Annotated in this window: 116 protein-coding genes and 1 pseudogene (1 of these 117 running past the window's edge); 47 read left to right on the top strand and 70 right to left on the bottom strand. The window is 42.9% G+C overall.

The annotated features are described in order from the left end of the window. A pseudogene (locus tag ABDW02_RS17490) lies at positions 1-2,583 on the bottom strand (T9SS C-terminal target domain-containing protein); the annotation flags it as partial. 20 nt (positions 2,584-2,603) lie between these two features. Beyond that, positions 2,604-6,380, bottom strand: coding sequence for a carboxypeptidase regulatory-like domain-containing protein (locus ABDW02_RS17495; RefSeq protein ID WP_343636862.1), 3,777 nt, complete (start codon positions 6,378-6,380; stop codon positions 2,604-2,606). Between the two features lie 229 nt (positions 6,381-6,609). On the opposite strand from ABDW02_RS17495, the gene ABDW02_RS17500 reads away from it, so the two are divergent. The 7 genes from ABDW02_RS17500 to ABDW02_RS17530 all read left to right on the top strand — a co-directional run bounded on the left by ABDW02_RS17500 (position 6,610) and on the right by ABDW02_RS17530 (position 14,166). Then, positions 6,610-7,233 carry a 4'-phosphopantetheinyl transferase superfamily protein gene (locus ABDW02_RS17500; RefSeq protein ID WP_343636864.1) on the top strand — a complete coding sequence of 208 codons (624 nt, stop codon included), beginning with the start codon at positions 6,610-6,612 and terminating at the stop codon, positions 7,231-7,233. Beyond that, positions 7,230-7,970, top strand: coding sequence for a geranylgeranylglyceryl/heptaprenylglyceryl phosphate synthase (locus ABDW02_RS17505; RefSeq protein WP_343636866.1), 741 nt, complete (start codon positions 7,230-7,232; stop codon positions 7,968-7,970). Before ABDW02_RS17500 ends, ABDW02_RS17505 begins: the two co-directional genes overlap by 4 nt. Positions 7,971-8,252: 282 nt before the next feature. Continuing rightward, entirely contained in the window at positions 8,253-10,451 is a 2,199-nt protein-coding gene (locus tag ABDW02_RS17510) for a M43 family zinc metalloprotease (RefSeq protein ID WP_343636868.1), read from the top strand. Between the two features lie 104 nt (positions 10,452-10,555). Beyond that, a complete protein-coding gene (locus ABDW02_RS17515; protein ID WP_343636870.1) occupies positions 10,556-10,987 on the top strand; it encodes a hypothetical protein in 432 nt (143 codons plus the stop codon). 18 nt (positions 10,988-11,005) lie between these two features. Beyond that, on the top strand, positions 11,006-11,617 hold the full coding sequence (locus ABDW02_RS17520) for a DEAD/DEAH box helicase (protein WP_343636872.1): 612 nt from the start codon (positions 11,006-11,008) through the stop codon (positions 11,615-11,617). Between the two features lie 5 nt (positions 11,618-11,622). Continuing rightward, a complete protein-coding gene (locus tag ABDW02_RS17525) occupies positions 11,623-11,997 on the top strand; it encodes a hypothetical protein (RefSeq protein ID WP_343636874.1) in 375 nt (124 codons plus the stop codon). 96 nt (positions 11,998-12,093) lie between these two features. Continuing rightward, complete coding sequence (locus ABDW02_RS17530; RefSeq protein ID WP_343636876.1) at positions 12,094-14,166, top strand: 7TM diverse intracellular signaling domain-containing protein; 2,073 nt, start codon at positions 12,094-12,096, stop codon at positions 14,164-14,166. On the opposite strand, the gene nadC is transcribed toward ABDW02_RS17530, so the two are convergent. After that, the gene (gene nadC / locus ABDW02_RS17535; protein ID WP_343636878.1) at positions 14,163-14,996 is read right to left on the bottom strand and encodes a carboxylating nicotinate-nucleotide diphosphorylase; all 834 of its coding nucleotides are present in this window, start codon (positions 14,994-14,996) and stop codon (positions 14,163-14,165) included. The genes ABDW02_RS17530 and nadC overlap by 4 nt on opposite strands. Positions 14,997-15,130: 134 nt before the next feature. Then, positions 15,131-15,508, bottom strand: coding sequence for a DUF4783 domain-containing protein (locus ABDW02_RS17540; protein ID WP_343636880.1), 378 nt, complete (start codon positions 15,506-15,508; stop codon positions 15,131-15,133). Positions 15,509-15,682: 174 nt separating this feature from the next. Between ABDW02_RS17540 and rlmH the strand changes: the two genes are divergently transcribed. From rlmH to ABDW02_RS17585, 9 genes are read left to right on the top strand one after another with little or no spacing between them, the layout of a single operon-like run. Then, on the top strand, positions 15,683-16,156 hold the full coding sequence (rlmH, locus tag ABDW02_RS17545; protein WP_343636882.1) for a 23S rRNA (pseudouridine(1915)-N(3))-methyltransferase RlmH: 474 nt from the start codon (positions 15,683-15,685) through the stop codon (positions 16,154-16,156). Between the two features lie 2 nt (positions 16,157-16,158). Beyond that, positions 16,159-17,511, top strand: a complete 1,353-nt coding sequence (locus tag ABDW02_RS17550; RefSeq protein ID WP_343636884.1) for a hypothetical protein — start codon at positions 16,159-16,161, stop codon at positions 17,509-17,511. Further along, positions 17,489-18,331, top strand: a complete 843-nt coding sequence (locus tag ABDW02_RS17555; RefSeq protein WP_343636886.1) for an FkbM family methyltransferase — start codon at positions 17,489-17,491, stop codon at positions 18,329-18,331. The genes ABDW02_RS17550 and ABDW02_RS17555 overlap by 23 nt, the downstream gene beginning before the upstream one ends. Before the next feature lie 56 nt (positions 18,332-18,387). Further along, on the top strand, positions 18,388-19,221 hold the full coding sequence (locus tag ABDW02_RS17560) for an ABC transporter permease (RefSeq protein ID WP_343636888.1): 834 nt from the start codon (positions 18,388-18,390) through the stop codon (positions 19,219-19,221). A 16-nt stretch (positions 19,222-19,237) separates the two neighbouring features. Further along, a complete protein-coding gene (locus tag ABDW02_RS17565; RefSeq protein ID WP_343636890.1) occupies positions 19,238-20,458 on the top strand; it encodes an ABC transporter ATP-binding protein in 1,221 nt (406 codons plus the stop codon). Between the two features lie 10 nt (positions 20,459-20,468). Next, on the top strand, positions 20,469-21,530 hold the full coding sequence (locus ABDW02_RS17570; protein ID WP_343636892.1) for a glycosyltransferase: 1,062 nt from the start codon (positions 20,469-20,471) through the stop codon (positions 21,528-21,530). Then, positions 21,527-22,657 carry a glycosyltransferase gene (locus tag ABDW02_RS17575; protein ID WP_343636894.1) on the top strand — a complete coding sequence of 377 codons (1,131 nt, stop codon included), beginning with the start codon at positions 21,527-21,529 and terminating at the stop codon, positions 22,655-22,657. The genes ABDW02_RS17570 and ABDW02_RS17575 overlap by 4 nt, the downstream gene beginning before the upstream one ends. A gap of 4 nt (positions 22,658-22,661) precedes the next feature. Continuing rightward, the gene (gene asnB, locus ABDW02_RS17580) at positions 22,662-24,473 is read left to right on the top strand and encodes an asparagine synthase (glutamine-hydrolyzing) (RefSeq protein ID WP_343636896.1); all 1,812 of its coding nucleotides are present in this window, start codon (positions 22,662-22,664) and stop codon (positions 24,471-24,473) included. Then, positions 24,463-25,563 (top strand): hypothetical protein, encoded by a 1,101-nt coding sequence (locus ABDW02_RS17585; RefSeq protein WP_343636898.1) that lies wholly within the window; start codon positions 24,463-24,465, stop codon positions 25,561-25,563. Before asnB (ABDW02_RS17580) ends, ABDW02_RS17585 begins: the two co-directional genes overlap by 11 nt. On the opposite strand, the gene ABDW02_RS17590 is transcribed toward ABDW02_RS17585, so the two are convergent. The 5 genes from ABDW02_RS17590 to ABDW02_RS17610 are packed head-to-tail and all read right to left on the bottom strand — an operon-like array spanning position 25,557 to position 30,300. Further along, positions 25,557-26,657: a DegT/DnrJ/EryC1/StrS family aminotransferase gene (locus ABDW02_RS17590; protein WP_343636900.1), complete on the bottom strand. Its 1,101-nt coding sequence runs from the start codon at positions 26,655-26,657 to the stop codon at positions 25,557-25,559. The two genes, ABDW02_RS17585 and ABDW02_RS17590, sit on opposite strands and share 7 nt — an antisense overlap. Next, entirely contained in the window at positions 26,650-27,120 is a 471-nt protein-coding gene (locus tag ABDW02_RS17595) for an acyltransferase (RefSeq protein ID WP_343636902.1), read from the bottom strand. Before ABDW02_RS17595 ends, ABDW02_RS17590 begins: the two co-directional genes overlap by 8 nt. After that, on the bottom strand, positions 27,117-27,527 hold the full coding sequence (locus ABDW02_RS17600) for an FdtA/QdtA family cupin domain-containing protein (RefSeq protein ID WP_343636904.1): 411 nt from the start codon (positions 27,525-27,527) through the stop codon (positions 27,117-27,119). The genes ABDW02_RS17595 and ABDW02_RS17600 overlap by 4 nt, the downstream gene beginning before the upstream one ends. A gap of 1 nt (position 27,528) precedes the next feature. Next, positions 27,529-29,358, bottom strand: coding sequence for a hypothetical protein (locus ABDW02_RS17605; protein WP_343636906.1), 1,830 nt, complete (start codon positions 29,356-29,358; stop codon positions 27,529-27,531). Between the two features lie 12 nt (positions 29,359-29,370). Next, positions 29,371-30,300, bottom strand: a complete 930-nt coding sequence (locus tag ABDW02_RS17610; protein WP_343636908.1) for a glycosyltransferase family 2 protein — start codon at positions 30,298-30,300, stop codon at positions 29,371-29,373. Positions 30,301-30,461: 161 nt separating this feature from the next. Between ABDW02_RS17610 and ABDW02_RS17615 the strand changes: the two genes are divergently transcribed. From ABDW02_RS17615 to ABDW02_RS17640, 6 genes are all read left to right on the top strand, one after another. After that, entirely contained in the window at positions 30,462-31,334 is an 873-nt protein-coding gene (locus ABDW02_RS17615) for a class I SAM-dependent methyltransferase (protein WP_343636910.1), read from the top strand. A 6-nt stretch (positions 31,335-31,340) separates the two neighbouring features. Further along, complete coding sequence (locus tag ABDW02_RS17620) at positions 31,341-32,450, top strand: glycosyltransferase family 4 protein (RefSeq protein ID WP_343636912.1); 1,110 nt, start codon at positions 31,341-31,343, stop codon at positions 32,448-32,450. A gap of 3 nt (positions 32,451-32,453) precedes the next feature. Further along, positions 32,454-33,344 carry a glycosyltransferase gene (locus ABDW02_RS17625; RefSeq protein WP_343636914.1) on the top strand — a complete coding sequence of 297 codons (891 nt, stop codon included), beginning with the start codon at positions 32,454-32,456 and terminating at the stop codon, positions 33,342-33,344. A gap of 111 nt (positions 33,345-33,455) precedes the next feature. Beyond that, on the top strand, positions 33,456-34,574 hold the full coding sequence (locus ABDW02_RS17630; protein ID WP_343636916.1) for an N-acetyl sugar amidotransferase: 1,119 nt from the start codon (positions 33,456-33,458) through the stop codon (positions 34,572-34,574). Between the two features lie 3 nt (positions 34,575-34,577). Beyond that, positions 34,578-35,510: an NAD-dependent epimerase/dehydratase family protein gene (locus tag ABDW02_RS17635; RefSeq protein WP_343636918.1), complete on the top strand. Its 933-nt coding sequence runs from the start codon at positions 34,578-34,580 to the stop codon at positions 35,508-35,510. Positions 35,511-35,563: 53 nt separating this feature from the next. Next, positions 35,564-36,781, top strand: a complete 1,218-nt coding sequence (locus ABDW02_RS17640) for a glycosyltransferase (RefSeq protein ID WP_343636920.1) — start codon at positions 35,564-35,566, stop codon at positions 36,779-36,781. Positions 36,782-36,855: 74 nt separating this feature from the next. On the opposite strand, the gene ABDW02_RS17645 is transcribed toward ABDW02_RS17640, so the two are convergent. Beyond that, entirely contained in the window at positions 36,856-37,044 is a 189-nt protein-coding gene (locus tag ABDW02_RS17645) for a hypothetical protein (protein ID WP_343636922.1), read from the bottom strand. A 139-nt stretch (positions 37,045-37,183) separates the two neighbouring features. On the opposite strand from ABDW02_RS17645, the gene ABDW02_RS17650 reads away from it, so the two are divergent. Then, positions 37,184-38,257, top strand: a complete 1,074-nt coding sequence (locus ABDW02_RS17650) for a glycosyltransferase family 4 protein (RefSeq protein ID WP_343636923.1) — start codon at positions 37,184-37,186, stop codon at positions 38,255-38,257. 115 nt (positions 38,258-38,372) lie between these two features. Here the strand turns inward: ABDW02_RS17650 and ABDW02_RS17655 are convergent, their stop codons facing one another. Next, positions 38,373-38,543, bottom strand: a complete 171-nt coding sequence (locus ABDW02_RS17655) for a hypothetical protein (protein WP_343636924.1) — start codon at positions 38,541-38,543, stop codon at positions 38,373-38,375. 198 nt (positions 38,544-38,741) lie between these two features. On the opposite strand from ABDW02_RS17655, the gene asnB (ABDW02_RS17660) reads away from it, so the two are divergent. From asnB (ABDW02_RS17660) to ABDW02_RS17705, 10 genes are all read left to right on the top strand, one after another. Beyond that, positions 38,742-40,640: an asparagine synthase (glutamine-hydrolyzing) gene (gene asnB, locus ABDW02_RS17660; RefSeq protein ID WP_343636925.1), complete on the top strand. Its 1,899-nt coding sequence runs from the start codon at positions 38,742-38,744 to the stop codon at positions 40,638-40,640. Positions 40,641-40,719: 79 nt separating this feature from the next. Further along, a complete protein-coding gene (locus tag ABDW02_RS17665) occupies positions 40,720-41,598 on the top strand; it encodes an SRPBCC family protein (RefSeq protein WP_343636926.1) in 879 nt (292 codons plus the stop codon). A gap of 10 nt (positions 41,599-41,608) precedes the next feature. After that, positions 41,609-42,043, top strand: coding sequence for a VOC family protein (locus ABDW02_RS17670; RefSeq protein ID WP_343636928.1), 435 nt, complete (start codon positions 41,609-41,611; stop codon positions 42,041-42,043). 60 nt (positions 42,044-42,103) lie between these two features. Further along, positions 42,104-42,400 (top strand): N-acetyltransferase, encoded by a 297-nt coding sequence (locus ABDW02_RS17675; protein ID WP_343636930.1) that lies wholly within the window; start codon positions 42,104-42,106, stop codon positions 42,398-42,400. An 85-nt stretch (positions 42,401-42,485) separates the two neighbouring features. After that, positions 42,486-43,001 (top strand): Crp/Fnr family transcriptional regulator, encoded by a 516-nt coding sequence (locus ABDW02_RS17680; protein ID WP_343636933.1) that lies wholly within the window; start codon positions 42,486-42,488, stop codon positions 42,999-43,001. Positions 43,002-43,072: 71 nt separating this feature from the next. Beyond that, positions 43,073-43,465 carry a hypothetical protein gene (locus ABDW02_RS17685; RefSeq protein WP_343636935.1) on the top strand — a complete coding sequence of 131 codons (393 nt, stop codon included), beginning with the start codon at positions 43,073-43,075 and terminating at the stop codon, positions 43,463-43,465. Between the two features lie 62 nt (positions 43,466-43,527). After that, positions 43,528-44,343: an oxidoreductase gene (locus ABDW02_RS17690; protein ID WP_343636937.1), complete on the top strand. Its 816-nt coding sequence runs from the start codon at positions 43,528-43,530 to the stop codon at positions 44,341-44,343. 16 nt (positions 44,344-44,359) lie between these two features. Continuing rightward, complete coding sequence (locus tag ABDW02_RS17695) at positions 44,360-45,169, top strand: AraC family transcriptional regulator (protein ID WP_343636939.1); 810 nt, start codon at positions 44,360-44,362, stop codon at positions 45,167-45,169. An 82-nt stretch (positions 45,170-45,251) separates the two neighbouring features. Then, positions 45,252-45,830 carry an RdgB/HAM1 family non-canonical purine NTP pyrophosphatase gene (gene rdgB, locus ABDW02_RS17700; protein ID WP_343636941.1) on the top strand — a complete coding sequence of 193 codons (579 nt, stop codon included), beginning with the start codon at positions 45,252-45,254 and terminating at the stop codon, positions 45,828-45,830. Positions 45,831-46,131: 301 nt separating this feature from the next. Beyond that, complete coding sequence (locus ABDW02_RS17705; RefSeq protein WP_343636943.1) at positions 46,132-48,360, top strand: NADP-dependent isocitrate dehydrogenase; 2,229 nt, start codon at positions 46,132-46,134, stop codon at positions 48,358-48,360. Positions 48,361-48,446: 86 nt separating this feature from the next. Here the strand turns inward: ABDW02_RS17705 and ABDW02_RS17710 are convergent, their stop codons facing one another. Then, a complete protein-coding gene (locus ABDW02_RS17710) occupies positions 48,447-48,623 on the bottom strand; it encodes a hypothetical protein (RefSeq protein ID WP_343636945.1) in 177 nt (58 codons plus the stop codon). A 136-nt stretch (positions 48,624-48,759) separates the two neighbouring features. Here ABDW02_RS17710 and ABDW02_RS17715 point away from each other — a divergent pair, with 136 nt between their 5' ends. Both ABDW02_RS17715 and ABDW02_RS17720 read left to right on the top strand, forming a co-directional pair. Beyond that, positions 48,760-50,142: a DUF4403 family protein gene (locus tag ABDW02_RS17715; protein WP_343636947.1), complete on the top strand. Its 1,383-nt coding sequence runs from the start codon at positions 48,760-48,762 to the stop codon at positions 50,140-50,142. Between the two features lie 95 nt (positions 50,143-50,237). Continuing rightward, entirely contained in the window at positions 50,238-51,413 is a 1,176-nt protein-coding gene (locus tag ABDW02_RS17720) for an OmpA family protein (RefSeq protein ID WP_343636949.1), read from the top strand. 78 nt (positions 51,414-51,491) lie between these two features. Here ABDW02_RS17720 and ABDW02_RS17725 read toward each other — a convergent pair whose 3' ends face one another. The 40 genes from ABDW02_RS17725 to ABDW02_RS17920 all read right to left on the bottom strand — a co-directional run bounded on the left by ABDW02_RS17725 (position 51,492) and on the right by ABDW02_RS17920 (position 80,000). After that, positions 51,492-53,489 carry a urocanate hydratase gene (locus ABDW02_RS17725; protein ID WP_343636951.1) on the bottom strand — a complete coding sequence of 666 codons (1,998 nt, stop codon included), beginning with the start codon at positions 53,487-53,489 and terminating at the stop codon, positions 51,492-51,494. 195 nt (positions 53,490-53,684) lie between these two features. Continuing rightward, positions 53,685-56,309: a gliding motility-associated C-terminal domain-containing protein gene (locus ABDW02_RS17730; protein ID WP_343636953.1), complete on the bottom strand. Its 2,625-nt coding sequence runs from the start codon at positions 56,307-56,309 to the stop codon at positions 53,685-53,687. 12 nt (positions 56,310-56,321) lie between these two features. After that, the gene (locus ABDW02_RS17735; protein WP_343636955.1) at positions 56,322-56,681 is read right to left on the bottom strand and encodes a hypothetical protein; all 360 of its coding nucleotides are present in this window, start codon (positions 56,679-56,681) and stop codon (positions 56,322-56,324) included. 271 nt (positions 56,682-56,952) lie between these two features. Next, positions 56,953-58,236 carry a phosphopyruvate hydratase gene (eno, locus tag ABDW02_RS17740; protein WP_343636957.1) on the bottom strand — a complete coding sequence of 428 codons (1,284 nt, stop codon included), beginning with the start codon at positions 58,234-58,236 and terminating at the stop codon, positions 56,953-56,955. Positions 58,237-58,293: 57 nt separating this feature from the next. Further along, entirely contained in the window at positions 58,294-59,403 is a 1,110-nt protein-coding gene (gene carA / locus ABDW02_RS17745; RefSeq protein WP_343636959.1) for a glutamine-hydrolyzing carbamoyl-phosphate synthase small subunit, read from the bottom strand. Between the two features lie 122 nt (positions 59,404-59,525). Beyond that, positions 59,526-60,107: a 50S ribosomal protein L17 gene (rplQ, locus tag ABDW02_RS17750; RefSeq protein ID WP_343636961.1), complete on the bottom strand. Its 582-nt coding sequence runs from the start codon at positions 60,105-60,107 to the stop codon at positions 59,526-59,528. 92 nt (positions 60,108-60,199) lie between these two features. Further along, complete coding sequence (locus ABDW02_RS17755; protein WP_124744441.1) at positions 60,200-61,192, bottom strand: DNA-directed RNA polymerase subunit alpha; 993 nt, start codon at positions 61,190-61,192, stop codon at positions 60,200-60,202. 146 nt (positions 61,193-61,338) lie between these two features. Continuing rightward, on the bottom strand, positions 61,339-61,950 hold the full coding sequence (rpsD, locus tag ABDW02_RS17760; RefSeq protein ID WP_343636963.1) for a 30S ribosomal protein S4: 612 nt from the start codon (positions 61,948-61,950) through the stop codon (positions 61,339-61,341). A gap of 84 nt (positions 61,951-62,034) precedes the next feature. Next, complete coding sequence (gene rpsK / locus ABDW02_RS17765) at positions 62,035-62,421, bottom strand: 30S ribosomal protein S11 (RefSeq protein ID WP_294671891.1); 387 nt, start codon at positions 62,419-62,421, stop codon at positions 62,035-62,037. Between the two features lie 11 nt (positions 62,422-62,432). Continuing rightward, positions 62,433-62,807, bottom strand: a complete 375-nt coding sequence (gene rpsM / locus ABDW02_RS17770; protein ID WP_309280884.1) for a 30S ribosomal protein S13 — start codon at positions 62,805-62,807, stop codon at positions 62,433-62,435. Between the two features lie 2 nt (positions 62,808-62,809). Next, positions 62,810-62,926 (bottom strand): 50S ribosomal protein L36, encoded by a 117-nt coding sequence (rpmJ, locus tag ABDW02_RS17775; RefSeq protein ID WP_090248872.1) that lies wholly within the window; start codon positions 62,924-62,926, stop codon positions 62,810-62,812. 33 nt (positions 62,927-62,959) lie between these two features. Continuing rightward, positions 62,960-63,178, bottom strand: coding sequence for a translation initiation factor IF-1 (gene infA, locus ABDW02_RS17780; protein ID WP_013685534.1), 219 nt, complete (start codon positions 63,176-63,178; stop codon positions 62,960-62,962). A gap of 3 nt (positions 63,179-63,181) precedes the next feature. After that, complete coding sequence (secY, locus tag ABDW02_RS17785; protein ID WP_343636970.1) at positions 63,182-64,525, bottom strand: preprotein translocase subunit SecY; 1,344 nt, start codon at positions 64,523-64,525, stop codon at positions 63,182-63,184. Between the two features lie 23 nt (positions 64,526-64,548). After that, positions 64,549-64,995, bottom strand: a complete 447-nt coding sequence (gene rplO, locus ABDW02_RS17790) for a 50S ribosomal protein L15 (RefSeq protein ID WP_343636972.1) — start codon at positions 64,993-64,995, stop codon at positions 64,549-64,551. A gap of 20 nt (positions 64,996-65,015) precedes the next feature. Beyond that, entirely contained in the window at positions 65,016-65,192 is a 177-nt protein-coding gene (gene rpmD, locus ABDW02_RS17795; RefSeq protein ID WP_343636974.1) for a 50S ribosomal protein L30, read from the bottom strand. A gap of 11 nt (positions 65,193-65,203) precedes the next feature. After that, positions 65,204-65,722 (bottom strand): 30S ribosomal protein S5, encoded by a 519-nt coding sequence (rpsE, locus tag ABDW02_RS17800; RefSeq protein WP_124744434.1) that lies wholly within the window; start codon positions 65,720-65,722, stop codon positions 65,204-65,206. A gap of 5 nt (positions 65,723-65,727) precedes the next feature. Further along, a complete protein-coding gene (gene rplR, locus ABDW02_RS17805) occupies positions 65,728-66,081 on the bottom strand; it encodes a 50S ribosomal protein L18 (protein ID WP_343636980.1) in 354 nt (117 codons plus the stop codon). A gap of 11 nt (positions 66,082-66,092) precedes the next feature. Next, positions 66,093-66,650, bottom strand: a complete 558-nt coding sequence (gene rplF / locus ABDW02_RS17810; protein ID WP_343636982.1) for a 50S ribosomal protein L6 — start codon at positions 66,648-66,650, stop codon at positions 66,093-66,095. Positions 66,651-66,838: 188 nt separating this feature from the next. Next, positions 66,839-67,237, bottom strand: a complete 399-nt coding sequence (rpsH, locus tag ABDW02_RS17815; protein WP_343636984.1) for a 30S ribosomal protein S8 — start codon at positions 67,235-67,237, stop codon at positions 66,839-66,841. A gap of 59 nt (positions 67,238-67,296) precedes the next feature. Then, positions 67,297-67,566, bottom strand: a complete 270-nt coding sequence (rpsN, locus tag ABDW02_RS17820; protein ID WP_013685542.1) for a 30S ribosomal protein S14 — start codon at positions 67,564-67,566, stop codon at positions 67,297-67,299. A gap of 4 nt (positions 67,567-67,570) precedes the next feature. After that, the gene (gene rplE / locus ABDW02_RS17825; RefSeq protein WP_343636986.1) at positions 67,571-68,122 is read right to left on the bottom strand and encodes a 50S ribosomal protein L5; all 552 of its coding nucleotides are present in this window, start codon (positions 68,120-68,122) and stop codon (positions 67,571-67,573) included. Next, a complete protein-coding gene (gene rplX, locus ABDW02_RS17830; protein WP_144334496.1) occupies positions 68,122-68,439 on the bottom strand; it encodes a 50S ribosomal protein L24 in 318 nt (105 codons plus the stop codon). The genes rplE and rplX overlap by 1 nt, the downstream gene beginning before the upstream one ends. Positions 68,440-68,453: 14 nt before the next feature. Next, positions 68,454-68,822, bottom strand: a complete 369-nt coding sequence (gene rplN / locus ABDW02_RS17835) for a 50S ribosomal protein L14 (RefSeq protein WP_343636989.1) — start codon at positions 68,820-68,822, stop codon at positions 68,454-68,456. Between the two features lie 12 nt (positions 68,823-68,834). Continuing rightward, positions 68,835-69,092: a 30S ribosomal protein S17 gene (gene rpsQ, locus ABDW02_RS17840; RefSeq protein ID WP_124747812.1), complete on the bottom strand. Its 258-nt coding sequence runs from the start codon at positions 69,090-69,092 to the stop codon at positions 68,835-68,837. Positions 69,093-69,116: 24 nt separating this feature from the next. Next, positions 69,117-69,311, bottom strand: a complete 195-nt coding sequence (gene rpmC, locus ABDW02_RS17845) for a 50S ribosomal protein L29 (protein WP_343636991.1) — start codon at positions 69,309-69,311, stop codon at positions 69,117-69,119. Between the two features lie 8 nt (positions 69,312-69,319). Beyond that, a complete protein-coding gene (rplP, locus tag ABDW02_RS17850) occupies positions 69,320-69,748 on the bottom strand; it encodes a 50S ribosomal protein L16 (protein WP_144334494.1) in 429 nt (142 codons plus the stop codon). Between the two features lie 23 nt (positions 69,749-69,771). Further along, positions 69,772-70,530 (bottom strand): 30S ribosomal protein S3, encoded by a 759-nt coding sequence (gene rpsC, locus ABDW02_RS17855; protein WP_343636994.1) that lies wholly within the window; start codon positions 70,528-70,530, stop codon positions 69,772-69,774. 12 nt (positions 70,531-70,542) lie between these two features. After that, positions 70,543-70,938 (bottom strand): 50S ribosomal protein L22, encoded by a 396-nt coding sequence (rplV, locus tag ABDW02_RS17860; protein WP_343636996.1) that lies wholly within the window; start codon positions 70,936-70,938, stop codon positions 70,543-70,545. Positions 70,939-70,953: 15 nt separating this feature from the next. Beyond that, positions 70,954-71,232, bottom strand: a complete 279-nt coding sequence (gene rpsS / locus ABDW02_RS17865) for a 30S ribosomal protein S19 (RefSeq protein WP_300356766.1) — start codon at positions 71,230-71,232, stop codon at positions 70,954-70,956. A gap of 3 nt (positions 71,233-71,235) precedes the next feature. Next, positions 71,236-72,060, bottom strand: coding sequence for a 50S ribosomal protein L2 (rplB, locus tag ABDW02_RS17870; protein WP_343637000.1), 825 nt, complete (start codon positions 72,058-72,060; stop codon positions 71,236-71,238). A gap of 10 nt (positions 72,061-72,070) precedes the next feature. Continuing rightward, the gene (rplW, locus tag ABDW02_RS17875; RefSeq protein ID WP_343637002.1) at positions 72,071-72,364 is read right to left on the bottom strand and encodes a 50S ribosomal protein L23; all 294 of its coding nucleotides are present in this window, start codon (positions 72,362-72,364) and stop codon (positions 72,071-72,073) included. 6 nt (positions 72,365-72,370) lie between these two features. Then, positions 72,371-72,997: a 50S ribosomal protein L4 gene (gene rplD, locus ABDW02_RS17880; RefSeq protein WP_343637004.1), complete on the bottom strand. Its 627-nt coding sequence runs from the start codon at positions 72,995-72,997 to the stop codon at positions 72,371-72,373. Beyond that, positions 72,997-73,611, bottom strand: a complete 615-nt coding sequence (rplC, locus tag ABDW02_RS17885) for a 50S ribosomal protein L3 (protein WP_343637006.1) — start codon at positions 73,609-73,611, stop codon at positions 72,997-72,999. The genes rplD and rplC overlap by 1 nt, the downstream gene beginning before the upstream one ends. Positions 73,612-73,712: 101 nt before the next feature. Further along, entirely contained in the window at positions 73,713-74,018 is a 306-nt protein-coding gene (rpsJ, locus tag ABDW02_RS17890; RefSeq protein WP_013685556.1) for a 30S ribosomal protein S10, read from the bottom strand. 12 nt (positions 74,019-74,030) lie between these two features. Continuing rightward, complete coding sequence (gene fusA / locus ABDW02_RS17895) at positions 74,031-76,136, bottom strand: elongation factor G (protein ID WP_343637008.1); 2,106 nt, start codon at positions 76,134-76,136, stop codon at positions 74,031-74,033. A gap of 3 nt (positions 76,137-76,139) precedes the next feature. After that, complete coding sequence (rpsG, locus tag ABDW02_RS17900; protein ID WP_343637010.1) at positions 76,140-76,610, bottom strand: 30S ribosomal protein S7; 471 nt, start codon at positions 76,608-76,610, stop codon at positions 76,140-76,142. A 15-nt stretch (positions 76,611-76,625) separates the two neighbouring features. Further along, on the bottom strand, positions 76,626-77,006 hold the full coding sequence (rpsL, locus tag ABDW02_RS17905) for a 30S ribosomal protein S12 (RefSeq protein WP_124744417.1): 381 nt from the start codon (positions 77,004-77,006) through the stop codon (positions 76,626-76,628). Between the two features lie 217 nt (positions 77,007-77,223). Then, complete coding sequence (locus ABDW02_RS17910) at positions 77,224-78,159, bottom strand: T9SS type A sorting domain-containing protein (RefSeq protein ID WP_343637013.1); 936 nt, start codon at positions 78,157-78,159, stop codon at positions 77,224-77,226. Positions 78,160-78,268: 109 nt separating this feature from the next. Continuing rightward, positions 78,269-79,330 (bottom strand): ketoacyl-ACP synthase III, encoded by a 1,062-nt coding sequence (locus tag ABDW02_RS17915; protein ID WP_343637015.1) that lies wholly within the window; start codon positions 79,328-79,330, stop codon positions 78,269-78,271. Positions 79,331-79,469: 139 nt separating this feature from the next. After that, a complete protein-coding gene (locus ABDW02_RS17920; RefSeq protein ID WP_343637017.1) occupies positions 79,470-80,000 on the bottom strand; it encodes a hypothetical protein in 531 nt (176 codons plus the stop codon). 146 nt (positions 80,001-80,146) lie between these two features. Here ABDW02_RS17920 and ABDW02_RS17925 point away from each other — a divergent pair, with 146 nt between their 5' ends. After that, positions 80,147-82,783 (top strand): glycoside hydrolase family 3 N-terminal domain-containing protein, encoded by a 2,637-nt coding sequence (locus tag ABDW02_RS17925; RefSeq protein WP_343637019.1) that lies wholly within the window; start codon positions 80,147-80,149, stop codon positions 82,781-82,783. Here ABDW02_RS17925 and ABDW02_RS17930 read toward each other — a convergent pair. Further along, complete coding sequence (locus ABDW02_RS17930) at positions 82,773-84,221, bottom strand: alpha-L-fucosidase (RefSeq protein WP_343637021.1); 1,449 nt, start codon at positions 84,219-84,221, stop codon at positions 82,773-82,775. The genes ABDW02_RS17925 and ABDW02_RS17930 overlap by 11 nt on opposite strands. After that, on the bottom strand, positions 84,221-85,189 hold the full coding sequence (locus ABDW02_RS17935; RefSeq protein ID WP_343637023.1) for a hypothetical protein: 969 nt from the start codon (positions 85,187-85,189) through the stop codon (positions 84,221-84,223). Before ABDW02_RS17935 ends, ABDW02_RS17930 begins: the two co-directional genes overlap by 1 nt. Positions 85,190-85,279: 90 nt before the next feature. Between ABDW02_RS17935 and ABDW02_RS17940 the strand changes: the two genes are divergently transcribed. After that, positions 85,280-87,589 (top strand): UvrD-helicase domain-containing protein, encoded by a 2,310-nt coding sequence (locus ABDW02_RS17940; protein WP_343637025.1) that lies wholly within the window; start codon positions 85,280-85,282, stop codon positions 87,587-87,589. A gap of 54 nt (positions 87,590-87,643) precedes the next feature. Here the strand turns inward: ABDW02_RS17940 and ABDW02_RS17945 are convergent, their stop codons facing one another. From ABDW02_RS17945 to ssb (ABDW02_RS17965), 5 genes are all read right to left on the bottom strand, one after another. Further along, a complete protein-coding gene (locus ABDW02_RS17945; protein WP_343637027.1) occupies positions 87,644-88,378 on the bottom strand; it encodes a GLPGLI family protein in 735 nt (244 codons plus the stop codon). Then, the gene (locus ABDW02_RS17950; protein ID WP_343637029.1) at positions 88,359-91,058 is read right to left on the bottom strand and encodes an outer membrane beta-barrel protein; all 2,700 of its coding nucleotides are present in this window, start codon (positions 91,056-91,058) and stop codon (positions 88,359-88,361) included. The genes ABDW02_RS17945 and ABDW02_RS17950 overlap by 20 nt, the downstream gene beginning before the upstream one ends. 251 nt (positions 91,059-91,309) lie before the next feature. Next, positions 91,310-91,621 carry a single-stranded DNA-binding protein gene (locus ABDW02_RS17955; protein WP_343637031.1) on the bottom strand — a complete coding sequence of 104 codons (312 nt, stop codon included), beginning with the start codon at positions 91,619-91,621 and terminating at the stop codon, positions 91,310-91,312. Position 91,622: 1 nt separating this feature from the next. Further along, entirely contained in the window at positions 91,623-91,973 is a 351-nt protein-coding gene (gene ssb, locus ABDW02_RS17960) for a single-stranded DNA-binding protein (protein WP_343637033.1), read from the bottom strand. Positions 91,974-91,984: 11 nt separating this feature from the next. Continuing rightward, entirely contained in the window at positions 91,985-92,335 is a 351-nt protein-coding gene (gene ssb, locus ABDW02_RS17965; RefSeq protein WP_343637035.1) for a single-stranded DNA-binding protein, read from the bottom strand. Positions 92,336-92,708: 373 nt separating this feature from the next. On the opposite strand from ssb (ABDW02_RS17965), the gene ABDW02_RS17970 reads away from it, so the two are divergent. The 5 genes from ABDW02_RS17970 to ABDW02_RS17990 are packed head-to-tail and all read left to right on the top strand — an operon-like array spanning position 92,709 to position 98,427. Further along, positions 92,709-93,515, top strand: coding sequence for an alpha/beta hydrolase (locus ABDW02_RS17970; protein ID WP_343637037.1), 807 nt, complete (start codon positions 92,709-92,711; stop codon positions 93,513-93,515). Between the two features lie 40 nt (positions 93,516-93,555). After that, the gene (locus ABDW02_RS17975) at positions 93,556-94,011 is read left to right on the top strand and encodes a GyrI-like domain-containing protein (protein WP_343637039.1); all 456 of its coding nucleotides are present in this window, start codon (positions 93,556-93,558) and stop codon (positions 94,009-94,011) included. A gap of 7 nt (positions 94,012-94,018) precedes the next feature. Beyond that, positions 94,019-94,642: an NAD(P)H-binding protein gene (locus tag ABDW02_RS17980; protein WP_343637041.1), complete on the top strand. Its 624-nt coding sequence runs from the start codon at positions 94,019-94,021 to the stop codon at positions 94,640-94,642. 42 nt (positions 94,643-94,684) lie between these two features. Next, positions 94,685-97,684: a histidine kinase gene (locus ABDW02_RS17985; protein WP_343637044.1), complete on the top strand. Its 3,000-nt coding sequence runs from the start codon at positions 94,685-94,687 to the stop codon at positions 97,682-97,684. An 11-nt stretch (positions 97,685-97,695) separates the two neighbouring features. Then, complete coding sequence (locus tag ABDW02_RS17990; RefSeq protein WP_343637046.1) at positions 97,696-98,427, top strand: LytTR family DNA-binding domain-containing protein; 732 nt, start codon at positions 97,696-97,698, stop codon at positions 98,425-98,427. A gap of 92 nt (positions 98,428-98,519) precedes the next feature. Here ABDW02_RS17990 and ABDW02_RS17995 read toward each other — a convergent pair whose 3' ends face one another. The 10 genes from ABDW02_RS17995 to ABDW02_RS18040 all read right to left on the bottom strand — a co-directional run bounded on the left by ABDW02_RS17995 (position 98,520) and on the right by ABDW02_RS18040 (position 108,700). Beyond that, positions 98,520-100,643: a DNA topoisomerase 3 gene (locus ABDW02_RS17995; protein WP_343637048.1), complete on the bottom strand. Its 2,124-nt coding sequence runs from the start codon at positions 100,641-100,643 to the stop codon at positions 98,520-98,522. Positions 100,644-100,788: 145 nt separating this feature from the next. Beyond that, positions 100,789-101,295: a dihydrofolate reductase gene (locus ABDW02_RS18000; RefSeq protein ID WP_343637050.1), complete on the bottom strand. Its 507-nt coding sequence runs from the start codon at positions 101,293-101,295 to the stop codon at positions 100,789-100,791. Positions 101,296-101,304: 9 nt separating this feature from the next. Continuing rightward, positions 101,305-101,964: a DUF4230 domain-containing protein gene (locus tag ABDW02_RS18005; protein ID WP_343637052.1), complete on the bottom strand. Its 660-nt coding sequence runs from the start codon at positions 101,962-101,964 to the stop codon at positions 101,305-101,307. Next, entirely contained in the window at positions 101,921-102,496 is a 576-nt protein-coding gene (locus ABDW02_RS18010; RefSeq protein WP_343637054.1) for a DUF4230 domain-containing protein, read from the bottom strand. Before ABDW02_RS18010 ends, ABDW02_RS18005 begins: the two co-directional genes overlap by 44 nt. Before the next feature lie 4 nt (positions 102,497-102,500). Further along, the gene (locus ABDW02_RS18015; RefSeq protein WP_343637056.1) at positions 102,501-103,691 is read right to left on the bottom strand and encodes a M20 family metallopeptidase; all 1,191 of its coding nucleotides are present in this window, start codon (positions 103,689-103,691) and stop codon (positions 102,501-102,503) included. Between the two features lie 144 nt (positions 103,692-103,835). Further along, a complete protein-coding gene (locus ABDW02_RS18020; protein WP_343637058.1) occupies positions 103,836-104,813 on the bottom strand; it encodes an acyl transferase in 978 nt (325 codons plus the stop codon). A 118-nt stretch (positions 104,814-104,931) separates the two neighbouring features. Next, on the bottom strand, positions 104,932-106,275 hold the full coding sequence (locus ABDW02_RS18025) for a HAMP domain-containing sensor histidine kinase (RefSeq protein ID WP_343637060.1): 1,344 nt from the start codon (positions 106,273-106,275) through the stop codon (positions 104,932-104,934). 73 nt (positions 106,276-106,348) lie between these two features. Beyond that, a complete protein-coding gene (locus ABDW02_RS18030) occupies positions 106,349-106,666 on the bottom strand; it encodes a rhodanese-like domain-containing protein (RefSeq protein WP_343637062.1) in 318 nt (105 codons plus the stop codon). Positions 106,667-106,832: 166 nt separating this feature from the next. Continuing rightward, the gene (locus ABDW02_RS18035) at positions 106,833-107,567 is read right to left on the bottom strand and encodes a DUF4197 domain-containing protein (RefSeq protein WP_343637064.1); all 735 of its coding nucleotides are present in this window, start codon (positions 107,565-107,567) and stop codon (positions 106,833-106,835) included. 122 nt (positions 107,568-107,689) lie between these two features. Further along, positions 107,690-108,700 (bottom strand): NAD(P)/FAD-dependent oxidoreductase, encoded by a 1,011-nt coding sequence (locus ABDW02_RS18040; protein WP_343637066.1) that lies wholly within the window; start codon positions 108,698-108,700, stop codon positions 107,690-107,692. 128 nt (positions 108,701-108,828) lie between these two features. Between ABDW02_RS18040 and ABDW02_RS18045 the strand changes: the two genes are divergently transcribed. Together ABDW02_RS18045 and ABDW02_RS18050 are read left to right on the top strand one after the other, a co-directional pair. After that, complete coding sequence (locus ABDW02_RS18045) at positions 108,829-109,257, top strand: hypothetical protein (RefSeq protein WP_343637068.1); 429 nt, start codon at positions 108,829-108,831, stop codon at positions 109,255-109,257. Between the two features lie 36 nt (positions 109,258-109,293). Beyond that, positions 109,294-111,243 carry a glycosyltransferase family 39 protein gene (locus ABDW02_RS18050; protein ID WP_343637070.1) on the top strand — a complete coding sequence of 650 codons (1,950 nt, stop codon included), beginning with the start codon at positions 109,294-109,296 and terminating at the stop codon, positions 111,241-111,243. Positions 111,244-111,328: 85 nt separating this feature from the next. On the opposite strand, the gene ABDW02_RS18055 is transcribed toward ABDW02_RS18050, so the two are convergent. Continuing rightward, on the bottom strand, positions 111,329-111,859 hold the full coding sequence (locus tag ABDW02_RS18055) for an RNA methyltransferase (protein ID WP_343637072.1): 531 nt from the start codon (positions 111,857-111,859) through the stop codon (positions 111,329-111,331). A 66-nt stretch (positions 111,860-111,925) separates the two neighbouring features. On the opposite strand from ABDW02_RS18055, the gene ABDW02_RS18060 reads away from it, so the two are divergent. The 3 genes from ABDW02_RS18060 to mutS all read left to right on the top strand — a co-directional run. After that, the gene (locus tag ABDW02_RS18060; protein WP_343637074.1) at positions 111,926-112,480 is read left to right on the top strand and encodes a T9SS type A sorting domain-containing protein; all 555 of its coding nucleotides are present in this window, start codon (positions 111,926-111,928) and stop codon (positions 112,478-112,480) included. A 22-nt stretch (positions 112,481-112,502) separates the two neighbouring features. Then, a complete protein-coding gene (locus tag ABDW02_RS18065) occupies positions 112,503-113,183 on the top strand; it encodes a hypothetical protein (protein WP_343637076.1) in 681 nt (226 codons plus the stop codon). A 133-nt stretch (positions 113,184-113,316) separates the two neighbouring features. Next, positions 113,317-115,343, top strand: partial view of a DNA mismatch repair protein MutS gene (mutS, locus tag ABDW02_RS18070; protein WP_343637078.1) — the 5' portion only. Its footprint extends 598 nt past the window's final position; 2,027 of the gene's 2,625 nt are visible here — the first part of the coding sequence; it begins with the start codon at positions 113,317-113,319; its stop codon lies off the right edge, out of view.

The raw sequence follows: 115,343 nt of genomic DNA on the forward strand, positions 1-115,343 counted from the left end.
GCCGTTGTAATCGTATTGTACTTTATCCTTGAATCCGTTTGCCACAATCGCACTCTCTGATGCGGATGTCAACTGCAATTCTCTTCCTCCGTTTCCGGTTCCGTCCAAACGCGTGATGCGTGGAGTTTGTCCGTAAACTGAATTCGCTTGTGAACCGCCTAATTCAGGTGAAACATTGTGCGGGATTGCAGGAATACCAACCAATGGAGTACCATCTGCATTGATACGAGAACGCAAGTATGGTTTTTTCTGACCATCTAAGTACTGTGCATCTGTCGGATCATAAGGCTTATAGTTGTTGTATCCGTAAGCAACTGCCAGGTAATAGTATGTTTTAAAGTTTACCAATTTACGGTCGCCCTGAGCAAACAAATCTTCCGTTACACGGAATGTATGCTGGATTCCCGCATCTGCTCCTTTTACTTTCTCAACAGGGAAAGAGTAACCCAACTCTTCATCAAATTCGAAGTTAATCAAACGCTTCACTCCGTTTTTAACGTCACATTGTGCTACCAAACGAGCTACAGTCTGATCATCCAAATCCGTAATACCAACAGAAGCATCCTTCAACTGGTAAATCTGGTATCCTTCAAAACGGTAGTTTTTATCGAAAATGATCGGGTTACCGTTTGGCAAAGTATCACCTGCACCGTTCGGGTCAACGATCCCCACGATATCTTCCTCGATATATTGTTCTCTGTAGTTGTTCGAGTTAATCGGGTTATCCAACATGATGATCAACTCATTACCCATTTCCTGGATAGTCATTACCGGAGCACTTGGCGGTTCCAAAATGCGGAAACAGTTGTCAAACAAAGCCTGAGCTTTCGTATCCGCTGTTTTCAATGCATTTACTGAAGAGAAGATTTCCCCTTCAAAGCTTCGTGCGTAAACGATACCAACAGTAATGTTGTTTACCGCTCCCGGACGTAAAGTAAATGGTCCTGCAGACTGAACGAAACGACGGTCACCTGAAGGGTTTGAAGTAGATCCTGATCCACAAGGCTCAAATTCCGACCAGTCAAATCCAGGGTTAGTACCTGCAGTTGCCCAATGCAATGTATCTGAGTTTGCAGGGAACATGTAGTTTGTTTCGATAGATCCTACACATGGTGCTCCAGGGAATCCTGTTCCTCCGTAGTATAATTGATCACCAAACTGCCACAATCCTTGCATGTAGTTATAGAACTGAGCAGAAGATGTCGGATCCGATTGTCCAGCAGGAGCATTTGTTCCTGTGTAGATTGTAAAGTTACGCATACCGTAACGCTCGTTATCCGCGATTCCGTCTCCGTAACCGATACCCAAACCTCTGTACACAATTCCTTTGTTTGCGATAGCGTCCGCTACAGTAGGAATAACCCATTGGTTTGTAGTAGTATCTATAACCGGTCCAGGGTTATCCATTCCGTCAGCATCCTGGTAAGGACCTTCAAAGAAGTCAACTCCGATTGCTGGAGGGTTTTGTCCGAATCCTGGACGACCTGAGTTCGGTTCGTCATTCAAGTCACCGTTATACATGTAACTCAATCCACGTGTAACATCACATCCTGCATAGTCATCGTTGTAGTTACCTAAATCGGCATCGATGTACTGGGAGAAGTAAGTGTCGAACAAAGTCTGAGTACCACGGTTAATCAACTCGTAGTTGTAGAAAGTCATTTTGTTGATCTCGTCATCCGTAGCAAAAGCAAAAGCCTGAGCGTGGATTTCCATTCCGATCGGTTCACCTTGTGATTCCGTGTGAATATTTCCTTTATCGTTGAATACCCACCAGTTGGTGATATCCCCGAATAAAGATACACGTCTGTCAGATCCACACTGAATGTCATCACGACCTAAGATATCATCATACCAAGGGTAATCTCCTTCTTCCGGTTCGTAGAACATGTCATTGTTCACATCATAGAATGGTGCAAGGAACTGATCCTGTCCGCGACCAACGTCACCGTTACCTGGCCACGCATTGATCTGTGCCAATGTCTCGTTTGTAGGAGCAGGACAATCACCTGTTGTACATTCGCTGTAAGTAATGAATAAAATTACCCCTGCTTTTGTAATGGTGAAGATGTTGTCATACAACAAACACTGATCCGGGTCAACTGTTGCCGGACCGTAATCGCGTCTTGCTGTATCTCCCTGAGGAACGGACGGGTCAAAGTTTCCTGTTCCGAAATCCACTGTAAGCGGACCAGGCCAGAAATCGTTACCATCCTGACGGAACTTAACAGCAGCTAATTTCAACTGTCCGTTAACGTCAGTTCCCCCCATCCAAAGTGCTCCTGCGTAAATTACTGTTACTGCAGTTTCACTTCCTTTCTTTTTTGGAACGGTGTACGTTGCCAGTCCGTTTGCACGATCCAGGAACAATAAACCTCCTGTTTCCAACTGACAACTAACATCATTAAAGTCCATAGTTTTACGGTAATTCGCAGGCGCACAGTTCGCGGCCTTTGCTGTTACCGTGGGCTTCGGCTTATCTCCGGCCGACTTCCCTTTCCCAAAATCATGATTGTACGCACTGGCCTGGCCAATGAAACACATCGTAATTGCGAGCGATAAGTATTTAAATGTTCGTTTCATACTTTAATTTTTTTTCTTTCTTAGAAATCAAACTTAACCCCTAAGCGAATGGTTCTTGGAGAACTAATGTTAAATGGATTTGCCACTTTCATCGAGTAATAATCTCTGAAAGACTGCTCATCCAACTGGTTTTGGATAGATGTCTGGTACTGAGCAGCTGCTAAATATCCATCATCATTCCAGTTACCTGTAGCTCTGTAAACACCAAGAACGTTCATTGTATTGAAAAGGTTGGTAACGCGAAGATAAACCTGTAAATATGTTGATTTCTTTTTACCTTCTTTTCCAAAGTCAATTCCGAATGTGCGGTCTAACTGCAAGTCCAAACGGTACTGCCAAGGCAATCTTGAACCGTTTACAGTTCCTGTAATACCTGAAGTATTCGGGTTGATCAATGCATCTCCTGTAACACCTGTTTGAGAACTATACGGAGAACCTGAGTAGATATTCGTAATGATGTTCAAACCTGTGTTTTCCAAAATTTTCGCATCACCGATCATCGGTCCGTTGTAATCAGCTCCTTCACCGTAACGGTAATCGAAGGTAATTGCAAACGTGTGACGCTGGTCATAAGAATAAGGGAATACACTACGTAAGTTAGGTAAACCTGCTGTCTGTAGACCTGTCAACAATGTTGCAGCTGAAGTTGCGTCAGAACCTGTACCATCAGCAAACTGTAAAGTATACGCTGCAGTCATACGAACATTTCCTGTTCTGCGAAGGTCATAAGAAACTGTTAACCCTTTTACCGTACCGAAGTCACGGTTACCGAATGTACGGTATGTGTTCGGGTAAGCTTCAAATACGTTCATCAACTGCACGTTGTTACGCTGTTCACGGTAGAATGCAGAGATTTTCAAAGATGAAGTTTTAGACAATACCTGCTGGAAACCAATTTCGTAATCGATTGTTTGTTCCGGCTTCAAATTTGGGTTGTTAATCGTATTTGTACGGGATTCGATAAATTGGTAATCGATCGGATTGAAACGGTTACCTGTTGTAGGGCGTTTCGTCAAGATATCGTAGTGAGCAAAGAAAGATGCTTCATCCGAAATCGGGAATGAGAATGCGATACGAGGCATTACGTTAATTTGTGGTTTGTAATCCTCAAATGCATCTGCATTTACTTTTTGGTTCGTTGCTGCAGCAGGATCTTTCAACCATGGAGCGATACCTGTTACACCGCGGATCAATTTCGGATCCTCGATAGCGATACCGTTTGCATCGTACCACTGATCCCCGTTTCTGAAACCGTTGATTCTTGTCGGGTTATTTACGTCATCTACATATACTACGTAGTCATCACCCATTGAAGTAGGAATCACCATGTTTGCATATTTTGTAGGATCCGTAGCGATCAATGATCTTGCTTCAGTAACGTTATTTGCTGTATATACCAAGTATTTATCTTTCAATACCGGTTGGTTCGCATCGAATACGTCTACACGAACACCCACGTTGAATACGATGTCTTTGAAGGCAAACTTATCCATGATGTAACCAGCGATGTATACCGGTTGGAATGCACCAATGAAACGTTTGTAATTTCCGTTCTCATCAAATTCATTGAAATACTTATTGATATCTGTATTCCCTTTTACTTTTCTTCCTGTGTGATCGTAACCGTAGTAATTCACGAAGTTATTACCCTGGTTAAACAATTCATCCGGAGAGAACATATCTAAAGAGAATGTACTTGGATCGTACTGGTCGATAACTACGTAATCAGTTCCTGCAGGATTGAATCCTAGTTTTTCACGAAGATTGTAATCGAAGAATGATTGTTTGTCGTTATTTTCCTGACCTCCGTACTCACCTGTTCCTGAAGTGTAAGCATAACCTGTGTTCAAACGGTCATAGCTATATTGCTGGTAAGCACCGAAGTTCACAACATGCGGATTGGAAAGGTCTAATTCTGTCAAGTGGCTGTTTGCATACAAACGTGCAACTGTCCAAAGTTCGATTGGTCCTGCGTTACCGCTTCCCCAACCTCTATCCCAACGTTGTTCGTATTCGAAACCTAGTGAGATGGAGTGGTCACCAACGTTAACAGATCCTGATCCTGTAATACGGAACTGATCTTGTTCTGTTCGTCCGAAACCGTTATTCGGAGTACCGATGTTATTCCAGATTCCGTAAACGGAAGTAGGAACGTCACCGTTTCTCAATGCACGTCCGTTTTGAACCTGCAATAATGTTTCATAATGATCTGTCGGGTTACCTGCGTAGATATCAAAATAGTTTTGAGTGATCGCAGCCAGTGCAGCATTTGATTCTGAAGCCTGGAACTGAACAAGGTACTCCTGAGGAGTAGCTGTCTGATAGTAATCACCGTCACGGAATTCATAAGTCGGACGGAAATATCTGGTGAATTTCCCTACGTGTCCGTAGCTGAACAAATCAAATTTGTGCTGCTTATCGTAAGATTCTGTTTTTGTCTTCGAGTAATCCACCATGATGGAATAGAACGCAGACTTCACTTTAGAGCTTGATCCTTCTTTGTTGTTGGAGAAACGCTGAGTGAAACGTCCGTAAACACGGTAATCCAACTGGTTGTATACTCCGAAGTTTGTAAAGTTCAACAACGAGTTTTCGTAATCGTAATTACTTCCGAAGTTGTAGTTCAAAGATCCACCGAATGTTAAGTTAACGGATGGTCCTGTGTTCACGTCAATTTTAGCAGAAGCAGAAATAACCGAACGCGCAGCATTCATTCTCCACTTTGTTTTCTCGAAATCACTTTCTCTCAGGTAGTTCGCATTGTGGAAAGTACCGTTACCGGTAGCACTTGCTCTTACAGGGTTTTCCAACAAGTAATCTCTAGCCTCTTTCTTGATGCGGTAAGAACCACCATTTAAAGGACGGCTATCCAATTCGTTTGTGTAGTTAACAGAAAGCAAGAAACCTAAGATCGGTTTTGTTTTCTTACCGGTAGAGTCTTTTCTCATCAAAAGCGGCCCGGAAAGCAATCCTTCAACAAGGTTGTATCCGAATTTATCCAATCCGATTACTTTTCCGTCATAACCGTTCGGATCTTTTCCTTTAAAGTAGAATCCGGAAGTTACAGCTTCCAATGAACCGAAATATTTTGCAGACGGACCACGAGTTGTTACGGCGATAATACCACCGGTTGCATCCCCGTAGTTAGCCGGCAAACCTCCGGTAATTACAGACACCTCTTCAATTGCTGATTTAGGTAAGTTCGAAGACCCTCGCACCTTGATACCATCAATAAAGAAATACGTACCATCTGAACGGGAACCACGTACGGAAATCGCACCGCTTCCTTCGTTTTCGGTTACCCCACCTACTGTAGCCGCAACACCTGCCGCAGAACGAGTCGGTAGACGTGAGATATCCTCACGCGTAATAGTCGCCCCGGAAGGACCACCATCTTTATTAATTAACGGAACCTTGTAGGCCACAACCACGACTTCATCGATTGCTTTCACATCCGTAGGAAGTCCGAGAGCAGTGTTATCCAGGAAGGTAATACGGTCAGCGTTGACAACAACTCCTTTGATTGCTGTCGGCTGATACCCTTCACCCGGATTACTGATCTCAACGTCGTAGGAACCTGGCGCCAACGAGTTAAGCTGGAACTTACCATCCGTATCGGTGGTAGTATTCCCCTTAACTGTTCCATTTTGCTTGATGACTATAATACAATCGTATATAGCCTCCTTGCTGTCCTTATCAACAACGCTACCACGGATCGTTCCCAAACCTGATTGAGAATACCCGTAAGTCACTGTCAACAAGATACTTGCAAATAACAAGTTGAGTTTACGTAACATAAGTACAGTTTAATTTTACATCATTTTTATTGTAACAAAGCGTGTAAATATAGTAATTTTCGATTTGTTAACATTTACTAAAAAACTTTTCTGTTTTGTAACAAATTAACCCTCATTAACTTTTTGTTAACTTTTCAAACCCGCAGAAGCCCTTATTTTTAAGGATTTGTAACTAATTTTTAAATGGATTAATAGCCCGTTTCGGTAGATTCCGGCATATATTTGCAATATGTCTACCATTTCTATCATTAATTTAAATGCTGTTTCTATTTATTTAATGGAAATTGATAGTTCTCATCTGAAAACCTACGAATCAGCTTTGAATGAACTGGAAAAATCACGGCTAAGCGGTATTCATCACCCGGAAAAGAAACTCGAATTTGCTGCTTCCAGGTTCCTGAAACATCACTTGTTCGGGGAAGCAAACATCGAATACGATTCCACAGGAGCCCCCGGAATCAAAGGAGTTGGCTTCATTTCGATATCTCATTGTAATTCACACGTTGTGCTGGCCACCTGCACGGAACACCTCATTGGCGTTGACATCGAAGAAATCCGCGAAAAGTCCGTCAAAACATCCCGCAGGTTTATTACCGATGCAGAAAAATTAATCCTGGACGAGACGGATGAAAAAGATATGTCGATGCTCTGGTCATTTAAGGAATGTCTGTACAAACTTTCCGACCGCAATCAGCTGCTTTTTCAAAAGGATATTCTGGTCTACAAAAAATCAGACAAATTCTACGGAAGCATTCAAAAGACAGACGGAATCTACGAATACGAACTCCATGTTGAAAACTTTCAAAATATTTTAATAACTTTCAATTCGAGTAAAGGAAAACTACTACAATGAATATCCTGAATAAAATCCAAACAAAAAGCGGACAATTGGCCCTGTTAATTGACCCGGAAAAGAGCAAAAATGAGGAGCATTTGCTGGAATTGATCAAAAAAGCGGAATTTGCCTTGATCGACTTCTTTTTTGTCGGCGGCAGCACCGTTACCCGGAAGGAAATAGAATCGGTTGTTTCCACACTGAAAAATAACTCCTCCATTCCCGTTGTCCTGTTTCCCGGATCCAGCAACCAACTTTCCGAACAGGCAGATGCCCTTCTGTTCCTGAATCTTATTTCAGGAAGAAACCCGGATTTTCTGATCGGCCATCATGTTTCGTGTGCGGAAGAAGTTCTTGAAATGAACCTGGAAGTTATCCCTACATCCTACATCCTCATTGACGGAGGCAAAATGACTTCCGTAGCTTATGTAAGTCAGACCACCCCCATTCCCAGGGAAAACAATTCCATTTCTTTAAAAACGGGAATCGCCGGTTATTTGATGGGACAAAAACTGACTTATTTTGATGCCGGAAGCGGAGCTTTACAATCGGTGCCTGCTCAACTGATCACCGAACTCCGAAAAAAAATCGACACCCCGATTATTGTGGGGGGCGGAATACGCTCGGTGGAACAAATAGAAACTTACAGGCAGGCTGGTGCCAATGTGATTGTGATAGGTAACAAAATCGAGGAAAACATTGATTTCCTGCTGGATATCGAAACGTATCAAAAAAGTTCATTCAGAGCAGATTAACGCACTTCTTACCGTTTAATCAGCATCAAACACACTTCACTAAATGAACAGTTGTATAATTCTATTGTTAAAAATAATTAAAGTATATTTACCCGTTGTGAACTGTAGAAACCGGGAGTTATGCGCTCTGATCAGGATGTCAAATCATTGATTAAGAACGCATTAATTAAGTAACAAAGCCAAAAAAGCTCCTGAATTTCAACCGGTTTGCACACTCACATTTTTTCGTGAAATGTAAATTAAGTTGATAAAAACAATGTTGAATCTATTAAATTGTTAAACATGCGCAAAAAATTACTTTTGGGTGTATTTTCTTTAATTGGAGTGATTTCAACTGGGAAATCATTTGCTCAGGAAACGCACTTTAATTGCGGAAGTCATACACAAATGAAAAAATTGTATGCTGAGAATCCAGGATTGGAAGCAGATTACAAAAAATTAATGACCCGTTACACAGAAAACCGTATAGTTAACGGAAAATCCACTACGGTACGTGTAATTCCTATTGTTTTCCACATTGTTCACGAATACGGTGCAGAAAATGTCTCTGACCAGAATATTCAGGACGCAATGGATATCCTGAACGAGGATTACCGTAAAATGAATGCCGATACAAGCGTTGTAATTACTCCATTTGATACAATCGTAGGAGATGCTTACATCGAATTCCGTTTGGCTACTTTAGACCCTTGGGGAAATTGTACGAATGGTATCGAGCACATTTACAACCACAACACAAACCAAGGAGATGATTACTCCAAATTGAACCAATGGGACAGAGACAAATATTTGAATGTTTGGTTGACTAAAACAATTGGTTCTGCAGGAGTTGCAGGTTATGCTTACTACCCTACAGGTGTTACCGGAACAGGTTTCTTCAGAGATGGTATTATCATCCTTTACGATTACGTAAGTAGCCTTTTCCCAAGTTCTGCGGGACATTCAAGAGCTTTGACTCACGAAATCGGTCACTACTTAGGATTGGCGCACACATGGGGTAACGATAACGATCCGGGAAATGCAGCAAGCTGCGGACAGGATGACGGTATCGGTGATACACCGAACTGTATCGGGATGACTTCTTGTAACCTTACAATGAACTCTTGTAACGACACACTGACATTGAACTCATATTGGGGGAATTATGACCCGGTAGACAACGCTCAAAACTACATGGATTACTCTTACTGCTCCGTAATGTTTACGAAAGGTCAGTGTAACTTCATGAACAATGTATTGGATCAGGAAACAAGTGGACGTAGCAACTTGTACACAGCTGAAAACTTAGCTGCAACAGGTACAACAACGACTACTCCTGTAACTTGTACTCCAATGGCAGATTTCTACGTAGATGTTAACGGTACAACCGGAAATACAGGACCGAATGCTAACGTAATGACGGCTTGTGTAAATGATCCTATCGCATTCAAAGATGCTTCATGGAAAGCAGGTGTAACAGGATGGTCATGGAGCTTCCCTGGAGGATCACCGGCTACTTCTACATCTCAAAACCCAACAGTGACTTACGCTTCACCAGGATGGTACGATGTAACATTAACTGTTTCAAACACTGCAGGTTCTAACACAAAAACAATCAACCACATGGTTTATATCCAGGGAGATTGGGCTGAGTACGCAGGACCAAGAACAGAAGACTTCAACCAGAATGCGAACTTCTGGATCACTCACAATCCTGAAAATAACTCTGCTTCTTTCTACCGTGTAACTACAGGTGGTAGAGGAAATACTCCATGTTTCAAATTGAATAACTGGAAAGATGTTTCCAACGCTCAGATGTTTACTGAAGATTCATACTACTATGATCGTTTAGGAAACTCTAAAGATTATTTGATCTCTCCTGCTCTTGACTTGAGAAATACTTCAAATGTGACTATCTCATTTGATTATGCTTACGGTACAAAAGCAACTGCAACTGCAGATATTACTGAGAAATTGGTTGTTTATTACTCCAGAGACTGTGGTAAAACATGGATCCAGAAAACTTCTCTTACAGGAGCTGCTTTAGTAACTGCAGGATATGTTGGTAACACGGATTACACTCCAAACAACGATCTTCAGTGGAAAACAGTTAGCTTCACGCACACTCCTACTGCAGCAGATAACAAAACTAAATTCAAATTCGAATTTATCGCTTCTGACTTATCTTCCAACTTCTATTTTGACAACTTTAACGTGTCAGGAACACTAGGAATTGAAGACAATGGTATGTTATCAACGATTTCAATCGCTCCGAACCCTGTTGCAACAGGATCTGATTTGGCTGTTGAAGTTCCGGTTGCTCAAAACGGAATGCAATTAATCGTTATGGACTTGAAAGGTGCGATCATCTCTACAACAGATGTTCCTGCTTCTTCAGGAGTTCAAACAGTAAACATTCCTATGAACGTTGCAAAAGGATGCTACATTCTTTCTGCTGTTCAGGGAGCTGCAAAATCTACTCACCGAGTAGTGGTTTATTAATAAAGATTCAACTTATATATAAAAAGGCCCCGACGATAAATGTCGGGGTTTTTTTATGCCTGAATGGTAACGCTATTCCCTTGAAAATTACTATTTTCACTTTCATGAACACCCGTGTTACATTTGCTACTCCTTATCCTTTTCAAAGACCTGCATTCATCGGGATCCGTGAATACGGCTTCATCAATTCACATGGTGATGCATACAGCGTTCAGTTCGTTCAAAAAAATAACCAGATCATGAATTACATCGTGGATCTGAGCCTCAAGAACTACGACCAGGATGAATACCAAACCATGAATACAGGAGATGTTTACCGGGTAATGGCAACGGTTGTTTCCATCCTGCTTGATTTCATCGAGCAAACTCCTTATTGCCAGAGTATTGAATTTGTTCCCGTTTCGGAAAACCACCAATTATCCAACAGGAGATCCAGCCTGTTTCTCCGATATGTTCAATTATTCAAAACACTTACCGGCTGGGATTACAAAATAAACGACGGTGTCTTTACCCTCAGCCGCCCGAAAACAAAATAAATTGCCTTATTTTGCAGTATGAAGTTTGAAGAATTAAACAACCGGCTGGAAAATACACTCGCAGAACTGGGCCGCGAAGGCTACACCGAAAAACAGGAAAAGCTGATCAAGCTTTCCAAACAGGGAAAAAACCAGCTGATCTTCACTTCCATAGACCAGGAACTGATTGACGGACTTCATTTTATTTCCTTTATGCGCGCACCTGAAATGCTGGAAGGATCTCCACGCGTTTTATGGTTCACTCCTTCCTGGGAAAGCGCCCGCGAAAAAGTTAAATCCTTTCAGCACTTGATGAAGCGAACTGATGTGACCATTGAGATTGCAGACGACAAAGGAAAAATCATCGAACAACGCAATGCCATTTTCGAAGGGGCCGAAATCATTATCGGTAACCCGAAAAGAATGCTGGAATTATATAACCAGAACGGAATACACATTAACCAACTGAGCCTGGTGATTATTGACCAGGTGGAAACGCTTTGCAAAGATCCACTGATCCTGCAGGCAATCCGCAGAATTTCCGAGAGTTTGCCCAAATGTCAGAAAATATTGATTTCCGAAGGAACTCATTCCCGCCTGGAAGCTTTTTGCGAAGATATTTGTACCTTTTACGAAACTTCTGAATTATAAATCATATGATAGCCAAGCAACTCAAAGCCATTTCGAATATCTGTTACATCCTGGGAATGGCCTGCGCTGTCTTGCTTTATACTCAAAACACATTCGGAGTTCACAGCGCTATTCGGATCGGGTTTTACGTATTCGGAGGAACCGGGCTGCTTTTAAGCCTGCTTCAGTTCCGTTTTATCCCGGAAGACAAGTGGGAAGATTTTAATTTATTGTTCTGGATAGGGTCGCTGGTTATTTTCATCGGGTTTGTGTTCCAAACCATGCATCTGAGACACTTCACTTACATTCTGATAGCCGGTTTTGCCATTACCGGATTTTCGTTTTTTGTCAATCCCTTTAAGAAAGACAAGGACGAAGAAGATGATCTCTTAGATAACTGATTTACAACCGGCAACTATTCAAAATATTTTTAATTTAGCACAAAACCAATGCGTTGGTCTTTGCGTATTTTAACTCGAAACTTGCACTAAACCGAGATGCTGAAAAATTATTTGCTCGTACTTTTACTGTCTGCAGTTCACTGCTTTTCGAACTCCCAGGTTTTGATAAACCAGCACGATGATTTCCTGAAACTCGAAGGTGATCAGCTGCATTATTTCATTGCTCCTTCCGGACATTCAACCCTTCAAGCTGTAAAATCACATTTGAAGGAATTCAAACCTGTCAACTCCCGCATGGTGAACTTAGGGTTCGAAACAAAAGATGTCTGGTTTTATTTTGAGACTAAAAATCTTTCGGATTCCCGGCTCATTCGCATGCTGAAATTGAGCAACCCGATCATTGACGAAGTAGACGTTTACAAACGGATTGGAAAGAGCACCTTTATTCCTGTAGCCAAAGGAGGCGATCAACGGCCTTTCGCCTGGCGTTATAACGGAAACCGGGAACTAATCTTTCCGTTACGCCTGGACCCACACAGCACCAATGGTTTTCTGTTTCGTGTGAATAACGGCGGAGAACAATTCTACTTTCAAAGCTCCCTGGAAAAAGGTTCCTACATCCAGGTAAAACACGGAAACAAGCAAGTGTTTTATGGTTTGTTGTTCGGAGTTATGATCTTCATCATTATCCTGAACCTCGCGATCGGTATCTTGTTCCGTCAGCGAACTGCTTATTTATACACCTTTTACGGAGCCTCTTTCACCCTGCTCCAATTGTCTTTGCTCGGTTTCGGAACTACCTGGCTCTGGACCGATCAGTATTTCATTTCAAACAGGGCCAATCCGGTATTTGCATCGCTGGGAGTTTTATTCTTCCTGAATTTCACCTACCGTTTCCTCGAACTCAAAAAAAACACTCCACGGATCACCCGTTTTGTGCGTTTTATCCAAATCAGCTTATTAGTCAATCTGTGCATCAGTTTAATCCCGGGAACAACATTCATGAATATTTCGGCCATTACCGTAAATGCGCTGACATTAATCCTGAACCTGTTTATCATCTATCCGCTGATCGTTACCCTGAGAACCGGTTCCAAAACTGCCAAGTCGTATTTACTGGCGTTTTCCATTCTGCAGATCTCGGTTTTTGCCTTTGTACTGAGAAATTTCGGAGTTATTCCCAACAGTTTCCTTGCCGACAACGGGCTTCAGATCGGGTTTGCGGTCGAAATGATTATCCTGACATTCGGTATCCTGCAGCGCTTCAAACTGATGAACGAAGCCTCTATTTCCGCACTTGCAGAAGCCAACGATCTGAAGGAAAACCTGAACATCCAATTGGAAGCGGAAGTGGAGTTACGGACCAAGGAAGTTATCGAGCAACGCAATGAACTGGAGCAGAAGAACGAAGAAATTACCAGCAGTATCCTTTACGCAAAACGCATTCAGAATGCTTTGCTGCCAAGTGGCTCTTATTATTCCAGCCTGATTCCCAACCTGCATGTTTTTTATTATCCGAAGGATATCGTAGCCGGTGATTTCTATTGGGTAAAACGCATCCGGATCGGAGACGATATCTGGAAATTCGTTGCTGTTGCAGATTGTACCGGACACGGTGTTCCGGGCGCAATGATGAGCGTTTTGTGTATGAATGCCCTCAATGAATCCGCGCGCTTGCTCGAAGATGCAGATCCTGCGGATTTATTGACTCGTGTCAGTTCTTATTTGCGGAATTACCTCCTGACCGATGGCATGGAATTATCCGACGGAATGGATATTTCTGTGGCATGTTACAATTCCGAAAAGCAAATCCTGCGTTTTTGCGGCGCCAATAATCCGCTGTGGATTGTAAAACCGGACGAAATCCAGGTACTTTCCCCGACTAAAAGGCCTGTTGGAAAATCGGAATCGAGCCTGGCTTTTGAGCTTCACGAAATAACGTACACCAAAGATCAGCGCATTTTGTTGTTTTCCGATGGCTGTATCGATCAATTCGGGCAGAAAACCGGTAAAAAGCTCAAAACTCCGGGACTTAAAAAGCTGGTTTTAGAGCAATATGATCCGAACCCCGAGAATCATCTTCAAAAGATTGAACAGGGCTTACTCCGGTGGATGGGTTCCGAAGAACAATTGGACGATATTTGTATGATGCTGATTGACCTGGATTAGAAGCTTGCCTTCAGGCTCATGTCCAGGCTGGCAAAACTATGGGTCAATGCACCGACAGAAATAAAATCAACACCGGTTTCCGCAAAAGAACGGATCGTCTGTTTGGTAATTCCGCCTGAAGCCTCTGTCTCGTAGCGCCTATCAATGATTTCGATTGCTTGTTTGAGTAATTCCGGAGTAAAATTGTCCAGCATAATGCGGTCAACCATCCCCGTTTCAAGCACTTGGTGTAATTCCGCAAGATTACGTACCTCAATTTCAACTTTCAGGGATTTCCCGGTAGTTTTCAGGTATTCATGCGTTCTTTGAATCGCTTCTTTGATTCCACCGGCAAAATCCACGTGGTTATCTTTGAGCATGATCATATCGTAAAGTGCAAAGCGGTGATTCATTCCACCACCGATGCGAACCGCCCATTTTTCCATGTAACGGACTCCGGGAGTTGTTTTTCGCGTATCGAGTAATCTGGTCTGAGTACCTTCCAGCAAATTCACGTAGCTTTTTGTTTGAGTCGCAATTCCGGACATACGCTGCATAAAATTCAGCAAAGTACGTTCTGCAGCGAGGATCGAACGCGCACTTCCTTTCAGGTAAAAAGCAATGTCACCGGGTTTTACAGCTGTTCCGTCTCCCAACAGTTCTTCAAAAACCAGGTCCGGATCTACCAATTCACATACTTTTTTAGCAACTTCCACACCAGCCAGAATTCCGGTATCTTTTACCAACAATTTCGCTACTCCGGAAGCATTTGCAGGAATACAGGCCAAAGAAGAATGATCACCATCCCCCAAATCTTCCTGTAAGGCGTTTTTTATAATCTCGTCAAACATGATGTAAAGGTAAAAGTAAAAAGGTAAATGTGTTCATGTAAAAACAAGAATTAAACCCGCAAAATGAATGATTGAAGATCAATCACTTTTAACTTTTACAGGTAACTTTTCACTTTTACGACTTAACTTATCACTTACTCAATAGAGAGCGATTCGATCCTCAGGTCGGCGCCCAGGTGTTTCCATTTGATGGTTACCCGGAAGGATTCGTTTTTGGAAATATAAGTACCGGTGGTCAGCGGGGAATCGTCACTTTCCTTGCCTTTAAAGGTAAAACGAAAGCTTGAAACCGGTTTGCGGTTAAAGAAATCCTTCAACAATTGAGTCGCCTGGGACTGTGCATAAATACCTTCTTTTCCCTGGATCTGAAGTAAAAGCTTGTCTTTTCCGTAGGAAACAATCTTAGCAGCATCTTCCCGTCCGAATGCCTGTTCAACAGCCGTGAAATTTGCATCCGTAACAGAATGAAGTGATAAAACCAAAGAAGCTATTAGTGATAAAATAAAGCCCATATTTCAATTGTTGTGTCCCGTCGCATCAACAAATATAATGCCTAAAATGAAATCCCGCTAATTCTCTACTGTTTTTGTAGATTATTCTGCTTTTCAACCCGGTGATCAAGCAAAAAAAGGGCCGGCTTTCGAGCAATTTTCGGGCACTAACTACAATTTTCGTATATTCGTTGCATGCAGGTAACACTACTTTGTATCGGTAAAACGGGAAAAAAATTCCTGGAAGAAGGAGAACAGGAATATTTGAAACGGCTTCGCCATTATATTTCGTTTCAATTACAGATTATTCCGGATATCAAACAAGCTAAAAGTTTATCGCAAAGCCAGATCAAGCAGCGGGAAGGAGAACTGATCCTCGAAAAAATAAATCCAACAGACACACTCATTCTTCTGGATGAAAAAGGAAAGGAATTCAGTTCGATGGATTTTTCTGCTTACCTGCAGGACCAGTTTAATCGCGGTGGCAAACACATTTATTTTGTCGTGGGCGGACCTTACGGATTCAGTGAAGAAGTTTACCAGCGGGCAAACGGAAAAATCTCGCTTTCACAGATGACTTTTTCCCATCAGATGATCCGTTTATTCTTTATTGAGCAAGTCTACCGGGCCATGACCATTTTGAGAAATGAACCGTATCATCATCAGTAGTTATGAATTATAAGTATTTCTCATTTACCTTCAGTGATTATGTTTTCACCGCTGCATGGCTGATCGTGTGCATTATCATTGCCTTGGCCATTTACCTGAGAAATGCTAAAAACCCCGATTACCGTTATTTCATACCGCATTTTTGCTGGAAAATCTTTCTGGGAATTGCGTTCGCAACATTCTATGTGTACACTTACGGAAGTGGTGATACAACCGCCTATTATCAGGGAGCGGAATGTCTGAAGAACCTGGCTTATGAGGATTTCGGAGACTACCTGCACGAACTGATTTCCGGCCCGTCGAGGGATTACCTGCCTTCCTATTACAATTCCCATACAGGCATTCCACCGATCTGGGTCTACAAAGAACCCAACTCCTGGTTTATCTGTAAACTGGCAAGTTTTTTCTCCTTTTTCACGTTTAACAGTTACCTGGCATTAAACCTCATCTTTTCGTTTATTTCCACCCTCATTACCTGGCGTTTCTTTCTGTTTGCAAGATCATTTCTGCAGGTTAAAGTGCGGTATGTAGCCATTTCCATCTTATTTATTCCGACCGTAGGTTTTTGGTGCACGGGATTGCTGAAAGACACGGTTGTATACTGTGCCAGTTTAGTTCTTTTCATGAATCTCATCAAACTGCTTAACGGGATATCACTCAAAAATATCCTGTTTATCCTGCTTGCATCATACATTATCGGTTCTACCCGCTCGTTTGTACTGATTTCCATCCTGATTCCCTTTTTTATTACCGTCTTCTTCCAATACAGCCGCCGTGCACCTTTCACCATTCGCCTGGCAACGCGGATGATCGGCATCGGAATGTCTGTTCTGTTAGTCTTTGTTTATTTCCGGTTTTCAAGTTCTTTTGAAGAATTGTCTTCTCAAAACCTGATTTCTACGGCAGAAACAATTTACAACGACTTTCAGCAAAATCAGGGATATACGGGAAAAAGATACGATCTGGGAATCACGGAATTTACGGCTGTAAACATGTTGCGCGCAACCCCTACAGCCATCTTTACAGCCATTTACCGGCCCTTCATTTGGGAATCAAACAGTTTCTTCATGCTTTTGAACGGTTTGGAAAGTTTGGTTTTGCTCTATTTTACCCTGAAACTATTCCGGAAACGGGACAAAACACTTCCTCCCATGTCGGAGAAAGCCCGGATATTTTTCACGATTTGTTTATTCTCCTGTCTGATCATGGCATTTTTCGTAGGCTTAACCTCCGGTCTTTTCGGGGTATTAGTTCGGCTGAAAGCACCTTTGCTCCCATTCTTCCTGTTATTCGTTTTCCATCGGATTACAGATTCCAACACTCCCGTAACAAATGAAAAAAACGCTCTTCACTAACCGATTTGCAGAAATCCTGCTTCTGGCTCTCATCCGTTTGGCCGGCTCCAGGCCCTGGGTTTTTAAATTCGTGCCTCCCAATAAGGATTACAAACCGGGAAGCCATCGAAAAGCAAAGCGAAAAGGAATCTCTTACCAATTGGATATCAGCGACTACCAGGAATGGCTGGTTTACTTCCATTGCAAAACCGATTCAAGTGATTATCTCCTGGATTACCTCGAAAAATCAACCGTTATTTTTGACATCGGGGCAAATATCGGTCAAACGGCGTTCAACATGTCGCTGGTACAGCAATCCAAAGGCTTACACCCGGTGATTTATGCTTTTGAGCCGTATCCCAAAACATTCGGAAAGCTGGAACGCAACATCGGGAACAACCCCGCATTGATCGTCAAAGCATATAACCTGGGTCTGGGAAGTGAAAAGGGTTCTCTTCACATGATGCAACACAATGCATGGAACAGCGGAGGATTCCGGATGACTTCCGACACCAGTAACAGTATCGTTGTGCCTGTTATTTCACTGGATGAATTTGTTTCGGAAAATCAGATCCCTGCTATTGACTTTATTAAAATAGATGTGGAAGGCTTTGAACTCGAAGTACTCAAAGGCGCCCGGCAAACAATCCGCAGGTTCCGGCCCGTTATCGTATTCGAATACAGCGTTGAAAACATCCTGGCCCAGCAGGGAAACATTCCGGAGGCCTTGGATGAACTGGTAAAAAACAACTATAAAATCAGTACAAAAGAAGGAATCAGCGACTTGAAAGCCATCCTGGAACTTGAAGACCAGACGGATTTGATTTGCATTCCGAATTAATTATTTCTTACCGGAATTTCCCGTTTTTTCATTACTTTGGCGCAAGATTTCTTCAGATGCAGCCAGAGAATTATTTATTGGAAATAAAGTCAAAAAGCAAGTTCAGCTTTGGGTTCAAAGAAATTCTGAATTACTGGGAATTGCTTTATTTTTTCACCTGGCGCGAAATCAAAGTCAAATACAAACAAACGCTGCTCGGCTTTGCGTGGGTAATCCTGCAGCCATTGCTGATGACGGTACTGTTTACCGTTTTCCTGGGAAAAGCCGTTTCTTCCGTGTCACATCTGAGTGTTCCTTATCACTTGTTTGCATTGAGCGGGCTGGTTATCTGGGGATTTTTCAGCAGCGGACTTTCGAATGCCGCCAATTCCATGGTGAACAATTCAAACATCATTAAGAAAATCTATTTCCCGCGCTTGATTATTCCGATTTCCGCGATCCTGAGCTCCGCAGTTGATTTTATGATCAGCCTGGTGCTTTTTTTCATTGCACTGATCTACTTCCAGGTTTCCATTAACTGGTTACATCTATTGTTTATTCCTGTAGCTTTGATTCTTATCGCTCTTTCCACCTTGGGAATCGGGATGTTCCTGGCAGCACTGAATATCAAATACCGCGATGTGCGTTACGCCCTTCCTTTTTTTATCCAGGGAATGCTCTTCGTTTCACCCATCATGTTCCCGATTTCCATTACCTCCAACAAGATTGCAGCAACTATTTTACAGTTCAACCCGGTTGCAGGTGCCCTGGAATTGATCCGGAGTGTTTTTACCCAGTACGAAATGAATGTCACCACGATCATTTACAGCAGTATTTCTGCCGCTGTGCTATTCATTTTAGGATTGTATTACTTCCGGAAAACAGAAGCTTACTTTGCCGATTTAGCATAAATTTGAATCCTTGAACGTGAAACCGATTTTAGAAATAGATGCTGTCAGCAAACAATACCTGATCCAAAAATCGGGTCAGCAGCCTTATTTGAGCCTGCGCGATTCGCTTTCAAACGCATTCCGGAGAAACAACAAAGAAGCTTTCTGGGCTTTGAAAGATGTTTCCTTTGATGTAAAACCGGGAGAAAGTATCGGAATTATCGGCAAAAACGGAGCAGGGAAATCCACGCTTCTGAAAATCCTGTCGCAAATTACTCCGCCTACCAGCGGACGGATAACAGCCCGCGGAAGGATTGCTTCTCTGCTGGAAGTAGGAACAGGATTTCATGCAGAACTCACCGGGAGAGAGAACATTTTCATGAACGGTTCCATATTGGGCATGAAGCGGGAAGAAATTCTCCGGAATTTTGACGCGATCGTTGATTTTTCCGGAGTGGCACAGTTCATTGACACGCCTTTGAAACATTATAGTTCAGGAATGCAATTGCGACTGGCTTTTGCTGTTGCCGCTTTCCTGGAAAACGAAATTCTGATCATTGATGAAGTACTGGCCGTAGGTGATTCTGAGTTCCAGAAACGCTGTTTGGGAAAAATGCAGGATGTGGCCCGTTCGGGAAGAACCGTTCTGTTCGTTTCACACAACATCGGCGCGGTCAAGTCCTTGTGTAATACCGGGATTGTTCTTCAAAAAGGACAATTGATCTTCAACGGCTCTATTCATGAAGCAGCCGATTTCTACCAGCAGAACAGCGAGGAAGCAAACGGACTGACTAAAATTTTTGAGCCCGACGAACGCTATCAGAACCAAAATATCCGGCTGGTAAAGATCGAAGCCATTTCCGGATCCGGGAGCGGATTGAGCATTACACAAAAAGGCCTGTTCACCATCGTTTTCGATTGTTTCCTGGAAGGAATCAACCTCGATTGCACCATGGAATTCCGGACAAGTGACGAAACGCTTGTTTTCCACACCGGAGCACTCGTTTCCCAAAACGAGGATTCCCAAAAAGGACGCTATACGGTTTCCTTTGAACTGGCTTCGTATTACCTCAACGCAGGTCTTTACACCGTTACCCTGATTTTTGGGAAAAACCAGCAGGAATTGCTGTTCGCAGCAGAATATTGTTATTCCTTCTCCATCGAAAATGACGCGGTTATCGGTACGAAAAGCAATCATTTGCCGGGCGTATTGAGACCCAATTTCGATTACCGCATTTCCCATACTCCAATCGACTAACACAGCAGTTATGAAAATACTCTTGTTAGGTATGAACTATGCATCCACATTGAATTCGCTGGTTTCGGGCTTTAAAGAATCGGGACAGGACGTGTCTGCGATCAGCTTTGAGGAAAACCGGAGTATTTACAACTCATTTGAAAACATTCACTGTGTCTTTCCGGATCAAAAACTTTCCTGGCTGGCATACAAATGGAAAACGCTCCGGGGAACCCGAAAGCTTTATTCTTCCGTTAAACAAGCGGATGTCATTCATGTTTATTCGAACCTGACTTTACCCACGAAATACGAAGATAAACTGCTTCGCTTTTTATTTCTGAAAGTTGCAAAACATAAGAAGAAGTTTATCACCTATGTGGGAAGCGAAGTCCGCATTCCCGAGACTGATTTCCCGGGCAATCCGTTTTACAAAAAAGCATTTCAAAACCCGGCATACGAATATCCTTATGAATCACAAGCATGTTCGTTCAAACACCAGCGCAAATTCAGCGAACTGGGGTTCGAATTGATTTCCACTCCGGATACTTTACACTATATTTCAGACACTTTTTTCAAGAGCGGCAAGATGACTTTTCATGCGGGAGCGGCCTCAACTTCTTTTCACAAAAAAGAAAATCCGGAAGAAATCCGGGTCGTTCATGCGCCTTCTGCACCCGTTGCCAAAGGAAGCAGCATCATCCGGCAAGCCATGGAGAACATAAGTGCCCGTCATCCGCAGGTCAACTATGTCGAATTGCAACAGGTGAGCAATGAGCGCTACCAGGAACTCGTAGCAACCTGCGATTTATACATCGACCAGGTTATCTGGGGATTTCACGGAGTTGCGGCAATACAGGCAATGGCACTGGGAAAACCGGTTGTCTGTTACCTCCATGAAATTCCCTTGCAATACATTCCGGAAGATCACCCGATTATCAACAGCAATCCGTCAACCCTGGAAGCAACGATCGAAAAGTTCATCCTGAATCCGCAACTATTCGATGATACCGGCAAGAAGTCAATTGCCTATTACGAAAATTACCATTCACCGAAGGCTGTTGCTCAACGATTACTGAAAACTTACGCGGAATGAAACGGCAGGTACTTATATTTTCAAACCGGAAAGTATCCAGCGCTCCGCGAATCCTCCGGGAAATTGAGGCTTTAAAAGATCATTTCGGGATTCATCTTACCGGTGAAGAAGCTGTCTTTCAAACAGAACATGCGTATTCCTGCATTTATGATTTCCGGAGCACTGCAGATAAACTGAAAAGTAAATCGGCACAATGGCTTAAACAGGTGGAACGTTCTCCGTCGTATTCCCGCATTGGAAAATACATCCGGGAAAACAACATTTCCCTGGTTATTTTTCACGAACCGAATTTCCTGAGCCTGGCGCTTGCCCTAAAGAAAAAATACGGCGTAAAGATCATTTTCAATGCACACGAATACCATCCGCAGGAATTTGAAGATTTGCCGGGATGGCTCGAAACGGAAGGAATCTATTTCACGGAGCTTTACCGGAGTTGTTTGCCGCAATTTGACCTGGTGATCAACGTGTGTGAATCCATTCGTTTGAAATGCCTGGAAGAATTTAAAGCCGATTCCATTGTTATTCCCAATGCTGCTTCGTTGAAGGAGTTGAGCGTTCAATCGAACACCGGTTTTCCTGTGCGCATGATCCATCACGGGGTGAACCTTCCTTCCCGCAAAGTGGAAAACATGATCGAAATTGCTGCCAGACTGGGCGCTAATTACTCGCTCGACCTGATGCTGACCTCTGTAAACGGAAATGAGAGCTACGACGAAGCTATCCGTAAGAAGATCGCAGAAACACCGAACGTTTCCTGGAAAAAACCGGTAGCTATTCATCAAATCTGCTCCGAAATAAATCCTTACGACATCGGGTTGTTTTACCTGGAACCGACCAATTTCAACTACCGGTACGCCCTTCCCAATAAATTGTTCGAGTTTATCCAGGCCAGGCTTGCTATTGCTATTTCCCCTTCACCGGAGATGAAAAACCTCGTTCAAAAATACGAGCTTGGAGTTTGCGCAGATGATTTCTCCATAAATTCGATGGTCGAAAAAATAAGCGCGCTTTCCCGGGAAGCTATTCAACGGTTCAAGCAAAACAGCGATCAGGCTGCGCATTTAGAAAACACGGAAAAGTACAACGCTGTATATCTGGCTAAAATTCTATCTTTATTCCACAATTAAAACTATGTGCGGAATTGCGGGAATAATTAGTCTTACCGGGAAGCCTGTTGAGGCGGATCATATTTCACGGATGACGGATGCTATTGTTCATCGCGGACCGGATGGCGACGGCCATTGGCTGAATGAAAACAAAAACCTGGCTTTCGGCCACCGCAGGCTGGCAATTATCGACTTGTCGGAAAACGGTAAACAACCCATGCATTACCTGGACAGGTATACCATTACCTTCAACGGGGAAATCTATAATTACCTGGAAATAAAGGAAGAACTGCTTCAGCAAGGATATACTTTTCAAAGCGATTCGGACACCGAAGTATTGCTTGCGCTTTACGATCAGAAAAAAGAAAACTGTTTGTCCGATTTGGACGGCATGTTTGCTTTCGCCATTTTCGACAAGCAGACTCAGCAAATTTTCTGCGCACGCGACCGGTTCGGAGAAAAACCGTTCTACTATACCCGATTTGAAGAAACTTTTTTTTTCGCCTCCGAAATAAAAGCGCTTTGGGCGGTGGGAATTCCCCGGAATCCTTCCAAACAGCGCGTATTCGACTACCTGGCTTTTGACCGCATGGAATCTTTTGAAGACCCGGAATCTACTTTCTTCGAAGGCATTTCCCAGTTAAAACCGGCTCATTATCTGGTCATTGACCTGGATAGAAAACAGGTTGGCAAACAAATCAATTACTGGAAAATCAACCTGTCCAAAAAATCGGCACTAACCTTTGAAGAAGCACAAGCCGAGTTCAAAAGATTGCTCACACAGTCTATCGAACGGCGTTTGAGAAGCGACGTTCCGGTAGGTTCCAGCTTATCCGGCGGACTGGATTCTTCCAGTATTGTTTCACTGATCAGCGGCATGAAATCGGCAGGGCAATCCCAGCACACTTTTTCTGCCCGTTTCCCGAATTTTAAAAAGGACGAAGGCATTTATATCGATCTGATGAACAAGCAAACCGGGAGTATTCCGCACGAAGTTTCCTGCACGGAAGCATCGCTGAATGAAGTTCTTCCCCGTTTATTTGACATACATGAAGAACCTTTCGGAAGCACGAGTATTACCGCTCAATTCAAAGTGATGCAGCTGGCAAAGGAAAACGGGATTACCGTGCTCATGGACGGTCAGGGAGCCGACGAATACTTAGCGGGATATTCCTCTTTTTACCTGAATTATGCCGCGGAATTGCGGGCATCGGGCAAATCTGCTTTGACGCGGTTCAAAAAACTATATCAGGACCATTTCGGCGTGGATTTAGTCACCGGACGTACCTTCTGGATCGATGCCAAATACCCGGATCTCAGGGATTTGATCCGCAAACTCAAAAACAAGACCCAAAAACCGGTTTATTACAAACAATTCACCACTGAATTTCTAAATTCCGTAAAAACTGGAAACTATAAAACAGGGTTCAAAAACAGGCTGAATGAAGCTTTGCTGGATTCGCTCACCAAAAACAGTTTACAAACATTGCTTCGCTACGCCGACAGAAATGCGATGGCCAATAGCCGGGAAGTACGTTTGCCTTTTTTATCACACGAACTGGTGGAATTCACTTTTAGTTTGCCTGCTTCCTATAAAATCTATGAAATCTGGACAAAGGCCATTCTGCGGTTTTCATTAAGCGATAGCCTTCCATCGGAGATTGTATGGAGAAAGGAAAAAGTGGGTTTTGAACCTCCGAATTATAAATCTGTTTCCCCCGAAGAAGCAACATGGGCCATCAACCGGTTGATTGAAAACAAGGTATTGGATAAAAATCACATCCTCCCGGGAAAAAACTGGGAATATGTTCAAGCGGCTCATTTGTATGGGAACTAAGAAAAAACGCCTGCTTTTCGGAGCGGTGGACATCGGTTACCGCATCAATCATTATTCGGAGTTTATCCGGAACGAATTCGGTGACGAACTGATTGCCGAATCCTTTTCCAAATACAAACTTCCGGAATCCCATTACGCAACGGATTATACCTATACCTGCGAAGTTTTGAAGCGATCAACGCTTTACGTGTATTGGTACACCACCCTGTTTTTCATCCGGACATTGTTTCGCTACAAAGTCCTTCATTTTTTTTCAGGGGAAACCATTCTGCCCTGGAAATTGCGGGGATTTGAACTTGCTTGCTACCGCTTAACCGGCAAAAAAATCATCATGCATTTCGTGGGTTCGGATATCCGCAACGAAGCTTATCTCAAGGAAAAGAATGACCACCTGGAAGCCGTTTTAAAAGGACACTATTCCTTTCAGAATGAACTGTCGTCTCCTATTCAGCAAAAACTGATTGCACAAGCCCGCAAAAATGCCTCGGTAATTATCGTTTCAACTCCCGACTTACTTCAAATCATCCCCGAAGCAACTTACATTCCTGTTTTCCTGGATTTCGGGCATTTTATTTATGAAGAAACCGGAAAAAGTTCCATAACCCAACAAGTGGTTTCCGTCCTGCATTCTCCTTCAGCAGCCAAAACGAAAGGAAGCGGGCATTTGGACCGTGTTTTTGAGAACCTGGAAAAGGAATTCGGCGAATCTGTTGCTTTTGTGACCCCTGTTCCGGGCCTGAAGGATATCAAATCTTATCCTACCACGCGTTACGATCTGCTCAACAGGATGGTGGCAAGCGATATTGTGATCGATCAATTGGTGATTGGCTGGTATGGCTTGAAAGCAGTAGAAGCACTGATGCTGGATTGCGAAGTAGTTTGTTTCATCGAAGAAAAACTGGTAGATTATCTACCAGAAGGACATCCGATTACGAATGCCAACGCCCTGAACGTAGAATCCAAACTCCGCGAATTGATTCAGCTGATCCTGGCAGGGAAAACATCCTCAACCCGCAAAAGCGATTATGTGAAAGCCCACCACAACATGGATAACTACAAAGCGTATTTCCGGGAACTCTGGCTTCAGTAAGCGTTTAACGTTTCTATTACTTTGTTTACTTCCCATGCTTCCATTACCGGACTTATCGGCAGGCTCAGGACCGTTCGGTGGATTTCTTCCGTAAGTGGCAAATGAAGTTCGTTCCATTCCTTGTAAGCTTCCTGTTTATGCGGAGCTATCGGGTAATGAATCAGTGTCTGAATGCCGTTCTCCAATAAATAAGCCTGTAATTCTTCCCGGTTTTCGGTACGAATGACAAACAAGTGCCACACATGTTCTTGCTCATCCTGCGGGAATTCCGGTAACACAATCTTCGGATTGGAGATTTGATCGATATATTGTCTGGCAATTTTCCGGCGAATAGCATTTTCTTTATCCAAAAAAGGCAGTTTCACGGAAAGATATCCGGCTTGTAATTCATCGAGGCGGCTGTTCACTCCTTTTACCTGGTTCAAATATTTCTTTTGGGAACCGTAATTTCCGATTATACGGACCATTGCAGCCAGTTCATCGTCATTGGTGGTAACTGCCCCACCATCACCCAACGCGCCCAGGTTCTTTCCCGGATAAAAACTGAAACCGGAAGCATCTCCCAAATTCCCCGTCTTTTTGCCGTTGAATTCCGCTCCGATTGCCTGCGCATTATCTTCGATACACAATAAATGGTGTTCCTCCAGGAAAGCCTCCAACTTATCCGACCAGGAAACCCGGCCATACAAATGGACATTTAAAAGCGCTTTGGTTTTCTGTGAGACAAGTTTCCCGGCCGCTTCCACATCCAGGTTCATGGTTTCCGGGTCCGGCTCTACCAGAACAGGGATCAACCCGTTTTCCGAAATTGCCAAAATGGATGCGATATACGTATTGGCCGGAACCAATACCTCATCACCGGGCTGTAATTTTCCCAGGTGCAAATATGCTTTCAGGATCAATGTCAGGGCGTCCAGGCCATTTGCCACACCAATTGCATGTTTAGAGCCGGTGTATGCTGCTAATTCCTGCTCGAACTGCTTCAGCATTCCTCCCTGGATATACCAGCCCGAATCGATCAGATCAGCACTTTTTTGAACCAGCGCTTCGCGGTACTGTGCATTGATCTTTTGAAGGTCTAAAAATTTAATCATTGATTTTTCGAATAAAACGTGCGGGCGACCCCATCCACAATTCTCCGGCGGGAACGGATTTCGTAAGCAGCGAACCGGCTCCTATCATAGCTCCCTTGCCGATGGTTATTCCACCTAAAATAACCGAACCTGCCCCGATGGACACACCATCTTCAATAACGGTTTGCTGAAAAGCCTCCGGGTAATGTTTGGAACGCGGGTATTTGTCATTGGTAAAACTGACGTTCGGGCCAATAAATACCTGGTTCCCGATACGAAGTCCATCCCATAGGTAAACGCCGCTTTTGATCGTACAATTGTCCCCGATCACTACATCGTTCTCAATAAACGTATGGCAATTGACATTGCAATTTGTTCCGATCCGTGCCTGAGGCAGAATCACAGCAAACTGCCACACAACGGTTCCAGCCCCGATTTGCCCGGATTGCACATCTGCCAGCGGATGAATGGTTACTTCGCTCATTTCTGCTGCATTTGTTGGAATTCTTCGTAGCTGCGGATGTAATCTTTTTCGTCGTAAAGCGAATTGGTTATCACCAACTGCACGGCGGTGTGTGAGTAAGCCATTTCATGCCAGGTTAAAGCCGGAATATACAAGCCCTCGTTCGGATTTTTCAAAACAAAATGCTCTTTCTCACCGGTAATCGATTCGGTAGTGACTTCAATAATCCCCGAAAGTGCGATCAAAATCATTTCGGTATGGTGATGGGTATGTCTTCCCCGCGTAATACTATCGGGAGTAAAGTAGGTCCAGAAAACGCGTTTGATATCAAAAGGAACTTCTCCGAAGGATTCACCGACAGATAAATAGCCTTCTGCAGGTTTCCCGATTTTCCTGAACGATATCAGTTTAACTTTTGAAAGAGGCATATTACTTTCTTTTTACGAGTTGATAAAAGTTATAATTGGAATCATCCGTTTTTAGTTGTTTGAGCTTCCATCTTTTCAGCACCAGCGGAAACGACCGGTTATTATGAACAGCCACATATCCGATCTTTAGCTCACTGAACATGGAATCCTGGTACGAAATATACTCTTTTTCCGGCTTTCCGATGGGAAAAGGTTTCAGTTGATACAAATGCGACTGCCGGATAATCTGTTCATACAATGCATTGGAGGGTTTCAACTCCGGTACTGAAAAACTGATCAGCCTAGAATCGGTAAAAGACATCAACCCTTCCAATCCGCTGAAAAACACCGGATCGTTGGCACTAAATACGTTGTCCATTTTCCCATAATCATTGAATGATGCGATCCGGGCCCTCATCAATGGCAAGTAGGTTTCTTTTTGCGCCGAAGACAAAAAACGGGTATTGTTTTTAGGTAAAACCACATCGATTGCGATCATTACCAACAGGAAAAGAGAGATAATCCCATATTGTCTGACACTTGAAAAATAAAGTACCGACACAAATACCACTGCAATGGAACTGTAATAAAAGTTACTCCACAATTGCACGGCATCGGCCAGGTGGAAAATCAGGCACCAGCATATTAACCCGATGATACTTCCCGCAAACATCCATAAAAACAATGCTCTGACCTGTTTGAACGCATCGTCGCGCCATTTCCAAACAAGCACCACTAGCAAGGGCATCAATCCCAAAACCATGTATATTCCCGTTTTTCCTAAAATATTTATGCGCGTTTTGATGCTTGTGCCATCCAACGGCAATTTCTGAGGATAAATCAATGCGTTCTGCTTTCCGGCGGAAAATAAGTAATAAAACCCAGCCAGGTAAATAAGCAACAGTAGAGGCACTATCAACCACTTTATCTTTTCCGGTTTCAATCCGTTTTTACGCAAATCCCATAAGAAAACGAGCCCCGCGAGGCCTGTATAAACCGGAAGGCCTGTTGTAAAACACAAGGAGAAAACAGCTGCAAGGATCAGCACTACCTTTGTTTCGGAAGCTAAAACCTGGCTGATAAAAACCAGGAAAAATGCATACAACAAGATTAGTTTCGGATAAAACAATCCGCTGAAATCTCCGTATTCATTTGCCCCGAATATTGCATTGAACAAAAAAGTAGAACCCGAAAGCGTCAGTAAAACACCTGTTGCAAGCATCGCATAAAGGACTACAAAACGAGATGGACGCAATTGATTAAATAAATCCAGTAATGCCTGGAAGACGAGAGGAAGGAAAACCAGGAATATTCCGGCGTAAACACTTTGATTGGTATTCAACCCACATACTTTACGGATCAGTCCGAAACACCACAAATCCCAGTAATGGTAAATCTCCGTATAAGTTGATCCTGCCAGAAAATAATTCAGGTTTTTGGTCTCCATTCCGCTATCGAGCATAAATGCTGACAGTTTACCATAAAACAGGTAATCACCACTTAGGATCAGGTGGTTTTCCATGGGAAGCAGGACCAAGAAACCTACTAAAAAAACAAGTATTCCTGAAACCAGCAGTATCCATCTTAAATCAAAGAACCATTTGCCGGAAAATAGCGTACGTATGTTTTTTACATTCCTCAAAACCTGGAACAGGAACAAAACAACTACCGGAAGTAATATGGTTTTACCGGCTGTGTACCAAACCGCCACAACACTTACAATGACAATTAATCCGGATAAAAGTTGAACACTCAACGATTGCTTTTCAAGGATTCCTCCCAGAAAAAGTTGGCCCGTTAGTTTTGATCCGATCAACAAACAGACAATAAAAAGCAGTAGAACTATCAGCATCACAGTTTCCAATTAATGTTCATCAATAATGGTATACTGCGGGCGATTCCTAACCTCATCCAAAACCCTCCACAAGTATTCACCCAAAATCCCCAAGCCTATCATTTGGAACGAACCGATAAACAAAACCGTTATCATCAGTGCAGACCAGCCTTCTATTTCAATATTCCCGATCAATTTATTGATCAGGATGTAAATTGAATAAACCAGCGACAGGAAACCAAAAACCAATCCTGTTACACTTAGAATCCGGATAGGGACAAAGGAAAATGCAATAAATGAGTCGATGAACAACTTCATTTTCTTTTTGAATGTCCAGCGGCTTTTCCCCAATTTCCGTTCTTCCCTGACGTAGGGAATAGTCGCCGTGGGATATCCCAAAATGAACATCAGGTACAAAATATTCGTATTCTTCTCACCGGTCAGTAAAACCTGTTCTTTGACAATTTTATCGAACAATACAAAATCAAATCCTCCTTTCGGAAGGTCTGAAATCGCATATTTACGCATCAGGGAGTTGAACAGTTTGGACGTTCTTTTGGACACAAAGCCGTCCATATTGTTGGCACGTTGACCGATCACCAGCTTGAAGCCGTTTTTCCAATATTTGAACATCTCAAACGTCAACTCAACCGGATCCTGCAAATCTGCAGATACAACCACGTTGATATCTCCGCTTGCTTTTTTCATTCCTGCTGTGATTGCAATGTAGGACCCTACATTTTTTCCAAAACGGATCAAACGGACTTTTTCGGGATGTCGGGAATGAATTTTTTGCAATTCCGCCCACGTATTGTCTTTACTGCCATCATCGACAAATACATACTCAAACGCCACTTCATCGCCAAATAGTTTTTCATTTTCCAATAACCTGGAAAAAGTGACGGGAATGTTCGGCTCATTATAATAGCAGGGAATGATATAGGAGAAAGTTAGTTCCATTAAGATTGTAGTTTCAACGGCTAATTTAATGAAACATGCCAAACAAAAATACTTCTGACGCTAGAATGTTGCCATTAATTTAATCATCTTTGTAATCGAAGCTGCCGGTGACATCTTCGGTTACCAAACTACAATTTAAGTCGAAACGCGATACGGATATTATGGATCTACACAAAACCTGTTTTGTTTGTCAGTCTTCTGAACTAAGGCCTTTGACAGGGTACTACGAAAAGCACTCTTTGGTAAAATGCCGGTCATGCAAGTTGGTCTTTGCCCATAAAATTCCCAGCACCGACGAATTAAACGAACACTATAAGAATTATTCATACGAAGGGAATGCAACCCTTTCGGAAATGACGCGCACAGCCTATTCAAAACTGCTGGATGAATTCGAAAAATTCAGAAAAACGAATCGCATACTGGATGCCGGTTGCGGAAGAGGCTGGTTTTTGGAAGAAGCAAAAAAGCGCGGATGGGAAGTTTATGGCACTGAATTTTCCGACAAGGCAATCGAAGTTTGCTCCGCGAAAGGAATAAACATGAAACACGGTGCTTTGTCGCCCGATATGTTCGAAGAAAATTTCTTTGATGTGATTACCTCTTTTGAAGTCATTGAGCACATCAATAATCCGTTGACGGACCTGGAAGCGATCCATTCTTTTTTGCGGAAAGACGGCCTGCTTTATTGCACAACTCCCAACTTCAATTCAGTGATGCGCTATTACCTGAAGGAAAAATACAACGTCATAGAATACCCCGAACATCTTACGTATTACACGAAAAAAACGCTGACAAATACCATTGAAGAATTCCCGTTCAAACGGATGAAATTCCTTTCAACCGGTATCAGCATTACGCGTATCAAACAATCGTTGGGACAAAACCAGCCGGCAAGTGCTCAATCAAGTGACGATAACATGCGGGAAGCAATTTCCAAAAAATGGTACCTGGACCTTGCAAAACGCATCCTGAACACCTTCTTCACCTGGACAAACACAGGACTTACCCTCAAGGCCTATTACATCAAAAAATAGTTCCGGGTGAAAGTATGTTACATCATATCGGAAACCGATAAGGCAGTATTCTTCGAACAAACTGCGCTGCATTTAAAGCAACAGAACCTGGATGTGAGTTACATCCTGATTAATTCCACGGATGGAGCACTTCACCGGTTCCTCGTGGAAAACGGCTTTACCGTTTATACATTCGAAGCCGGGAGTTTACTGAAATCGCGCAAAACCATTCTTGCTTGCAAAAAGCTATTGAAAGAATTAGCGATTTCCCATGTGCATTGTCACCTGGCAAGTGCTAACTGGATCGGTTTATGGGCCGCAAAACTAGCAGGGATCCCAAATCGTATTTACACCCGTCATTCCGGAAAACCATTAAACCTCGGCTGGAAAGAACGCATTATCGACAAGGTTCAGAACCGGCTTGCGACCAAAATCGTGGCCATTTCCAAAAACATCGATGAATTATTGGCCGGTCAGGGAATATCTTCCGGAAAAAGAGTGTTGGTCCATCACGGGTTTGAACTGAACCGGTTTGCAAATCCGGATCCTGAGGAAGTGGGGCGATTGAACCGGCAAAACAATCCCGGTCATCAACAACCGGTTATCGGAGTCATTGCGCGCTGGATGGAATGGAAAGGAATTCACTATACCATTGACGCTTTCAGCGAACTGTTGAAGGAAAAACCGGATGCTTTGCTGTGTTTATTCGGCGCTTCTGAAAATGCCGATTATGCTTCCGGGATCCGGACAAAGCTCAGTCACCTTCCGGAACGGAATTACCGGGTTATTTCTTTTGAAAACAACGTCTTCGACCTCTATCAGTTATTCGATGTTTACGTTCACGTTCCGGTAAACCCGCAATGTGAGGCTTTCGGGCAAACATACGTGGAGGCTTTGGCTGCAGGAATTCCTTCTATATTTACACTTAGCGGTATCGCACGGGAATTCGTCGTTCACGAGGAACACGCGCTGGTTGTTCCCTTCCGCGATTCCCGGGCAATTTACGAAGCGATGATCCGTTTACTGGATGACGAAACCCTTTGCACGAAACTGAAAACGAACGGTGTGAAACGCGTAAACGAATTATTCAGCTTTGATGCGTATATTCGACAACTTCAAACAGTGTATAGTTCCTGATCCATGTTTCTCTCAATCATTATTCCGACATACAATCGCGCACATTTGATCGAACACACGCTGAAAAGTGTTTTGGACCAATCCTGCGATGATTTTGAGGTCATTATTATTGACGACGGAAGTTCGGATAATACGGAAGAAGTGGTCCGGCCTTATCTTTCTGAAAAAGTGCGTTACCTGCGTATTCCGAACAGCGAACGCGGAGCTGCCAGGAATCGGGGAACCGAACTGGCAAAAGGTGCATACCTGAACTGGTTTGACAGCGATGATGAAATGCGCTCCAATCATGTGGCACAGGTCAAAGAACTCTGCACGAAACACGGAAACCCGGAAGTGGTGAACCTCATGTACCAGATCAAAGATTCGGTCAGCGGGAAAATTACTCCGGTCCAGTCTTCCTACACAACAGGGCAAAAACAACGCAAGAATTTCCTGATCGAAGGAAATTACCTGGCTTGTAACCCGGTGATTGTCCGCAGAGACATCGCACTGGCAAATCCTTTCATTGAGGACCGCGCTTTAAGTGCCAGTGAAGATTATGAATTGTGGCTGCGTTTATTGGCTAAATACCCGTTTTACCAATCCACTGAAATCACCTCTTTTTTAATCCAGCACGATGAACGGAGCGTCAATACCATGACCAATCCCGACAAACTGGAAACGCGTTTTTTAACCTTCCTGAAATACATCGATGCCAATGAGGAACTGAAACAGTTTTTAGGAACGGATTACCCGTATTTTGTCATGAAAAACTACCTGATACTGGCTGTAGACCTGGCTTACAACGGTCACAAACAAAAAGGCTTCTTTTACCTGAAGAAAGCTTTCCGCGAACATAAAAGCGCTTTAAAGCAACGGGTATTTTGGGCAACTTTGAAACATTTGATCTTTTAACTTCCCTCAAACGTTCACCTGAAGAGGTCAAATATTCATCCGGCAGTTCCACTTATTTTTTTAGTCGCCAAAAAATGATTTTTCTTAAGCAGATGCTGTTAATTTTGTAGTATGCTTGATTCCCAATATCAACAATGCGTAAGATGCGTAATGGATACGAGTGATCCTGATATTGTATTCCACGAAGACGGCACCTGCAATCATTGCTCTGACTACCTGCTGAAAATTTACCCTTTATTTGAAGATCCGAAAAAAAACGAACGTTCCAGAAACCTGATCGACCAGATCAAATCCAAAGGAAAAGGCAAAAATTACGATTCGGTCATTGGCATCAGTGGCGGAGTTGACAGCTGTTATACAGTCTATTATGCTAAAATAAACGGTTTAAATCCCTTGCTGGTTCATCTGGACAATGGCTGGAACACCGAACTGGCTGTTCAGAACATCCAAATCGTTGCTGAAAAACTGGAACTGGATTTGGAAACCGTGGTCCTGGATTGGTCTGAATTCCGGGAAATCCAGCTGGCATTTTTAAGATCATCCATCGTAGACATTGAAATTCCAAGTGATCTGGCAATTCCGGCTGCCCTGCATCAAATTGCAGAAAAGCACGGCATTAAAACCATTCTTTCAGGGGGAAATTATTCTTCAGAAGGAATTCTGCCGCTCCAATGGGGATATCACGTCATGAAGGACATGAAACTCTACCGTTACATCGTCCGGAAATTCAGCAAGGTTCAACGGAAAAAAACACCCGGATTCGGACTTTGGAAGGAATTTTACTACAAAATGATCAAAGGAATCAAAGTCTATTATCCGCTAAACTTCATCCATTACAACAAAGATGAAGCGCGTCTCCTGCTTGAAAAAGAACTGGGTTGCAGGTTTCCCGACAGAAAACACCAGGAATCACGCTACACGGGTTTCTGGCAATCTTACATTATGCCCGTAAAATATGGCTTTGATTACCGCCGGGCGACTTTTTCCACCCAGATCTGCTCGAATCAGATTACCCGGGAAGAAGCCCTGGAGCGACTCAAAGCACTTCCCTACAATCCGGAAACGATTGCCCGGGAAAAACATTTCATTTGTAAGAAACTGCAAATCTCCACAGAAGAATTCGACACCATTCTCCAACAACGGCCTTTAACGTATAAAGATTTTCCAAATTCAAAAAAGCGAATTAACTTCGTCTACAGCGTTTATCGCTTCTTATTTCCAAAAAGATAGTTAATGACCCAGTCAAAAAAAAACATATTGATTACCGGAGGTGCAGGTTTTATCCCTTCATCCCTTGCTGACAGATTGCTTCAAAACCCGGATTATTTCGTGGTTTTGGTAGATAATTTCCTCACCGGAAAAAAAGAAAATATTCCGCAGCACCCGAATTGCAAGTTCATTCACGGGAATGTCAACAACTTCGACGACATCGCTCCTATTTTTAGTTTATACAACTTCGATTATGTTTTTCACTATGCTGCGGTAGTCGGTGTGAAAAGAACGCTGGAAAATCCCATCATGGTACTGGACGATATTTATGGGATCCGCAATATCCTGGATTTAAGCAAGCGAACCGGTGTAACACGCGTATTCTATGCATCTTCCTCGGAAGTGTACGGAGAACCTGTGCATTTGCCGCAGCACGAAACCATTACACCGCTCAATTCGCGATTGCCTTATGCCGTTGTGAAAAATGTGGGTGAATCCTATTTCCGCTCCTACCACCAGGAATATGGATTGGATTACACGATTTTCCGTTTTTTCAATACCTATGGTTCCAAGCAAAGTACCGATTTCGTCATGTCGCGCTTTATCCGCCTGGCCCTTGCAAACAAAGATATTCCTGTTTATGGCGACGGATCACAGACCCGGACTTTTTGTTTTATTGACGACAATCTGGATGCCTGTACCAAAGCAATGGAATCCGATTTGATCGTAAACGACGTGGCCAATATCGGGAACGGAGATATCGTAACCATCATGGAATTGGCACAGACCATCATTCGCCTGACGAACTCGCAATCCAAAATCATTCATTTACCGCCGCTGGAAGAAGGTGACATGACCCGCAGACAGCCGGATATTGCAAAAATGAACCAGCTTTTGGGACGGCCTTTCACAAGTCTGGAAAAAGGTATTCAGATAATTTTGAATAATCTGCGATAAACTGTAACTTGATCGAAGTTAATTAGTCCGCACATTTAACTGAAAACCTGAGAATGAAGAATGTCCTTTACTTGTCCTATGACGGTATGACTGACCCTTTGGGGCAAAGTCAGGTGTTACCCTATTTAATCGGATTGAGTAAAAAAGGATTTCGGTTTACCCTGATCAGTTTTGAAAAACCGGACCGGTATGAACCCGAAAAAGGCAAGATAGAAGTGCTTTGCATAGAGCACAACATTCTTTGGAAACCCCTTGTTTACACAAAAAACCCTCCGGTACTTTCCACCATTCTCGATATCCGCAAAATGCGTAAAACAGCTTTTGAGCTTCATTCGGAAAAACACTTCCAACTTGTCCATTGCAGGAGCTATATCAGTGCTTTAGTAGGGTTAAAACTGAAGCGCGAGAAAGGAGTGCGGATGCTTTTTGACATACGCGGATTTTGGGCGGATGAACGTGTAGAAGGAAAAATCTGGAACCTGGGCAACCCGCTTTTCAGGATTATTTATTCCTATTTCAAAAAGAAAGAGCGGACATACCTGGAAGAAAGTGATGCCATTGTAAGCCTGACTGAAGTCGGGAAACGGGAAATCGTGTCCTGGAAACTGAATACAGTCACTCCTGAGAAAATACAGGTTATTCCCTGCTGTGTAGATTTAAACCTGTTTGATCCGCAGAAGATTGATTCCGATTTGTTGCACCAGAAAAAATTGGAGTACCATCTGAAAGATAAATTTGTAGTCGGTTATGTGGGCTCCATAGGAACCTGGTACCAGCTGCGGGAAATGCTGCTTGCTTTCAAGCACATTACGCATTTGAAACGCAATGCCGTTTTCCTGTTCGTCACCAAAGAATCTCCGTCCATTATTCAAACGGAAGCCAAAGAATTGGGTATTGATCCGGAAGTAATCCGTGTTGTATCCGTTCAGCACCAAAAAGTTCCCTGTTTCATTGCGCTTTTTGATTGCTCGATCTTTTTTATCCGGCCAAGTTTTTCCAAGAAAGCTTCTTCTCCCACCAAACAGGGAGAAATTATGGCCATGGGTGTTCCGCTAATATGCAATGCCGGAGTGGGTGATACGGATGAGATCGTGCAGCGCTACAACGCCGGACTTGTTCTAAAAGATACCAGTGAAGCAAGTCTTTCTTATTTTTCGCTGGATTTCCCGGATTTCGATCGTGAAAAGGCTATCTCAGGTGCTAAAGAGTATTTCAGCCTGGAAAAAGGCGTAGCCGGATATTTCTCCCTTTATGACCGGTTTATCGGTTAATTTCCCAAAGTAAAGACATAAAAAAAGTCCCCCGGATTCCGGGAGACTTAATTCTTTTGGTGTTGGTCAAAAAATTATTTTTTCTTCCAAGTTCCTCCGATCAAAGCACATCCTGATTCAGCAGCAGTAGCTTCTGTTTTAGATAGTTTAGAGTACGTAATTGTAGTACCATCGCTATCAGTACAAGTGTAATCTTTTTTACAAGAAGCCAAAGCCGCAGCACCTAGAACTGCTACGCATCCGAAAACGAACAATTTTTTCATAAGTCAAAACTTTATTTAAATGTTTAAGTGCGACAAAACTAATGTATTTTTTTTTCCCTGCAAACAAAATGAAAGCTTTTTAAAATATTTCATGGTAAATTAATTCATTTAGTCTCAGAAAAAAGGCATTTTTGCTCCTGTGAAATTGAAAAAACTTCATATTATTGCTCCCTATCCGAAAGGTGAAGCGCCCTCACAGCGCTTTCGTTTCGAGCAATATCTTTCTTTTTTGGAAGATCATGATTTTGAGATTTACTATCATGCGTTTCACACCCCAAAAAGTTGGAAAAGACTTTACAAAAAAGGTCTTTTTATTCAAAAATTCCTGGATCTGAACTATAATTTTCTGCGTCGCTGGATGCTTTTATTCCGTTTGATCGGGGCAAAACATATTTTCATGCATCGGGAAATGGCCCATCTCGGACCTCCCGTTTTTGAATGGATTCTCGTAAAAATCATGCGCAGGAAATATATTTATGATTTCGACGACGCTATCTGGATTCCCAATTACAGTGCTGCGAATGCACGTTTTCAAAAACTCAAATGCTACTGGAAAGTTCCCTACCTCATCAAATGGGCATCCAAAGTCAGTGCGGGAAATGATTTCCTGGCAGCTTATGCGCTTCCGTTCAATTCGAATGTGGAAGTGATCCCCACAACTATTGATATCCAAAATCAGCACACACAATTGGCCGACCAGGAAAAGAAACCGCTGGCTCTTGGCTGGACGGGTACGCATTCAACCATGCATTACCTGGATTTTGTGGTTCCTATCCTGCGAAAACTGGAACAGGAATTTGATTTTCAATTCAAAGTGATTTCCAATAAAAAACCGAATTACGATCTGCATTCCCTGGTTTACCAGGATTGGAAGGAAGAAACGGAAATTGAGGACCTGGCAGAAATCCAGATCGGGATCATGCCGCTTGTTCTGGATGCATGGTCGGAGGGAAAATGCGGATTCAAAGCATTGCAATACATGGCACTAGGAATGGCCAGCATCGTTTCACCGGTTGGCGTAAACACCAAAATCATTCAGCATGGCAAGAACGGATTTATCGCAGAGACCACGGAAGAGTGGGAAAATGCACTGCGGAAATTACTGGAAAATGAAACGCTACGGAAAGAGTTGGGCAAACACGCTACACAAACGATAGAACAGCATTGGAGCGTTTCTGTGTGGAAAGAAAATTACCTCAAATTGATCAGCTGATCATTCGCTTAAATTCCGTAAGAACCTTCAAAGAGTCGTTGATGCCAACAAAAAAGGCGCCTTTCCATCAAACGAGGAATCAGGCACCTTCTTTGGTTTTGACTTGAATTCTTTCTTAAGAACCGCAACCAACGCATTCGATGTAGCTATCCATCGGACGTACACCTTCTACCTGCATTTTCAGATTGTGGATTTTGTCTTTGATATCCATATCTGTAAACATGTCACCCGTCAACTGTGCTTCAAGCACTGCGATTTCTTCTTGTAATTTCTGTGTGTTTTCCATTATTTGAAGGGTTTAAAATGAGACTTTAAAGATACGCCATTAGTAAATTCAATCCACACGAGGCTTTACGGATTTATGAAAAGAGTTGTTAACACTTAATAAAAAATCCCTGTAGGAGCGAAAAATCTTTTGCCCCTACAGGAATTTACATATCTTTAACTTGTTACCCAAAAGTTGAAGAAAAACTAAGAACTATACATGTGTGGAATAGCTGGATTTATTGACTTCTCCGGAATTTCTTCGGAACAGGACCTGGAAGGCATGACCCATGCTTTAGAGCATCGTGGCCCTGATGGATTCGGCACATTCATTCACGGAACTTCCGGGTACAAAATTGGTTTGGGGCATCGCAGGCTTTCTATCCTGGAACTTTCCGAACTGGGAAAACAACCTATGAACTGGAATGAGTTCACGATTGTTTTCAACGGGGAAATTTATAATTTTTCGGAAATCAAAAATGACCTGGAAAAACTGGGGCATTCCTTCCTGTCAGAGTCGGATACTGAAATGATCTTACATGCTTACGCAGAATGGCAGGAAAAATGCCTGGACCGTTTCATCGGGATGTTCTCTTTTGTTATTTACGACTCCAAAAAAGAAGAAGTCTTCATAGCAAGGGATCGCGCCGGAGTAAAGCCGCTGTTCATTTACCGTAAAAACGGATTATTTCTTTTTGCTTCCGAATTGAAAGCATTCCACAAACACTCCGGCTTCGAAAAAAAGATCAATCCACAGGCAGTTCAGGCGTATTTGCAGTACGGAAGTGTCCCTACTCCACACTGCATTTTTGAAGATTGCTTCAAACTCCAGCCGGGGCATTACATCCGGACTTCTTTAAAAAACTTTCAAATCAACCCGGTCCAGTATTGGAATGTATATGATTACTACAACAAACCCAAACTGGCTATTTCACCGGAAGAAGCAAAAAAAGAAACAGAACAGCTTTTAAAATCGGCCTGTGAGTACCGCATGGTTTCCGATGTTCCTGTGGGCGTATTTTTGAGCGGCGGATACGACAGTACCTGCGTAACGGCTTTGCTGCAAAAAGACCGCACGGAAGCTTTACGCACGTTCACCATTTCGGTTCCGGATATCGGTTTGAACGAAGCTCCTTACGCCAAGGAAATTGCAGCAAGATTGCAAACCAATCATACTGAAACCGAATGTACTGCACGGGAAGCTATTGACCTGATTGCAGAACTTCCCTATTTCTATGACGAACCGTTTGCAGATTCAAGTGCAATCCCCACCACATTGGTTTCTAAAGTTGCCAAACAGCATGTAACGGTAGCGCTTAGTGCAGATGGCGGAGACGAAGTTTTTGCGGGATACAACCGGTATGAAATGATTCTCAGATACGGCGAAAAACTGAATCGCATTCCGGGATTTGCCCGTAAAAGCATGGCCGGCGTGATGGATTTGGTAGCAGCAGATTCCATTCCGGTTCTCAAGAACAAATACAATTTCGCGCAGCGGTACGAGAAGACCAAATCGATCCTGCGAAACACCAGCGATCAGAACATCATGCTCAGCGTGAGCCAATTATTCACCGAAGAACAGATCAATCAAATCTGTACGCAATCTTTTGAAAAACTCACGACTTACTTCGACAGCAAAGAACTGAAAAATTACAGTTCACTGGCTTTCGCCCAGGCAATGGATTACCAGACGTATTTATTGGACGATATCCTTCAAAAAGTAGATCGTGCTTCCATGTCGGTAAGTTTGGAAAGCCGCGAACCTTTATTGGATCATCGTTTGATTGAATACGTTGCTCAATTACCGGACAATTTGAAAATCCGGGAAGGTTCCAAAAAATGGCTGCTGAAAGAAATTGTACACCAATACATTCCGGAACCGGTCATGGACAGGCCCAAGATGGGATTTGCCATTCCGATCGAATCGTGGTTGAAACAAGAATTACGCGATTTGCTGGAAACCTATTTATGCGAAGAAAAGATCAACGAAACCGGGTTCTTTAACTGGAAAGAGATCGAGTTGTTAAAACAGCGGTTCCTGGCCGGCAGAAAAGAATTCGGTGTAAAGATATGGTACCTGCTTTCTTACCTGATGTGGTTTGAAAAATGGGGAAAATAGAAAAAAGTTCAAAAGGTTCAACGGTTCAAATTTGAACTTTTTCAACCTTTAAACATTTGAACAAAATAAAAACAGGGTTATGGAGAGTATGAAGAACGAAAAAGTAGAAACGAGTATGCAATTTGATGTTCCCGCTCGCGATCTGTGGGATGCCATCACCAATCCTTCACATTTCAAAAAATGGTATTTTCACATACCCCACTTTACCACAACAGTCGGCGGAACTTTTGATTTTTATGAATCGGAGGCCCGCAAATATTTGCATCATTGTAAAGTCCTGGAACTGGAACCGGGCAGGAAGTTTGTTCATTCCTGGGAACACCCGGAGCAATCCGAAGGATCTTCGGTGGTAACCTGGTTGGTTGAACCGGTTGACGATCATCATTCCCGCCTGACATTGACACACGAAGGAATAGAATCCTTTGGCGATGCCGGCGAAAACTTTACTCCTGAGAAGTACCAGCAAGGATGGGATGCGATCATTAAACGATCACTGCGGAATTACTTGTACCTGATTGAAAAACTGCATTTTTCGATCAATATCAATGCTCCGAGAGAAAAAGTCTGGAAAACCATGTGGGACAAGGATAATTACAAACTCTGGACCTCTCCGTTTTGCGAAGGTTCCTACTACGAGGGAGATTTGGCCCAAGATGCACGTATTCATTTCTTATCTCCGGAGGGAAATGGAACATATAGCGATGTGATGTTTTTCAAGGAACATTCGCTGATTGTATTCAGACATGTGGGGAATTTGAAGAATTGCCAGGAGCAGGAAATCGATGATGAAAGTCGTCACTGGACCGGTTGTTTCGAGGTTTATCGCCTGGTCGAAATCAATGCAAATACCACGGAACTGGAAGTAGAAGTCGATGTCACGGACAAGCATATTGAATCCATGAAGAAGAAATTTCCGCTTGGACTGGAGAAACTGAAAGAATTAAGTGAAAAACATTAAATGAACGAATATGGCAACTGTAAATGCGTATCTGACTTATAACGGGAATTGCGAAGAGGCATTCCATTTTTACAAATCGGTTTTTGGAGGAGATTTCTCCTACATCGGAAGATTCAAGGACATGCCCCAGGATGATGCTAACAAGATGGACCCTGAAATGGGTGAAAAGATCATGCATGTTTCTTTACCGATCAGTAAGGAAACCATTCTGATGGGAAGTGATACCGGTGGCGAATGGGCCTCCAGTTTCAGACAGGGAAATAACTTTTCCATTTCCATCACTGCTTCCAGCAAAGAAGAAGCAGACCGTTTGTTCCAGGGACTTTCCGCAGGAGGAAACGTAACCATGCCGATGGACACTACTTTCTGGGGGGATTATTTCGGAATGTGGCAGGACAAATTCGGGATCAACTGGATGATGAGTTTTAATGAAGATCAGCAATAATCAGTATACAAATCAGGAGTAGGGATATAATTAGTTATGTCCCTGCCAATTAAACAGATCATGTCAGCTAAAACGGAAATAGTCAACAACGAAGTTCTGCAGCAACTGGAATACCGGGAAGGCAATGAACTGGCAACGCTCACCTACAAATTCTATAAGAAAGACATTGCTTTCATGCACACGAATGTTCCGGACTCTCTTGCAGGAAAAGGAATCGCCGGTGCACTTGCAGCTGCGGCCTTTGAGTATGCAAAAAAGATCAATAAACAAGTGATGGTGTACTGTCCGTTTGTTGCTGCCTATTTAAAAAGACATCCGGAACTCAGGGATCAATTGGATAAACAGTATTTAGGATAGGCGCATTGATCTTCATGAGTAGCTGAATAAAATCAGTTGGGTTTGTGGGCAAACAAGTTGATCTCGTTTTTTAACTTTTAAGAATATGCAAGACCTGCTTGAAAATCTTTCCATTTCTGAAAAGATCAAATCCAAAACAATATTAATCGCTGAAGGTGACCAGGCAAAAGAATTGTTTTACATTCAAAAAGGATGTATCCGTGCATGGTTCAATGATTCGGGAAAAGAAACCACCTTACAATTTTTCTTTGAGGGAGATACTGTAACCGCATTTGAAAGCTTTATGGGAGATAAAGCCAGTGTGATTTACATAGAAACGATAGAAAATTGCGAAATTCAACGGATTTCCAAATCAGATTTCCAAAAATTAGTGCAAACGAATGAACGCTTTAAAGATTGGTTCTATCAGACAGCTATTAGCAAATTGACCGTTCATTCAAACCGGCTGCTTTCTCTGTTAAAAAACAAACCTTATGAGCGCTACCAGGAGCTTCTTACGCAGAACCCAGAAATAATTGCGCGTATTCCCCAACATTATATTGCATCGTATTTAGGGATAACGCCTGTTTCTTTGAGCAGAATACGGAATAGAAAAAGCTGAATTTATTTACAATTGTTATCGTTTTAAGCAGTCGGAATAGCGGAACTTTGTAAAAATTAAAAACCATTTTTATGAAACATGCTATTTTCTTATTGTTTGCGGGAACCGGATCGTTATTTTTTGGAATCCTTTTATTTTTTGCCCCTCAAATCGGAGCCGCCTCCTTTGGAATGGATGCGACTATTCCCAATGAATCACTTTTACGCGGAATGGGTGGTTTGATAATTGGTACCGGAATCTTCAATATCCTTTTTAGAAAAGTATATGACCCCAAAATACTAAGATCCGTTTTTCTGGTCAACATTTTTACCCATCTCTTCGGATTATTCGCAGATTATTGGGGATTGTTTGACGGAGCATTAACATTTACAGGAATCCTTCCTGTTCAGATTACTCATTTATTCATTGGTGGCGGTTCTCTTATTTACCTATTAAAAAATGAGCCGCTGAGCAAAATAATTTGAGCCTGTGGGCAAAATTACTTACCTTGAACTCCCTCATCTTTGCAATATCAAATGAAGGTATTATGAAAAAAGTAATTTTAATCACAGGAGCTTCTTCAGGTATGGGGAAAGTATTTGCTCAGGATCTTGCACAAGAAGGACACATCGTTTATGGCGCAGCCAGAAGAACAAACTTATTGAACGATTTGAATAAAAAAGGCGTTCAAACCATCGAATTGGATGTAACCGATGACGAATCGATGAAATCCTGTGTACAAACCATCCTCGCTAAAGAAGGCCGCATCGACGTATTGATAAACAATGCGGGATACGGTTCTTACGGAACCATTGAAGATGTTTCGATGGAAGAAGCAAAAAGACAGTTTGATGTAAACGTTTTCGGCCTGGCGCGAATGACCCAACTCGTACTTCCGGGGATGCGCAAACAAAAAAGCGGGAAAATTATCAATATTTCTTCCATCGGAGGTAAAATAGCCACACCTTTCGGGGCCTGGTACCACGCCAGCAAATTCGCCGTGGAAGGAATGAGTGACAGTTTGCGCACAGAAGTCAAGCCTTTCGGAATCGATGTTATTGTAATTGAACCGGGAGGTGTCAAATCGGAATGGGGCGATATCGCTTATCAAAATCTCTTAAAAACCACTTCCGGAAGTGCTTATGGTGAAATGGCCGGAAAATTCAAACAAGCCTTTGAGAAAGCAATGCCAAAAAATGCCGAGCCGGAGGTGATTTCCCGTTTGGTCTCAAAAGCCATTGCCGCCAAAACTCCGAAAACCCGTTATGTTGGCGGATATATGGCCAAACCCGCTTTGTTTTTCCGCAAATGGGTCGGTGACAGAATGATGGACCGCATTTTACTTTCCCAGTTGCCAAAATAATTCCAAACAGTATTCCATGGCTGATATCCTTCAACAAAACATGTTATTCTCGTGTGTGCACGAACAACATTTCGGCTCAGAACAATTGGTTTCTCATCATGCCCTGGGAATGGTCATTTCCGGGGTAATGGAAATTTTCACTCCGGAAGAAACGATCTTTCTGGAAGCAGGCACGATCGGGATTATGAGAAAAAACACCCTTCTAAAGACTAAAAAACATCCATCACCGGATGGAAAGCCCTTCAAATCGTTTTCGCTTTTTCTGACAGAAGCCGATCTCAAGACATTTGCATTGAAAAACGGTATTCCCCTCCAGGAACGTTTCACAGGAAATCCGCTTTATGAAATTCCCGGTGACGGATTTTTCCAGGGATTTTTTCAGTCGGTCATTCCCTATTTTGACAAACCGGATTACTTCACCCCGAAAATTGCCGACTTAAAAACAAATGAGGTCATAGAGCTTCTGCTCCAGTTGGACAGTGCCTACTTTCTCCCCTATCTGTTCGATTTCAGTGAACCTTTTAAAATCGACCTGGAAGCATTCATGCAAAAGAATTATTTGTTTAATATCCCGATTTCAGAGTTTGCCCGCTTATCCGGAAGAAGCATTTCTACTTTCAAACGAGACTTTTCCAGAATATTCGATGACACTCCGGAAAAATGGCTCAAACAGCAACGGCTTTCAGAAGCTAAAAAATTGCTTCAAACTACCCGGCTAAGGCCTTCTGATGTTTATCTTCACGTGGGATTTGAAAATTTTTCTCATTTCTCGCACGCTTTTAAGAATCAGTTCGGATACAACGCTTCCAGTGTTGTCAGTTTATAGAAAAAACTCGAATTTACCGGGATATAGCGCCTATCCGATACTATTTCTTTGAAAAAAACGTACATTACATAAAATTTCATGCATGAAACTACTTTTCGCTTCGTCCAATGAACACAAGATCGCCGAGATCAAAGCGATTTTACCACATGGTTTCCAGTTGATTTCCCTGAAAGAGATCCAATTTTATGATGAGATCCCCGAAACAGCCGATACCATTGAGGGAAATGCCATTCAAAAGGCAACTTTTTTGGCCGAGAAGATGCACATTCCCTGTTTTGCAGATGATACCGGACTGATAATCCCCGGACTGAACGGTGAACCGGGCGTTTTTTCTGCACGTTACGCCGGCCCGCAACGAAATTCAGAGGATAATATGAACCTGGTATTGGAGAAATTAAACGGACAATCCGACAGAAACGCTCATTTCTCTACGGTGATTGCCTTGTACATCAATCACAAAGTTCATGTATTCGAAGGAAAAATCGATGGTTCGATCGGAACAGAAAAACGCGGAACAAATGGTTTCGGGTATGATCCGATTTTTACTCCGCACGGAACGGATAAGACTTTTGCAGAAATGAGTCCGGATGAAAAGAACGGCATGAGCCATCGTGCGAGGGCTCTGGAAAAGATGATGGTGTACCTGAAACGAATCGGGTAATTATTCCAATTATCAATCGTTTCGAATTCAGGAATTCATGAATTTACTTGTTTATAAATTTGTGAACAGATTTTAGCATAAAACAATGATTACCAATAAGATTGAAGTTTTTGAGATGTGGATTTTCGGAAATTTGGAAAGATGAAAATTCACTCCGCCTGATCATCGTATTTTCTCTTCCCATAAACTTTTGAAATTAACCCCCTTATTTATTGATATTCCAATCCTCAACCATTAAATTTGCCACCATCCGTTAAGAATTGATCTTACCGGTAAATAATCAATTACTAAGATTCAAATTATGGCAGATTCAAATTCAACAATTCTGTATACACTTACTGATGAGGCCCCGGCATTAGCAACGTATTCTTTTTTACCAATCGTTAAAGCATTTGCTGCAACCGCAGGAATTGACGTAGAATCGAGAGACATTTCACTGGCAGGACGTATTCTGGCAGCTTTCCCTGAGGTTCTGACAGCAGAGCAGCGTGTTCCGGATTCCTTGTCCGAATTGGGTAAACTGGCTACTACACCGGAAGCAAACATTATCAAGCTTCCGAATATTTCGGCTTCCATTCCTCAGTTAAAAGATGCAATTGCTGAATTACAATCGTTAGGTTTCAAAGTTCCTGATTTCAATGAAAACCCGGTAACCGAAGAAGAAAAAACTGCCAAAGCAAAATACGACAAGATCAAAGGAAGTGCTGTAAACCCGGTACTTCGTGAAGGAAATTCAGATCGCCGTGCTCCGAAAGCCGTGAAAAACTATGCGAAAAAACACCCGCACTCCATGGGCGCATGGACAGCAGATTCACAGACTAAGGTTGCGAGCATGCCGAACGGAGATTTTTACGGAAGCGAGAAATCAGCCGTACTTCCTGCTGCGACGGATGTAAAAATCGAGTTGGTACAAAACGACGGAACGGTAAAGGTTCTGAAGGAAAAAACAGCACTGAAAGCAGGCGAGATCATCGATGCTTCCGTGATGAGCCAAAAAGCACTTCGTTCTTACATTGCAACGGAAATCGAAGAAGCAAAAGCAAAGAATTTATTGCTTTCCGTTCACTTAAAAGCGACCATGATGAAAGTTTCAGACCCGATCATTTTCGGGAACGTGGTTTCTGTTTATTTCAAAGATGTATTTGAAAAACATGCAGCAGAATTTGCGCAATTGGGAATCAATCCGAACAATGGTTTGGGAGATTTGTACGCAAAGATCGAAGCGCTTCCTGCTGATAAAAAAGCGGCTATCGAAGCAGATATCAATGCTGTTTACGCCAAAAACCCGGCACTTGCAATGGTGAACTCCGAAAAAGGAATTACCAACCTGCATGTACCGAGTGATGTGATCGTTGATGCATCTGTTCCGGCAGCTATCCGTACTTCCGGGAAAATGTGGAATAAAGAAGGAAAATTACAGGATACCCTGATGATCATTCCGGACAGATCATATGCAGGAATTTACCAGACGGTGATCGATTTCTGTAAAAAGAACGGAGCACTTGATCCGACAACCATGGGATCCGTTCCGAACGTTGGTTTGATGGCACAGGCTGCTGAAGAATATGGTTCTCACGACAAGACATTCCAGATTCCGGCTGAAGGAAAAGTACGTGTAGTGGATGGAGATGGAAAAGTTTTACTGGAGCATCCGGTAGAAGAAGGCGATATCTGGAGAATGTGCCAGACAAAGGACGCTCCTATCCGCGACTGGGTAAAACTGGCGGTAACAAGAGCCCGTTTGAGCAATACACCGGCAGTTTTCTGGCTGGATAAAAACCGTGCACACGATGCGGAATTGATTACGAAAGTAGAATTGTATTTAAAAGACCACGATACTTCCGGATTGGACATTCGCATTCTTTCTCCGAGCGAAGCAACACTTTTCTCTTTGGAGCGCATCGTAAAAGGGTTGGATACGATTTCCGTTACAGGAAATGTTTTGCGTGATTACAACACGGACCTTTTCCCTATTCTGGAGGTCGGTACTTCTGCAAAAATGCTTTCCATTGTTCCGTTGATGAACGGCGGAGGATTGTTTGAAACAGGTGCGGGAGGTTCTGCCCCTAAACACGTGGAGCAATTCCTGGAAGAAGGTTACCTGCGTTGGGATTCCCTGGGAGAATTCCTGGCATTGGCGGTTTCTTTCGAGCATATGTTCAACACAACCGGGAATAAAAAAGCAAAAGTATTGGCTGAAACCCTGGATGCTGCTACCGAAAAATTCCTGGAGAATGATAAATCTCCTGCAAGAAAAGTAGGAGAAATTGATAACCGCGGAAGCCACTTCTTCCTGACATTGTACTGGGCACAGGCATTGGCCGCTCAGGATAATGATGCCGAACTGAAAGCGAAATTTACACCGGTCGCTGAGGCTTTAACAAAAAATGAAGACAAGATCAACAGCGAATTGATCGGAGCTCAGGGAAGCAAAGTAAACATCGGAGGATATTACAAACCAACGGCTGAATTGGTTACAAAAGCAATGAGACCAAGCGAGACATTGAATCACATCATCGATTCGATTTAATCGCAATCAAAAATACAGGGAAAGGTATTTGTCGAAAGGCAGATACCTTTTTTAGTTTGCTACGAAATCCGGGAAGCTACTTCAGATCAGTTCAACTTACAGCTGACCTCTCCGGCACTCAGTTTCTCACAAGCCTGTTCTGCCTGTTTTTTCGCAGAGGTCATTTCAATATGATATCCATCCGAGCATTCGCATACTCTTGTTTTCGCACAAGACAGTACTACCAGGGAAGAAAGCGCAAATAAGATCAATCGGATGTTCATCGTAAAGTATTTTACCCGAAGATAAGAAAAAAGGAAATTCAATAAATCTGTATTTTATAAATACCTTTGTTCTTTACAACGAATTCGGGTCTTTTTAATGCGCTTTACACCATTTATTACAGGTCACTTTTTGAGAATGCTTAGCTTTCTTGTTAGTTCATCCGTCATAGTTTCCTGCTCTGCCATCAAACCTGAAAAACCGGTTGCATCGGTAGCTGAAACTCCGCCGCCCGTTGCGAATACGATTAACAGTATCGTAGTTCCGGTAGAAATTAACTTGAGTACTTATTTAAAAGACGCCGACAAATCGGTTCCTGCAATTACTTCCGGATCGGATAAGCCTTGCAGCGGCATTCGGTATGATTACGAGTTCCAAAAGGATTCCTTCAATATTTCAACGGTCAACAACCGCATCCAGTCAGAATTGTACGGCTCTTACTGGATCAAAATGGAATATTGTGCGGCCTGTTCGGATTTGTTGGCTGCAAAACCGGTTTGTCTTACTCCGCTTATCCCTTTTTCATGTGGGATAGACGAAACAAAACCTTCTTTGAGAATCCGCCTTGCTACCGAATTGAATATCCACGAAGATTACGGTTTAAGTACCAAAACGACCATCCATGAACTGAAAGCGCTAAATCCATGTGAAGTGACCCTTTTCCGGTTTGATGCAACGGATGAAGTGATTAAAGAGGTACGAAAAACGGTGGAAAAACAATGTATCGCAACCGACAAGGAACTGGGAAAAATTTCCTTCAAAAAAGATGCGGAAGATTTGTGGCAAAGCATGAACCAGTCGGTCAAAATTCCCTATCTCGGGTACATTCATTTTGAGCCTACTGCGCTTTCACTGGTAAAACCCCGGTTGGAACAGAACAAATTGTATACAACCCTGGTGTTGAATTGCCGGACCTATCTGAACCAGGATCCGGCTAAAAGTCCTGCTACAGCACTTCCGAAATTAAACAGCATTCCCACTGCGCCCAAAGACACTTTCGACCTTTTCACAGATTTCGAATTAAATTACGATTCCCTTTCCAAACTCTTCACCGAACAGGTAAAAGGGCAAACCATCGATTTCAATAAAAACCACTTTGTATTTGATGGTGTGGATGTCAGCGGACTGGACAAGAACAGGTTGATGCTTGGTATCCATTTCAGCGGAACAAAAAAGGGAATTCTATACCTGGAGGGTGTGCCTGTATTTGACAATACTACCAAAATACTGGAACTGAGTGACCTCGAATACGATCTCAAGACTAAAAGTGTGCTGCTGAAAAGTGCTAAATGGCTGTTTTCAAACCGGATATCCTCGGAACTGGAAAAAGCAACCAGGCTGAACATGAACTCGCAGTTCAATGACCTCAAAAAAATGATCGATAAAAACCTTCAGCAGAAAACCGGTGATATCGTCTTGTCAGGAAAAACCCACGATGTGAGCGTTGTTCATATTTTCCCAACGCTCGAACATTTGTACCTGAGAACCTGTCTGAAGGCGCAACTGAATGTTAAACAATAACTAAAAAATACATTTAAGACGCTCATTCATCCCATTCAGACAGTCAAAAAAATGCTGTTTTTTCAAAATTCAGGAAAAAACTATCTTTGTAGCCAATGAAATACACTCTCCTAATAGTTTTTTCGTTTATTCTTGCGCAAGTGTTCGGACAACAGGTTCTCGAAAGCTCAGATGCTATTTCTGACTGTACGGGAGCAACTACGATACTGAAAACGGGAGAGTACCGCATGCAGTTTTCCGGGAAAGGAGGAAAAGTGAATGATTTTCAGGCCTACAGTTCATTGAGTAATATCGAGGAAAAAAACACCCTGTTTTGTTCGTTTAAAGCTTCCTACAATGGCCGCTTTACCCTAAGCGCAAAATGTCCTTTGCCAGTTCAGATGGTGGTTTTTGAAGGCGAAACCAAATACCCCTGCGAAGAAATTGCAAAAGGATCTGCGGAAATCAGGAGAATTATTTCAAAACCATCCCTGGAACTCGGATTGAACCTGGTGGTTTCTGAAAGTACCTTATACCCTATTGATCTGACGGCTGGAAAAGAAATCATTATCTGTTTTATCGCTCCGCCAAAAACCAAAGAGCACCTGGAAGTCAACTTCCTGTTCGAACCCATGACCGGCGAGATGCAGGAAACAGCTGAAGGCGGAAAATTACTGGATCTCAGAACAGATAAAAAAGAATCCGGATTAAATATACTCGTTCGCGACTACGAAACCGGAAAGCCGGTTATTGCAAACATTTCTATTAGCGGGATCAAGGATATTACGGCCGCTTACCAGGGATCCGATTTTCGTTTCTCGATTGAAAAATCCGGGAAAGTTCAGCTAAAAGTAGATGCAGAAGGCTATTTCTTTGTGGACCGGGAAGAACCGGTGTCGGCCAATACGGAAACCGAAATTGTAGTATGGATAGAACCGCTCGGAGAAGGAAAAAGCATGCAAATCGATGAGATTGAATTTTTCCCCGGCTCCTCTGAATTCCTGCAAGGCGCAGAACCTAAGTTAAGACGACTTCGCGATTTCCTGGCATTGAATGCAGGCATTAAGGTAGAAATCCAGGGACATGTCCATTCAAACGGAGAGAACACTTTTGAAGCACAAAAGCTTTCTGAAGCCCGTGCAAAACGCGTTTATCATTACCTGGTCGAAAACGGGATAGACAAAAACCGCCTTATATCCGTCGGATACGGAAATACCATGCCGATTTTCCCGAATGCCAAATTCGCTTCGGAAGAACAGAGCAATAGAAGGGTGGAGATTAAAGTATTGTAAATTGAAAATGTAGAATTGAAAATTGAAAAGATTATAACAGAATCAAAACCTTTTCAATTTTCCATTTTCAATTCTCCATTATTTCAAACCTTTTAACAGCTCTTCATCCACCAACTCAGGGATTGTTACCTTCAGCTTCGGTTCTGCTTCCATAGCGCGTTTAATGGCGAAAATAGCTCCTTCGTTGCGCGCCCAGTTTCTTCTGGCAATTCCGTTATTCACATCCCAATGAAGCATGGACTTCAATCTTCTTTCGGCATCGGATGATCCGTCAAGCAACATTCCGAAACCTCCGTTGATCACTTCTCCCCAACCTACTCCGCCTCCGTTGTGAATGGAAACCCACGTCGCTCCGCGGAAAGAATCACCGATGACATTGTGGATGGCCATATCTGCGGTGAATCTGGATCCGTCGTAAATATTGGAAGTTTCGCGGTACGGAGAATCTGTTCCCGATACATCGTGGTGATCTCTTCCTAATACCACCGGCCCGATAATTCCTTTGGATATAGCTTCATTGAATGCCGCAGCAATTTTCATTCGCCCTTCTGCATCTGCATATAAAATACGCGCCTGCGAACCAACTACCAGTTTGTTCTCCTGTGCACCTTTGATCCACTGAATATTATCCGCCATCTGCTGCTGAATCTCTTCCGGGCTTTGTTGTTTCATTTCCTCCAGAACAGCACAAGCAATTGCATCTGTTTTTTCCAGATCAGCAGGATCACCTGAAGTACATACCCAGCGGAACGGCCCGAAACCGTAATCGAAACACATCGGCCCCATAATATCCTGCACATAAGACGGATATTTGAAATCAATTCCGTTTGCCGCCATGACATCTGCACCGGCTCTGGAAGCTTCCAGCAGGAAGGCATTCCCATAATCAAAGAAATAAGTTCCTTTTGCCGTATGTGCGTTAATTGCATTGGCATGGCGAACCAATGTTTCCTGTACTTTTTGTTTGAATACCTCCGGATTTTCGGCCATCAATCGATTGGATTCCTCGAAGGTAATTCCAACCGGGTAGTAACCACCCGCCCATGGATTATGCAGGGAAGTCTGATCAGAACCCAAATCAATGTGCAAATGCTCACGGTCGAATTTCTCCCAAACATCTACCACATTCCCTAAGTAAGCGATCGAAACAACCTCTTTATTTGCCTGAGCCTCACGAACGCGTTTTACCAGCGCATCCAGATCTTCGATCACTTCGTGGATCCAACCCTGTTCATGACGAATACGTGTAATCTTCGGGTTTACCTCTGCACAAACCGTCACACAACCGGCAATGGTTCCTGCTTTCGGCTGCGCACCGCTCATTCCTCCCAAACCGGAAGTCACGAACAGAGATCCCGCAGGACTTTTCTTAATTTTGCGAAAACCATTTAAAACCGTAATGGTAGTACCGTGAACAATTCCCTGCGGACCGATGTACATGTAAGATCCGGCTGTCATTTGTCCGTATTGTGTCACTCCAAGCGCGTTGAATTTTTCCCAATCATCCGGTTTCGAATAATTCGGGATCATCATACCATTTGTTACCACTACACGCGGCGCGTCTTTATGCGAAGGGAATAGTCCCAGCGGATGCCCGGAATACATGACCAACGTTTGGTCGTCTTCCATTTCAGAAAGGTATTTCATCGTCAAACGGTACTGGATCCAGTTCTGGAAAACCGCTCCGTTCCCACCGTAAGTAATCAACTCGTGCGGATGCTGGGCAACGGCATAATCCAGGTTATTCTGGATCATCAGCATAATTGCTTTCGCCTGCAGGGATTTTCCCGGGTATTCACTAATCGGACGGGCATACATTTTATAATCCGGTCTGAAGCGATACATGTAAATTCTTCCGTGTTTCTCCAACTCATCGGAAAACTCCTGCGCCAGTTCGGCATGCTGATCTTTCGGGAAATAACGCAAGGCATTTTTCAATGCCAGGATCTTTTCTTCCGGAGTAAGAATCTCCTTACGCTTGGGCGCGTGATTGATCGCTGTTTCGTATGCTTTCTTTGCTGGCAGAACCGCAGGAATTCCTGTTGTCAGATCGTTTTGAAATTCGTTCAAATTCATAGTCTATCGCTTATGGTGCGAAATTACGAATTCGATTGACTGATTCAACCAAAAAGTGGGAATTTCCAATGATATGGGAGAAGAATTATCTCTTCTGCAGACCAAATGATGAAAGGCTCTAATCGGTTTTACATAAAACAATAAGGGGCTGTTCGTCATTGAACAACCCCTTATCATTCGGATCAATTGTTTGTATTATTTAATCAAGTTGATCAATCCGTTCCAGGTATATTTTTTATCGGAAATAACTTCCCTGGTTCGAATCAGCCAGGTATAAGTTCCCTGAGGAACCGGCTGACCGTTATAAGTTCCATCCCATGCTGCATTCACGTCGTGTGATTCCCAGATAACTTCTCCCCATCGGTTGAAGATCTGAAGTTCGAAATCAAATTCGTCTACTCCTTCGATATGAACTCTCCAGGTTTGGTTGAACTCATCTCCATCCGGAGTAAAGGTGTTCGGAGCATAAAGGATTACTTCCGGAAGAATTACCACCGGTTTTGTTACCGTATCTGCACAACCCAGGTAAGATTTCGCAATCAGGGTTACATAATAAGTTCCTGTTTGCCCGTCCGGGTAAAGCACCGATTGATCTTCGTTCGTGGAATTGTTCGGTGTTGCACCCGGGAAGCTCCATTCATATGAATCAGCATATAAGGAATACTGCGAGAACAATACCTGCGTATTGAACATCGTGATCGGGTCCGGGCTCCATTTGAAATCTGCGACCGGAGTCTGCATAACAACCAGCGTATCTGTAAACGTTGTTGAATCGATACATCCATCCGGAGAAGTCACAATTAACTGAACATCATAGGTACCATGCATCATTTCTGAAGTACTCAGGGAATCAACATCCATGAATTCATCACCGTTACTGATTCTCCATATGGTACTTTGTGACAATGACGGATCCGTGGCATTTCTTACCACAAAAACAGCAGGTTCGCACAAAGGATTCATGTCAATGGAGATTTGCGGAACAGGTACCGGATATGCATTGATAATACCGGAAATAGTTACCGGTGTTGTTTCACAAACATCATTGATAGTAACACTGTAAGTCGTAGTCGTCATCGGAGAATCTTTCAGGGTACTTTGTGTTCCCACATCCACCTGACCGGTTGACCACGTCATGGTATACGGTGCACCGATACCTCCTGAAGCAAATACCGTTAAAGAATCTTCGTATCCCGGACAAGTAAATGCATCTGTTGTCATGGTTGCACTCAACACAGGATTCATTGTTACATAAATGGAATCCTTATTAGACCAGCAACCAAGGTTACTTTCAGCCTGAACCGGATAGTAAGTATCTGTAAGAGGACTTACCTGGGTGGTCTCTGTCAAAGCCGGACTGTGGTCCCAATGGTAAGAATAAGTTGCTGCTCCGGTTCCTCCTGTAGCCAAAGCCCAAAGAGAAGCCGTACCGTTTTGACAAATAATCGTATCGTTTGAAACAGACATGGTAATCAAAGGCGGATTTGTCAAAGTTGCTGTAGCACATTTCTGACAACCCAGTGTATTTTTCGCACAAACCGTATAAGTTCCTGCCGCAAAACCTCCAAGTGTATTGGATGTCTGCCAGGTTGCTCCGTTGTTGAAGCTATACTGGCTTGCTCCTGCACTTGTAATCGTAATGGTACCGTCACTTGAACCATTACAAACCGGGTTTGTAACAGTTGTGCTCAGTTGCAGCTGTGAAACCGTAACTACAACTGTATCTCTCATGATACCACAAACAGGACTCGTCTCTCTCAGAACAAACTTGTATGTTCCCGGTTGGTTCACTGTTACAGTTGGGTTCATGGAACTGAAGTTCGGTGAGAAAGATGCTGTTGCAGCCGGTGTCATACCCGGAGGTACGATTGCCTGCCAGTTTGCAGTATTCGTAGAACTACCAACAGTTCCACTCAATTGGAAGGGCTGGCCCAGACAAACTGTTTGATCGGGACCGGCATTCGGTGCCGGCGGGTTTACTACTGTAATTGTAAATATAGCAGTATCACGAGTTGGAGGATTTGTTCCTGCGTCCTCAACAGCAACCGTATAAGTTGTTGTAACCGTTGGAGTCACTGTTGTTGTTCCCGCATTCGGATTCGCTACTCCTGTTGTTGTTAACCAGGTGAAAACCGGGTTGATAAATCCAGGCGCAGCAACTGTTACGTTTGCGGTATTTCCCAGACAAATTGTTTGATCCGGAGCGGACGCACTACATGCAACCTGTGCTGTACCGAAGAAGCTTAAGTTTACTGTTTGGCTGGTTGAACTGTAGTTCGACAAACACAAAATGAATGTTTGTCCTGCAGTAACCGTTAATGGCGGTTGGTAACTCGTATTGGAAGCTCCCGGAGGATAATTCGCAGGAGTTGACATACCGGTATTCCCGTTACACATCCCGTTCCAGTTACAAGCAACCGGAGGTAACGTATTTCCATTGATTCCCGTACAACCGTCCATAGTACTATTTTGCATATCCGGCCACATGATCCAGTCGAAACAACCGGAATTGGATGGCGTTCCGTTCGGGTTCAAACCGATCAAAGACCACTGTAATGTTCCGGATGTTACCACATTAATGGTGATAAATGTAGAACTCGTTTCACCGGACAATAAACATCCGGAGTTTACTCCCTGTGGGTTAGAACTTGGGTTCGACACTGTTCCCGTACCAAAGTCAACTACGTTTGTAGAAGGGTTTGGAGGGGCAATTCCAAATGGCGGAGCGTTACACCCCGGAATTGCTTCGTTACAATCGTTTGGCTGTGCAATTGCAGTAATACCAGCAAAAAAACAGATAATTAGTAGAATATTTTTCATAACCGGTATTTTTTAATCCTGACAATTAGTGAACGGAAAAGGATTTACAGGATCAACTCCGTGCAATCCGATTTGAAGACAGCTGTATGACGTAGCATACGTTCCCATCCAGGACGAAAACTCAGTCGCCGTAAATGAAGAAAGATCTTTTGTTGTTAAGAATAAACGGCTGGTTGGAATATCAACACGAACTACCTTCACATAAGGTATGGTACGTAATTGATTTTCCAAAGTTGTCAATTCATTTTGATTCCCCACATTCACCAAACACTGTGCAAAAAAAGAAGGGGTATTAGCCTGAGAAGCAGAGGATTGAGCACTTACCCAAAAAGTCCCCATTGCGAAAACTAAACCTATTATTAAATTCTTCATAATTAGTACTTTGATTTCTAAACGGTCTAAAAATAATTTGGTTGCTTTCAATTCATAAAAAGACACCGCTTTTAAACATTTTGTTAAAAATTAATTCATTATTTGGAAATCATCCTGTTTTTTCACTTTGTGAATTGATTTTTCAATGAGGTTGAATTTCCGGGGATAAGGTAAGGAACTTTTGCCAAAAGGAGTGGCTGATTGAACAAAACCCCGGTTTGAACGAACAAAAAAAGGGAGCCTAGGCTCCCTTCTCTTCTAATCATTTCTATTATAAAAATCGAAAGTTCTTACCCGGATAGTAGGCAGTTTCTCCCAACTCTTCTTCTATTCTTAACAATTGATTGTATTTTGCCATACGGTCGCTTCTGGAAGCAGAACCTGTTTTGATCTGGCCGCAATTCAACGCAACTGCCAGGTCAGCAATCGTATTATCTTCGGTTTCACCACTTCTGTGTGACATTACCGAAGTATAGCTGTTTCTGGTTGCCATTTGAACCGCTTCGATCGTTTCGCTCAGAGATCCGATCTGGTTTACTTTCACCAAAATGGAGTTTGCAATTCCTTGCTCAATTCCTTGTGACAAACGTTTGGTATTGGTTACGAATAAATCATCTCCGACCAATTGTACTTTATTCCCGAGTTTATCGGTTGCTTCTTTCCAGCCTGCCCAATCGTCTTCTGCCAATCCGTCTTCGATAGATACAATCGGGTATTTACTGCACCAGTCGGCCCAAAAATCAACCATTTGGGAAGAGGTCATAGAATCTCCCGTGGATTCAAATAGGTACAATCCTTTTTCCGCATTGTAAAATTCGGAAGATGCCGCGTCCAATGCAATGTGTACATCGATTCCCGGTTTGAACCCTGCTTTTTCAATAGCTTGTAAAACGACCTGGATTGCCTCTTCATTGGATCCCAAATTCGGTGCAAAACCTCCTTCATCACCCACATTCGTAGACATTCCCTTGTCTTTCAAAACGGATTTCAAATGGTGGAAAATCTCCGTTCCCCAACGCAATCCTTCCGAGAAAGAAGCCGCTCCGAACGGCATGACCATGAATTCCTGGATATCGATCAGGTTATCTGCGTGTGAACCTCCGTTCAGGATATTCATCATCGGAACCGGCATGGTTGTAGCACCAACACCACCTACGTATTTAAATAAGCTCAACCCTGCTTCCTGTGCAGCAGCTTTTGCAACCGCCAAAGAAGTTCCAAGGATTGCATTTGCTCCTAATTTCGATTTATTCGGAGTCCCGTCCAATTCCAACAAAACACGGTCAATCAGTTTCTGATCGAAAATATCCATCCCGATCAATTCTTCAGCAATGATCGAATTGACATTCTCAACTGCTTTCAAAACTCCTTTTCCAAGGTAAACGGATTTGTCTCCGTCGCGCAATTCAACTGCTTCGTGAACACCGGTGGAAGCTCCCGAAGGAACTGCAGCTCTTCCAACTGCGCCGTTTGTAGTGTAAACATCCACTTCTACCGTTGGATTACCTCTTGAATCTAAAACTTGTCTTCCGACAATGCGTGCGATATAACTCATGTATTGTTTTTATTCGTTTTATTTCTAGTCTTTAGCTCTGACTGCATTAACGCTTGTCTATTTTTTCGCAGCAGCGTTTTTCATATTCTCAATAAACTGATCGAACAAATAGCGGGAATCGTGCGGTCCTGCTGACGCTTCCGGGTGATATTGTACTGAAAAGACCGGTTTGTCTGTCAGCATAATCCCGGCGATCGTTTGATCGTTCAGGTGTTCGTGAGTCACTTTAATCCGAGGATTGGATGCTACGCTATCTTTTGCGATAACGAATCCGTGATTTTGGGAGGTAATCTCTCCTTTTCCGGTAATCAGGTTCATAACCGGGTGGTTAATTCCTCTGTGACCGTTAAACATCTTTTCGGTTTTCAATCCCTGGCTAAGCCCCAGGATCTGGTGTCCCAAACAAATTCCGAAAACCGGTGTCCCCACTTCGACCAATTCTTTTACCAAAGCAATTTCGTTCGGCATGGCAGACGGATCTCCGGGGCCGTTTGACAACATATATCCATCCGGATTGAACGCTTTCAATTCTTCCAGGGTCGTGTTCATCGGGAATACCTTCACCAGACAACCTCTATCGGCCAAACAACGCACAATGTTCTTTTTCACTCCGAAATCAAGCAAAGCCACTCTCAAAGAACTGTTCGGATCTCCCATTTCGTAAGCTGTTTTGGTAGCTACTTTGGAAGACAATTCCAATCCATCCATGGAAGGAACTTCTTTTACTTGTTTCTGAAGGGCCTTCTCATCCAAAATCTCGGAAGAAATAATGGCGTTCATAGCACCTTTATGGCGGATATGACGAACCAGGGAACGGGTATCAATATCGGTGATCCCCACTTTGTCGTTATCCACTAAATAATCATTCAGATTTGATACTGCAGAGGATCTTGAGAAGTTCTCTGCGAATTTTTTGGTTACCAACCCGGCAATTTTTACCGTTTCGGATTCCACTTCTTCCGGGTTTACACCGTAATTACCAATATGGGAAGTCGTCATGACTAGTATTTGCCCATAATAAGAAGGATCAGTAAACACCTCTTGATAACCGGTCATTCCCGTGTTAAAGGCAATTTCTCCGGTTGTTGTTCCAATCTTTCCGGTTGCTTTGCCGTAAAATACTGTTCCATCCTCCAGGACCAGGAGCGCAGGCTTGCGTTCTTCCATACTACTAAAATGTTTTTGCAAAATTAGGATTTCTATTTCAACTTCAAAAGTATCGTGCATAAAAAAGGGTATCCGTTAATAACTGGATACCCTTTTTATTTCTTAAAAGAAAAACTTCATGATTACTCTTCCGTTTTCTCTTCTGTTTCGTTAGATGCTTCTTCAGCTGGTGTTTCATCTGCCGCAGCAGATTCTGCTTTTACTTCCTCAGTTGCCGGAGTTTCTTCAACAACTACTGCTTCTTCAACTACGTCAGCAGCAGGAGCCGCATCAGCTTTCTTAGCTGTAGATCCACCACGACGTGAACGACGTGTTGTTGTTTTCTTCTCTCCTGAAGTGTATACTTCGTTGAAATCAACCAACTCGATCAAACACATTTCCGCGTTATCCCCTAAACGGTAACCTGTGCGGATAATACGTGTGTATCCTCCCGGACGGTCAGCAATTTTCGGAGCAATTGTACGGAACAACTCAGTAACTGCCTCTTTGCTTTTCAGGTAAGAGAAAGCTGTACGACGGTTGTGAGTTGAATCGTCTTTTGATTTTGTTAAAATCGGTTCTACGTATACACGCAAAGCTTTTGCTTTAGCGATTGTTGTAGAGATTCTTTTGTGCTCGATTAAAGAACAAGCCATGTTAGACAACATTGCGTGTCTGTGAGCTGTCTTTCTACCAAGATGGTTGTGTTTTTTTCCGTGTCTCATAACTTTGAATTTCGTAAGTAACGGTTAGCCGGGCTAAATTATCGCGTGATCCCAACCACCTATTACGACATTATTAATTTTAATTTGCGATACTAGTCTTTATCTAATTTGTATTTAGCAACGTTCATTCCGAAGTTCAATCCTTTAGAATCTACCAAGTCTTCCAACTCAGTCAAGGATTTCTTACCGAAATTACGGAACTTCAATAAGTCGTTCTTGTTGTAAGAAACAAGATCTCCCAATGTTTCAACGTCTGCAGCTTTCAAACAGTTTAGTGCACGAACTGAAAGGTCCATATCTACTAATTTTGTTTTCAACAACTGACGCATGTGCAATGATGTCTCATCAAACTCCTCTGTTTCAGACTTCACTTCACTATCCAAAGTGATGCGCTCATCTGAGAACAACATAAAGTGGTGGATCAAGATTTTTGCAGCTTCTTTCAAAGCATCTTTCGGATGAATGGAACCGTCTGTTGTCAATTCCAAAACCAATTTCTCGTAATCCGTTTTTTGCTCTACACGGTAGTTTTCGATCGTGTATTTCACGTTCACAACCGGCGTAAAGATCGAATCGATAAAGATCGTTCCGAACGGTGAGTTACCCGTTTTGTTTTCCTCAGCAGGAAGGTAACCACGTCCTTTGATGATTGTCAATTCCATCTCCAGTTTAACGGAGCTTTCCATGTTACAAATCACCAAATCCGGGTTTAATACCTGGAATCCGGATGTGAATTTTCCTAAATCACCTGCAGTCAATTTATCTTGTCCGGAAATAGAAACAACTACTGTTTCGTTATCCGTTCCCTCGATTTGTTGTTTGAAACGCACTTGTTTCAAGTTCAATACGATCTCGGTAACGTCTTCAACTACTCCTTTCAATGTTGCAAACTCGTGGTCTACACCTTCGATGCGAACAGATGAAATTGCGTATCCTTCCAATGAAGAAAGTAAGATACGACGCAATGCGTTTCCTACTGTGATTCCGTATCCTGGCTCAAGCGGGCGGAACTCAAATTGTCCCTTACGCTCGTCCGACTGGATCATAATTACCTTGTCAGGCTTTTGAAAATCTAAAATTGCCATTTGTTTTTCTTCTTTTTAATTGTTTTGCAGTTGCGCGGTCTGATTGATTGAAGAAGGTCGACCAAACCCTTTTGCTGCAATCCAATGATTAACGTTAAAAAGGAGCCTGAAAACAGGCTCCCATATCTTGATACTAACGCGTCGGCTTACTTAGAGTAAAGTTCGACGATTAGTTGTTCCTTGATGTTCTCAGGAATCATGTCACGGGAAGGAAGGCTCAAGAACTTTCCTGACTTAGATGAATTATCCCAATCCAACCAATCGTAACGCTTGTTTGTTGAAGCTGTCAATGAAGCAGCGATTGCTTCCAAAGACTTAGACTTTTCACGAACGCTTACTACATCACCAACACGTAGTGTATAAGAAGGAATGTTTACTACTTCTCCGTTTACCACGATGTGTTTGTGAGTAACCAACTGACGAGCAGCACGACGGGAAGGAGCGATTCCTAAACGGTATACTGTGTTGTCCAAACGAGCTTCACACAATTGCAACAATACTTCACCTGTAATACCTTTCATGCGGGATGCTTTCTTGAACAAGTTCGAGAATTGACGCTCAAGGATACCGTAAGTATACTTTGCTTTTTGTTTTTCACCAAGCTGGATAGCGTACTCTGACTGCTTTCCACCACGGCGCTTGTTTGGTCCGTGTTGTCCTGGTCCATATTGTCTTTTGTCCAGAGATTTATCCGGACCGAAAATTGGGTCGCGGAAACGACGGGCAATTTTCGATTTTGGGCCTGTATATCTTGCCATACTATAAAATGTAAAAAGGGGGATTATGAATTAAGGCTTTTCCTTCGATAATCAATTTCCCCTTTAGATTAAAAATACTATAAATTAAACGCGACGTCTTTTTGGAGGACGACAACCATTGTGCGGAAGCGGAGTTACATCGATGATCTCGATCACTTCGATCCCATGATTGTGAATTGCACGGATAGCTGATTCACGACCAGCACCTGGTCCTTTCACAAATACACGCACTCTACGTAATCCGAAGTCATGTGCTTCTTTAGATGCATCCTCAGCAGCAACCTGTGCAGCATACGGAGTGTTCTTTTTAGAACCTTTGAAGCCCATTTTTCCAGCGGATGACCAGGAAATAACCTGACCAGCGTTGTTCGTCAAAGAAATAATCACATTGTTGAAGGTAGCTTGGATATGCGCTTCACCCGCTGCGTCTACTTTGACGTTTTTCTTCTTCTTTTGATTTGCTTTTGCCATTTTCTTAACTATTACTTAGTTGCTTTCTTCTTGTTAGCAACTGTTTTTCTTCTACCTTTTCTAGTACGAGAGTTGTTTTTCGTACGCTGACCTCTCAATGGAAGACCTGCACGGTGACGAATTCCACGTGTACATCCGATATCCATCAAACGCTTAATGTTCAACTGAATCTCAGAACGCAACTGTCCTTCTGTTTTAATCTCAGCGATGGAGTTACGGATCAAAGCGATCTGATCGTCATTCCAGTCCTGTACTTTGATGTTTTCATCAATTCCGTTTGATGTCAACACTTTCTTAGCCGTGCTGCGGCCAATTCCAAAGATGTACGTCAAACCGATTACACCTCTCTTGTTTTTTGGTAGATCAATACCTGCAATACGTGCCATAATTACCCTTGTCTTTGTTTTAGTTTAGGATTCTTCTTGTTAATCACGTAAACTCTTCCTTTTCTTTTAACGATCTTGCAATCTGCAGAACGCTTTTTTACTGAAGCTCTTACTTTCATCTTTTGCTTTTTTATCGGAATTCTTTCTTACAATTATTTGTAGCGGAAAGAAATACGTCCTTTAGTTAAATCATACGGAGACATTTCCACTTTCACACGGTCACCCGGAAGGATTTTAATGTAGAACATTCTCATCTTTCCTGAAATGTGCGCCGTAATCACGTGTCCATTCTCCAACTCGACACGAAACATTGCATTTGACAATGCTTCGATAATCGTTCCGTCTTGTTCTATAGATGCCTGTTTAGCCATAATCTAGAAACCTGATGACATTTCGTTTATACTTCTTCTTCCTCTCACACGTGATCCTTCCATCAAACCATCCATGTGGCGGTTCAATAAGTAAGATTCAATTTGCTGAAGGGTATCTAAAACTACTCCTACCATGATTAACAACGAAGTTCCTCCGAAGAAATACTCAAAACCAGAAGTAATATTACAAGCATATGCAATAGATGGCAAGATCGCGATCAATGCAAGGAAGATAGATCCAGGCAAAGTAATGCGTGATACCAATGAATCGATATACTCGGCAGTTTCATCTCCCGGACGAACGCCAGGGATAAATCCTCCACTGCGCTTCAAATCATCAGCCATTTTACGTGGGTTGATCATAATAGCAGTGTAGAAGTACGTAAATACGATAATCAAAAGCGCTAACAATGCGTTGTAAGGTACACCATGTGTATCTCCTAACGCGTATTGAATAACACCACCGTCTTTTTGCTGAGAGAAAATCATTACCGGGATAGTCATGATCGCTTGCGCGAAGATGATCGGCATTACACCGGAAGCATTTACCTTCAAAGGCAAATAGTTTCTAGCTCCCTGCTCATCTACTGCTCTTGCTCCAACAACACGTTTTGCTGTGTTTAGAGGAACTTTACGCACACCTTGAACAATCAGGATTGTTCCAAGTACGATAAGCATGAATACGATGATCTCCAAAACAATTTTAAGCGGGAAATTTTTGTTAGCAGCCATTTCAGTAAGGAAAGAAGATGGGAGACGGGACAAGATCCCTACGGTAATCAATAACGAAATACCATTCCCGATTCCCTTATCTGTAATGCGTTCACCTAACCATACAGCAAACATTGAACCGGCAACCATACAAGACACCGCTGTGGTCCACCATAACATGGATAGATCAGCAGGCAGCGCACCCTTGATACTAGACGCATACAACGAAATATAACTCGGTGCCTGAACAGCACAGATGATAATCGTCAATATACGCGTATACGTATTGATTTGTTTTCTACCTGATTCACCTTCATTCTGCATTTTCTGAACAGCAGGAACTGCCATCCCCAATAACTGCATAATGATCGAAGCACTAATGTAAGGCATGATACCAAGCGCCATAATGGACACGTTGGTAAACCCTCCACCGGAGAACATCGATAACAATGATTCAAGCACGTTGTCACCTCCTTTGCGGGATGCATTTGCAAGTACTGCTTCTGCATTCACACCAGGCAACATGATAAACGATCCGATACGGTATACGAGAATTAAGAAAAGCGTCAATAAGATACGCTTTCTTAATTCTTCTACTTTCCAGATGTTTTTTATGTTTTGTATAAACCGTTTCATAAAAAAAATGTCGGCAAAGTTAATTAGATTTCTGAAATAGAACCACCTTGAGCTTCAATTCCTGCTTTTGCAGAAGAAGAAAACTTGTGTGCACTTACTGTTACTTTCGATTTAAGTTCTCCGCGACCTAAGATTTTTACCAGGTCATTACGAGATACCAAACCGTTTTCACGTAGTACTTCGATAGTAATATCAGTTACATTCTTACGATCAACCAATGATTGAATAGCATCTAAGTTGATTGCTTTGTATTCAACACGATTGATGTTTTTGAATCCGAATTTAGGAACACGACGTTGTAACGGCATTTGTCCTCCTTCGAATCCGATTTTCTTAGAATAACCGGAACGGGATTTCGCTCCTTTGTGACCGCGCGTAGCAGTACCACCACCTCCGGAACCGTGTCCACGACCGATTCTCTTATCAGATAGAACGGATCCTTTAGCAGGTGTTAAATTATTTAAATTCATGGATAATTCGTTTTAAAGTATTATTCTACAACTTCTACCAAATGCGCTACCTTCTTGATCATTCCAAGAATTTGCGGAGTTGCTTCTTTCTCAATTACCTGGTTCAAACGGCGGAATCCTAACGCCTGGATTGTAGCTACCTGACGAGCCGGACGTTTGATAGCACTGCGAACTTGTTTGATTTTAATTGTTGCCATACTATTTTTTATTAACCGTTAAACACTTTGTCCATACTGATTCCACGCTGACGTGCAACAGCTGCTGCATCGCGCATAGATGCCAATGCATTGATTGTTGCTTTAACAACGTTGTGTGGGTTGGATGATCCTTGAGATTTTGCCAATACGTTGTGAATACCTACAGATTCCAATACTGCACGCATCGCACCACCAGCGATTACTCCTGTACCATTTGTAGCAGGTTTTAATAAAACTTCTGCTCCACCGAATTTTCCTTTTTGTGCGTGAGGAACTGTACCTTTTAAGATCGGAACTTTGATCAGGTTCTTTTTCGCATCGTCGATTCCTTTTGTAATCGCTTCTGTTACTTCTTTTGCCTTACCAAGACCATGACCAACGATACCGTTTTCATCCCCAACAACTACGATAGCTGAGAAACTGAACGTACGACCACCTTTTGTTACTTTAGTCACACGGTTCACAGCTACCAATTTATCTTTAAGCTCAATATCTGAGGCTTTTACTCTATTTCCTATAATTGCTGCCATGATGATTAAAATTTAAGTCCTCCTTCTCTAGCTGAATCAGCCAATGATTTAACACGACCGTGGTACAAGTACCCGTTACGGTCAAATACTACTGATTCTACACCAGCTTTTACCGCTTTTGCAGCGATCTCTTTTCCTACAACTGCTGCTTGCTCAGATTTGCTTTTCTTGTCAGCAGCGGTGTTTTTGTAAGAAGAAGCAGCAGCCAATGTGATTCCTTTTGTATCATCGATCAACTGAGCGTAGATTTGCTTGTTTGAACGGAATACAGAAAGACGAGGCACGGAAGTAGTACCAGAAATTTTCTTTCTGATTCTTCTCTTAATTTTTGCTCTTCTGTTTAATTTACTAAATGCCATAACTTCTAAAATTATTTTTTACCTGCAGATTTACCAGCTTTTCTTCGAACTTCTTCACCCATAAAGCGAATACCTTTTCCTTTGTACGGCTCAGGTTTACGAAGGGAACGAATTTTGGCAGCAGCCTGGCCCAAAAGTTGCTTATCGTGTGACTCTAAAGTCACCACCGGAGCTTTACCTTTTTGAGTATCTGCAGATACCTTAATTTCTTTCGGGAATTCGATGATGATCGGGTGAGAATAACCTAACGCTAACTCCAACGATTGTCCTGTTGCAGTTGCACGGTAACCTACACCGATTACTTCCAATTCCTTTTTGTACCCTTCGGATACACCAACAACCATGTTCTGGATCAATGCGCGGTATAAACCGTGCTTGGAACGATGGTCCGGCGCATCAGACGCGCGGCTTAAAGTGATCTCAGATCCTTCGATATTGATGGAAACAGCTTCTGTATCGAAATCCTGCTCCAACGTACCGTTCTTTCCTTTTACGGAGATAACTGATCCGTCCACCTTTACTTCAACTCCACTCGGGATTGTTACTGGGGATTTACCTATCCTTGACATTATTTATTTAATTACGAATTACGAAAACGAGCGCAAAAGTACAACAATAAAAGATACGAGTCAATACCCATATCTTTTTTGATTCCTGGCGCTCAGAAATCTGCATTCTAGTTTCTACTTGTTTTAAAATGAAAAAAGGGACTTTCCCGAAGGTTCGGGACTCAGTCACCTTTTTTATTTTATGCTTTTTAATATACGTAGCAAAGAACTTCTCCGCCTACGTTTTCTTTTCTTGCTTCTTTATCCGTGATCACTCCTCTTGAAGTAGAAACGATAGCGATTCCCAAACCATTCAATACACGTGGCATTTCTGCTGCACCTGAATACTTACGAAGACCTGGACGAGACGCGCGCTCGATTTTAGTGATCGCAGGAACTTTTGTGGATTGGTTGTACTTCAATGCGATTTTAATCACACCTTGTTTTCCATCTTCTTCGAATTTGTAATTCGCGATGTAACCCTGATCGAACAAGATTGCTGTAATAGCTTTTTTAGTGTTTGAAGCTGGAATTTCAACTGTCTTCAAACGAGCCATATTCGCGTTACGGATTCGTGTTAGATAATCTGCAATAGGATCTGTATACATGTCCTTTTTCTTTTATTAATTACTCGGTAGAGTTTCACTCCGTCAACTGACGGTGACTTTTACCAACTTGCTTTTTTAACTCCCGGGATTTTACCAGCCAATGCCATTTCACGGAAAGTAACACGTGAAACACCGAATTGACGCATATAACCACGAGGACGACCAGTCAACCCGCAACGATTGTGTACACGAACCTTGGAAGAGTTCGCTGGCAATTGCTGCAATGCATCCCAATCTCCGGCAGCTTTCAACTCAGCTCTTTTCGCTGCGTATTTTGCTACCATTTTTTCTCTTTTGCGCTCACGCGCTTTCATTGATTCCTTAGCCATTGTCTTATTTTTTGATGAATGGGAATCCGAAGGCATCTAGCAAAGCTCTTCCTTCTTCGTCGCTTTCAGCTGTTGTAACAAAAGTGATATCCATACCTAAGATCTTGCTTACCTTGTCGATATCGATCTCAGGGAAAATGATATGCTCTTTAACTCCTAAATTGAAGTTACCACGTCCGTCAAATCCTTTTGGATTAACTCCACGGAAGTCACGTGTACGAGGCAAAGCAACAGCAATAAAACGGTCTAAGAAATCGTACATTTTATCACCACGCAAAGTAACTTTAGTACCGATCGGCATTCCTTTACGCAATTTAAAGTTCGAAACGTCTTTTTTAGACATCGTAGCTACTGCTTTTTGACCAGCGATACGGGAAACATCCGCAACCGCGTTGTCAACGATTTTCTTATCAGCAACTGCATCACCCAATCCCTGGCTGATTACAATTTTCTGCAACTTAGGCACACGCATAATGGTTTTGTACCCAAATTTCTCAGTCAATGCAGGAATGATTTCCTCCTTGTACTGTTTTTTTAATCTTGGTGAATAACTCATTACTTGATCTCCTCTCCTGATTTTTTAGAATAACGAACTAACTTACCTTTCGCATTTTCCTTACGTCCGATGCGGCTAGCTTGTCCTTTAACTACTACCATCAAGTTGGAAATGTGGATAGATCCTTCTTTCTCAACGATTCCTCCTTGTGGTTCAGACGCGCTTGGCTTTGTGTGACGTTTTACAACGTTCACTCCACCTACTGTAGCACGCTCCTTGTTTCTGTCAATAGTCAGTACTGTTCCTTCCTGACCTCTAGACTCACCGCTTAATACTTTAACAGTGTCGCCTACTTTGATGTGTAATTTCTTTTGCATGACTTCACTACTGATTAAAGTACTTCGGGAGCAAGTGAAACAATTTTCATGTAATTGTTCTCACGAAGCTCACGAGCTACTGGTCCAAAAATACGGGTTCCTCTCATCTCCCCCGCCTGATTCAAGATAACACATGCGTTATCATCGAAACGAATGTAAGAACCGTCAGGTCGGCGAACCTCCTTGCGTGTTCTTACAACAACCGCCTTGGCAACCGCACCTTTTTTAACGGCTCCAGAGGGCATTGCGCTCTTAACAGCTACTACGATCTTATCTCCTACAGAAGCATAACGACGTTTTGTACCACCTAATACGCGGATACATAACACCTCTTTTGCTCCGGAGTTATCTGCAACTGCAAGTCTTGATTCTTGTTGTATCATTGCAACTAATTATTATTTAGCTCTTTCTAAAATTTCTACTAATCTCCAGTTCTTGTTCTTAGACAAAGGACGGGTCTCCATGATCTTAACGGTGTCACCAATGTTACAGTCGTTATTTTCATCGTGGGCCACAAATTTAGTAGTTTTTTTCACGAACTTACCATATTTCGGGTGTTTTACTTTTCTTTCTACAGAAACCACGATAGATTTTTCCATCTTATCACTGGTAACAGTCCCGATACGTTCTTTTCTTAAATTACGCTTTTCCATTTCAAGCTTCTTTTATTTCAAGCCTTATGCTTGAATTTCACGTTTTCTCAATTCAGTATTCAAACGAGCAATCTGCTTGCGAACGTCACGAATTTGGATTGGGTTCTCCAATGGAGTTACTTTGTGTCCCAATTTCATTTTCGTCAATTTTTCCGTTTCGCTTGACACTTGCTTTTTCAAATCGTCAATTGAAAGTTTACTTAATTCTACCTTTTTCATGCTTTCAATTATTTACCAGGTACAACATAATCGTTACGAACGATGAACTTACATTTTACCGGTAGCTTTTGAGCTGCCAAACGTAATGCTTCCTTTGCAACTTCATAAGGAACACCATCCGCTTCAAACATAATACGTCCTGGTCTTACAACCGCCACCCAGTGGCTAGGAGCTCCTTTACCTTTACCCATACGTACCTCTGCAGGCTTCGATGTGATCGGTTTGTCTGGGAAGATACGGATCCACACCTTTCCTTCACGCTTCATGTAACGCGTAACTGCGATACGGGAAGCTTCAATCTGGCGTGATGTAATCCATCCCGGCTCCAATGTTTTCAGTCCGAAAGATCCGAATGCAATAGTAGATCCGCGTTGCGCTTCACCACGATTACGACCTTTTTGAACTCTTCTAAATTTGGTTCTCTTTGGAGATAACATCTTCTGAAAATTTTAATGTGTTTTTACTTCTTTTTACGGTTGTTTCCACCTTTTCCTCCAGCCGGACGACGGTTACCACGGTCCCCACGGTCTCCTGATGGAGCTCCGCCTTTAGCACCTTGTGCAGCCATTCCAACATTCGGGGAAAGATCACGACGACCGTAAACTTCACCTTTGCAGATCCATACTTTGATCCCGATCAATCCGTAAGTAGTCAATGCCTCACCTACTGCATAATCGATATCAGCTCTGAACGTATGTAACGGAGTACGTCCATCTTTGTACATTTCTGAACGAGCCATTTCAGCTCCATTCAAACGACCTGAAATTTTCACTTTGATACCTTCGGCACCCATTCGCATGGTTGAACCGATAGCCATCTTGATAGCGCGACGGAATGAAATACGAGCTTCGATCTGACGAGCGATACCATCTGCCACCAAACGAGCATCCAATTCCGGACGTTTTACCTCGAAAATGTTGATCTGGATCTCTTTTTTCGTCAATTTCTTCAACTCTTCTTTCAATTTGTCTACTTCTTGACCACCTTTACCGATAATCACTCCCGGACGAGCCGTGTTGATTGTTACAGTAACGAGCTTGAGGGTACGCTCGATGATGATTTTCGAAATACTTGCTCTGGATAAACGAGCGTGAAGATACTTGCGGATCTGATCGTCTTCAACGATTTTATCGCGGTAGTTATCTCCACCGTACCAGTTAGATTCCCATCCGTGGATGAAACCTAGTCTATTACCAATTGGATTCGTCTTTTGTCCCATTTTCCTTTACAATTATTTTGAACCATCAACAACGATAGTCACGTGGTTTGATCTTTTACGAACTCGGTAAGCTCTACCTTGAGGTGCAGTCTGGATACGCTTAAGCATTCCCGCTGAACCAACTTCGATTGATTTTACCACTAATTTCTCATCCTCAATGCTCTTACCTTCGTTTTTAGCTTCCCAGTTAGCAATTGCTGAACGCAATAACTTGGATAAACTCAACGATGCATCCTTCGCATTGTGTTGCAATATGTTTAGAGCCTTGTTTACTTCAACTCCACGTACAAGATCTGCAACCAATCTCATTTTACGAGGAGAAATCGGAGAGTTATTCAACTTTGCGAATGCAGTAGTTGCTTTTTCCTCTTTGATTTTATCTGCTCTTAATTTCTTTCTAGCGCCCATGTCACTTGAATTTTACTATCTTTTTTTATCCTTTTTGTTAGCACCATGTCCACGGAAGTTACGTGTAGGAGAAAATTCTCCCAATTTGTGACCTACCATGTTTTCTGTTGCGAACACAGGAATAAACTTATTCCCGTTATGCACTGCAAACGTCAACCCAACCATGTCAGGTGTGATTGTAGAAGCGCGGGACCAAGTTTTGATCACTGCTTTGCTTCCGCTTTCTTGTGCTGCATCCACTCTCTTTGTCAACTTATAGTGTACAAAAGGTGGTTTTTTCAACGAACGACTCATACCTTATTTCTTTCTTCTCTCGATGATAAACTTATCTGAATACTTCTTTTTCGCACGTGTTTTGTATCCTTTAGCAGGCATACCGTTACGTGAACGAGGGTGACCACCGGCGTTACGCCCTTCACCACCACCCATCGGGTGATCTACCGGGTTCATCACAACACCACGTACACGTGGACGACGACCCAACCAGCGTGAGCGACCAGCTTTACCAGAAACTACTAATGAATGTTCTCCATTCGATACGGCTCCGATTGTAGCCATACAAGTAGTCAAAATCATACGAGTCTCACCAGAAGGCAATTTGATAATCGCAAAACGACCATCACGAGCGTTCAATTGAGCATATGTTCCTGCTCCACGAGCAATTGCACCACCTTTTCCAGGCTGCAACTCGATGTTATGGATCACAGATCCAAGAGGAACATCGGATAAAAATAATGCGTTTCCAACATTCGGAGCAGCACCTGCACCAGATACAACTGTATCACCTACTTTCAATCCTTCAGGAGCAACGATGTAACGTTTCTCTCCGTCCACATAATAAAGCAAAGCAATACGAGCAGTTCTGTTCGGATCGTATTCGATTGTTTTAACCACTGCAGGCACACCGTGCTTGTCGCGCTTAAAGTCAATAATACGATACTTTTGCTTGTGTCCACCACCGATGTAGCGCATGGTCATACGACCATCATTGTTACGACCACCAGACTTGCTCTTTTTCGCAACCAAGCTCTTTTCAGGAACGTTCGTTGTTACTTCAGCATAAGTACTGTTGATCTTGTGTCTTTGCCCTGGAGTAATAGGCTGAAATTTTCTAAGACCCATCAGTTTTTACTTAAAAATTATTAAACAAATCAATCGTTTCTCCTGCAGCAACAGTTACGATGGCTTTTTTCCATACGCGACTTTTTTGCTCAACGACACCTCTATTCGTATATTTTGTAGAGGATTTTCCACCGCCATAAGTGAGTGTGCGTACATCCACAACGTGAACTCCGTACATCTTTTCGACAGCGCTTTTAATTTCCAATTTATTCGCCTTGCGATCTACTTCGAAAGCGAAGCTACCGTTATCATTTGCGGCAGTTGCTTTTTCTGTAATGATTGGCTTTTTGATAATTGTACTCATCATCAATTAGTTTAGAATCTTTTCGATTACTTCGATTGAACTTTCTGTTAATACAACTTTCTTCGCGTTCAACACATCGTATGTGTTAACGGAATCAGCAGATACAACTTTAACGCGTTGTAAGTTACGTGAAGACAAGTAAACATTGTCATTACCTGCTCCTACGATCATCAACACCTTATCGTTTAACAAGTTCAAGTTCGATAACATCGATTTGAATTCTGCTGTTTTTGGTGTTGCAAGAGCTACATCTTCTAACACAACAATTGAATCCATTTTTGCTTTATAAGCGAAAGCAGATTTACGTGCCAAACGCTTTAATTTGATATTCAATTTGAAGTGGTAGTTACGCGGGCGTGGTCCGAAAATACGTCCACCTCCTACACGTGTACCAGATTTAACGCTACCAGCACGAGCACCACCCGTACCTTTTTGCTTCTTCAATTTTCTGGTAGATCCTGATACTTCAGCTCTTTCTTTTGATTTGTGCGTTCCCTGACGACGATTTGCCAGGTGTTGCTTCACATCTAAATAGATTGCGTGATCGTTCGGCTCAATTCCAAAGATTGTCTCCGATAAGGTTACCTTTTTGGAAGTAGCCTTTCCTTTGCTATCAATTACTTTTACTTCCATTATTTCTCAATTGTTACGGTTGAACCTTTAGGTCCTGGAATGGAACCTTTTACTACGATTAAATTTTTGTCAGCCAAAACACGCAATACTTCCAAGTTCTCAACTGTTACGCGTTTGTTACCCATTTGACCCGCCATGCGCATTCCTTTGAATACACGAGCAGGATAAGAACAAGCTCCGATTGACCCCGGCGCACGCAAACGGTTGTGCTGACCGTGAGTAGATTGTCCAACCCCACCGAAATTGTGACGTCTTACAACCCCTTGAAAACCTTTTCCTTTAGATGTTCCAACTACTCCAACAAATTCTCCTTCTTCGAAGATTGTTGCGTCAACTACATCTCCAAGATTAAGTCCGTCAAAACCTTTAAACTCAACCAATTTAGATTTTGGCGTTGTTTTAGCTTTTTTGAAATGACCTTTCAATGCATTTGGAGTGTTTCTTTCTTTACGCTCTCCAAATCCTAATTGAATGGCTTCGTACCCATCTCGATCTTGTGTTTTAACCTGAGTTACTACACAAGGACCAGCTTCTATTACTGTGCATGGTGTTGCCTTACCCTCGGCACTGTAGACGCTAGTCATTCCGATTTTTTTACCAATAATTCCAGGCATACTTTACTTTAATTATTAATTATAAATTATTAAAGTGATGTATTCTTTTGTGAAAGTGGGCATGCGATTAATCGCATGCTCCACTGATCACAAAAAGTTCATCACACTTTAATTTCTACATCAACTCCAGAAGGAAGTTCTAATCTCATTAATGCATCAACAGTCTTGGATGAAGAACTGTAGATATCCAACAAACGCTTGTAAGAACACAATTCGAACTGCTCACGCGCTTTCTTGTTAACGTGTGGTGAACGCAATACCGTGTAAATACGTTTGTGAGTCGGAAGTGGAATTGGACCACTAACTACTGCTCCTGTTGCTTTAACTGTTTTTACGATTTTCTCTGCTGACTTGTCAACCAGGTTGTGATCGTATGACTTTAATTTAATTCTAATCTTTTGGCTCATTACTCGTTTGTATTAAGCGGAAACTTTTCCATTATTTTTTGCAATCACTTCGTCTGCTACGTTCTTAGGAGCCTCTGCGAAGTGAGAGAATTCCATTGAAGATGTTGCACGACCTGAAGAAAGTGTACGTAATTGAGTTACGTAACCGAACATCTCAGAAAGAGGAACGTCCGCTTTAACCACTTTAGATCCTGCTTTGTCATCCATTCCACGAACGATCGCACGACGACGGTTCAAGTCACCTACGATATCACCCATGTTCTCTTCCGGAGTAACCACTTCAATTTTCATGATCGGTTCCAACAAGATCGGACGACATTTTTTCAATGCTTCACGGTATGCCATCTTAGCAGCCAATTCGAAAGACAATGAATCTGAATCGACAGCGTGGAAAGATCCATCAATCAATTCTACTTTCAATGCTTCAACCGGGTAGCCAGCCATTACACCATTTTTCATGGACTCTTTGAATCCTTTCTCTACTGAAGGGATAAATTCACGAGGAATGTTACCACCTTTGATAGAGTTAATGAACTCAAGACCTGTTTTTTCCTGGTTATCCTGCGGAGAAATCTTCACATAGATATCCGCGAACTTACCACGACCTCCAGACTGCTTTTTGTACACTTCACGGTGCTCAATAGAAGCTGTAATGTCTTCACGGTAAGAAACCTGAGGAGCTCCCTGGTTTACTTCCACTTTAAACTCGCGACGTAAACGGTCAACGATAATATCCAGGTGAAGCTCACCCATTCCGGAGATAACTGTTTGACCAGTCTCTTCGTCAGTGTTTACACGGAATGTTGGATCTTCTTCAGCCAATTTGTTCAAACCGATACCCAATTTATCCTGATCAGCTTGAGTTTTAGGCTCAATAGCGATCCCGATTACCGGCTCAGGGAAGTTCATAGACTCCAATACGATCGGTGCATTCTCAGCACACAAAGTATCTCCTGTACGGATATCTTTAAATCCAACCAACGCTGCGATATCTCCTGCTCCAAGCTCATCAATCTGATTTTGCTTGTTAGCGTGCATTTGGAAAATACGGGAAATACGCTCTTTGTTACCTGTACGAGTATTCAATACGTAAGAACCTGCTGGCAATTTACCGGAGTAAGCACGTGTAAAGCACAAACGACCTACGAAAGGATCCGTTGCAATTTTAAACGCCAATGCAGCAAAAGGCTCATCGTAAGATGGCTTGCGGGATGCAGGCTCATCTGTTTTAGGATTGATTCCTTCGATAGCTTCGATGTCCAACGGAGAAGGAAGAATTTCCATCACCATATCCAACATTGCCTGAACTCCTTTGTTTTTGAAAGAAGATCCACACATCATCGGAACAACTTTTCCGGAGATAGTAGCCTGACGCAATGCATCAAGGATCTCACGCTCAGTCAAAGAGTTTTCATCTTCGAAGAATTTCTCCATCAATGACTCATCGAATTCAGCAACTGCCTCCAACAATTCAGAACGCAATCTGCGAGCGTCATCGATGATATCAGCAGGAATTTCTACCTCTTCGAATGTCATCCCCTGGTCAGCATCGTTCCAAACGATTCCTTTCCAGTTAATCAAGTCAACAACTCCTTTGAAGTTATCTTCATCACCGATGTTGATTTGTAATGGCAAAGCGTGGCTTCCCAACATTTCTTTCACCTGCTTGCACACGTTTAAGAAATCAGCTCCCTGACGGTCCATTTTGTTAACGAAACCGATACGAGGAACGTTGTAGTTGTTAGCCAAACGCCAGTTTGTTTCAGATTGAGGCTCAACACCATCAACAGCTGAGAACAAGAATACCAATCCATCCAATACACGCAATGAACGGTTTACCTCTACGGTAAAGTCAACGTGTCCCGGAGTATCGATAATGTTAATGTGGTATTTTGTACCACGGTAGTTCCAGTTTACTGTTGTAGCAGCAGAAGTAATGGTAATACCACGCTCTTGCTCTTGCTCCATCCAGTCCATGGTAGCACCACCGTCGTGTACCTCACCAATTTTGTGGTTTACACCAGAGTAGTACAAAATACGCTCTGTTGTAGTTGTTTTCCCAGCATCAATGTGAGCTGCGATACCAATGTTTCTTGTGTATTTAAGATCTCTTGCCATTTCTTAGAATCTAAAATGTGAAAACGCTTTGTTAGCTTCAGCCATTCTTAAAGTATCTTCTTTCTTTTTGAAAGCAGCACCTTCTTCTTTGGAAGCAGCAATAATTTCTGAAGCCAGTTTACCAGCCATAGATTTCTCGTTACGTTTACGAGCGTAACCAATCAACCATTTCATAGCCAATGATTGTTTACGTCCTTCACGAACAGGAGTAGGGATCTGGAAAGTAGCTCCACCAACACGACGGGAACGAACCTCCACAGAAGGAGTTACGTTTTCCAATGCTTTTTTGAACACTTCCAACCCTTCTTGATCTTCTAATTTCTTATCTACGATCTCTAAAGCATCGTAGAAAATTTTGAATGCTAAATTCTTCTTTCCAGAATACATTAAGTTGTTAACGAACTTTGTTACTGTAACGTCATTAAACTTTGGATCCGGGAGTATCGCAATCTTTTTCGCTTTTCTTCTTCTCATCTCTTAAAAGTTTAATTATTTCTTAGCTTTTGGACGTTTTGTTCCGTACTTAGAACGACGTTGTGAACGGCCTTCAACACCTGCAGTATCTTCCGCACCACGAACGATGTGGTAACGAACCCCTGGTAAATCTTTAACCCTTCCACCACGCACAAGAACCAAAGAGTGTTCTTGTAAGTTGTGACCTTCTCCTCCGATATAAGCATTCACTTCTTTACCGTTGGTAAGACGAACACGCGCTACTTTTCGCATAGCTGAGTTCGGCTTCTTAGGTGTAGTGGTGTACACACGTACACATACTCCTTTGCGCTGCGGACAAGAATCCAAAGCCGCTGACTTTGACTTCTTTACTACCGCAGTCCTTCCCTTTCGCACTAACTGTTGTATAGTTGGCATACAGTACTCAAATTTTGTTAATTAATAAATATAGTTTTCCCCAAAGAACACACTTTGAGGGGTGCAAAGATAGATAGAAAAACTTACAAAGCAAGCCTTTTACTAAAAAAGTGCTGTTTTTGAACAAATTAATGTTGATGAAAATCAACCGACTAATTTCTTAAAACAAAAAAACGGCCCGAAAAAAGCGTTCTCTGTTAATAACCATTTTATCGTTTTAAATACCCGAAAGCTGAACCGTTTTTACAACCCGTTCTCCACGCTCATTTTCAATATCCAGGTAATAAGTTCCGCAAGGCAATTCCGATAAAATAATTTCCTGCAAGGCCAATGCTGCATCAATTTCCTTCAGCACAACCCCGGTAACGCTCATTACCCGGATCTTTCTTAACGGAAAATCCGACACTAATTGAATCTTTCCCGCCGAAGGATTCGGAAACACGGAAACACCGCTCATTTGTGATTCATCCAAACCAAGATACGTGTAATACTCGCAATCCTGGTTTCCCGGATTGTAACTGAGCGAATCATCCTCGAAGCAAAGTAATTTATAATAAACCCCGTCATTCGGGCTTTGACTGCACCAACCGGGAACAGGGAAGAAACTATGTGAAGGTGAAAAACCCGACGACATCATCCCGAAATGTGAATTCACCAGTCCTCCATGCTGAATAGAATTCGTAGTGGAATCCCGCGTTTCGTAAAAAGTAGCCGTCTCACCGTTCAGCATCCCTGAATAAACACTGTCAATGAACAGATAAGAACTATCATTGCATTCCTGGTTTTCAATTCCCGGTTCCAGCATCCGCACCTGTCCCTGCACCGCTGTAAAATCATACAACACCAAAAATGCATTGTTTTTCCGGTACCAAACCGTATCCTGCTCGAAATAAATGTATTGATATTCGGTATCTATCGTATGCAAAAAACTCCCGTTGGGGCCTGTGGTCATTTTAGTATGCTTATCGCATTTCAACTTCTGACAGGTATGACCGTCTATAATCGTGTCGTTCATTGTTTCAATTCTCAATGAACCGCTTAATTCAGGAATAAACCATTCGTAGTTCCATACTGCATGTCCTTTGATCCAGTTTGTTTGGGCCTGTGCTGACAAACCGATGATTGCGAAAAAGAGCAGTATCAGTCTATTCATAGCTTTAATTTAAGAGGTGATATCTCTATAACGCTGTTTTTCACCAAAAAGTTCAATACACGTACAAAAAAGTAGGCACGCGATTAATCGCGTGCCTACTTTTTTAATATTATACCCTATAACAAACCGCGTTGATATTCATTCCGGCGCCAACGGATGCAAACAGAACGATATCTCCTTCGGTAATTTTATAGCCATTCAGCTCTTCCCGCTTTACCATACTTAATAAGGTAGGAATGGTTGCCACCGAACTGTTCCCCAATTTATGAATATTCATCGGCATCACGTGTTCCGGAATTTCAGATATCCCGTAAAGCTTATACAATTCGCGAACAATCGCTTCGTCCAGTTTTTCATTCGCCTGGTGAATAAAGATCTTCTTCACATCCGTGATCTGAACTCCGGCCTTATCCAGGCATTCCTTCATGGCAAGCGGTACATTCTTGATGGCATACTCATAAACTTTCCGGCCTTTCATCTTCACATAACGAATGCGTGGGTCCGATTCCGGGAAATTCGATTTTCCCAGGTTGAGATAAGTCACCTCATCTTCGCAATGACTCTGTGCACTGAAAGCAAGAATTCCGGAGTTCGAATCCTGTAATTCCAAAATGGTTGCTCCTGCCCCGTCCGAAAAGATCATGCTGTCACGGTCGTGCTGGTCCAATACCCGGCTCAACGCTTCCGCTCCGATCACCAGGCATTTCCTCGCCATTCCGGCCTGTATAAATGCATGCGCCTGGATCAATCCCTGCAGCCAGCCCGGACAACCGAAAATCAAATCGTAAGCCACGCAATTCGGGTTCTTGATTCCCAAGCTGTGTTTCACACGGGAGGCGATCGACGGAATCATATCCGTTTGGATCGTATGCTTGATCACATCTCCGAAATTATGCGCTACGATAATCTGGTCGATGGTTTCGGGATCGCAATTTCCGTCCCGGATTGCATCTTCAGCGGCAATAGCAGCCATATCCGAGCAATTCAGATCTTCGGTCGCATACCGGCGTTCTTCAATACCCGTAATGGTTTCAAATTTCTGAGCGATAACCTCAGGTCTTAAAGGAATAGATTGCTGGTTCTCATCATAAAATTTATGCAGCGCGAAATCAGCATTTGTTTTGATTACTGTCGGAATGTATCTTCCGATACCTGTAATTACACTTTTCATGTTTTAGTTAAACCGTTTTATAAAAATAATTACAGAAGTCCGGGGTCCAAGTTTTTCGTCCGGGAGTTGGGTGCTGGGTCAAAGGTAAGAACAATTTAACGCGATGACCGTTTTTTAGATTTTTTTAAGGGGCTTTCAGTTAGTCCAACTTTTCAATGATTTCCCGTGATAATGTCATTTGATAATCCGAAGCCGGGAGTATTTGCCGGACCTTCTCCACGCCTTCCATATAAACACACAGTGCGTACCTGCGAAAACCATCCGAATCCGGTTCAACAGACATTTCTTCTAGTTCGATCCGAATATCATCCGGTTTTAAATCCGGGAATTTCATTTCAATGTGCTCACGGATTTTCTCAATCTGCCATGCATACTTTTCCTCTAAACTCCGTGTTTTCAATCCCCAAATGTGCCATTTCGGAGAATCCGCATCGTAATCGTGCAACCTCGAATAACAATCTTTGAGAAGATCCTCTTCATTCTCCCCTTCAGAAATGTGCCCACGACTGAAAACCTGCCCGAAAACCAGAAACCGGACAATTGTATTTCCCGGAAGCTGATAGTTCGGTTCAACGATAAAGCTCACATCTACCGGCCTGAGTTGAATGGCCTCTTCCGCTTTCACCTTTTCAATGAAGACTTGCTGTAGTTTATTAAAATCCAATTGCATGTTGTTTCTAAAATTCAATTATCTAAACCTACTCCCAACCCTCGAAAAAACCGATTATCAAGCCGCGTTTCATATAGTGTTTTCCGAATCATAGCTGATAATTGGCTTGAGCTGCTGAAATTAATCAAATAACGTAATTTTGTTCCATGAAGTGTCTCCTGATTTTTCTCTTGCTGGTTCCGTTTGCAAATTCATTCGGGCAACTTTACAAAGATTCCACCCAAACTATTGAAACGCGGGTGAATGACCTCTTAAGCAGGATGACACCCGAAGAAAAATTCTGGCAGGTTTTCATGGTTCCGTCCAATGGAGACACAACTGAAGGAAAACTCCACCACGGAATTTTCGGTCTGCAACTCAGCGCAAGTTCCCAGGGAGATGCCGGCGGACAATTGCTTGCATACAACACTACTGAAAATGCAATCATGCTCGTGCAAAAAATCAACTCCACACAACGCTACCTGGTAGAGAAAACCCGGTTGGGAATTCCTATGATTCCGTTTGACGAAGCATTACACGGACTGGTGCGAAACGATGCTGCAAGCTTTCCGCAAGCCATCGCCATGGCCGCAACCTGGGATACAACCTTAATCAAACAGGCAGCCGGACACATTGCAGAAGAATGTAAAATACGCGGAATCCGGCAAATTCTTTCACCGGTGATCAACCTGGCAACAGATGTGCGCTGGGGACGCACGGAAGAAACTTACGGGGAAGATCCTTTCCTGACCACTCAAATGGGGCTGGCCTTTATCCGCGCATTTGAGTCTAGGGGCATCATCACCACTCCGAAACATTTCATTGCGAATGTCGGTGACGGTGGTCGCGACAGTTATCCGGTTCATTTAAGCGAACGCTTCCTGGAGGAAACCCATTTCGTACCATTCAAACAAACCATTCAATCGGCGAATGCGCGTTCCATTATGACAGCCTACAACTCCCTGAACGGAACGGCTTGTTCTTCCAATAAATGGCTGCTAACCGACAAGCTAAAAAACGAATGGAAATTCAAAGGCTTTGTCATTTCCGATGCGAACGCTGTTGGCGGGGAACTGGTTCTGCACAAAACAGCCAAAGATTATGCGGAAAGCGGGGCGCATGCGATCAACGCAGGAATGGACGTCATTTTCCAAACAGATATCGGCCACGCTTCGCTGTTCTACCCGGCCTTTAAAAATGGGTTAGTTGACACGAACCGCCTGAACGATGCCGTTTCACGCGTACTCCGTGCAAAATTCGAGTTGGGTTTATTCGAACATCCATATGTAACGGAAGAAATCGATGAAGCAACATTGCATCAAAACGGTACGGCACTTACCCGGCAAGTCGCAAAGGAATCCATTGTCCTGTTGAAAAACGAAAAACAAACACTTCCTCTTTCCCGTTCCATCCAAAGAATTGCGGTTTTCGGTGCAGATGCCACAGAAGCACGATTGGGCGGATACAGCGGGCCCGGGTACCGGAAAGCGAGCATCCTGGGTGAACTTGCGGAACACGTCGACAAAAAAACGGAAATCTTATACGCAGAGGGAGCAAGCCGGATCGATCATTCCTATGAAGTGATTGCTCCATCGTATTTGGAATCCAACGGAAGTGCAGGTTTATCTGCCGGGTATTTTGACAATCCAACATTGAGCGGACAACCTGTTTATGAGAGAAAGGATGAAACGATCGATTTTCACTGGACCTTGTATGCACCCAATGAAAAATTACAGCCGGATCATTATAGCGCTCGGTGGACCGGAGCATTAACTGCCCCTGAAAGCGGTGAATTTCTAATCGGACTGGAAGGAAACGATGGATTCCGCCTGTACCTGGATGACAAACTACTGATCGACCGCTGGAACAAAGAATCCTACCACAGAGATTTGGTAAGCTATCCCTTTAGAAAAGGACAAAAGTATGCCCTTCGCGTAGAATTCCGTGAAACACAGGGCGAAGGAAAAATCAAACTGCTTTGGAATGGAACTGTAAAAACGGATTGGAAAAAGGAAATTGCCAAAAGCGTAAAAATTGCTCAAAAATCAGACCTTGCAATTGTTGTTGCAGGAATAACGGAAGGAGAATTCCAGGACAGGGCTTCGCTGAAACTTCCCGGGCACCAGGAAGAGTTGATCCAGGCTCTGAATAAAACCGGAACACCTGTTGTTGTACTGATAGTTGGAGGAAGCGCCGTAACCATGGAAAACTGGATCGGCGAAACAGAAGCAGTGGCCATGCTTTGGTACCCGGGACAGGAAGGCGGGCGTGCCGTTTCAGATTTTTTATTGGGAGAATTGAATCCGGGCGGAAAGCTACCCCTTACTTTCCCCATGAATGAAGCACAACTTCCTTTGGTTTACAATCATCAGCCTACCGGGCGCGGGAACGATTACAACAACCTGAGCGGACAACCGCTATTCCCCTTCGGTTTCGGATTGAGTTACACACAATTTACTTATTCGGATATTCGTTTGGAACATTCAATCCTCTCAAAAACCGAAAAAACACGAGTTCATTTCAAACTCAAAAACACCGGCACTTACGATGGCGATGAAGTCGTTCAATTATACATCAAAGATATCCTGAGTTCAGTTATCCGGCCTGTACAGGAATTAAAAGGCTTCCAGCGCATTCATTTGAAAGCCGGCGAAGAAAAAGAAATCACTTTTGAGCTCACTCCGGATTTACTTGAGCAATTGGACAACGAATTGAAACCGGTAGTTGAGCCCGGTGAATTCCGTATCATGATCGGTTCTTCTTCCAGGGATCTTCCACTGAAAGCTACATTAACTATTCAGTAGCCAATTCAAACTTAAAGACCCATACCGGATTGTGGGCTTGTTGAATGCGTATACTTTGGGGTAAATAAACCGAAACAAGTCCGTTATGGATATTATAGCGCAATTTCTCTCCTGTTGGAACAAAAATCAGTTTTGCCCCTTTTTCAGGAAGATTCTCACTCCATTCCAACAGTGTTAGATTCGTATCTCTGGGCACCAGAACATATCCCGTCTTTTTATCTTTCGACTGTGTAAAAAACCAATAATGCTCCTTGTAATGCTCCATACTTCTGGTATTGTAAATCGCTTCCCCATTCACATCCAGCCACTTTCCTATTTCCAGCAAGCGTGCTTCCACATCAGGTGGGAAAGTACCATCCGGTTTGGGGCCGACTCCCAGCAATAAATTTCCGCCTTTTGCGACTACTTCAACCAATGTTTCGATTACCCGGTCAACCGATTTCAGGTTGTTATTCGGAACATAGCCCCAGTCATTTCCAAGCGGCATACAGGTTTCCCACGGATTATCAATCCGCTTTTCCGGAATGGTGTGCTCGGGAGTCTGGTAGTTTTCGTATGGGCCTTGCACCGTTCTGTCTACCACGATCATTCCGGGTTGGTTCGAACGCACCATTTGTGCAATTCTGGCAATATCCAGTTCCTGGCTCCATCGCGGAATCGGCGCTCCCCAGGAAAGCACTTCTTCATCTATCGTATTCTGAGGCCTCACCCAGCCACCATCCAGCCAAAGCACATCCACACTTCCGTAACCGGTTACAATTTCCTGGATCTGTCTGAACGTATAGTCCTGGAATTGTTTCCAGCGCCAGGGGTATTTTTGGGTATCGTAATTATTGTTCCGGTCGGGCGTTGCATACAGCGGCCACCAGTAATTCTCGTTGTGCCAATCGGGTTTGGAGAAATAAGCCCCGATCATAAATCCCTGGTCGTGATAGGCTGAAAAAACAGACTTCAGCACATCCGCTTTCGGATTGGAAGCAAAAGGGCCGGAAGTAATTTTAAAATCCGTTTGTTTCGTATCGAACATGCAAAATCCATCGTGGTGTTTCGTGGTAAAAACCAGGTAACGCATTCCAGCTTTTTTGGAAATAGCTGCCCATTTCTCCGGATTAAAATTCACCGGGTTCAGGGAATCTTTCAACCCGAAATACCATTTTTTGTAATCATCGTAGGAAGACGTACTGTCTCTGGTAATCCAGGGTTCGGAACAAATAGACCAGGATTCGATAATTCCCGGTACAGCATACAATCCCCAATGAATAATAATCCCGAACTTCTGGTCCTGCCATTTTTCCAATTTTTGCAGCACCAACGGATCCGTGGGTTTTTGGTAATCGTTTGAAACCGGGTGAACACCTAAATTCTGCGCAAAAGAAACTGAAGTACAAAGAGCCAGCGCGATAGAGAAAATCCGAACCATATTATTTCTTCCTGTCATTATAATAAATCCCAATCAAAGCCCTTCTCGAAATCGATCATGAGTCCGCGTTTGGTGTACGTTTTGATCAAGCGCTCTCTTTTCGCTTCATCGTTCTTCAAAACAGCCATTTTGTAAGGACTTACCAGCCCGTTCAGCGGTGAAGCCGGGTATTTTTTACTCAGATAAGCATAAGCCTTCGCAAAATATTCATCCAATCCTCCCGTTTTCTCAACCCCATTTTCATCGATAGAATAACCAATTACAGGAGTATTATCCATTCCGATCAGAAAGTAGGTAAACAGCATCATTTGGTTTGCCTTTGCTTTTTGGGACAATATGAAATCCGGATGTTTGCGGTTGAATTCATCCCACCAAACCAACCGGTCCACGTAACTTTGGGCAGAAATAACAATTCCGGCGTCGTAGCTGAAGTATTCGTCTCTTTCTTTTTGTACACCTCCCAAAAACTCTTTCATCAGCGGCGATACCTTTTTATAAAAACGGGGCTTCAGAAACGATCTGTTTTGAGCAATCTGTGTCATTCCTTCCGGGCATTCGATCCGGAAACCGTTCTTCTCTATCCTTTTTCTGAAGGTAACAAACCGTTTTTCAAAAGGCATTTCCTTTCCCAAACTATCGTAATTAATGCATGGAAAATCAACCAGCGACTCATTCTTTTCAAGCCTTTCGTTCAACTTATTTTCCACCTCTTTGTACAAGCAGTCAAATATCACAAAAGCACTGTCACACAATTCCTCATTTTCCTGTGCAAACAATACCGCATACTTTTCAGCAGCTAAACCAACGGACTCTTCGCTTTCAGGATCCAGTGAGTTTATATACTTCGTGTATTCCTGAAGTAAATCTTTTGTTTCAGGAGTTTTCTCAGGCTTTTCATCCTTTTTACCGGCAACATCTTTCTCCGGAGAAGGAGAACCGCAGCTAAAAACGAGGAGGGCCAGACAAATTGTTACGAAATTTTTCATCAACAAGGATTTTTGCCAAAATTAATCTTTTGGATAAATTACAGGCTTGATATTCTGGTTTAAACCCTGCAATGTTCTAACTTTGTATTCATGAATTATTTAGACGGATTAAACGAAAGCCAACGCATTGCAGTCGAGAACTTTGAAGGGCCTACTATGGTCATTGCCGGAGCAGGTTCCGGGAAAACACGGGTACTCACCATGCGGATCGCTTACATGATCGATCAGGGCATCGATCCGTTTAATATCCTGGCATTGACCTTTACCAACAAAGCGGCAAAGGAAATGACGGAACGGATCGGTTCCATCATCGGTTCGGGAGAAGCGAAAAACATTACGATGGGAACATTCCACTCGGTTTTTGCCCGCATTCTCAGAATCAATGCCGATCGATTGGGATATCCGCAGAATTTCACCATTTACGATACCCAGGATACCAAAAGCTTATTGAAAGACATTGTCAAGGAATTGAACCTGGACGATAAGATCTACAAACCAAGCATGATTTACGGACGCATTTCAGCTGCAAAGAACAACTTGCTGTCGGCAGATGATTACCTGCAGAACCCGGAAATCATGGACGAGGATAAACAAAGCCAGCGACCGGAACTGGGTCGGATTTACAAAGCATATTCCGTTCGTTGTTTCAAAGCCGGGGCAATGGACTTTGACGATTTATTGTATCAAACCAATGTTCTTTTGCGCGATTTCCCGGATGTGCTTCATTATTACCAGCACAAATTCCGGTACATTTTGGTGGATGAGTACCAGGATACCAACTATGCGCAGTATCTGATCGTCAAGAAACTTGCAGCTGTTTATGAAAATATCTGTGTGGTCGGCGACGATGCACAAAGTATCTACTCGTTCCGTGGAGCAAACATTCAGAATATCCTGAATTTCCGGAACGACTACCCGGATTACAAATTGTACAAACTGGAACAAAACTACCGCAGTACTCAGAACATTGTAGATGCTGCGAACAGCGTTATTTCCAAAAACAAGGACCAGATCAAGAAAAGCGTTTGGACCCACAACGACAAAGGAAACCTCATCCGCGTGATCCGGGCTATGACCGACAACGAAGAAGGGAAGATCATTGCCAATAAAATATTCGATGTCAAGCACCAGGAAAGTGGTGACTGGACCGATTTCGCTATTCTTTACCGGACAAACCGTCAATCACGTGCATTCGAGGAAGCCTTGCGCAAAATGAATATTCCGTACAAAATCTACGGGGGACTTTCATTCTATCAGCGCAAAGAGATTAAGGATATTCTGGCTTATTTCCGTTTGACGGCCAACCAAAAAGACGAAGAAGCTCTAAAACGCGTGATCAATTATCCGAAGCGCGGAATCGGGAAAACATCCTGGGAAAACATCATTATTGCTGCAAATCAATATAACGTAGCCATTTGGGATGTCATTTCGGAATTCGGGAAATACCCGGTTTCTATTCCGTCAGCTACCAAACAGAAGATCTCGGAGTTCGTGATCATGATCCAGAGCTTCACCGCACAGCTGAATTCTCAGAATGCCTATCAATTGGCTCAAACGATTGCAAAAAGTTCCGGTATCCTGAAAGAATTGTATTCCGAAAAAGACAAAGGCCCGGAAGAAGTGGAACGTTACCAGAACATCGAGGAATTATTGGCTGCGATCAAAGAATTCACTGTTCAGCGAGGAGACGAAGATCCGGCAACACTTGCTGATTTCATGATCGATGTAGCTTTATTGACCGACGCAGATAACGAAAAAGAAGAAGATAAGAATAAGATCAGCTTAATGACCATTCACTCCAGCAAAGGATTGGAGTTCAAACACGTTTATTTGGTTGGTCTGGAAGAAAACCTGTTTCCTTCCCAGCTTTCGATCAATTCGCGAACAGAACTGGAAGAAGAAAGACGTTTGTTCTATGTAGCTGTTACCAGAGCAGAAAAGAATTGCACGATTTCCTATGCGGCTTCCCGTTTCCAATGGGGAAACCTGATTACTTCGGAGCCAAGTCGTTTTATTTCGGAAATTGACCCGGATTATTTGAGTTTTGAAACAGCTTATGGCGCACCTCAGGGTGGCGGCCGTTCTTTAAATTCAGGAAGAGGCGGTTTCGATAAACCGTTCACCGGCGGATTGAACCGAATGCCCGGAACACCGGTTGCTCAAACAAGTCCAAGAGGTTTAAAGAGCATGTCGGAATTGAATTCCAAAGCCGGTGCAGGAGATTCGAATATTGATATCAAAGTCGGATATAATGTGGAGCACGAGCGCTTCGGTAAAGGAAAAGTAACCAAACTCGAAGGAAGTGGTGTTGACCGGAAAGCAACGATCTTTTTCCCACATGCAGGAGCTAAAACACTGCTTCTGAAATTTGCGAAACTGACAATCCTGGATATTGACTAAAAAAGGCATCTGTAAAATACAAATGCCTTCATCAATTAGTTATACGGGATTACTTTACCAATAGAACATCCCGGTTATAATTCTTTCTCCGTATGGCTGGCCTTTCAGTTTTGCGGTCAGTTCAGCAATTAGTTCCGCCTGCGTATATTGCTTTCCTTTCTTCTTCGGTTGCCCGATCTGCTCAATAGTTGGAGCCATGATCTCTACTTTTTTGGCAAAATAAACGATGCTACCATCTTCTGTTGCCAGTCCAAGCACTGCTCCCGGCAATCCCTGGATATTTTCAGGTCCTACAGTTGCAATAATATCCGTTGTATACCAAGCGTAAATACGCGTTGTATCGTCTTTCTGCCAGATCACACGTGTACAGTCATAACCGGCAATTTTACGCGTCTTATCCGTGATCTTCCAGGTATGTTTCACCAAACTGTCGCCAACGGTCATCGAGTTACCCATCATGTCCATATACACAAAACGCTGGTGTTTACTGAAAACATTATAAACCGTATTCTTCATTGTCAGAAAGCTTTGAGGATCCGGCTGTTCCGGTGCGACATAAGAAAACAACGAAGAGGTATCATTAAAATAAAGCGTGAATTCCTCTACTTTAATTTTATTCTTTTCTCCGACAAAATCACGCATTCGCTGATCATCAAAGATCTTCCACAAGTTTGTTCTTCTCTCGTAAGTAATCTTTCCTTCACGAACAAGCTGCCCCTGAGCAAATGCTGATCCCCCAAGGAATAACAATCCTAAAAGGATTCCTATTTTAATACCAACCGTCCCCATCTTTTTCTGTTGTTTTAAAGTTATTGAATCTAAGTGTCAGTTTCGCCATGAAGTAACGGCGAATGATGTTTGTTTTCTGATCGACGATCACGTTATTGTTTACAGTTCTGTAGTTACTGATATTCTGGTTCAGGATATCGTATGCTTCAATTCCGAACAACAGGTTCCCCGTTTTCAGGAACGAACGTTGAATGGACATATTCCAGATCAGGTAATTTACATTATAACCGCTTGTTCTTCCCGTATTGATATTGTAAGTAGCATCCGTTTTAAAGAACCAGCGGTATGGAAGTGTCCAGTCAACAACTGCTTTGAAGTTATAAGTTGTATACGGCTGGTTCGACATCGTTGACAAGGAGTTGTAAGGAATATTGTAATTAAATCCACCACCAAGTTCTGTTCTCAGAGAATCCCCGTTGTAGTTCAAGGACAAATCTGTTCCGATTCCTGTATTTCTGGTATCGTTATCAACCGAATTGATCTGGTTTTTGGAAGAAGTGAAATTACCGTTTGCATTCACCTGTAAGTTCAAATCTTTTACTCCTTTCATCGGAATTCCTGCACCTGCCCAGTAGTACAGGAAGTCTGAGCTTTTCACGTTGATTGCCTGTGAAATCGAACCTCCGTTCGGAGCGAACATGGTGTTTGTACTGAAGTTATCCTTGATGTGGGAGTAACTGAACCCTGAATACATGTAGAAACCGCTCAATCCTTTCCAGGTATTGAAATTACCATTGATACTATGCGTATAATTCGGTTTCAACGCCGAGTTACCGATTTGGATAAAGTTCGGGTTCGTGTTATTCAATACCGGTTGCAACTGATCAATGGAAGGCAAACTGGAGTTCGTATTGTACTGGATCATCAAACGCGTAGTTTGACTGAACTTATAACGGAATACCACACGAGGCAAAATATTGCTCAAATCCTGTTTGATTACTGAATCGGTAAACATATTCCTGTTATCGATCGCGATATTTCGAACTCTGGATCCTACAGATACTCTCAACTTCGCATTTTCATAGATCAGGAAAGCCCCCAAACGGTGTTGTTGCCTGTCTGTTTTGAAGTTATTTGAGAACAAGGTATCTACATCCACATATTCTCCGTTAACCGGGTTCAAAGTCGTTTTGCGTTGTCCGTTGTTATTCTGATAGAATTCATAGTCAAACTCCAGCTTAAAACGTTTTCCGAGCGGCTCAAAATAATCAGCATAAGCCGTATGTGCCATGGAATTACTTCTGATCTCTTTTCTCTGGTCGAATCTCAATCCGCCGTTCGAAGTATTTGTCAGTGCATTTGTATCGGAAGAAAGCAAACTACCATCTGATTTATTATCCGTACCAACAAAGTTGTATCGTGCGATCAACTTTCTGTTTTTCTTTTTAAAGTCTTTAAACAATCTGAAAGTTGTATTCAAATTGGAACCTGCTGCTTTGCTCCCGTTTTCAATCGTTGTAAAGCGGGTCAAAATACTATCCTCGGATAAGAAATCCGTTTTGGATAATGTATTCTGATTCGTCAGGTTATACTGGAATTTCGGTTCCAACTCAAAACGGGTCAATGAGTCAATTTTCTGAGAATACTTCACCCCGATCTGGTGTTGCATATACTCTTCCTTCGTATAACTGTTCAGATCCGTTGTATAGGAAGTATCCGTCAATAAATACTGCGAACGGCTGTTTGTCTGTGACTTCACCCCATATTGCGCGAAGGAATAATTCAAACGGACTTTCGCGCCCTTTTTGAACTTTTGGTCCAGGTAAAAACCTCCTTTAAATGTATTCGGAATACCCTCGTTTTCATTTTGTCCGTCCTGGCTGTAAGATTGGATATCATCGTTTTCTGACATCCAGTCAAACCCGTCCGACAAACCAAACTTGAACATGTCTCTACCACTCAGATTCGTTTTCGGAGTATTCGATCCCAAGGCATAAACCGCCAGTTTCTGATTCTTATTGTAGGAATTCAAGAGCATCTCACCTTCATAGAATCCACGATTGGGATTGGTAAATTTATCGAGACCACCGGCGAGATTGACCTTCCCGAAATAGCCCTTCTTGGCTTCGTCCTTGAGTTTCAGATCGAGTACCTGGACTTTTTCATCACTTCCGTCTTCAGCATCTTTTTCATAGACCTCAACTGTTTCGACTCCTTTTGCTGCAAGGTTTTTGGTAGCAATCGTCGGATCATTTCCAAAGAATTCATCCCCATCTACGAGTACCTGGCCAATTTCCTTTCCCTGGTTTTTAATCTTGCCGTTCTCATCAATGGTCATCCCGGGTAATTTCCGGATCAGATCTTCGACTACGGCATTTTCTTTCACCTTGAAGGAATCGGCTACATATACGAGGGTATCGCCCCGGTAATAAATAGGATTCCTGTTGGCATAAATCAACACTTCATCCAAAGCCGTGCTTTTATCCGGCATTGCAAGCGTATCCATTTTGAAAGTGTTGTTGTCTTTCGATCCGAAAAAGAAGGCTCTGAAAAGTCCGTAATCCGGGTGAATAACAGTAAACTCCACCGTATCAACAGGAAGCGTGAACTCCATATGACCATATTTGTCTGATCGTTTAAAATCCAGTAGAACAGAGTCTCTGACACGCTTCACAATACCAACTGCATTTCTTACAATCGTTTGTGAATTCGTGTCGACTACATTTGCTTTAATCGTCATGTTTTGGGAATACCCCAAATACGAGATAAAGAAGAAGAATAGAAGTACAATTTTTTTCAATGTGCGTAAGTGTTTGATCGTACAAAATTAGACGGAATTTTGAGGGTTTAATAAAAAATATGCGAAACGTTACAAGGTCTGTATGAATGGCTAAGGAAATTGTTTAACGGAATCGTCCAAAAAAACAGGAACCCGTCGCAACGGATCCCTGCTCTTCACTGCACATCGTTAAGCAACCACTATTTACTCACCTAAAACTTAACGACTTGCCTCACTTCCACTTCTGTAATCCGTTGGGAACGCCCTTCCCGATCCACGTATGTTCGATTCACCAATCTTCCCGATACAGCCAGTTTACTTCCTTTTTTACAATAATTCGTCAAAAAATTAGCCGTATTTCCCCAGGCAAACATCCGGTACAAATCCTTTGAATCCGATTCCATTTTTTTCAACTGTCCATCCACTGCAAATTGAAAACGGGCAACCATCGAACCATTCTCAAAAGTGGTGATGGTGGCGTCTGATCCCAGACGCCCCACCAACGTAACTTGATTTCGCAACATTTTATAAAATAACTAAGTCATTAACTTCGATCTCCGAGAACATTTTCCGTTCTCCGGATTCCGTCTTATAAAAGCGGCTAACCAACCTACCTTCCACCGCCACATTTATTCCTTTGGTACACAGTTCCTCCAGGATATTCACCCATCTACCGAAGGCCGTCAGTCTGTGCCAATCCTGTTTTACCTGGAGATTTCCATCCTTGTCCAAATAGTGCTCTTTTGTTGAAAGCGAGAAATTCACGACTCTTCTTCCTCCGGGCAGCATAATCACTTTTGGATCCGAACTGATCTTCCCGATGATGTTTACATGATTCATGTGCAGAACCTGGTCCTGTTTCATAGTAGTGTTCATAGTATTCCGGATTAATTGTTTTCTTGTCTTTTGTTGCTCAGTAACACAAATTCATTCAGTTCGATTTCAGTAGAGAACCGTTTTTCTCCTTCTTTGGTTTCGTAAGACCGGTTCACAATTCTTCCTTCGATCACAACCTCCGAACCCTTATCCAGGACTTTTTCAATGCGATCACACAATTTTCCCCATGCAATCACCGTATGCCATTGGGTATTCTCTTCCCACTCACCTTTTTTATTTTTGAAACGTTCGTTTGTTGCCACAGATAAGCGTACTTTCTTTGCTCCCGAGTCAAAAGTCTGCGCTACAGGCTTTGCTCCTAATCGTCCGATTAAATTCACTTTGTTTTTCAGCGTGTTCATACTTGTTTGTTTTTAACGTTTGTAAATAGTTGATTCGATTTTTCAACCGATTTGATGCTGCAAAGTTGAGGGAGTGGAAAAATCAAATTCGGTTAATAACTGATTACTGTCGATTGTTTTTCGTTTGAAAATGATTAAAATCGTTTTTATTATTGATTACCAGTGACTTGAACTTTTTAATGAATTCAAAAAATTCTTTCGAAAAAATGAATTTATCAGCTGTCAGTTACCTGGTAAGTCACTCGGGGATTTTGAGTATATTCGATCCGTTATTTTTCACTCCCGCATGAAACAGGCAATTGGCATATCTATTTTTATAGTGATTATTTCCACTCTGTATTCCTGCGGTGAAAAAGACATTAAATCTCTTCGGATGAAAACCCAAACAACTGAGCAAATTCCTTTTACAAACGGATATTCCGATGTAAACGGGCTGAAAATGTACTACGAAATTTATGGCACAGGGAAACCTCTTGTTCTTATTCACGGCGGCGGGTCAACTATTCAGACAAGTTTTGAAAAAGTGATTCCACTGTTTGCAAAAAACCGGAAAGTGATTGCTGTAGAACTTCAGGCTCACGGGAGAACAAACGATAGAAACCAGGATTTGTCATTCGAGCAGGATGCAGACGATGTATTTCAGTTCCTTAAAAACCTTGAAATTGAAAAAGCCGATTTCTTCGGATTCAGTAATGGCGGAACAACTGCCCTGCAAATCGCGATCCGTCATCCTGAAATCGTGAACAAACTTGTTTTGGGATCTGCGCTTGCCAAACGAAACGGTGTTCCGGATTGGTTTTGGGGTTTTATGGAACAGGCAAGCCTGGAAAATATGCCCGAACAACTGAAAGCTGCATACAGGAAAGTGGCTTCAGATCCTGAAAGATTGCAGGTAATGCATGACAGAGATGCCAAACGAATGGTTCATTTTAAAGACATTCCGGACGAGAAGATCACTGCTATTAAAGCCCCGACCTTCATTATTGTTGGCGACAAAGATGTGATCCTTCCGGAACACGCGCTTCAAATGCACCGGCAAATTTCTAATTCCCAATTAGCAATCATTCCCGGCGGACACGGAGAATACATCGGAGAAACCACCACTTTGGATGCAGATTTCAACGAAAACACGTTGATTGTCCCCCTGATTGAAAAATTCCTTGATAAAAAAGCCAACTAATCGTTTCATTAACTAAATTCATCTTTACAATCTCAATATTATGACGCAACAAAAAGGGTTTAAGATTATTGGCATCTCCACAAAAACATCCAATCAAAACGGAGAGGCATCTTCAGATATCGGGGCACTTTGGGGACAATTCATTTCAGAGAATCTCCTCGAAAAAATTCCCAATCAACTGAACTCCGAAATTGTTTGCGTCTACACCGATTACGAAAGTAATTACACCGGGAAATACAATTGTATCATCGGAATGAAAGTATCTTCTCTGGATGATATTCCGGAAGGGATGACGGGCCGTGAGTTCCCGGGTGGAAATTTCCACTCTTTTCTGGCAAAAGGCAGTTTGCCCGAAGCAATTGTTGAAACGTGGCAGGATATCTGGGACCAGGACGAGACATTGAACCGTAGCTATACTTATGATTACGAAGTTTATGACTATCGTTCCCGGCTCGGAGAAGAATCGGAAGTAGACATTTATATCGCCAAAAAGTAACCGACGCATGACAATTTGCATCTCAGGAGCCAGTGGCCTGGTCGGAAATGAAATTCTGATACAGATACTGAATAACCCGCAAACTGAAAAAGTATTGGTTCTGGCGCGGAATCCATTGGGATTTGGCCATCCGAAAATGCAGGTTGTCCTCGTTCCGTTTGATCAACTCGGCCAATTGGAAGTTGCCGAAAAAATTGACGTTGCATTCTGTGCTCTTGGAACAACGCTTAGAAAAGCAGGAAGCAAAGAACGCCAGCAGGAAATAGACCGGGATTATGTGATTGCATTCGCGCAGTTCTGCAAAAAAGCAGGAGTACAAAAACTCGGGGTCGTCTCTTCGATTGGTGCGAACGAACACTCTTCCAATTTTTACCTGCGTACCAAAGGAGAAATGGAACAAGGCGTTACCCACCAGGAAATTCCTACGACCGTATTTATCAGACCCTCGTTTTTGATTGGCCCCAGAAAAGAAAGAAGCTTAGGTGATAGGCTCATCCAGGGATTTGCATTGGCGATCAGTCCTGTGTTATTCGGAAAGGCGCGCAAGTATAAAGCAATACACGGATCAAAAGTTGCCCAAAAACTCATTGAGCACACATTGTCACAACCCGGTGGGGTTTACTACATTTAAATTCAGGCGAATAAATTCGTTTAGTAGTGTTAACTTCGTAGTATGAACCTGAAATTGAAATATCCGAAGTCTAAAACTGCATGCTGCGGTTTGCTTTGCGTTATTGTTTCACTCATCCTTTCTACAAGTTATCCGGCTTACTCACAACCACCCGGAAAACTCATCGAATCTACTCTCAACACCAATTCCCCATTCACCATCCGCGTCTATGGAACCGAAGACGGCGTTCCGCAACATCAGATCGCAGCTATGACTCCTGACAAAACGGGAAATTTACTGATTGGAACTGCAAACGGATTGGTCCAATTCAACGGGCAGACATTTACAGACATCAATCCCACGGATGAAAGCCGGAAGATCCTTTGTGTTAAATTGTTTTTGGACAAAAAAAACAATGTCCTTTACGGGATCAACAACCGGTCGCAATTGTTCCAGATTTCCCCAGTCACAAGAGAACTGTTAAGAGAAGGTAACCTGGGGGCTTCTTTTTACAAGGATTCCATCATTTATGTGAACTCAAAAAAAGAAGTGCGTATATCCAAGCTTGGTTCCAGGAGAAGCAGGCTGATTGCCAGGTTAAATTACCGGGAATGCATATCAGGCATCGGATTTGTAAACAAAACACCTTTCTTTTCCGACTCTTCGGGAACTTACATTTTGCGGAATTCCGGTTGGGTGAAGTTATCGAAAGAGATTTACTATCAAGCCAAAAGAAATCCCTACACCGGAGAGCATTATATGCTTGGCCTAAACGGAATTGCCATTTACTACAAAGGAAAACTAACTTCTCAGCCATTTAAAGACAGTCCAACCGATGCTCATTTCACGGATATTGCTTTCAGCCCGCTCAATGAGATTTTTGTATCCTCGCATAAAGGGATTTTTTACAGGAATTCGCTTCAACAGGCCTTTGAATCAAAGAACGACAATTTCCCTAGCAAAATAATCTTATCACTTTACTACAATGCCGATGAGAATTTCCTGTTTGCAGGAAGCAGTGACAAGGGACTTCTGCAACTTAAAATGAAGGAATGCATGTCGATCTATGACGAATCGACTTTAATCGAATCCTCGCTTAGTTCCATTATCCGTACTCCGGACAATCAACTGCTCGTTTCAGGGACTCATGGAAGCATTTTCAAATTCAACATGCATTCCATTGCAGGTTACTACAGCAAAAAAACGGATTTCTCATGTCTTGCAACGATCAACGGTGAAGTTTGGGCCGGAACCTGGGGATCCGGAATCCAGGTTCTGAAAAACAATAAACCGGTAAGGACCATTACAAAAAACCTTCTGAATGACCCGGTACATGCCATTTTCCAGGACCGGAAGAAGCGTATCTGGATAGGAAAAGAAAACGGTATTTGCCTCGGAGTAAACCCAAACAATCTAAAACCGGCCTTCGAATCGCTGAAAATCGGATTGGTCATTTGTTTTTACCAACTCAGGAACGGAGATATCCTGGTTGGTGGTGAAGATGGGTTCTTCATTTTTTCGGAGGACTTAGAACTGAAAAAACAATTCGGCATCCGGAACGGTTTGAGCGGAAAGGAAGTGCGGGCCTTTTATGAAAAGAAAGACGGTACTTTCTATATCGGAACTTATGGCGGCGGGTTGTATTACTGGGATTTTAAAACATTACGTCCTTTAAGCAGGATGCGGAACTGCCTGCTCGATGATGATATTTTCACCCTGGCACCGGATAAAAACGGGAATTTATACATCTCTTCCAATCATGGTTTGTACGTAATCAGTGAACAAAAGATCGATGATTTCCTCGCCCATAAGATCAATTTCCTGGTACCATTCAGATTGGGACAGGATGACGGCATTCTGAACACAGAATTTAACGGCGGGTTCCAAAACAATTACTATTCGGGCGATAACAAACATTTCTACTTTCCGACCATCCAGGGAGTTTTGATCAGTTTCTTCGATGTTCCGAAATACCGCAAGCTGCGGCCATTTTTAAGGGAAGTTTATGTAAACGACAAGGAACAGGACCTGTCTGATCACGTTTTCCCCCGGAATACACACACCATTAACCTGCAATACTATTGCCCGAATTTTACACAGTTCTACAACCTTCATTACCAATACAAATTAGTCGGACCGGATATCAAAGACGAATGGAGTTCTCCGACCAGGAAGGGTGAAATCAGCTTCAAAATGCTTCCTCCGGGAGAATACAAAGTATACATGCGCGGAATAGATGGATTCAATGATCAAAATCCGTATGAGATTGTCTACGATTTCAAAATTGAGAAACATATCTATGAAACGCTTTGGTTCCGGCTACTGGCTTTCGGATTGGTTTTCCTGCTCATTTTCCTGTTGACCTATAAACGTATTCAGATCTCAAAAGACCAGGAATTGAAAGACAGCGAGCATAAAAACACGATGTTTGAGTTAAAGCTGAAAGCCATCCAGGCCAAAATGAACCCTCATTTTATTTTCAACTGTCTGAACAATATTCAATATCTCATCGTGATGGGCAAACAGGAAGAAGCGGAATATGCTTTGAGCGATTTCTCCAGCCTCCTGCGAAAATTCCTGCAGCAAAGTGATAATTCATTCATCACACTTCGCGATGAAGTGGAACTGTTGAAATCATACATCGCAGTGGAACGGTTCCGTTTTGAAGAAAGCCTGGACGTAGAAGTAAAAATTCCGGAAAACCTGCTTCATTTAAAAATCCCGACACTATTGATCCAACCAACGGTAGAAAATGCCATTGTACACGGATTGGCCCACAAAAAAGGAGACAAAAAACTCCTGATCGAAGGATACCAGGAAAACGATTCTATTATCCTGAAGATCGAAGACAACGGAATCGGGAGACAGGAAGCCAAACGCATCAATACCTATCGCGCAAACCACATTTCACACGGCTGGAATATGGTACTCGATAAGATTAATTTATTAAAGGCAAAGTATCAATATTCCGTTATCTTTGAGATCATTGACAAACCGGAAAACAGCGGGACGACGGTTATTTTCAAAATTCCGCTGATGAATGAAGAAATGCTGGAAATTTAATTTTTAACACTGTGAAAGCACTCATTTTAGACGATATCCGAATAAGCCGGGAAGGTTTAGCCGCTTTATTGAATAAGATCGATCCGGGCATCGAGATTGTTGCCAGTGTTGCAACCGTTGAGGAAGCAAAACAGGTCTTCGATGAAAAGAGTATTGATGTAGCATTTCTGGACATTCAATTGCAATCCGGAACCAGCTTTGACCTGGTGGATGAAATCCCGTTCGAAACCAAAGTGGTATTCATTACTGCTTATGACGAACACGCTATTGCAGCCATTCGTAAAGGTGCTTTCGACTACCTGCTTAAACCGATCAACTCTTCGGATTTACGGAATTGTATCCAGCGCATTCAGGATGTGGATGCACAAACCGCGGAAACACAAAATACTATTTCCGATAAAAATGAAGAAAGCCTCATTCAATCGGATTTAATAGGAATAACAGGACTTGACGCGATCATTTTCCTGAAAATCGAAGACATCGTTTACCTCAAAGCAGACGGTAAATACACAATGATCCAAACCGTCAACGAGCATATTACCAGCTCGAAGAACTTAAAGGTTTTCGAAACGATGCTTCCGGAGTCGAAATTCATGCGCGTGCACCATTCTTTTTTATTGAATCTGAAGTATATCAAGAAATTCCAGAAGGAATACAACATGCTGGTTTTGGATAACGGTTCTCAGATCCCGGTTTCCAAATCACGGAAAGATTTGTTGATGCAGCGACTGATGCACGTATAAATGCTTTTCGTTATATAATGAAAATAGGATATCATGTTTTCATGTGAATAGGATATCATGATATTACGATAACACCTTTTTTCCCGGCCTTCTTAAACGACCGTAATATTGAAATTCTCGTCCAGGGAAATAGCCCCTTCTATAACCTGGTGGGATCCGGGAATCAATAAACCTTTCATTTTCCCGGTTTTTCCTTTGGAAATCAGGTCCGTCAATTGTTTGTCGGTCAGTTTTTTTCCTAGAAGCTCAAATGGTACCATAAACCCGCAAACCTTAAAGTTACTGCAGCCTACTCCCCCTTTCCCGGTCATGAGTTTATGAGCTTTACATTTCGGGCAATCCAGTTCTTCGATGCTTTGCTTTTCGGCTTTCTTGCGTTCCTTCTTCTCTTTCACAACTGCAACCGGCTGATCTGTATGCAACTGGATCCGCACAGGAGCTTGTGAAAAGATCACCTCATCGGTCAACTCGCGCACCATGATCATCAACTCGCGCTTGAACTGTTCCAGGTCATATTCTCCTTTTTCGATCAAACGCAGTTTCCGTTCCCATTGTCCGGTCAACTCCGCACTTTTGAGTAATTCGTTCTGGATTGTATCGATCAAACCGACCCCGGTGCTTGTGGCAATCAGGTTCTTGCGTTTTTTCTCAATGTATTTTCGCTTGAATAAGGTTTCGATGATATTCGCACGGGTTGCAGGACGGCCGATCCCGTTTTCCTTCATCATGTCGCGCAACTCTTCATCATCCACCATCTTACCGGCAGTTTCCATAGCCCTGAGCAAAGTTGCTTCGGTGTAAGGTTTCGGCGGACTGGTTTTTCCCTGGTGAATAAACGGCTGGTGCGGACCACTTTCGCCTTCTTCGAAATGAGGCATGGTTTGTTCCGGCTTTTCAGCCGCTTTCTTTCCGTCGGCATCCGATTCTTTGGTTTCTTCCCAAACCACGCGCCACCCAGGCTCAATGATTTGTTTCCCCGTTGCTTTGAATTCGATTTGCCCTACTTTTCCAAGAACGGTGGTGCTGGAAACTTTACACTCCGGGTAGAAAGCCGCAATGAACCGGCGCACGATCATGTCGTAGATTTGCTGCTCCGGATGGCTCAAACCGCTCGGCTGCACTCCGGTAGGAATAATCGCGTGGTGATCGGTTACTTTCTTATCGTCGAAAACGGTTTTCAATTTCGGAATGGGTTTCGCCAAAACGGATTCCGTGAACCGGGAATAATAAGTCAGCCCTTTCATGATTCCTTCGATCTTCGGATGAAGGTCTTCACTCAAATACGTGGTATCAACCCGCGGATAAGTTACCAATTTCTTCTCGTAAAGGCTCTGAACGATTTTCAGCGTTTCTTCAGCGGAATTCCCGATTTTCTTGTTGGATTCAACCTGCAAAGAGGTCAAATCGAACAAACGCGGATTTCCTTCCTTTCCTTCTTTCTGCTCGAATGAAGTGATCTCAAACGGATGTTCCTGCAAGTAAGCCAATCCTTTATCGGCTTTCTCCTGCGTTCTCAAACGGTCGATAGAAGCGGAGAATTCCGTTTCGCGATAAATGGTTTTCAATTCCCAATATTCTTCCGAACGGAATGCATCGATCTCTTTTTGACGTGTTACGATCATTGCCAGAGTTGGAGTTTGAACACGGCCGATCGACAAGGTTGCTTTCCCCTGCCCGAATTTTTTGGTAAACAAGCGCGTAGCGTTCATTCCCAACAGCCAGTCACCGATTGCGCGTGCACTTCCTGCGGCATATAAATTCTGGTATTGTTCGCCTGTTTTCAACGCCTGGAAACCTTCGCGGATCGCTTCTTCCGTCAGGGATGAAATCCACAGGCGTTTCATCGGAACCCTGCATTTTGCTTTGGACAACACCCAGCGCTGGATCAATTCTCCTTCCTGCCCGGCATCGCCGCAGTTGATTACTTCTTCGCAGGAAGAAACCAATTTTTCAATAATGGAGAATTGTTTTTTAACACCGGAATCTTCTATGAGTTTAATCCCGAATTTCTCCGGAATGATCGGAAGGTCTTCCAGTTTCCAGTATTTCCATTTCTCGTGATAATCGTGCGGTTCCTTGAGCGTACACAAATGCCCGAAAGTCCAGGTTACCCAATAACCGTTTCCTTCGTAAAAGCCATCATGACGCTGTTTTGCACCAATGACTTCTGCGATATCACGAGCTACGGAGGGCTTTTCGGCAATGCACAATTTCATAACATGCAAAGTTAGTTAATGCGGAGTGGCAGTACAAGACGGTTTTGAACAAAATGGGGAAATGTTTCAACAAAACATCATGATATCACGATATCCTATTCACATGAAAACATGATATCATGTTTTCGTTATATCACGAACAAACCTATTTTCTGCTGTACTTTCTCACCTGGAAACTCACCGCATGCTTCTCATCTGCTGCGTATTCAAAAACGGTTTCCACATTCCACTCAGCCTCATCAAATTCCGGAAAAAAAGTATCCGCTCCGTAAGTATGATTCACATGTGTGATAAACATTTCATTCAACACACCCAGATCCATTGCTTCTTTATAGATCTGTCCGCCACCGATAATAAAAACCGTTCGTTCGGTTTCATTCCGGTAATGCTCCAGGCACGCTTCCAGGGAAGAAAAAATATGCGCTCCGGGAGCTTCGTAATCCGCATTCCTTGTCAGAACGGCGTTTTCCCTGTTGGGCAAAGGACGAAAACGTTCCGGGATAGAATCGTAATTCTTGCGGCCTGTAACAATGATGTGACCAGTTGTAGTTTCTTTAAAAAACTTCATATCCGCCGGCAAATGCCACATCAAATCGTTGTTCTTTCCTATTCCGCGTGCGTTGTCCATTGCAACAACCAATGATACTTTCATGAATGTGTTCTAATTTTCAAATTTAATGACCAGCGTTTTGTCGGTTTTCACCAAGGCCCGCAACACTTTTTCAAGCGGAGCTTTTGCCCGTTCAGGTAATTTCAACCGTTCACCGGAAGCAATCATTTTATTACGTGCTTTTCGCTGCAGACCAGCCCGCTCGTAATCCTTCCAATCCCCGTTCTCCAGGTATACTTCCGTGCCTTTCGGATTGATCGAAACGGAAAGCAGTTCGGGCTGAGGAATAACAATAGTCAATGTATCGTCCTTCTCCAAAAACTGAAAATCCTTTCTTTTCAGATCAACACCATATAACAATTCTCCTCTTACGATCAATGTCAACCGTCTTTTCACACTGCTTGGATGTAATCCATGTTTGAATTGGTTCGGATCTGTCAGCTTATCAAAAGTTCCCCAGATCACTTCACTATCGGATTTGTAGTATTCCACCGAATCTACCACTGTTTCGTCCTGGAACTTCAGGGTATTCAATTCCAGGATGGAACGAATTTGCTCAACCTTCAGCGGAGTATCCTCCAAAACAATTTCATCGCTGGACGGCCTTTTGAAAAACAATTGATAAACCCAGTATCCACCAAAGGCTATCAATGCTACAATCACCAATCTAACGATCAACGTTTGTATTTCTTTTATCTTTTGGAGTTTCATGTACGATTACTTGTTCAAATCCGAGGTTCTTGTAAAAATCAATGATGAAAATCTTTGCATTTTGCTCTGCTTCATCGAGTATGTTTAGTTTCTTCAGGTCTTTGCGAATGGATTCTTCTCCTTTTTGGAGCACTTTTGATTTATCTACCTGCGAAAAATCCGAGCGAAACCCATTGACATCCGTCATTTCCGTGCGAACCAAATCCGGGTCCATTTCAAAAGATACAATCTCGGGAGGAGGAAGCTGAATAGTAATTTGATTTCCTTTCACCTCAATATCCGATTCTTTGATCGCACCCAGGTTCACGCCCGCTTTCACAACTGCCTTGCAGCTTAGAAGTATCTTGCGGTCGCCGAATGTGTACCATTCTCCTTTGTCATCCCAATGAATGACTTTTCCAAGGGTATATTCCATGGTGGAAAGTGTACCGATCGCCCGGATCTGATAGATTTCCGTTTCATGCACTTCTTTCTCATCTCCGCAGGAAGCAAGCATCAGTAGCATCAAACTTAAAAACAACCAATTCTTCATAGTCTTATTCAAAAGCAGCTAAACACATGGCCTGCATTCCTACAACCAAAGCCTTGCTGTCGATATCAAATTTCGGATGGTGCACACCATAAATGATGCCTAATTCTTCGTTACGGACTCCCAAACGGAAAAAACACACCGGAATTTCCTGTGCGTAGAATGAAAAATCTTCGGAAGTCAACCGGATAGGCAATTCTTCCACGTGCTCTTTTCCGAAGAACCATTCACTTCGTTTGGTCATTTTTTCGGTCAGAACAGGATCGTTTTCCAAATAAGGATAGCCGACAGAAATTTCCAAGTCGGCCGTTGCGCCGAATTGCTCACACACGGAATGAACATGTTTGGCAATCATGTCGAGGGCTTCTTTTCTCCAGTCTTCGTTCATGGTACGAAAAGTTCCTTTCAGAATTGCTTTTTCGGGAATCACATTCGTTGCTCCAAGCGCTTCAAAATGACCGAAAGACAAAACACACGGAACTTTCGGGTCGCATTTCCTGCTGACAATCTGCTGCAAACCGGTCAGCAATTGCGCCCCGATCATAATCGGATCGATGGTCTGATGCGGAGTTGCACCGTGACCGCCTTTTCCATTGATGGTAATGTAAATCTCATCACAGGAAGCCATGTACAAGCCAGGCCTGAACCCGACATTCCCGGTTTTCATTTCGGGAAAAACGTGCAACGCGAATAGTTCATGCACCGGAGGATTTTGCAATGCGCCGGCTGCGATCATCAATGAAGCTCCACCCGGGTTTTTCTCTTCTCCCGGCTGAAAAAACAGCTTCACCGGATGTTTCAATTGTTCTTTATTCTCCCAGATAATTTCAGCAGCACCCAGCAAAATGGCAGTATGCACATCGTGCCCGCAGGCATGCATCACACCGTCAATCGTAGATTTGTAAGCACAATTGTTTTGTTCGGTGATCGGTAAGGCATCCAGTTCGGAACGCAAACCGATGCAGGAATCCCCTTCCTGGTGTTTATCCGAGCGGATAATACCCAAAATGCCTGTTCCGGCTACTTCCTGTTGATAAGGAATACCGATTTTATCCAATTGTCCGGCAACAAATTTCATCGTATTAAACTCCGAATAAGATAATTCGGGAAATTGATGCATGTGTTCGCGATACGCCTTGACTTTATCAAATAATTCTACGGAACGCGTGCGGATAATATGATGAATTGCTGAATCCATTTACTTAAATATGACTTACTATCAAAAATACTAAACGAATTGCGAATTACGAATGTCCAATTGCGAATTATGGTTTTTTAGTATTCGATCGGACCGTTCAACTGTTTATTCTGATAGTTTTTGAACGGTTGTTCATTGACCCTTTTAACTTTCTGCCACAAGCAGGTTGCATCCGCGGATATCCGAATGATCAAAACGTCCCATCAGGCGCAATTTTCCTCCTTCTACGCGACCAAGGTCCTGTGTTTCTATAAAGGCACAGGAATAGATATTTGCCAGATCCATCACGTTCACTCCGCCGGTTTTATCGTTCCCGACCAACTCAAAAGGATCATTGACTTCCCGCAGGGAAATTTTCATCCAGGCCGGCAATTCAAATACTCCGTTTTTGTCACTGTAGGCCTGGGAAAGCAATTCACACATGCCGTATTCCGAAGCAATGTACTCACAACCGAATCCGGCAATGAGTTCCCGGTGCATTTCGTCTTTGGTCATTTCTTTCCGCTTTCCTTTCATTCCGCCGGTTTCGATAACCGTTACATCCCGAAGATCTGGTTTCATTTCTGCCAAATCCAATAAGGCATAGGAAACACCGAACAGCACCAGTTTCTTCCCGGATTTTCTTCCTTCCGAAATTGCCCGAAGCAAACTTTCGGGGCTCTCCAGATAATACCCCGACAGATTATTTCTTGTTCCGACAATCAATTTATCCACCATGTACACCAAACTCGATTCTCCCTGAGCAACATAATTCGGCAATAAGGCAAAAATGATCTGGTCTTCCAGTTTGCCCAAAAACTGTTCGTAAGTCGGAATGAATGAACGTTCGTAAATGGAAACATCCGCTACAAAATGGGTACTTCTAACCATTCCGGTTGTTCCGCTGCTTTTAAACACCTGCTGAACCGGCTTTCCATCCGCAATGATCTGATGGGTTTTGAAAAAAGCGATCGGCAAATGGGGAATTTGGGAATAGTGAGTCGGTTCAGGCCTATTGATCAGTTCCAGGAATGTTTTGTAAACAGGAACGTACTCTTTCTGGAAGCGATACACTTCCAGGGCACAGTCATTAAACTCCTGTTCCGTTTGAATGGAAAAAATGCGATCAATAAGCGCTTGCATGTGATTTCTCCTAGCTCCTTTTATTATTAAACAAACTGAATATCAAAGAATTGAACCTAAATCTGTTCACAAATTTATAAACAAGTGAATTTATGAATTCATGCAAAGATAGCGGGAATTATTTCAAAGGAAACCTCAACTGGAAGGTTGTTCCTTTCCCCGGCTGACTTTTCACCTGGATCGTTCCACCGTGCTCTTCTACAATCAGTTTCACGTAATAAAGCCCCAAACCAAAACCTTTCACGTCGTGCAAATTCCCGGTCGGAACCCGGTAGAACTTGTCAAAGATCATCTTCAGATCCTCGCGTTTCATCCCTATTCCGTTATCTGTAATCGACAGGTAAAAGTATTGCTGATCGTCCCAGGTACGAATGTCGATGTGCGGAACGGTATTGCAATATTTAACCGCATTGTCGAGTAAATTGTAAATCACATTTGTGATATGCACCTCGTCCATCATCAGCGTTTCTCGCTGTGCATCCAGCAACAATTCGATCTCACCGCCCTGATCGGTCTGATTGATATCAAAACTTTCCTTGGCTTCCAGGATCAAATCGTGAATAGAGCACGATTCCTTCTTCAACGTGAGCTTTTCGCGATCCATTTTAGCCACATTCAACACGCGCTCCACCTGGTTTTCCAAGCGTTTATTTTCCTTGTAAATAATTTCGGCATAGCGGTGCAAGCGGTCCGGATCTTCTTTGAAATTTCCTCTCAAAAGCAATTCACTGGAAAGACCGATCGTTGAAATCGGCGTTTTCAATTCATGCGTCATGTTATTGATAAAATCCGTTTTCACTTCCGAAAGGCGTTTTTGTTTCAGGATCACATTCAATGTAAATACAAAGAACAAAAACAAGAGCAGCAAAAGCACTACGAGGTAAAACCAGGGATAAAAATCGGTTTTCTCTACTTCAATGGAATCAGAACTGACATTCGGGAAAAGTACCGTAAAATAATGCCCGTCATTCTTCCATTTCAACTGATTGGAAGTTTTCCCTACGGAATCATTTTTCGTTACGGAATAAGAGGAATCCTTGGTGTATTTGATCAGGTTCCCGAAAACTATGGAATCCGAATAACAATCATAAATCCCGTAAACGAAATCCTGGTTGAGGCTTTGATTATCAAATTCCCGTTTCAACAGCTGTTCCAGGTAATACGGATGCAATTCTTCTTCAATGTCTACCGAAAAGTAATTCGGACGAATCTGTTTTACCGCACCATAAAGATTTGCACTGATATCATCTTTCGTATTGATCTGCTCCAATACATCACGCAAGGCAATGTGTGCCCGTTCTGAAAACTGCTTCAGGTTCAGACTGTCTTCGCGTTCCTGGATCTGGACTGTCAAGCGCTGCGCCTCATTCGTTTTGTGAATCCAAAACAATTGAATGCTCAGAACACTCAGCAAAGAGAGTATTCCAAGGATAATAACGGTATTGATCGTTTTGCGATTCAAGGATAATTGAGAATGGAAAATGGATTAATTAAAAAGTAGAGAAGCTTTTCAATTGTCAATTTTCAATTTTACATTAATAAGCTTCCATGGATGGATCCACTTCTTCGATCCAGGCCAGGATTCCTCCTTCGAGGTTATATAAATTGGTAAACCCGTGCTGTTGCTCCAGGAAAGCGATCACATTGGCGCTTCTCTTCCCGGAACGGCAATGAACGACCACTTTTTTGTTTTGATCGATCTGACCGAATTGAGCCGGAATATCATTCATTGGAATTAAAATCCCGTCCAGGGTACAAATATCATTTTCATACGGTTCGCGCACGTCGATTAACTGGAAATCTTCGTTTCCGTCTTTCCATGCTTTCAATTCTGTAACTGTAATGCTTTTCATGTTTAAAATAAGTTCAACGGTTTAAAACGTTCAAAAGTTCAATCATTCAATTTAACCTTTTGAACTCTTGAACCCTTTGAACAAGTAAAGCGATCAAATTGATCGCTTTACAAAATTAGGCATTAAGCCCGAAAGAATATTCATTTCCCGGGTGTTTAACTAGTTTTTAGCTTTTCCCGAATACCCGTTTCAACAAGTCTGTTACCTGTGCTGCCGGATCCTTACGGATTTTAGCTTCCTGCTCGCTGATCAGGATCATCAATCCATCAATTGCTTTTGCTGTTACGTAAGCCTCCAAATCCGGATTTTGCTTAGTTACTCCGGGGATCTTGTTGTATTTTGTCACCAACGGATTCCAGTATTCCGTCACGCGCACTTTATCCATTGCCGTTTTTACGATCGGTTTGAATTTCTCGGTCAAACTAACGGTTGTTTTTTCGCGCAAAAAATGAGTTGCTGCCGTATCGCCCCCATTCAGGATAGCGAATCCGTCGGAAACGGACATTCCTTTTACTGCCCCGGCAAACACATCGAAAGCACTTTTGGAAGCTTCTTCTGCCGCACGGTTCACAGATTCTTCAAATTGGGTTACCTGACTCTGCATTCCCAGCATCACCAATTTATCTTTCATGTTTTTTGCTTCCGCCGGCCATGGAATAAAGATCTTCGGATTCTTGTAAAATCCATCCATCTTCTGAGCTGCGCCGGCCGCTGTTTTGGCACCGGTCGTCAATGCTTCCCGCAAACCGCTCACCACCTCATCGTTCGTCAATGACGGTTTCGATGTGGATGTTCCGCCGCTGATGGTTTCTTTTCCTTTGGTAACGATTTTCCCCAGGGTCTGGGCATTTGACAAATAACCCGTACTTATAATTAAAGCAATTGCGATACTGATTTTCATACTGTCTGATTTAATTCTGTTTGTTTACAGAGACACGAAGCATCGCGTCCTTACTTATTTTTAACGTTTCATTAAACCAAAAATTGTTCCAAAAGTAAGGGCGGAAAATTTTCCGCCCTTACTTAAAATCCTTGCACCCCGTTTACTGTGGTGTATTTCAAAATGTTCTTCTTATCCGGATGAATGCGTGCAAATGCGGACTGTACGGCCAATGTTCCTTCGTGGAAACCACACAGGATCAGTTTCAGCTTGTTCTCATAGGTATTCACATCACCGATGGCATAAATTCCCGGGATATTCGTGGAATAATCCAATGTATCTACTTTAATAGCGTTCTTTTCGATTTCCAGTCCCCAGTCAGCGATGGGTCCCAATGACGGCTTCAACCCGAACAAAGGAATGAAGTGATCGGTTTCGCGGATAATCTCGCCCTGCGTGTTGTGCTGGATTTTCACATGAGTCAAAGCTCCGTCGCCTTCCACACCAACTACTTCGGCTTCTGTAATCAGGTTGATCTGACCGTTCCCGGCCATATCGATCACTTTCTGAACGGAGTCCAAATGTCCGCGGAAAGAAGCACTTCTGTGAACCAGTACCACTTCTTTGGCAATTTTCTTTTCTGCCAGGAAGATCGACCAATCCAGTGCGGAATCTCCACCACCTGCGATTACACAGCGTTTTCCCCTGTAGAACTCCGGATCTTTGATAATGTATTCAATTCCTTTGTCTTCAAAGTCTGCGATATTCGCAATAGGTGGTTTACGCGGTTCGAAAACTCCCAATCCACCGGCAATCATAACGATAGGCGCCAAATGTTTGGTTCCTTTTACGGTAGTTACTATAAATTTTCCGTCGTCTGTCTTGTCGATGGTCATTGCAGCTTCCCCCAAAGTAAATCCGGGTTTAAACGGTGCTGCCTGCTCCATTAAATTATCGACCAGGTCTCCCGCCAATACGGAAGGAAATCCCGGGATATCGTAAATCGGTTTTTTCGGATAAATTTCAGAACATTGTCCGCCCGGTTGAGGCAAAGAGTCAATCAAATGACAGTGCAATTTCAACAATCCGGCTTCAAAAACAGTGAAAAGCCCCACCGGACCCGCACCAATTATAATTATATCAGTTTCAATCATTATTTCTATTAAAAGTAGCACAAAAATACGGATTGTTTCTTAAATAGAATTAGTATAAATAAGGTATTTTGAGCTTTACTTTCCTGCTAAATCCCTACTTTAACACAGTACTTTCAAAATACTCAACCATGAAATCAATTACAGCCTTTATCCTCTTAATCTGGTGTTTTTCATCACAAGCCCAGGAGCCGAAAATCAAGAATTGTGTCTATTCGCTCAACAGCGTGAAAGGTGCACGAAACCCCAAGGAATTTCCTATGGATAATGATCTGAATTACCTTCAGATAGAAAATGGCGAAGCTGTAGTCAATTACCGGTGCCGCGGCAAAGTCACTTTTTACCAGGGAGCAGTAAAAGACTATGCGGTTACGAAATCAGGAACAGTAGAAACAACAAGTTTCTACCTTGCCCCCACCGGTCTGGGAAGCAAAACTATCAACCTGGAAATTTCTCTTTTGGAGAACGGTCAATACCAGGTCCATCTTTTCGATAAGCTGGGTTCTTTGGATACTTTTCTAAGTGCCGAACTTTCGAACAAAGATATTTTCAAACAGTAATAGGTAAGCTTTGCTATTTTTGCTAAAAGCATTCAGGTGAGTAAAGCAGCAGAAAAAAGTTTTTCGAATTTCATAAAAGAACATTCCGTCATCATTGGAATTCTTTTATTGGCGCTTATTTTGAGATGCTACGACCTGTTTTCCATTCCATATACGCATGACGAACTCAGCGGATTGTTGCGCACCCGGTTCGATTCTTTCAGCGAACTAATTGCCAAAGGCGTGAAAATTGACGGCCACCCGGCTTTTGTGCAGGTTTTCCTTTATTACTGGACCGGTTTGTTCGGAACTTCCGAATGGATTGTCAAGCTTCCGTTCATCTTTTCCGGGGTCGGAGGAGTTTATTTCGCTTATAAGATCGGGAAGCGCTGGTCGAATGTAACGGTTGGACTCATTGTAGCCGCCATTCTTGCAACCAGCCAATATCCTTTGATGTACAGCCAGATTGCGCGGCCTTACACTTCCGGATTTTTCTTCACGTTGTGGTTTGCCTGGCATTGGGGAGAAATCGTGTTATTTAAGAATTATGCCCGCAGACACCTCATCTGGTTCCCGATTGCAGCGGCGCTTTGTGCCTACAATCACCATTTCAGTATGCTCACGGCAGGACTTATCGGAATCTTCGGGATCTTCTATACGTTCCGGGATTTTTTGTGGAAGTATCTGCTGCTTTGCCTCTCTGCGGTGGTTCTGTATTCACCTCATTTCACCATCCTGGCGGCCCAACTCAAAATGGGCGGTCTGGCCGGCTGGCTCGGAAAACCAGAACCTTCTTTTTTACCGCATTACATCTACTACATTTTCCAGTTCTCTGCTTTAGTGGTTGTTCTGTATACCGGGATTATTGCATGGACAATTTTCAAAGGTGGCTTTCCTGAAACATTCGGGACTCAATCACCGATTAAAAAACGCCGTTCGAAAGCCATTCTTTTCGCTGGAATGTTATTCTTTGCAACGTATGCCGTGGGTTATTTTTATTCGATCTACGTAGCGCCCGTACTGCAAACTTCCGTGCTTATTTTTGCCTATCCGTTTCTGCTCATTTTCTTATTCGGCTGGGCGAAGGAGCAAACCAAACGCATGAATGTAACGCTCCTTTTGGTCATTATGGGACTAAACACGTATGTGCTGATCTTCCAGCGGCAGTATTACACCGTTTTTTACAAAACTCCATTCAACCAACTGGTCCTGGATGTCATAAACGTAGACAAAGAACCGGGCTATGCACTCATTTTCTCGGACGAACCCAAGACGCGTTTTTATTCCGAAAGAGGTGATTTCCATATTCCTGGAAAAGTGAAATTCTTTACTGTGCCGGAATTTACCGAAAAGGACCTGGAGAAATTGCTGGAAGAGAAATCCGGTTGCGAGGTATTCTACCTGGCTGCTACTTCCTCCCTGCCTCCGAATTACCGGGCAATGGTGCTTCAAAAATTCCCGCACATTATCTGGCAGAAGAATTATTTTTCTGCTTCCACCCTTTGCTTGTCGAAAGGACAGCCCAGCGAAAAACCGCTTGCTGACATTGCCAAAAACAAGGATTTATTTAACGGCTACAACCCGGGCAAATGGTATGATGGCAGCTATCATTTCGAAAAAAACGAAGAATGGGGCCCGGGTTACTCCAAAGAGTTGAATAAACTGGTGAAAAGGCCTTCCGACCTGGTGGATGTGGTGGTGAAACTCAAATTATCGGATTTGAAGCAGGAACCTTTATTGGTATTGAATATCCAATCTCCCGATTCGACGATCATGTACCGCGACACACCGGTATCCAGGCACACGGTCAACCTGAAAGACAGCACGGTTACACTCGTGCAATCGATCAAGTTTATTGATCTGAAGTACCGGCAATTCGAAAAACCGACATTGAACACATTTATCTGGAACAGGGATAAAAAACCGCTGAAAATTCTTTCTTTTCAAGTGTTCTACCGAAAAGACAACCCGCTGACTTATGCGCTTTATGAACCGATAATTAATTGAAAATGTAAAATGAACAATTGAAAAGCGGGTACTCAATAGTTCATTCCACCTACATTTCCAAACTTTTCAATTATCAATTTTCAATTCAAATAAATTTCTTCGCGAACTCCCACAAAACAATTCCCGCGCATACGGAAACATTCAGACTGTGTTTGGTGCCGAACTGCGGAATTTCGAGGATGTAATCGGAAGCGTCTATCACCGATTGGTCCACGCCATCTACTTCGTTTCCGAAAACGAGTGCGAATTTGGAATCGTTCAGTGCCCGGACCTCGTGCAGCAAAACCGTCTTCTCCGCCTGTTCGATACTGCAAACCGCTATTCCCTGCTGCCTGAGTTCAGCAACCAGTTCATCGATATTTTCCCGGTATTCCCAGTCAATGGTATCTGTTGCGCCCAAAGCTGTTTTATGAATTTCCCGGTGTGGCGGCTGGGCTGTAATTCCACACAGGTAGATTTTTTCCACATTGAAGGCATCGGCCGTGCGGAAAAACGAACCGATGTTGTTCAGGCTCCGGATATCATTCAGGATCACGATCAGCGGGAATTTCTCCTGGCCTTTAAATGTCTCTTCATCAACTCGTTCGAGTTCCCACAATTTCAATTTCCGGTTCATGGGGCAAAAATACCTATTTGCATCATTTTTTTTGCACAAGTAATCCGATTCATTTATTTTCACTGTATGAAAACCATCCTGATACTAATAACATCCATCTCTTTCTGTAATTTGTCAGTTGCACAATGCCCGACTGCCGGTCAGGATTCTGCAGCAACCTATTGCCCCAACGAAGTCTTCGATCTTGCAAACCTCAGATCGCCAGATGCCGATACAACCGGCATATTCATTGATCCGATGGGTGATACGATGACGAATACGATTATTTCACTCCAATTTCCGGGACAATACACCTATTTCTATCACGTATCCGATACTAACTGCCCGGTAGATACCGCTAAATACATTGTCACCATTCTACCTGTTTCTGCATGTAGCTGGGGGCTTACCGAAAATGCTTCTGAGAACAACCACCTCATTCACTCCAACCCGGTAAACGATGAATTGATACTGAATAATTCCACTTACGACCTGCTGGAAGTTTATGAAATTTCAGGACGCTGTGTTTTTACAAGCACAACACCATCCGTAATGGATATTTCGTTACTGAGCAGAGGCAATTACTTGCTGGTAGTGAGCAGGAATGGAACAAAACAGTTTCAGCGGTTTATTAAAAATTAGGTACTCTTCAATCCACTATCACATGAAAAGATTTGTTCCTGTTCTCTTACTTGTTTTTACTTCGTTGTTTGTAGCGAAATGCACCATTGAAAAACGCTTATTTCAACCCGGCTACAGCATCGAATGGAAAAAAAAGATTCCTCAGAAAGAAAAAGACGAAACGGAAATCCCGGTTTCCGCAAACCGGCACGAACCGGATTTAGCCAACCATCCCGTTACAACTGATCCGGTTGCGGAAAATGAAATACCGGTAAACACCCATTTGCCTGAAACGCAACCTCAGCAACTGGTTGCCGAACCGATTACTTCCTCTGAAAAACAGCCAACTATTCGTACGGACCAACCCGGAACATCGGAAACTGAAGCTTCCACTCCTAAAGAACAAGAAAAAGACGATTGGGAAACGGAAAACAAACCGGAATTCGAGCTTTTTGGCGTCATGTCATTCGGGCTCTATTTCTGTTCCCTTGCATTGGCAATTATCGGCATCGTACTTTTAAGTTCACCCTATTTCTTTGTAGTGGCCGGATTTATGATCCTGTTATCCCTGATATTCGGGATCATTTCCGTAGACAAATACCGCAGAGACAGATCCAAGTACCGCCGGAATTCCTTCGGTTATTTCGGGTTGATCGCCTCAGCTGCTACCATTTCATTCGTTGCCCTTTTGGTACTGCTTGCCTGGGGACTGGGCTCATTCTGATTTCCCGGAAACCGTCTGAACGCATTTAGTGATTCAACTCCTAATTGCAGAATGTTGAAAACTATGAAAAACAAAAATTGCGCTCCTTGCTTCTTTGATAGTAAATTTGAGCCATTCCATAATTCATACCTGCGTGTCAAAAAAAGAAAAAGATCCGGCAGAAACGCCCTTAATGAAGCAATACAACGAGATTAAAGCAAAACATCCTCAGGCTTTGCTGCTTTTTCGCGTCGGGGATTTTTACGAGACTTTCGGGGAAGATGCGGTGACTGCATCCAAAACACTCGGAATTGTTCTTACCAAAAGAGGTGCAGGTTCGCCTTCCGAAATTGAATTAGCCGGATTTCCGCATCATTCGCTGGAATCTTACCTTCCGAAACTGGTACGTGCCGGTCACCGCGTGGCAATCTGCGACCAGCTGGAAGATCCCAAAATGACCAAAACGATCGTCAAACGCGGAGTTACCGAACTGGTCACTCCCGGAATTGCTTTCAGCGATAAGATCCTGGACGGCCATCACAACAACTTCCTGGCTGCCATTCATTTCGGGAAGGACATTCACGGGATTTCTTTCCTGGATGTAACGACAGGGGAATTTTTCACCGCGCAGGGAAATACCGAATACATCAATAAACTGATCCAGGGATTTGAACCCAGCGAGATCATTTACCAAAAAAATAAACACACCCTTTTCCAGGAACTCTTCGGAACCAAATATTATACGTTCCGCTTAGACGATTGGGTTTTCACTGCCGATTTCGGGAAAGAAAAACTGACCGGGCATTTCCAGACCAATTCTATGAAAGGATTCGGTGTGGACGACCTGGAACAGGGAATTGTTGCTGCAGGCGCAATCCTTCATTACCTGGGAGAAACACAGCACGACAAACTGGGGCACATTACCCAGATCCAGCGCATTGAAGAAGAAAAATTCGTGTGGCTGGACCGTTTCACCATTCGCAACCTGGAACTGATCTCTCCTTTGAACGAAGGCGGCAAAACCTTGTTTGACGTGGTAAACGGAACAAAAACCCCGATGGGCGACCGTTTGCTGAAACGCTGGATCGTGATGCCGCTGAAACACCCGGAGCAAATCAACGGGCGCATCGATGCGGTTGCAGATTTGGCGGAGAAAAGCAGCCTGCGGGCAGAAATCGAGCACGAACTGAGCGAAATCGGCGACATGGAACGCCTGATCTCCAAAGTTGCCGTGGGAAGAATTCACCCGAAAGAACTACGCGTGCTATCCCGCATCCTGGAACACATGACTCCGCTCAGGGATGCCTGCTCGCACAGCGAAAGCGAATTACTGAACCAGCTTTCGAAGCGTATCGAACCGTGTGAGGAATTTATCCAGTCGGTTGAAAAGTACCTGTTGAAAGATCCTGCCGTGATGCTGGGCAAAGGTCCGGTTATTGCAGACGGCGTGCACGCGGAATTGGACGAGTTGCGCGCGATTTCCGAAAGCGGAAAGGATTACCTGGAAGCCATGCAGGAACGCGAATCCGAAAAAACGGGAATTCCAAGCCTGAAAGTGGCTTTCAATAACGTATTCGGATACTACCTGGAAGTACGGAACACGCACAAGGACAAAGTTCCGGAAGAATGGATCCGCAAACAGACGCTGGTAAGTGCCGAGCGTTACATCACGCCTGAACTCAAAGAATACGAAACCAAAATTTTGGGGGCGGAAGACAAGATCGCAACCATTGAAGCGCAATTGTATTTCGAACTTGTTCAGAAACTGAGTGCTTTCGTGGGTCAAATTCAGCGAAACGCTTACCTCATCGCCCAACTGGATTGCTTGACCGGTTTTGCCGAACTGGCTGTGAGAAAGAATTACGCGAAACCAACCGTGAACGACAGTTATGTGATCGATATCAAAAACGGGCGTCATCCGGTAATTGAAGGCCAGCTGAAACCGGGAGAAGAATACGTTCCGAATGACGTTTACCTGGATAAGGAAGAGCAGCAGATCATTATGATCACCGGTCCGAATATGTCGGGGAAAAGTGCCTTGCTGCGCCAAACGGCCCTGATCGTCCTGATGGCACAAATGGGAAGTTTTGTTCCGGCGGATGCGGCTATATTGGGAATTGTAGACAAAGTCTTCACGCGCGTCGGGGCTTCGGACAATATTTCTTCCGGGGAATCCACTTT

Origin of the sequence: Fluviicola sp. (assembly GCF_039596395.1) — a bacterium.
Taxonomy (GTDB): Bacteria; Bacteroidota; Bacteroidia; order Flavobacteriales_D; family Crocinitomicaceae; genus Fluviicola.

Excerpts from the sequence above, each read along its gene's own strand:
- ABDW02_RS17495 (WP_343636862.1), bottom strand. The coding sequence starts at position 6,380 with ATGTTACGTAAACTCAACTTGTTATTTGCAAGTATCTTGTTGACAGTG.
- ABDW02_RS17500 (WP_343636864.1), top strand. The coding sequence starts at position 6,610 with ATGTCTACCATTTCTATCATTAATTTAAATGCTGTTTCTATTTATTTA.
- ABDW02_RS17505 (WP_343636866.1), top strand. The coding sequence starts at position 7,230 with ATGAATATCCTGAATAAAATCCAAACAAAAAGCGGACAATTGGCCCTG.
- ABDW02_RS17510 (WP_343636868.1), top strand. The coding sequence starts at position 8,253 with ATGCGCAAAAAATTACTTTTGGGTGTATTTTCTTTAATTGGAGTGATT.
- ABDW02_RS17515 (WP_343636870.1), top strand. The coding sequence starts at position 10,556 with ATGAACACCCGTGTTACATTTGCTACTCCTTATCCTTTTCAAAGACCT.
- ABDW02_RS17520 (WP_343636872.1), top strand. The coding sequence starts at position 11,006 with ATGAAGTTTGAAGAATTAAACAACCGGCTGGAAAATACACTCGCAGAA.
- ABDW02_RS17525 (WP_343636874.1), top strand. The coding sequence starts at position 11,623 with ATGATAGCCAAGCAACTCAAAGCCATTTCGAATATCTGTTACATCCTG.
- ABDW02_RS17530 (WP_343636876.1), top strand. The coding sequence starts at position 12,094 with ATGCTGAAAAATTATTTGCTCGTACTTTTACTGTCTGCAGTTCACTGC.
- nadC (WP_343636878.1), bottom strand. The coding sequence starts at position 14,996 with ATGTTTGACGAGATTATAAAAAACGCCTTACAGGAAGATTTGGGGGAT.
- ABDW02_RS17540 (WP_343636880.1), bottom strand. The coding sequence starts at position 15,508 with ATGGGCTTTATTTTATCACTAATAGCTTCTTTGGTTTTATCACTTCAT.
- rlmH (WP_343636882.1), top strand. The coding sequence starts at position 15,683 with ATGCAGGTAACACTACTTTGTATCGGTAAAACGGGAAAAAAATTCCTG.
- ABDW02_RS17550 (WP_343636884.1), top strand. The coding sequence starts at position 16,159 with ATGAATTATAAGTATTTCTCATTTACCTTCAGTGATTATGTTTTCACC.
- ABDW02_RS17555 (WP_343636886.1), top strand. The coding sequence starts at position 17,489 with ATGAAAAAAACGCTCTTCACTAACCGATTTGCAGAAATCCTGCTTCTG.
- ABDW02_RS17560 (WP_343636888.1), top strand. The coding sequence starts at position 18,388 with ATGCAGCCAGAGAATTATTTATTGGAAATAAAGTCAAAAAGCAAGTTC.
- ABDW02_RS17570 (WP_343636892.1), top strand. The coding sequence starts at position 20,469 with ATGAAAATACTCTTGTTAGGTATGAACTATGCATCCACATTGAATTCG.
- ABDW02_RS17575 (WP_343636894.1), top strand. The coding sequence starts at position 21,527 with ATGAAACGGCAGGTACTTATATTTTCAAACCGGAAAGTATCCAGCGCT.
- asnB (WP_343636896.1), top strand. The coding sequence starts at position 22,662 with ATGTGCGGAATTGCGGGAATAATTAGTCTTACCGGGAAGCCTGTTGAG.
- ABDW02_RS17585 (WP_343636898.1), top strand. The coding sequence starts at position 24,463 with ATGGGAACTAAGAAAAAACGCCTGCTTTTCGGAGCGGTGGACATCGGT.
- ABDW02_RS17590 (WP_343636900.1), bottom strand. The coding sequence starts at position 26,657 with ATGATTAAATTTTTAGACCTTCAAAAGATCAATGCACAGTACCGCGAA.
- ABDW02_RS17595 (WP_343636902.1), bottom strand. The coding sequence starts at position 27,120 with ATGAGCGAAGTAACCATTCATCCGCTGGCAGATGTGCAATCCGGGCAA.
- ABDW02_RS17600 (WP_343636904.1), bottom strand. The coding sequence starts at position 27,527 with ATGCCTCTTTCAAAAGTTAAACTGATATCGTTCAGGAAAATCGGGAAA.
- ABDW02_RS17605 (WP_343636906.1), bottom strand. The coding sequence starts at position 29,358 with ATGCTGATAGTTCTACTGCTTTTTATTGTCTGTTTGTTGATCGGATCA.
- ABDW02_RS17610 (WP_343636908.1), bottom strand. The coding sequence starts at position 30,300 with ATGGAACTAACTTTCTCCTATATCATTCCCTGCTATTATAATGAGCCG.
- ABDW02_RS17615 (WP_343636910.1), top strand. The coding sequence starts at position 30,462 with ATGGATCTACACAAAACCTGTTTTGTTTGTCAGTCTTCTGAACTAAGG.
- ABDW02_RS17625 (WP_343636914.1), top strand. The coding sequence starts at position 32,454 with ATGTTTCTCTCAATCATTATTCCGACATACAATCGCGCACATTTGATC.
- ABDW02_RS17630 (WP_343636916.1), top strand. The coding sequence starts at position 33,456 with ATGCTTGATTCCCAATATCAACAATGCGTAAGATGCGTAATGGATACG.
- ABDW02_RS17635 (WP_343636918.1), top strand. The coding sequence starts at position 34,578 with ATGACCCAGTCAAAAAAAAACATATTGATTACCGGAGGTGCAGGTTTT.
- ABDW02_RS17640 (WP_343636920.1), top strand. The coding sequence starts at position 35,564 with ATGAAGAATGTCCTTTACTTGTCCTATGACGGTATGACTGACCCTTTG.
- ABDW02_RS17645 (WP_343636922.1), bottom strand. The coding sequence starts at position 37,044 with ATGAAAAAATTGTTCGTTTTCGGATGCGTAGCAGTTCTAGGTGCTGCG.
- ABDW02_RS17655 (WP_343636924.1), bottom strand. The coding sequence starts at position 38,543 with ATGGAAAACACACAGAAATTACAAGAAGAAATCGCAGTGCTTGAAGCA.
- asnB (WP_343636925.1), top strand. The coding sequence starts at position 38,742 with ATGTGTGGAATAGCTGGATTTATTGACTTCTCCGGAATTTCTTCGGAA.
- ABDW02_RS17665 (WP_343636926.1), top strand. The coding sequence starts at position 40,720 with ATGGAGAGTATGAAGAACGAAAAAGTAGAAACGAGTATGCAATTTGAT.
- ABDW02_RS17670 (WP_343636928.1), top strand. The coding sequence starts at position 41,609 with ATGGCAACTGTAAATGCGTATCTGACTTATAACGGGAATTGCGAAGAG.
- ABDW02_RS17675 (WP_343636930.1), top strand. The coding sequence starts at position 42,104 with ATGTCAGCTAAAACGGAAATAGTCAACAACGAAGTTCTGCAGCAACTG.
- ABDW02_RS17680 (WP_343636933.1), top strand. The coding sequence starts at position 42,486 with ATGCAAGACCTGCTTGAAAATCTTTCCATTTCTGAAAAGATCAAATCC.
- ABDW02_RS17685 (WP_343636935.1), top strand. The coding sequence starts at position 43,073 with ATGAAACATGCTATTTTCTTATTGTTTGCGGGAACCGGATCGTTATTT.
- ABDW02_RS17690 (WP_343636937.1), top strand. The coding sequence starts at position 43,528 with ATGAAAAAAGTAATTTTAATCACAGGAGCTTCTTCAGGTATGGGGAAA.
- ABDW02_RS17695 (WP_343636939.1), top strand. The coding sequence starts at position 44,360 with ATGGCTGATATCCTTCAACAAAACATGTTATTCTCGTGTGTGCACGAA.
- rdgB (WP_343636941.1), top strand. The coding sequence starts at position 45,252 with ATGAAACTACTTTTCGCTTCGTCCAATGAACACAAGATCGCCGAGATC.
- ABDW02_RS17705 (WP_343636943.1), top strand. The coding sequence starts at position 46,132 with ATGGCAGATTCAAATTCAACAATTCTGTATACACTTACTGATGAGGCC.
- ABDW02_RS17710 (WP_343636945.1), bottom strand. The coding sequence starts at position 48,623 with ATGAACATCCGATTGATCTTATTTGCGCTTTCTTCCCTGGTAGTACTG.
- ABDW02_RS17715 (WP_343636947.1), top strand. The coding sequence starts at position 48,760 with ATGCTTAGCTTTCTTGTTAGTTCATCCGTCATAGTTTCCTGCTCTGCC.
- ABDW02_RS17720 (WP_343636949.1), top strand. The coding sequence starts at position 50,238 with ATGAAATACACTCTCCTAATAGTTTTTTCGTTTATTCTTGCGCAAGTG.
- ABDW02_RS17725 (WP_343636951.1), bottom strand. The coding sequence starts at position 53,489 with ATGAATTTGAACGAATTTCAAAACGATCTGACAACAGGAATTCCTGCG.
- ABDW02_RS17730 (WP_343636953.1), bottom strand. The coding sequence starts at position 56,309 with ATGAAAAATATTCTACTAATTATCTGTTTTTTTGCTGGTATTACTGCA.
- ABDW02_RS17735 (WP_343636955.1), bottom strand. The coding sequence starts at position 56,681 with ATGAAGAATTTAATAATAGGTTTAGTTTTCGCAATGGGGACTTTTTGG.
- eno (WP_343636957.1), bottom strand. The coding sequence starts at position 58,236 with ATGAGTTATATCGCACGCATTGTCGGAAGACAAGTTTTAGATTCAAGA.
- carA (WP_343636959.1), bottom strand. The coding sequence starts at position 59,403 with ATGGAAGAACGCAAGCCTGCGCTCCTGGTCCTGGAGGATGGAACAGTA.
- rplQ (WP_343636961.1), bottom strand. The coding sequence starts at position 60,107 with ATGAGACACGGAAAAAAACACAACCATCTTGGTAGAAAGACAGCTCAC.
- ABDW02_RS17755 (WP_124744441.1), bottom strand. The coding sequence starts at position 61,192 with ATGGCAATTTTAGATTTTCAAAAGCCTGACAAGGTAATTATGATCCAG.
- rpsD (WP_343636963.1), bottom strand. The coding sequence starts at position 61,950 with ATGGCAAGATATACAGGCCCAAAATCGAAAATTGCCCGTCGTTTCCGC.
- rpsK (WP_294671891.1), bottom strand. The coding sequence starts at position 62,421 with ATGGCAAAAGCAAATCAAAAGAAGAAGAAAAACGTCAAAGTAGACGCA.
- rpsM (WP_309280884.1), bottom strand. The coding sequence starts at position 62,807 with ATGGCACGTATTGCAGGTATTGATCTACCAAAAAACAAGAGAGGTGTA.
- rpmJ (WP_090248872.1), bottom strand. The coding sequence starts at position 62,926 with ATGAAAGTAAGAGCTTCAGTAAAAAAGCGTTCTGCAGATTGCAAGATC.
- infA (WP_013685534.1), bottom strand. The coding sequence starts at position 63,178 with ATGGCTAAACAGGCATCTATAGAACAAGACGGAACGATTATCGAAGCA.
- secY (WP_343636970.1), bottom strand. The coding sequence starts at position 64,525 with ATGAAACGGTTTATACAAAACATAAAAAACATCTGGAAAGTAGAAGAA.
- rplO (WP_343636972.1), bottom strand. The coding sequence starts at position 64,995 with ATGAATTTAAATAATTTAACACCTGCTAAAGGATCCGTTCTATCTGAT.
- rpmD (WP_343636974.1), bottom strand. The coding sequence starts at position 65,192 with ATGGCAACAATTAAAATCAAACAAGTTCGCAGTGCTATCAAACGTCCG.
- rpsE (WP_124744434.1), bottom strand. The coding sequence starts at position 65,722 with ATGGCAGCAATTATAGGAAATAGAGTAAAAGCCTCAGATATTGAGCTT.
- rplR (WP_343636980.1), bottom strand. The coding sequence starts at position 66,081 with ATGGCATTTAGTAAATTAAACAGAAGAGCAAAAATTAAGAGAAGAATC.
- rplF (WP_343636982.1), bottom strand. The coding sequence starts at position 66,650 with ATGTCAAGGATAGGTAAATCCCCAGTAACAATCCCGAGTGGAGTTGAA.
- rpsH (WP_343636984.1), bottom strand. The coding sequence starts at position 67,237 with ATGTATACAGATCCTATTGCAGATTATCTAACACGAATCCGTAACGCG.
- rpsN (WP_013685542.1), bottom strand. The coding sequence starts at position 67,566 with ATGGCTAAGGAATCAATGAAAGCGCGTGAGCGCAAAAGAGAAAAAATG.
- rplE (WP_343636986.1), bottom strand. The coding sequence starts at position 68,122 with ATGAGTTATTCACCAAGATTAAAAAAACAGTACAAGGAGGAAATCATT.
- rplX (WP_144334496.1), bottom strand. The coding sequence starts at position 68,439 with ATGCAAAAGAAATTACACATCAAAGTAGGCGACACTGTTAAAGTATTA.
- rplN (WP_343636989.1), bottom strand. The coding sequence starts at position 68,822 with ATGATACAACAAGAATCAAGACTTGCAGTTGCAGATAACTCCGGAGCA.
- rpsQ (WP_124747812.1), bottom strand. The coding sequence starts at position 69,092 with ATGGAAAAGCGTAATTTAAGAAAAGAACGTATCGGGACTGTTACCAGT.
- rpmC (WP_343636991.1), bottom strand. The coding sequence starts at position 69,311 with ATGAAAAAGGTAGAATTAAGTAAACTTTCAATTGACGATTTGAAAAAG.
- rplP (WP_144334494.1), bottom strand. The coding sequence starts at position 69,748 with ATGTTATCTCCAAAGAGAACCAAATTTAGAAGAGTTCAAAAAGGTCGT.
- rpsC (WP_343636994.1), bottom strand. The coding sequence starts at position 70,530 with ATGGGACAAAAGACGAATCCAATTGGTAATAGACTAGGTTTCATCCAC.
- rplV (WP_343636996.1), bottom strand. The coding sequence starts at position 70,938 with ATGGGCGCTAGAAAGAAATTAAGAGCAGATAAAATCAAAGAGGAAAAA.
- rpsS (WP_300356766.1), bottom strand. The coding sequence starts at position 71,232 with ATGAGTCGTTCGTTGAAAAAACCACCTTTTGTACACTATAAGTTGACA.
- rplB (WP_343637000.1), bottom strand. The coding sequence starts at position 72,060 with ATGGGTCTTAGAAAATTTCAGCCTATTACTCCAGGGCAAAGACACAAG.
- rplW (WP_343637002.1), bottom strand. The coding sequence starts at position 72,364 with ATGAGTACAATTATCAAAAAGCCAATCATTACAGAAAAAGCAACTGCC.
- rplD (WP_343637004.1), bottom strand. The coding sequence starts at position 72,997 with ATGGAAGTAAAAGTAATTGATAGCAAAGGAAAGGCTACTTCCAAAAAG.
- rplC (WP_343637006.1), bottom strand. The coding sequence starts at position 73,611 with ATGCCTGGAATTATTGGTAAAAAAATCGGAATGACTAGCGTCTACAGT.
- rpsJ (WP_013685556.1), bottom strand. The coding sequence starts at position 74,018 with ATGAGCCAAAAGATTAGAATTAAATTAAAGTCATACGATCACAACCTG.
- fusA (WP_343637008.1), bottom strand. The coding sequence starts at position 76,136 with ATGGCAAGAGATCTTAAATACACAAGAAACATTGGTATCGCAGCTCAC.
- rpsG (WP_343637010.1), bottom strand. The coding sequence starts at position 76,610 with ATGAGAAGAAGAAAAGCGAAAAAGATTGCGATACTCCCGGATCCAAAG.
- rpsL (WP_124744417.1), bottom strand. The coding sequence starts at position 77,006 with ATGCCAACTATACAACAGTTAGTGCGAAAGGGAAGGACTGCGGTAGTA.
- ABDW02_RS17910 (WP_343637013.1), bottom strand. The coding sequence starts at position 78,159 with ATGAATAGACTGATACTGCTCTTTTTCGCAATCATCGGTTTGTCAGCA.
- ABDW02_RS17915 (WP_343637015.1), bottom strand. The coding sequence starts at position 79,330 with ATGAAAAGTGTAATTACAGGTATCGGAAGATACATTCCGACAGTAATC.
- ABDW02_RS17920 (WP_343637017.1), bottom strand. The coding sequence starts at position 80,000 with ATGCAATTGGATTTTAATAAACTACAGCAAGTCTTCATTGAAAAGGTG.
- ABDW02_RS17925 (WP_343637019.1), top strand. The coding sequence starts at position 80,147 with ATGAAGTGTCTCCTGATTTTTCTCTTGCTGGTTCCGTTTGCAAATTCA.
- ABDW02_RS17930 (WP_343637021.1), bottom strand. The coding sequence starts at position 84,221 with ATGACAGGAAGAAATAATATGGTTCGGATTTTCTCTATCGCGCTGGCT.
- ABDW02_RS17935 (WP_343637023.1), bottom strand. The coding sequence starts at position 85,189 with ATGAAAAATTTCGTAACAATTTGTCTGGCCCTCCTCGTTTTTAGCTGC.
- ABDW02_RS17940 (WP_343637025.1), top strand. The coding sequence starts at position 85,280 with ATGAATTATTTAGACGGATTAAACGAAAGCCAACGCATTGCAGTCGAG.
- ABDW02_RS17945 (WP_343637027.1), bottom strand. The coding sequence starts at position 88,378 with ATGGGGACGGTTGGTATTAAAATAGGAATCCTTTTAGGATTGTTATTC.
- ABDW02_RS17950 (WP_343637029.1), bottom strand. The coding sequence starts at position 91,058 with ATGACGATTAAAGCAAATGTAGTCGACACGAATTCACAAACGATTGTA.
- ABDW02_RS17955 (WP_343637031.1), bottom strand. The coding sequence starts at position 91,621 with ATGTTGCGAAATCAAGTTACGTTGGTGGGGCGTCTGGGATCAGACGCC.
- ssb (WP_343637033.1), bottom strand. The coding sequence starts at position 91,973 with ATGAACACTACTATGAAACAGGACCAGGTTCTGCACATGAATCATGTA.
- ssb (WP_343637035.1), bottom strand. The coding sequence starts at position 92,335 with ATGAACACGCTGAAAAACAAAGTGAATTTAATCGGACGATTAGGAGCA.
- ABDW02_RS17970 (WP_343637037.1), top strand. The coding sequence starts at position 92,709 with ATGAAAACCCAAACAACTGAGCAAATTCCTTTTACAAACGGATATTCC.
- ABDW02_RS17975 (WP_343637039.1), top strand. The coding sequence starts at position 93,556 with ATGACGCAACAAAAAGGGTTTAAGATTATTGGCATCTCCACAAAAACA.
- ABDW02_RS17980 (WP_343637041.1), top strand. The coding sequence starts at position 94,019 with ATGACAATTTGCATCTCAGGAGCCAGTGGCCTGGTCGGAAATGAAATT.
- ABDW02_RS17985 (WP_343637044.1), top strand. The coding sequence starts at position 94,685 with ATGAACCTGAAATTGAAATATCCGAAGTCTAAAACTGCATGCTGCGGT.
- ABDW02_RS17995 (WP_343637048.1), bottom strand. The coding sequence starts at position 100,643 with ATGAAATTGTGCATTGCCGAAAAGCCCTCCGTAGCTCGTGATATCGCA.
- ABDW02_RS18000 (WP_343637050.1), bottom strand. The coding sequence starts at position 101,295 with ATGAAAGTATCATTGGTTGTTGCAATGGACAACGCACGCGGAATAGGA.
- ABDW02_RS18005 (WP_343637052.1), bottom strand. The coding sequence starts at position 101,964 with ATGAAACTCCAAAAGATAAAAGAAATACAAACGTTGATCGTTAGATTG.
- ABDW02_RS18010 (WP_343637054.1), bottom strand. The coding sequence starts at position 102,496 with ATGAAGAATTGGTTGTTTTTAAGTTTGATGCTACTGATGCTTGCTTCC.
- ABDW02_RS18015 (WP_343637056.1), bottom strand. The coding sequence starts at position 103,691 with ATGGATTCAGCAATTCATCATATTATCCGCACGCGTTCCGTAGAATTA.
- ABDW02_RS18020 (WP_343637058.1), bottom strand. The coding sequence starts at position 104,813 with ATGCAAGCGCTTATTGATCGCATTTTTTCCATTCAAACGGAACAGGAG.
- ABDW02_RS18030 (WP_343637062.1), bottom strand. The coding sequence starts at position 106,666 with ATGAAAAGCATTACAGTTACAGAATTGAAAGCATGGAAAGACGGAAAC.
- ABDW02_RS18035 (WP_343637064.1), bottom strand. The coding sequence starts at position 107,567 with ATGAAAATCAGTATCGCAATTGCTTTAATTATAAGTACGGGTTATTTG.
- ABDW02_RS18040 (WP_343637066.1), bottom strand. The coding sequence starts at position 108,700 with ATGATTGAAACTGATATAATTATAATTGGTGCGGGTCCGGTGGGGCTT.
- ABDW02_RS18045 (WP_343637068.1), top strand. The coding sequence starts at position 108,829 with ATGAAATCAATTACAGCCTTTATCCTCTTAATCTGGTGTTTTTCATCA.
- ABDW02_RS18055 (WP_343637072.1), bottom strand. The coding sequence starts at position 111,859 with ATGAACCGGAAATTGAAATTGTGGGAACTCGAACGAGTTGATGAAGAG.
- ABDW02_RS18060 (WP_343637074.1), top strand. The coding sequence starts at position 111,926 with ATGAAAACCATCCTGATACTAATAACATCCATCTCTTTCTGTAATTTG.
- ABDW02_RS18065 (WP_343637076.1), top strand. The coding sequence starts at position 112,503 with ATGAAAAGATTTGTTCCTGTTCTCTTACTTGTTTTTACTTCGTTGTTT.